The organism is Roseobacter fucihabitans (genome assembly GCF_014337925.2).
Taxonomy (GTDB): Bacteria; Pseudomonadota; Alphaproteobacteria; order Rhodobacterales; family Rhodobacteraceae; genus Roseobacter; species Roseobacter fucihabitans.
Map to the genome: position 1 here is coordinate 4215909 of NZ_CP143423.1, position 115343 is coordinate 4331251.

92 protein-coding genes and 11 pseudogenes (2 of these 103 cut by a window edge) are annotated in these 115343 nt (G+C 55.8%); 57 read left to right on the top strand and 46 right to left on the bottom strand.

The features are described 5' to 3' along the window. Positions 1–2299: the 5' portion of a molybdopterin-dependent oxidoreductase gene (locus ROLI_RS20670; protein WP_187431923.1), read on the bottom strand. It extends 374 nt beyond the left edge of the window; only the first 2299 of its 2673 coding nucleotides appear in the window; the start codon lies at positions 2297–2299; the stop codon falls past the left edge of the window. A 116-nt stretch (positions 2300–2415) separates the two neighbouring features. Between ROLI_RS20670 and ROLI_RS20675 the strand changes: the two genes are divergently transcribed. Then, positions 2416–3120: a response regulator gene (locus ROLI_RS20675; RefSeq protein WP_187431922.1), complete on the top strand. Its 705-nt coding sequence runs from the start codon at positions 2416–2418 to the stop codon at positions 3118–3120. Here ROLI_RS20675 and ROLI_RS20680 read toward each other — a convergent pair. After that, positions 3117–4427, bottom strand: coding sequence for an ATP-binding protein (locus ROLI_RS20680; RefSeq protein WP_262386671.1), 1311 nt, complete (start codon positions 4425–4427; stop codon positions 3117–3119). The genes ROLI_RS20675 and ROLI_RS20680 overlap by 4 nt on opposite strands. Positions 4428–4576: 149 nt before the next feature. Here ROLI_RS20680 and ROLI_RS20685 point away from each other — a divergent pair, with 149 nt between their 5' ends. Beyond that, positions 4577–4771 carry a hypothetical protein gene (locus ROLI_RS20685; protein WP_262386670.1) on the top strand — a complete coding sequence of 65 codons (195 nt, stop codon included), beginning with the start codon at positions 4577–4579 and terminating at the stop codon, positions 4769–4771. 138 nt (positions 4772–4909) lie between these two features. After that, positions 4910–7501, top strand: coding sequence for a CHASE3 domain-containing protein (locus ROLI_RS20690; RefSeq protein ID WP_222869693.1), 2592 nt, complete (start codon positions 4910–4912; stop codon positions 7499–7501). A 393-nt stretch (positions 7502–7894) separates the two neighbouring features. Here the strand turns inward: ROLI_RS20690 and ROLI_RS20695 are convergent, their stop codons facing one another. Beyond that, positions 7895–8365 (bottom strand): hypothetical protein, encoded by a 471-nt coding sequence (locus tag ROLI_RS20695; RefSeq protein WP_262386669.1) that lies wholly within the window; start codon positions 8363–8365, stop codon positions 7895–7897. Between the two features lie 50 nt (positions 8366–8415). On the opposite strand from ROLI_RS20695, the gene ROLI_RS20700 reads away from it, so the two are divergent. The 4 genes from ROLI_RS20700 (at position 8416) to ROLI_RS20710 (ending at position 11048) form a co-directional block, all read left to right on the top strand. Further along, positions 8416–8589, top strand: a complete 174-nt coding sequence (locus ROLI_RS20700) for a hypothetical protein (RefSeq protein ID WP_262386668.1) — start codon at positions 8416–8418, stop codon at positions 8587–8589. A 14-nt stretch (positions 8590–8603) separates the two neighbouring features. Further along, complete coding sequence (locus ROLI_RS20705) at positions 8604–9239, top strand: methyl-accepting chemotaxis protein (protein WP_262386667.1); 636 nt, start codon at positions 8604–8606, stop codon at positions 9237–9239. Positions 9240–9298: 59 nt separating this feature from the next. Next, the gene (locus tag ROLI_RS23890; protein WP_350340407.1) at positions 9299–9562 is read left to right on the top strand and encodes a chemotaxis protein CheW; all 264 of its coding nucleotides are present in this window, start codon (positions 9299–9301) and stop codon (positions 9560–9562) included. 664 nt (positions 9563–10226) lie between these two features. Continuing rightward, a complete protein-coding gene (locus ROLI_RS20710; protein ID WP_222869692.1) occupies positions 10227–11048 on the top strand; it encodes an EAL domain-containing protein in 822 nt (273 codons plus the stop codon). 418 nt (positions 11049–11466) lie between these two features. On the opposite strand, the gene ROLI_RS20715 is transcribed toward ROLI_RS20710, so the two are convergent. Beyond that, complete coding sequence (locus tag ROLI_RS20715; protein WP_187431919.1) at positions 11467–12225, bottom strand: SDR family oxidoreductase; 759 nt, start codon at positions 12223–12225, stop codon at positions 11467–11469. A 130-nt stretch (positions 12226–12355) separates the two neighbouring features. Here ROLI_RS20715 and ROLI_RS20720 point away from each other — a divergent pair, with 130 nt between their 5' ends. The 8 genes and pseudogenes from ROLI_RS20720 (at position 12356) to ROLI_RS20755 (ending at position 19410) form a co-directional block, all read left to right on the top strand. Continuing rightward, positions 12356–13387, top strand: coding sequence for an L-idonate 5-dehydrogenase (locus ROLI_RS20720; protein ID WP_187431918.1), 1032 nt, complete (start codon positions 12356–12358; stop codon positions 13385–13387). A 69-nt stretch (positions 13388–13456) separates the two neighbouring features. Then, the gene (locus ROLI_RS20725; RefSeq protein WP_187431925.1) at positions 13457–14353 is read left to right on the top strand and encodes an SMP-30/gluconolactonase/LRE family protein; all 897 of its coding nucleotides are present in this window, start codon (positions 13457–13459) and stop codon (positions 14351–14353) included. Next, a pseudogene (locus ROLI_RS20730) lies at positions 14350–14472 on the top strand (NAD(P)-binding domain-containing protein); the annotation flags it as partial. The gene ROLI_RS20725 and the pseudogene ROLI_RS20730, both read left to right, overlap by 4 nt. 118 nt (positions 14473–14590) lie before the next feature. Further along, complete coding sequence (locus tag ROLI_RS20735; protein WP_187431917.1) at positions 14591–15223, top strand: paraquat-inducible protein A; 633 nt, start codon at positions 14591–14593, stop codon at positions 15221–15223. Continuing rightward, positions 15190–15837 (top strand): paraquat-inducible protein A, encoded by a 648-nt coding sequence (locus ROLI_RS20740; RefSeq protein ID WP_262386665.1) that lies wholly within the window; start codon positions 15190–15192, stop codon positions 15835–15837. Before ROLI_RS20735 ends, ROLI_RS20740 begins: the two co-directional genes overlap by 34 nt. Beyond that, the gene (locus ROLI_RS20745) at positions 15834–17918 is read left to right on the top strand and encodes an MlaD family protein (RefSeq protein ID WP_187431915.1); all 2085 of its coding nucleotides are present in this window, start codon (positions 15834–15836) and stop codon (positions 17916–17918) included. The genes ROLI_RS20740 and ROLI_RS20745 overlap by 4 nt, the downstream gene beginning before the upstream one ends. A 2-nt stretch (positions 17919–17920) precedes the next feature. Then, entirely contained in the window at positions 17921–18484 is a 564-nt protein-coding gene (locus ROLI_RS20750) for a membrane integrity-associated transporter subunit PqiC (protein WP_187431914.1), read from the top strand. Positions 18485–18726: 242 nt separating this feature from the next. Beyond that, complete coding sequence (locus ROLI_RS20755) at positions 18727–19410, top strand: IS6 family transposase (protein ID WP_338469208.1); 684 nt, start codon at positions 18727–18729, stop codon at positions 19408–19410. 119 nt (positions 19411–19529) lie between these two features. Here the strand turns inward: ROLI_RS20755 and ROLI_RS20760 are convergent, their stop codons facing one another. Then, the gene (locus ROLI_RS20760) at positions 19530–21959 is read right to left on the bottom strand and encodes a methyl-accepting chemotaxis protein (protein WP_187432212.1); all 2430 of its coding nucleotides are present in this window, start codon (positions 21957–21959) and stop codon (positions 19530–19532) included. Between the two features lie 556 nt (positions 21960–22515). Between ROLI_RS20760 and ROLI_RS20765 the strand changes: the two genes are divergently transcribed. The 9 genes from ROLI_RS20765 (at position 22516) to ROLI_RS20805 (ending at position 32610) form a co-directional block, all read left to right on the top strand. After that, entirely contained in the window at positions 22516–23271 is a 756-nt protein-coding gene (locus ROLI_RS20765) for a FadR/GntR family transcriptional regulator (protein WP_262386704.1), read from the top strand. Beyond that, a complete protein-coding gene (locus ROLI_RS20770) occupies positions 23264–24415 on the top strand; it encodes a PLP-dependent transferase (protein ID WP_187432213.1) in 1152 nt (383 codons plus the stop codon). Before ROLI_RS20765 ends, ROLI_RS20770 begins: the two co-directional genes overlap by 8 nt. 44 nt (positions 24416–24459) lie before the next feature. Beyond that, the gene (locus ROLI_RS20775) at positions 24460–25719 is read left to right on the top strand and encodes a sugar ABC transporter substrate-binding protein (protein WP_187432214.1); all 1260 of its coding nucleotides are present in this window, start codon (positions 24460–24462) and stop codon (positions 25717–25719) included. A gap of 23 nt (positions 25720–25742) precedes the next feature. Next, entirely contained in the window at positions 25743–26651 is a 909-nt protein-coding gene (locus tag ROLI_RS20780; protein ID WP_187432215.1) for a carbohydrate ABC transporter permease, read from the top strand. Between the two features lie 12 nt (positions 26652–26663). Next, complete coding sequence (locus tag ROLI_RS20785) at positions 26664–27029, top strand: hypothetical protein (protein ID WP_187432216.1); 366 nt, start codon at positions 26664–26666, stop codon at positions 27027–27029. Beyond that, on the top strand, positions 27017–27859 hold the full coding sequence (locus tag ROLI_RS20790; protein WP_187432217.1) for a carbohydrate ABC transporter permease: 843 nt from the start codon (positions 27017–27019) through the stop codon (positions 27857–27859). The genes ROLI_RS20785 and ROLI_RS20790 overlap by 13 nt, the downstream gene beginning before the upstream one ends. Before the next feature lie 13 nt (positions 27860–27872). Continuing rightward, positions 27873–28949 carry an ABC transporter ATP-binding protein gene (locus ROLI_RS20795; protein ID WP_187432218.1) on the top strand — a complete coding sequence of 359 codons (1077 nt, stop codon included), beginning with the start codon at positions 27873–27875 and terminating at the stop codon, positions 28947–28949. Position 28950: 1 nt separating this feature from the next. Beyond that, entirely contained in the window at positions 28951–31338 is a 2388-nt protein-coding gene (locus ROLI_RS20800) for a transketolase (RefSeq protein WP_187432219.1), read from the top strand. A gap of 96 nt (positions 31339–31434) precedes the next feature. Beyond that, on the top strand, positions 31435–32610 hold the full coding sequence (locus ROLI_RS20805; RefSeq protein ID WP_316247513.1) for an AGE family epimerase/isomerase: 1176 nt from the start codon (positions 31435–31437) through the stop codon (positions 32608–32610). 382 nt (positions 32611–32992) lie between these two features. Here the strand turns inward: ROLI_RS20805 and ROLI_RS20810 are convergent, their stop codons facing one another. From ROLI_RS20810 to ROLI_RS20820, 3 genes are all read right to left on the bottom strand, one after another. Continuing rightward, positions 32993–33676 (bottom strand): IS6 family transposase, encoded by a 684-nt coding sequence (locus ROLI_RS20810; RefSeq protein WP_338469208.1) that lies wholly within the window; start codon positions 33674–33676, stop codon positions 32993–32995. A gap of 145 nt (positions 33677–33821) precedes the next feature. Then, positions 33822–36335, bottom strand: a complete 2514-nt coding sequence (locus tag ROLI_RS20815) for a methyl-accepting chemotaxis protein (RefSeq protein ID WP_187432297.1) — start codon at positions 36333–36335, stop codon at positions 33822–33824. A gap of 68 nt (positions 36336–36403) precedes the next feature. Next, a complete protein-coding gene (locus ROLI_RS20820) occupies positions 36404–37681 on the bottom strand; it encodes a glycosyltransferase (RefSeq protein ID WP_187432298.1) in 1278 nt (425 codons plus the stop codon). 686 nt (positions 37682–38367) lie between these two features. On the opposite strand from ROLI_RS20820, the gene ROLI_RS20825 reads away from it, so the two are divergent. Then, a complete protein-coding gene (locus tag ROLI_RS20825; RefSeq protein ID WP_338469209.1) occupies positions 38368–43860 on the top strand; it encodes a cadherin domain-containing protein in 5493 nt (1830 codons plus the stop codon). A gap of 125 nt (positions 43861–43985) precedes the next feature. Here ROLI_RS20825 and ROLI_RS20830 read toward each other — a convergent pair whose 3' ends face one another. Continuing rightward, the gene (locus ROLI_RS20830) at positions 43986–44669 is read right to left on the bottom strand and encodes an IS6 family transposase (RefSeq protein WP_338469208.1); all 684 of its coding nucleotides are present in this window, start codon (positions 44667–44669) and stop codon (positions 43986–43988) included. A 153-nt stretch (positions 44670–44822) separates the two neighbouring features. Next, positions 44823–45112: pseudogene (locus ROLI_RS20835) on the bottom strand (transposase); the annotation flags it as partial. Between the two features lie 208 nt (positions 45113–45320). Here ROLI_RS20835 and ROLI_RS20840 point away from each other — a divergent pair. From ROLI_RS20840 to ROLI_RS20915, 16 genes are all read left to right on the top strand, one after another. After that, positions 45321–46262 carry an MHYT domain-containing protein gene (locus tag ROLI_RS20840; protein WP_338469210.1) on the top strand — a complete coding sequence of 314 codons (942 nt, stop codon included), beginning with the start codon at positions 45321–45323 and terminating at the stop codon, positions 46260–46262. 81 nt (positions 46263–46343) lie between these two features. Next, positions 46344–46736 carry an IS66-like element accessory protein TnpA gene (gene tnpA / locus ROLI_RS20845; RefSeq protein WP_187431418.1) on the top strand — a complete coding sequence of 131 codons (393 nt, stop codon included), beginning with the start codon at positions 46344–46346 and terminating at the stop codon, positions 46734–46736. Further along, positions 46733–47080: an IS66 family insertion sequence element accessory protein TnpB gene (gene tnpB / locus ROLI_RS20850; RefSeq protein ID WP_085828814.1), complete on the top strand. Its 348-nt coding sequence runs from the start codon at positions 46733–46735 to the stop codon at positions 47078–47080. Before tnpA ends, tnpB begins: the two co-directional genes overlap by 4 nt. A gap of 49 nt (positions 47081–47129) precedes the next feature. Continuing rightward, on the top strand, positions 47130–48629 hold the full coding sequence (tnpC, locus tag ROLI_RS20855; protein WP_187431419.1) for an IS66 family transposase: 1500 nt from the start codon (positions 47130–47132) through the stop codon (positions 48627–48629). Continuing rightward, positions 48598–49788, top strand: coding sequence for a bifunctional diguanylate cyclase/phosphodiesterase (locus ROLI_RS20860; RefSeq protein WP_338469211.1), 1191 nt, complete (start codon positions 48598–48600; stop codon positions 49786–49788). Before tnpC ends, ROLI_RS20860 begins: the two co-directional genes overlap by 32 nt. Before the next feature lies 1 nt (position 49789). Next, a complete protein-coding gene (locus ROLI_RS20865) occupies positions 49790–49984 on the top strand; it encodes a hypothetical protein (RefSeq protein WP_338469212.1) in 195 nt (64 codons plus the stop codon). A 4-nt stretch (positions 49985–49988) separates the two neighbouring features. Beyond that, complete coding sequence (locus tag ROLI_RS20870) at positions 49989–50672, top strand: IS6 family transposase (RefSeq protein WP_338469208.1); 684 nt, start codon at positions 49989–49991, stop codon at positions 50670–50672. Positions 50673–50772: 100 nt separating this feature from the next. Beyond that, the gene (locus ROLI_RS20875) at positions 50773–51087 is read left to right on the top strand and encodes a transposase (protein WP_338469272.1); all 315 of its coding nucleotides are present in this window, start codon (positions 50773–50775) and stop codon (positions 51085–51087) included. After that, positions 50970–51323, top strand: a complete 354-nt coding sequence (locus tag ROLI_RS20880) for a transposase (RefSeq protein WP_338469273.1) — start codon at positions 50970–50972, stop codon at positions 51321–51323. The genes ROLI_RS20875 and ROLI_RS20880 overlap by 118 nt, the downstream gene beginning before the upstream one ends. A 440-nt stretch (positions 51324–51763) precedes the next feature. Next, on the top strand, positions 51764–53143 hold the full coding sequence (locus ROLI_RS20885; RefSeq protein ID WP_187432255.1) for a serine hydrolase: 1380 nt from the start codon (positions 51764–51766) through the stop codon (positions 53141–53143). A 55-nt stretch (positions 53144–53198) separates the two neighbouring features. Next, positions 53199–54746: a M81 family metallopeptidase gene (locus ROLI_RS20890; protein ID WP_187432256.1), complete on the top strand. Its 1548-nt coding sequence runs from the start codon at positions 53199–53201 to the stop codon at positions 54744–54746. Positions 54747–55089: 343 nt separating this feature from the next. Continuing rightward, entirely contained in the window at positions 55090–56685 is a 1596-nt protein-coding gene (locus tag ROLI_RS20895; RefSeq protein ID WP_187432257.1) for an ABC transporter substrate-binding protein, read from the top strand. A gap of 124 nt (positions 56686–56809) precedes the next feature. Beyond that, positions 56810–57781, top strand: a complete 972-nt coding sequence (locus ROLI_RS20900; RefSeq protein ID WP_187432258.1) for an ABC transporter permease — start codon at positions 56810–56812, stop codon at positions 57779–57781. After that, positions 57778–58680, top strand: a complete 903-nt coding sequence (locus ROLI_RS20905; protein ID WP_187432259.1) for an ABC transporter permease — start codon at positions 57778–57780, stop codon at positions 58678–58680. The genes ROLI_RS20900 and ROLI_RS20905 overlap by 4 nt, the downstream gene beginning before the upstream one ends. A gap of 8 nt (positions 58681–58688) precedes the next feature. Continuing rightward, on the top strand, positions 58689–59699 hold the full coding sequence (locus ROLI_RS20910) for an ABC transporter ATP-binding protein (RefSeq protein ID WP_187432260.1): 1011 nt from the start codon (positions 58689–58691) through the stop codon (positions 59697–59699). Next, positions 59696–60697, top strand: coding sequence for an ABC transporter ATP-binding protein (locus ROLI_RS20915; RefSeq protein ID WP_187432261.1), 1002 nt, complete (start codon positions 59696–59698; stop codon positions 60695–60697). Before ROLI_RS20910 ends, ROLI_RS20915 begins: the two co-directional genes overlap by 4 nt. Here the strand turns inward: ROLI_RS20915 and ROLI_RS20920 are convergent. Beyond that, positions 60694–62286 carry an amidohydrolase family protein gene (locus ROLI_RS20920; RefSeq protein ID WP_187432262.1) on the bottom strand — a complete coding sequence of 531 codons (1593 nt, stop codon included), beginning with the start codon at positions 62284–62286 and terminating at the stop codon, positions 60694–60696. The two genes, ROLI_RS20915 and ROLI_RS20920, sit on opposite strands and share 4 nt — an antisense overlap. Positions 62287–63140: 854 nt before the next feature. Then, positions 63141–63266: pseudogene (locus ROLI_RS20925) on the bottom strand (IS6 family transposase); the annotation flags it as partial. A gap of 92 nt (positions 63267–63358) precedes the next feature. Between ROLI_RS20925 and ROLI_RS20930 the strand changes: the two are divergent. The 3 genes and pseudogenes from ROLI_RS20930 (at position 63359) to ROLI_RS20940 (ending at position 65542) form a co-directional block, all read left to right on the top strand. Next, a pseudogene (locus tag ROLI_RS20930) lies at positions 63359–64821 on the top strand (IS1182 family transposase). 86 nt (positions 64822–64907) lie between these two features. Then, positions 64908–65246: pseudogene (locus tag ROLI_RS20935) on the top strand (transposase); the annotation flags it as partial. Positions 65247–65254: 8 nt separating this feature from the next. Further along, a complete protein-coding gene (locus ROLI_RS20940; protein ID WP_316247398.1) occupies positions 65255–65542 on the top strand; it encodes a hypothetical protein in 288 nt (95 codons plus the stop codon). Positions 65543–65558: 16 nt separating this feature from the next. On the opposite strand, the pseudogene ROLI_RS20945 reads toward ROLI_RS20940, so the two are convergent. The 3 genes and pseudogenes from ROLI_RS20945 to ROLI_RS20955 all read right to left on the bottom strand — a co-directional run. Further along, positions 65559–66198: pseudogene (locus ROLI_RS20945) on the bottom strand (transposase); the annotation flags it as partial. 382 nt (positions 66199–66580) lie between these two features. After that, entirely contained in the window at positions 66581–66928 is a 348-nt protein-coding gene (locus tag ROLI_RS20950; protein WP_316247397.1) for a TniB family NTP-binding protein, read from the bottom strand. Between the two features lie 80 nt (positions 66929–67008). After that, positions 67009–67413, bottom strand: a pseudogene (locus ROLI_RS20955) (TniB family NTP-binding protein); the annotation flags it as partial. Between the two features lie 460 nt (positions 67414–67873). On the opposite strand from ROLI_RS20955, the gene ROLI_RS20960 reads away from it, so the two are divergent. Together ROLI_RS20960 and polA are read left to right on the top strand one after the other, a co-directional pair. Further along, a complete protein-coding gene (locus ROLI_RS20960) occupies positions 67874–68053 on the top strand; it encodes a zinc-finger domain-containing protein (RefSeq protein WP_187428594.1) in 180 nt (59 codons plus the stop codon). A 272-nt stretch (positions 68054–68325) separates the two neighbouring features. Next, positions 68326–71127: a DNA polymerase I gene (gene polA, locus ROLI_RS20965; RefSeq protein ID WP_187428588.1), complete on the top strand. Its 2802-nt coding sequence runs from the start codon at positions 68326–68328 to the stop codon at positions 71125–71127. 15 nt (positions 71128–71142) lie between these two features. On the opposite strand, the gene ROLI_RS20970 is transcribed toward polA, so the two are convergent. The 3 genes from ROLI_RS20970 to ROLI_RS20980 all read right to left on the bottom strand — a co-directional run bounded on the left by ROLI_RS20970 (position 71143) and on the right by ROLI_RS20980 (position 72966). After that, a complete protein-coding gene (locus ROLI_RS20970) occupies positions 71143–71373 on the bottom strand; it encodes a DUF2798 domain-containing protein (RefSeq protein ID WP_187428587.1) in 231 nt (76 codons plus the stop codon). Positions 71374–71470: 97 nt separating this feature from the next. Further along, positions 71471–72235, bottom strand: a complete 765-nt coding sequence (locus ROLI_RS20975) for a hydroxypyruvate isomerase family protein (RefSeq protein ID WP_187428586.1) — start codon at positions 72233–72235, stop codon at positions 71471–71473. A 155-nt stretch (positions 72236–72390) separates the two neighbouring features. Continuing rightward, positions 72391–72966: a DUF1285 domain-containing protein gene (locus tag ROLI_RS20980; RefSeq protein WP_187428585.1), complete on the bottom strand. Its 576-nt coding sequence runs from the start codon at positions 72964–72966 to the stop codon at positions 72391–72393. Positions 72967–73034: 68 nt separating this feature from the next. On the opposite strand from ROLI_RS20980, the gene ROLI_RS20985 reads away from it, so the two are divergent. The 5 genes from ROLI_RS20985 to ROLI_RS21005 all read left to right on the top strand — a co-directional run bounded on the left by ROLI_RS20985 (position 73035) and on the right by ROLI_RS21005 (position 82166). Then, positions 73035–74042 carry a MoxR family ATPase gene (locus tag ROLI_RS20985; protein ID WP_187428584.1) on the top strand — a complete coding sequence of 336 codons (1008 nt, stop codon included), beginning with the start codon at positions 73035–73037 and terminating at the stop codon, positions 74040–74042. Positions 74043–74059: 17 nt separating this feature from the next. Continuing rightward, the gene (locus tag ROLI_RS20990; RefSeq protein ID WP_187428593.1) at positions 74060–74941 is read left to right on the top strand and encodes a DUF58 domain-containing protein; all 882 of its coding nucleotides are present in this window, start codon (positions 74060–74062) and stop codon (positions 74939–74941) included. Continuing rightward, entirely contained in the window at positions 74938–77715 is a 2778-nt protein-coding gene (locus tag ROLI_RS20995; RefSeq protein ID WP_187428583.1) for a DUF4159 domain-containing protein, read from the top strand. The genes ROLI_RS20990 and ROLI_RS20995 overlap by 4 nt, the downstream gene beginning before the upstream one ends. Next, on the top strand, positions 77712–79754 hold the full coding sequence (locus ROLI_RS21000; protein WP_187428582.1) for a hypothetical protein: 2043 nt from the start codon (positions 77712–77714) through the stop codon (positions 79752–79754). The genes ROLI_RS20995 and ROLI_RS21000 overlap by 4 nt, the downstream gene beginning before the upstream one ends. 114 nt (positions 79755–79868) lie before the next feature. Further along, positions 79869–82166 carry a response regulator gene (locus tag ROLI_RS21005; protein WP_187428581.1) on the top strand — a complete coding sequence of 766 codons (2298 nt, stop codon included), beginning with the start codon at positions 79869–79871 and terminating at the stop codon, positions 82164–82166. 220 nt (positions 82167–82386) lie between these two features. On the opposite strand, the gene ROLI_RS21010 is transcribed toward ROLI_RS21005, so the two are convergent. Further along, positions 82387–83154 carry a YaaA family protein gene (locus ROLI_RS21010; protein WP_187428580.1) on the bottom strand — a complete coding sequence of 256 codons (768 nt, stop codon included), beginning with the start codon at positions 83152–83154 and terminating at the stop codon, positions 82387–82389. Positions 83155–83288: 134 nt separating this feature from the next. After that, positions 83289–85334, bottom strand: a complete 2046-nt coding sequence (recQ, locus tag ROLI_RS21015; protein ID WP_187428579.1) for a DNA helicase RecQ — start codon at positions 85332–85334, stop codon at positions 83289–83291. 435 nt (positions 85335–85769) lie between these two features. Here recQ and ROLI_RS21020 point away from each other — a divergent pair, with 435 nt between their 5' ends. Both ROLI_RS21020 and ROLI_RS21025 read left to right on the top strand, forming a co-directional pair. Then, on the top strand, positions 85770–86825 hold the full coding sequence (locus ROLI_RS21020) for a glycosyltransferase family 2 protein (protein WP_187428578.1): 1056 nt from the start codon (positions 85770–85772) through the stop codon (positions 86823–86825). Between the two features lie 317 nt (positions 86826–87142). After that, positions 87143–88582: an oligosaccharide flippase family protein gene (locus ROLI_RS21025; protein ID WP_187428577.1), complete on the top strand. Its 1440-nt coding sequence runs from the start codon at positions 87143–87145 to the stop codon at positions 88580–88582. 52 nt (positions 88583–88634) lie between these two features. Here the strand turns inward: ROLI_RS21025 and ROLI_RS21030 are convergent, their stop codons facing one another. The 14 genes and pseudogenes from ROLI_RS21030 to ROLI_RS21095 all read right to left on the bottom strand — a co-directional run bounded on the left by ROLI_RS21030 (position 88635) and on the right by ROLI_RS21095 (position 104000). Further along, the gene (locus tag ROLI_RS21030; protein WP_187428576.1) at positions 88635–89774 is read right to left on the bottom strand and encodes a Gfo/Idh/MocA family protein; all 1140 of its coding nucleotides are present in this window, start codon (positions 89772–89774) and stop codon (positions 88635–88637) included. Beyond that, the gene (locus tag ROLI_RS21035) at positions 89774–90829 is read right to left on the bottom strand and encodes a sugar phosphate isomerase/epimerase (protein WP_187428575.1); all 1056 of its coding nucleotides are present in this window, start codon (positions 90827–90829) and stop codon (positions 89774–89776) included. The genes ROLI_RS21030 and ROLI_RS21035 overlap by 1 nt, the downstream gene beginning before the upstream one ends. Positions 90830–90839: 10 nt before the next feature. Then, a complete protein-coding gene (locus ROLI_RS21040) occupies positions 90840–91907 on the bottom strand; it encodes a LacI family DNA-binding transcriptional regulator (RefSeq protein ID WP_187428574.1) in 1068 nt (355 codons plus the stop codon). Positions 91908–91918: 11 nt separating this feature from the next. Beyond that, positions 91919–93550 (bottom strand): dihydroxyacetone kinase subunit DhaK, encoded by a 1632-nt coding sequence (locus ROLI_RS21045; protein ID WP_187428573.1) that lies wholly within the window; start codon positions 93548–93550, stop codon positions 91919–91921. A 13-nt stretch (positions 93551–93563) separates the two neighbouring features. After that, positions 93564–94559 (bottom strand): ABC transporter ATP-binding protein, encoded by a 996-nt coding sequence (locus ROLI_RS21050; RefSeq protein ID WP_187428572.1) that lies wholly within the window; start codon positions 94557–94559, stop codon positions 93564–93566. Further along, positions 94552–95649 (bottom strand): ABC transporter ATP-binding protein, encoded by a 1098-nt coding sequence (locus ROLI_RS21055; RefSeq protein ID WP_187428571.1) that lies wholly within the window; start codon positions 95647–95649, stop codon positions 94552–94554. Before ROLI_RS21055 ends, ROLI_RS21050 begins: the two co-directional genes overlap by 8 nt. Positions 95650–95656: 7 nt before the next feature. Further along, positions 95657–95845: a hypothetical protein gene (locus ROLI_RS21060; RefSeq protein ID WP_187428570.1), complete on the bottom strand. Its 189-nt coding sequence runs from the start codon at positions 95843–95845 to the stop codon at positions 95657–95659. Next, the gene (locus ROLI_RS21065) at positions 95842–96780 is read right to left on the bottom strand and encodes a carbohydrate ABC transporter permease (protein ID WP_187428569.1); all 939 of its coding nucleotides are present in this window, start codon (positions 96778–96780) and stop codon (positions 95842–95844) included. The genes ROLI_RS21060 and ROLI_RS21065 overlap by 4 nt, the downstream gene beginning before the upstream one ends. After that, the gene (locus ROLI_RS21070) at positions 96777–97724 is read right to left on the bottom strand and encodes a carbohydrate ABC transporter permease (RefSeq protein ID WP_187428568.1); all 948 of its coding nucleotides are present in this window, start codon (positions 97722–97724) and stop codon (positions 96777–96779) included. The genes ROLI_RS21065 and ROLI_RS21070 overlap by 4 nt, the downstream gene beginning before the upstream one ends. A 98-nt stretch (positions 97725–97822) precedes the next feature. After that, positions 97823–99142 (bottom strand): ABC transporter substrate-binding protein, encoded by a 1320-nt coding sequence (locus tag ROLI_RS21075; RefSeq protein WP_187428567.1) that lies wholly within the window; start codon positions 99140–99142, stop codon positions 97823–97825. 427 nt (positions 99143–99569) lie between these two features. Then, positions 99570–100480 (bottom strand): annotated as a pseudogene (locus ROLI_RS21080) (ATP-binding protein). Positions 100481–100580: 100 nt separating this feature from the next. Beyond that, positions 100581–101271: pseudogene (locus ROLI_RS24010) on the bottom strand (Mu transposase domain-containing protein); the annotation flags it as partial. Positions 101272–101535: 264 nt separating this feature from the next. After that, positions 101536–101730: pseudogene (locus ROLI_RS24015) on the bottom strand (hypothetical protein); the annotation flags it as partial. Positions 101731–102014: 284 nt separating this feature from the next. Continuing rightward, entirely contained in the window at positions 102015–104000 is a 1986-nt protein-coding gene (locus ROLI_RS21095) for a bifunctional diguanylate cyclase/phosphodiesterase (protein ID WP_187428408.1), read from the bottom strand. Between the two features lie 700 nt (positions 104001–104700). Here ROLI_RS21095 and ROLI_RS21100 point away from each other — a divergent pair. Then, positions 104701–105138 (top strand): hypothetical protein, encoded by a 438-nt coding sequence (locus ROLI_RS21100; RefSeq protein WP_187428409.1) that lies wholly within the window; start codon positions 104701–104703, stop codon positions 105136–105138. Here ROLI_RS21100 and ROLI_RS21105 read toward each other — a convergent pair. The 12 genes and pseudogenes from ROLI_RS21105 to ROLI_RS21155 all read right to left on the bottom strand — a co-directional run. Then, positions 105083–105452 (bottom strand): annotated as a pseudogene (locus ROLI_RS21105) (transposase); the annotation flags it as partial. The gene ROLI_RS21100 and the pseudogene ROLI_RS21105 sit on opposite strands and share 56 nt — an antisense overlap. After that, positions 105431–105628: a hypothetical protein gene (locus ROLI_RS23895; protein ID WP_222869359.1), complete on the bottom strand. Its 198-nt coding sequence runs from the start codon at positions 105626–105628 to the stop codon at positions 105431–105433. The pseudogene ROLI_RS21105 and the gene ROLI_RS23895, both read right to left, overlap by 22 nt. Next, positions 105565–105939, bottom strand: a complete 375-nt coding sequence (locus ROLI_RS21110) for a hypothetical protein (RefSeq protein WP_187428410.1) — start codon at positions 105937–105939, stop codon at positions 105565–105567. Before ROLI_RS21110 ends, ROLI_RS23895 begins: the two co-directional genes overlap by 64 nt. A 196-nt stretch (positions 105940–106135) precedes the next feature. Next, positions 106136–106600, bottom strand: coding sequence for a PTS sugar transporter subunit IIA (locus ROLI_RS21115; protein ID WP_187428411.1), 465 nt, complete (start codon positions 106598–106600; stop codon positions 106136–106138). 43 nt (positions 106601–106643) lie between these two features. Further along, on the bottom strand, positions 106644–107210 hold the full coding sequence (gene hpf / locus ROLI_RS21120) for a ribosome hibernation-promoting factor, HPF/YfiA family (protein ID WP_187428412.1): 567 nt from the start codon (positions 107208–107210) through the stop codon (positions 106644–106646). A 252-nt stretch (positions 107211–107462) separates the two neighbouring features. After that, positions 107463–108221 (bottom strand): LPS export ABC transporter ATP-binding protein, encoded by a 759-nt coding sequence (lptB, locus tag ROLI_RS21125; RefSeq protein ID WP_187428413.1) that lies wholly within the window; start codon positions 108219–108221, stop codon positions 107463–107465. Further along, positions 108221–108691, bottom strand: a complete 471-nt coding sequence (locus ROLI_RS21130; protein WP_187428547.1) for an LptA/OstA family protein — start codon at positions 108689–108691, stop codon at positions 108221–108223. The genes lptB and ROLI_RS21130 overlap by 1 nt, the downstream gene beginning before the upstream one ends. A gap of 24 nt (positions 108692–108715) precedes the next feature. Next, positions 108716–109324: a hypothetical protein gene (locus tag ROLI_RS21135; protein ID WP_187428414.1), complete on the bottom strand. Its 609-nt coding sequence runs from the start codon at positions 109322–109324 to the stop codon at positions 108716–108718. A gap of 6 nt (positions 109325–109330) precedes the next feature. Further along, positions 109331–110293, bottom strand: coding sequence for an SIS domain-containing protein (locus tag ROLI_RS21140; protein WP_187428415.1), 963 nt, complete (start codon positions 110291–110293; stop codon positions 109331–109333). Then, positions 110290–110904, bottom strand: a complete 615-nt coding sequence (locus tag ROLI_RS21145) for a ribonuclease D (RefSeq protein WP_187428416.1) — start codon at positions 110902–110904, stop codon at positions 110290–110292. Before ROLI_RS21145 ends, ROLI_RS21140 begins: the two co-directional genes overlap by 4 nt. A gap of 294 nt (positions 110905–111198) precedes the next feature. Next, a complete protein-coding gene (locus ROLI_RS21150; RefSeq protein ID WP_187428417.1) occupies positions 111199–112215 on the bottom strand; it encodes a glycosyltransferase family 2 protein in 1017 nt (338 codons plus the stop codon). A gap of 72 nt (positions 112216–112287) precedes the next feature. Continuing rightward, entirely contained in the window at positions 112288–112575 is a 288-nt protein-coding gene (locus tag ROLI_RS21155; RefSeq protein WP_187428418.1) for a YggT family protein, read from the bottom strand. A gap of 155 nt (positions 112576–112730) precedes the next feature. Between ROLI_RS21155 and ROLI_RS21160 the strand changes: the two genes are divergently transcribed. The 3 genes in view from ROLI_RS21160 to ROLI_RS21170 are tightly spaced (each overlapping or abutting the next) and all read left to right on the top strand, a layout consistent with a single transcriptional unit that may run on beyond the window. After that, on the top strand, positions 112731–114098 hold the full coding sequence (locus tag ROLI_RS21160; protein ID WP_187428548.1) for an MFS transporter: 1368 nt from the start codon (positions 112731–112733) through the stop codon (positions 114096–114098). Then, positions 114095–115024 (top strand): penicillin-insensitive murein endopeptidase, encoded by a 930-nt coding sequence (gene mepA, locus ROLI_RS21165; protein WP_187428419.1) that lies wholly within the window; start codon positions 114095–114097, stop codon positions 115022–115024. The genes ROLI_RS21160 and mepA overlap by 4 nt, the downstream gene beginning before the upstream one ends. Then, on the top strand, positions 115003–115343 hold the 5' portion of the coding sequence (locus tag ROLI_RS21170; RefSeq protein WP_187428420.1) for an esterase-like activity of phytase family protein. Its footprint extends 571 nt past the window's final position; only the first 341 of its 912 coding nucleotides appear in the window; it begins with the start codon at positions 115003–115005; its stop codon lies beyond the right edge, outside the window. The genes mepA and ROLI_RS21170 overlap by 22 nt, the downstream gene beginning before the upstream one ends.

Here is a 115343-nt window from a genome sequence, read left to right on the forward strand (position 1 = left end):
CGCCCGAGGAGCGTTGTGTGGAGGTCAGGAAATTCACCAGGCCCGAGTTGCAGCGGCCTTTGCTGTCCAGCGACGGCCAGGCCCCCTCGTAGATCGAAACAACACCCGGCATGATGTCATCGCTGACAACCGCACCGGCAATCACTGTGCCCCGGTCGTTGTAAAGTTCAACCAGATCACCATCTTCGATGTTACGATCCGCAGCATCCTGTGTGTTGATCCGAACCGGCTCGCGCCCCTGAACCTTGTAAAGGTTGCGCAGATTTTCAGACTGGTCCATCTGGCTGTGCAGGCGGAACCATGGGTGGGGCGATACGACGTGCAACTGACCCTCTTTGGCATTGCCGAGGTATTCATGCTTTTCCAGCCACATCGGCATACCCGGACAGTCGTCAATTTCCAGCTTGGCGAAATCGTCACAGAACATCTCGATCTTGCCGGACGTGGTATGCAGCGGGCTGCCTTCGGGATCGTTGAAGAATGCGCTGTGGCGTGTCCACTTGCGGGCCTCGTCAGGCACTTCCTGACGTGCAAAACCCTTTTCCCAGAACGCCTCGAAAGGGGTGTGCTTTGACGCGCTGGATTTTTCATAGGCCAGCTTGATGTGATACATCTTGTCTTCGCCTTCGGTGAACTGCGTCCACAGGTCCAGCTTATCGGCCAACCCCTCAAAGATCTCGAAGTCCGGCAGGCTGTCACCCACGGGTTCGATCGCCTTTTTCATCGCATAGACCTTATCGTTGGAGTAGGTCCCACCCGATGATATATCGTCCTGTTCCAGCGTGGATGCCGCGGGTAGAACGATATCGGCCCAACGGGTCGCCGCTGTCCACCAGACATCGACACTGACCACGGTTTCGACTTTTTCCAGCGCCTTGATCAGCCGGTTGGTATCCTGCTGGTGGCTCATGAAGTTGTTGCCCGCGTTAAAGACGACCTTCACGTCCGGATAGGTGTGGGTATTGCCGTTGTAGAAAACCTCCTTGCCGGGATTTTCCAGCATGTCGGTAATCCGGCTGGCCGGACAGATGGTTTTAACAAAGTTCCGCCCTTGCGACATACCGGCAGGGTTGGATTTGCCAGAGGCGGGCATGCCGCCGTTCCCATAATGCCAGCTGAACCCAACGCCTTGGCCGGGTTTGCCAATCTTACCGGTCAGGGCTGCAAAGTTGATGATCGCCCAATGGGTCATTTCGCCGTGCTGGGCACGTTGCAGCGCCCAGGCACCGGCAATCTCCGTGCGGGAGGTGGCCAGCAGCTCTGCGAGGTCGCGGATTTCCTCTGGGGCGATGCCGGTGATCTCAGACGCCCATTCCGGGGTCTTTTCAACACCGTCGGTTTCACCCTGAAGATAGGCAATCCATTTCTCGGCCCCGGTGGTGTATTTGTCCATATAGGCGCGGTCTTCGAGACCTTTGGCCAGAACGTGGTTGGCCATGGCGCAGAACAGCGCAACGTCGGTATTGGGAACGATTTTGACCCATTCAGCATCAAGATATTCATCGGATGCGGTTTTCTGGGGGTTGATCGAGATGAATTTCACCCCTGCATCGCGGATGGATTCCCAATGCGCATACATGCCATGATCCGCGACGCGATATTCGACGCGGTTGTTCTTGATCGGATCACAACCGACCAGCACGAACACTTCGGTGTTGTCGCGGATGGTTTCCCATGCGGATTGTGTGGAATAGACTTCCATATCCCCAATGATATGCGGCAGCGTCACCTGGCTTGCACCGGCGGACCAATCCCCAGAGGTAATGGTGCAGCCGCCCATAAGGTTGAGCAGCCGGCCCTGAAGGACGTTCGGACGGAAAGTGCCGGCATTGGACCAGCCACCATAGGACGAACTGAAGATCGCTTCATTTCCGTGATTTGTGGCTGTATCCAGCAACGCCTTGGCGGTCAGGCTCCATGCGGTGTCCCAATCAACCTTGACGTATTCTTCCTTGCCCCGCAATTCGGGTTTGATGTCACCTGTTTCCCAGCCATCAAGATAGGATTTGCGGATCATCGGATAGTTGATGCGGGACTTGTCGTAGGTGCGGTCCAACACACCACGGGTGAGCATTTCGGTAGGGCGGGCATCAATATCCATGATATGATTGACGCCGACAAGCTTACCGTCGCGCACGACCGCTTGGAACGGCCCATAATGCGTTGCGTGAAAAACGCGGTCCTTGAAAGAGTTGGGATCAAGGGCGGCAAGGGCGGTTGTGCCCATCAGGCTGGTTGCGCTGAATGCAGCTGCACCACCTTGCAAAAACATGCGACGTGTTGGTTGAGTGAATGACATGCTGATCTCCTATGGCTGACTATCTGGACACAACATTAAATGAGGCCCGCGCGGCAGGCCTTGATCAAAAACAAGGAGGGTTGTTCGAAGATGTAAAGAATTGTAACAATGATTGCATGGCGCAACACATCCTGATCGTCGAAGATGACCGCACAACGCGTATGCGTCTCGCGGCCCATTTGCGCAAACAAGGGTATCGCGTCAGCGAAGCCGAGAATGCCGAAACGATGGAACAGACCCTCAGCGAAGATCCGGCTGAGCTTTTGCTGGTGGACATCAACCTTGACGGCAAAGACGGGCTGACCATCACCCGCGAACAACGCAGCATGTCGCGGGTCGGGATCATCTTGTTAACGGCGCGGGATGACCAGGTGGATAAGATCGTAGGTTTGGAAATGGGGGCGGACGATTATGTGACCAAGCCCTTCGATAAGCGCGAGCTGGCCGCAAGGGTGAAGAACCTTCTGGCCCGCATTGCTGATATCGGGCAGGCCCCGCAAGGCCCGGCCCCGGTGGAGGATTTCGGTCCGTGGTGCTTTGATCGCATCCGGCGGCGGCTGGTCTCAGTGGCCCGAACCGAAACGCTGACCCGGCAGGAATTCGACGTCATGGCCGCACTTGCGGATCACCCCGGCCAAACGCTGAGCCGCGCGCGCCTTACCGAAATGATGGGTCGCAAGGCGATGCGGTCAAATGACCGGATGATTGATGTGGTGGTGGGGCGTTTGCGCAAGAAGCTGGAGAATGATCCTGCCAGCCCGGAATGGATTTTGACCGAACACGGCAAAGGATATCATTTCGTTGACCCGAATTCTGTCTAAAGCCCTGCCTTAACGAGCGCAGCCTCAAGAAGGTCTGCGGCTTCCACCGCCAATGTCTGAAGGTCTTTGAGCAAGCCGTCATGCGCGCCGTTTCCCGTCTCTTCGATCCGGGCCAAGGCGGCGCAGAGCTGTTCCAGCCGGAAATTCGACGCGGCGCCTTTCAACTTATGCGCAGCCTTGCGTCGGGTCTGGGCAGGTGCCGGTAGGATCGTTTCAACGGCACGAGGCAGGTCGTCAAGGAACTCCCGCACGATCAGCGTGGTGGTCTGTGGCCCGAGGTCGGCAATATCCTCGCGCAGGCTGTCCAGAACTGTGGTGCAATCGGAAGGTGTCGGGGCAGCGGTGCCCGCGCTCAGAACCTCCGTCAATGCCCGTGGTGAAATCGGTTTCGACAGGATACGCGCAACGCCAAGTTGCTTGCGATTTTCGACCGTGTCATCGATCAGATGCGCCGTCAGGGCAACCAATATGGGGGCGTCCTCACTTTTGGCCATCTGCGCTGCGACCGCCTCGCCGCGCATATCGGGTAAGTCGAGGTCAATCAGCACCAAATCAAACCGCCGCTGCGCCGCTGCTTTCAATCCGGCGGTGCCCGTATCCGCTTCGCTGACGCGGCACCCCAGCCGCTCCAGATACCCGCGCGCCACCATGAGGTTCACAGCATGATCATCGATCACCAATACCTCGCGGCCCAGATCGGCTTGCGGCGCGCGCTCCTCATCTTGCGCGGCAAGCTCCGGATCACCCAGCGCCAGCGGCACCGTCAGCGTAAAGCGGCTGCCCACGCCAGCCTGGCTTTCAACGCTCAGCGCACCGCCGAGGGCTTCGGTCAGGGTGCGCGAAATGGCAAGGCCAAGCCCGAGCCCCTCAATCCCCGCGCGTTTGGCGGACTCAGCGCGCATATAGGCATCAAATGCATGGGCAATGGCCTCGCGGGTCATACCCACGCCCGTGTCGGCCACAGTGAAACTAAGCACGGGACGACCGGATTGTGCGTCAATGGCGTGATCGACGCTGAGAGTGATTGTCCCGCGTTTGGTGTATTTTACCGCGTTGGAAATCAGGTTGCCGACAATCTGGCGGATTTTGACGACGTCTCCCAACAAGGTCATGGGTGCGGGTTCGGACAGGTCCACAACCACCTCCAACCCTTTCTGCACGCCAAGCGATTGCAATTGGTGCCCCATCTGACCGACCAGATCGCGCAGCCGAAAGTGCACCGGATTGCCGCGGTTGGCGCTGTCTTCACTGCTTGCGAAGGTGAGGATGTCGTTGGTGATATCAAGCAGGTCCCGCGCTGACTCCAACGCGGTGCGGGTCCGTTTTTTGCACTCCCTATCTGATCGGAAGTGCCCCCGCCGTTGAAGCAGCGATTGGCTTAATTGCCACCCGTCCAGACGCCGCGCAGCCTCTTCTCGTGGCGACATATGTCAGCCACAGTATCAAGCGCGGCTTGATGAATGGCCGCGTTTTGGCTGCGTCCTTTGACAATCCGATGTTGCAGGCGCGGATGGCGATCCGCCAGGCTGCATCAGCAAGCCCAATATCCGCACAGCCCGTCGGCCCCGAAATTGTGCTTTTGACAAAAGGCGATGACAATCTACGCGATATTCGGATGTCACCTGCCGACTATTTTCCGGCCCTTCAATAGAACGCATTCGAAATCGCCGCGCGCAAACCGTTGATTTGCAAACGTTCGATTTACCGCAATCAGAATAAAAAAATAAACCTTTTTAAAATACTTTCTGAGGTAATCCGGATCCGATTAGTGATGATGGAGCGACTCGCAATGGAAAATCAGAATACACTTCAGCAAACGACAAATCGATTTGCTCTATCCAATATCAACACCAAACCCAAAGTATTGCTCAGTGTTGCTGTGCCCTTGGTCATGGCGCTTGTTATTGGTGCGGTCGCCTTGGTGAACCTCGCACGTTTGGATCGAACCCAAGGCTGGGTGGACCATACGCAGCGTGTTTTAAAATCGGCTACAGTGATTGTTGGCTACGCGCTGGACATGGAAACAGGCCTGCGCGGCTATCTGCTCGCCGGTGAGGAGCAGTTCCTTGATCCCTACAGGAATGGAGAAACGGCGGCTTTTTCCGATCTCGCCAAACTGCGCGAAACCGTAAGTGACAACCCGCCACAGGTCGCACGCCTGCAAGAGGCCGAGGATATCCTGCGCGATTGGCAGATTAAGGTGGCGGAGCCCGAAATCGAACTGCGCCGTGTCATCGGGGACGCGCCAACAATGAACGATATGGCTGCCGTAGTCCAACAAGGGCGTGGGAAGGCCTATTTTGACAAGTTCCGTGGTCTTGTTGCGACCTTCATTCAAAATGAACAAACGCTTCTCGAAGAACGCAAGGAACGCTTCTCCGTGCTTTTGTCGAACGGGGTCGCAACGGATGCGGCAATCCGGGATGCGTTGAATTGGGTTCAGCAAACCAACGCCGTGATCATCACTGCAAAGGATATTCTGGCGTCGGCAGTAGATATGGAGACCGGTATGCGCGGGTTTCTTGTTGCAGGGGATGAGGTCTTCCTTGAGCCCTACAACGCTGGCACTGCGGCATTTCAACAGCTTATTGCTGATTTGAGTGAGACAGTAAGCGACAACCCTCCTCAGGTGGCGGTCCTGGCAGAGGCCAAAACGGTCATTGATGAATGGCTTGCGGAAGTCGTCGCGCCAATGCTTGAATTACGCCGTCAGATTGGCGATGCGAAGACAATGGATGACGTCTCGGATCTGGTCCGCGAGTCTCGTGGAAAAGAGTATTTTGACGGCTTCCGTCAGCTGATGTCGGATTTCTCTGCGGAGGAGGATGCCCTGAACGTGATTCGACGGGCTGAGAACGTGCAAACGCAAGCCCTAACTGTGACCTCTATTGTCGCTGTTTTAATCGCCGCACTCGTGATCGGATCTGCTGTCGCTTGGTTTGTAGGTTCAAGCATTGGCAACGCCATCAGTGGGTTGACCAGCCTGATGAAACGATTGGCGGACGGTGACAATAACGTCGAAATCTCCGGTCAAAACCGCGGCGATGAAGTTGGTGAGATGGCGCGGGCGACGGAGGTGTTCAAGCAGAACGCTCTGAAAGTTGCGGCGCTCAACGAAGAGCGCGCGGCGGACGGCAAACGCATGGCCGAAATGGCTGCGGAACGCGAAAAGACTGCTCAGCGCGAGATTGAAATCGCAAAGGAGAAAGAAGAGACGGATCGCAAGGCATCGGCGGAACGAGAAGAGATGATTGCTCAGGTTGGCACATCCTTCGGAAAAGTGTTCGAAGCGGCGATTGTTGGCGAATTTACACAGCGTGTCGAGGCGAAGTTTTCCGATCAGATGTTCAACGAGCTCGCCCAAAACATCAATCAATTGCTCGATGTTGTAGATCAGGGCCTGTCCGATACTGGCAAGGTGTTGGAGCGCGTTGCGGCTGGGGATCTATCGAAGCCGATGGAAGGTGAGTTTCACGGTGCCTTCAGCCGTCTTCAAACCGATGCCAATAGCATGATGGAAGCTCTTAAGTCTTTGATTGGTGAAATTTCGGCAAGTGGTTTCACACTATCCTCGTCTTCTGCGGAAATGCGGGACACGGCCACGAATTTGTCGCGTCAGGCTGAACAAAACGCGGCATCGCTTGAAGAGACGTCGGCGGCGCTCGAAGAGCTGACAGCAAGCATTAAGCACGTGAGTGCAAATGTTGAAGATGCAAGCAATAATGCCCGTCTGGCACGCGATACCGCGCAATCGAGTGAACAGGTCGCTGCCGATGCAGCCGCCTCGATGGAACGCATTGCGGAGGCTTCAAAAGAAATTGCCCGAGTGGTTGGTGTGATCAATGACATTGCCTTCCAGATAAATTTGCTCGCTCTGAATGCGGGTGTTGAGGCTGCAAGAGCTGGTGACGCCGGGCGTGGCTTCTCAGTGGTCGCGTCGGAAGTGCGTCAACTGGCGCAACGCGCAAGCGAAGCCGCAAAAGAGATTGATACCGTTATCACAAAGAGTGATGATGCTGTGTCTGAAGGCGTCACAAAAGTTACCAATGCGCGTTCATCTCTTGAAGAAATTGCTGAGAGCGTCGTCAAGATTTCGGCTGGAGTTGATGAGGTTTCTTCTGCCATAAAGGAGCAAGCCAGTGGCATTAGTGAAATTACGTCTGCTGTTGGCCAAATCGACCAGAACACTCAGAAACAAGCTGCTTCCTTCGAAGAAGTTACCGCAGCCAGCAGCTTGCTAGCAAGTGAGGCTGAAAGCTTGAAGCAATCTACCGACCGTTTTCGCACAGGAAATAGCAAGGAAATCGTGTCCAGTAACCCACCATCCCTCGAAGTGCGCGAACGGCTTACAGAGCTAAAAGCGGTTGGCGGAGGCGGTTAGAAAGACCGCTGACCCCAACAGTGAGTTTGTCTTCATGAAGAGCAATTTAGACCTGCCGTACCTGCTTTCGTTTGTTGTGAGGTCGGTATCGCAAGGGTCGTCGTGACGGTTGCTCACGTCATGGTCTCCAAGCTCATTGATGCGGCCTTCCGTTCAAAAGCGACAGAGATTTTCTATGCCGGTGCTGACTATCGCTGTCGTGGATTATAAAACCCGTGTGTGGATGTTCCTTTCAATGCAAGACGTTTTTCAGATTGTTTGGAACAAGTGATCAGTGAAGTCGTGTGGCCTTTCTCCCTTTGCCGAAGTGTCGCGCAGTTCCGGTGCAGCCAGCGTCGAAAATCTGCTCAGAACGGTGTCACGCTTGGAAACTGTTTGTGCAGTCGGCTTGGATCAGACGATCCTGGCGGATGTGCATCCTGATATTATTGAACGGTTTTGGTTGTGGGCGGGCACAGAGGATGCGTGGGGCATGCGACGACATCCGGATGAGACGCGATATGCGTTGCTATGCTGTTTTCTTATTCCCCGCGCAGCAGAGTTGAGCGCGCGAGGCCGCAAACGCTGCAGGATTTCCAGAAGGACATGGAACGCGTTCTGGCCGAAGCCGCCTCGGGGAACTTTTCCAACCGGATGTCGGAAGATATGGAAGACGCCAGCCTTGCCGAATTGGCGCGCGTGATCAACAAGCTTCAGCAAGCCACAGAGTCCAATATCACGGATATTGTCGCCAGCATCGGCGAATTGGCGCACGGCAATCTCGGAGTGCGGATCGAAGAGGAGCGCCAGGGGGGCTTTCCAGCGCATGCAACAGGACTTCAACGGCGCGCTAACGACATTGTCCCAAACAATGGCGCAGATCATGCAAAGTGGTTTCTGCGACGTCTGCAGAGTTGGAGACATCTTCAGTTGGCATGGCAAAACGTGGCGAAGACAGCGCCGCAGCAGTCGAACAGACTTCGGCAGCCGCTGAACAGATTACGGCCAGCATCCGTCAGGTCGTTGCCAATGCAAAGAGCGCAAATGAAACCACCCGTAAAGTACGCGAAAGCGCCGACAAGACACGCGAAGTATCCAACAAGACTTAGATTCAATCAACGCAATGACAGAAGCCTCCGCCCAGATCAACCATGTGGTAAAGGTGATCAAAGACATCGCGTTCCAGATCAATCTTCTGGCTCTCAATGCAGGGGTAGAAGCAGCGTGGGCCGGTGAAGCCGGCAGAGGCATTTCGGTAGTCGCCTCTGAGGTGCGCGCTCTTGCGCAACGTTCCCAGGAAGCTGTGCAGGAAATCCGTCAGGTTATTGATCAGAACAACCAGAGTGTCGAGGCTGGTGTTGAGCAGATTGGATTGTCCCGAGAAGCACTCGAAGGCCTCATCGCCGAGGTTGAGGTCGCTTCAGGACAAATCTCCGATATCGCGACGGCAGCCGAACAGCAATCGGTCGAGATTGACGAGGTCAATACGGCTATCAGATCCATCGATTCAACGTCTCAAACAAATGCTGCGACGCTTGAAGAAATGACAGCTTCCACCGTGGTATTGAACGAAGATGCAAAAACCTTGGCTGAAGCACTCAGCCAGTTTTATGGTGTCGCCCAGGGAGAGAAGGCAGCAGCCCCGTCAAAGACGGTCTTGCTTGATCGCGGAAATCGAGACAGTTCTGCAGCGCAGTTGAAGAAAGCTGTTTCTGCCGGTGGTGGTGGGACGGTCGACGAAGGCTGGGCAGAATTCTGATCAAATAAGATGCGTGGGTGAGCCTTCTTCCAAGGTGTACTTAAAACTGGTTTTTGAAGGTGGCTGATAAACGTGATGACTGGAACAGTAGAGCCGCAGGGGTAGAACTCTTGACCTCCCGGGTGGGAGTAGAAGACTATACGCTTGATATCTCGACAAAACGGAAAGTCTGGGGATGGGCCACACCCTCTCCTGACTTGGTAGTTAGCTTGATTAACATTCGAGGCGCCGTCCTGCCCCTAGTTGATTTCGCCGGACGTTTGGAGCTGCCGGTGCCGGACGCATGTGATCGTAGTGTCACATTTGTCGTTGAGGTCGCGTAACCGCAGGTAGAACCGATCGTCGATGCGGTTTCAGAAATTATCCTGCCCTCCGCGGATGACATGCAGCCGCCTGAGATAGCCTTCAGAACATATCAGGCCTACGTTCAATCCTTGACAATTTTTGGCGACAGAATGGTGCGTAGTCTTGACTTGTCATTTTTGTTTCCCGCCTTGGCTGAACCAGCACCACGGTTGGCTATATGATGAGATGCTAAAATACGCTCGACCGCTAGTACGCCCTTTGACCTATAGCCCATTGTCGACTTTTGTGGTCGACGATCACGGCTTTGCGTAAAGTACTAAAGATGTTCATTCTTGCCGGTTTTTCGGATATCCACCCATTCAGTATGAACAAAAGAGTTGCCGGGGATGCAGCGGCTATGACCTTGCTGCGACAACGTTTCCCGACTTCTTGCGTGTTTTGACGAGAGATAAGGATTGGCTCGTATTGGCACTTACGGTGTTCAGTTGTGGTGCGCTGCTCAAGTGCGGGCACGCCATTATAGCTGGTCGATCAACCTGACGAGGTGGGTCAACAGTCTTTGCATCGATTTGCACTGTTGCAGTCACCGCTGACGTCGAGTTACAGGTTTGATCTTAAGCATATCTTTGGAGATCACTGATATCTATCTCATAGTGTTTGGTGAGTAGAAAGTCGTGAACAGTGAACCCCAGCCTCAATGCCAAAAACAACAAGCTTGGCTGCCAGCATTGCTCTTCGAGGGTAGGTTCCGCGTTCAAGGAAGAGATCACCATGGCGTTTCAGCCGATATTTGATCTTCAAACCGGCGCTGTGTTTGCCCAGGAAGCGTTAGTGCGCGGCAAGGATGGAAGGGGGGCAGGTGAAATCTTTTCCCACGTCACTGACCACAACCGCTACCAGTTTGATCAAAGATGCCGCACGACCGCAATTGAAGTCGCGACGGAGGCGGGATTGCAGGGTGCGCTATCTATTAATTTCATGCCGAATGCTGTTTATGAGCCGCGCCACTGTATTACTCACACGCTTTGGGCCGCAGACAAATGCAACTTTGACATCGGCAACCTCATTTTTGAATTCACGGAATGCGAGCCGATGCGCGACATTCAGCATATCAAGAACATCGTTGCCACTTACAAACAATTCGGTTTCCGTACGGCGATAGATGATTTTGGGGCTGGATATGCTGGGCTGACTTTGCTGGCCGATGTCATTCCCGATCTGATCAAGCTTGATCGAGGCCTCGTCACAAACATCGACAAAGATCCGGGTCGCCAATCAATTGTGGCCAGCATAACTGCCCTTTGCGGCGATCTCGGGATCGAGGTTATTGCAGAGGGTATCGAAACCGCTGATGAATTTGCGCAGCTTCGCGACCTCGGCATCCAGTATATTCAGGGTTATTATCTGGCAAGGCCCCAGTTTGAACAGCTGCAGACGGAACCGAATATTCCTTTCCTGGCACTCAAAGCGGAAACAGATCCGACGCATGAGATTTTGCGATAACGCAAGCGGTGAAGAACGGGCTTTCCACTTGCAGACATGCACACCCGAACGCCTCAAAGTAGAGAGGGTAAGCGTCCCGACGTTTTCTGATCTTCAAGCGAGCATCCGTTTCCGTCAGAGTATATGCTGCCTCCCACGGCCGGTTTAGCCTGAAACTGTAGATGTTCCCGTTCCGGTCGCGCAAGCCGGACGATAACGCTACTTTTACGCGGTGAACCCGAACCGTTATTTCATCATCGCGATGACTAGGGTTTCCACGGAACGTTTTTTCGGCGTCTGGTTGCTCCTGCGAAAGGGTTGATGAAAATCATCGTCAAAACGTCGTAATCTCCGCGCAGCAGGATGCGGAACGGTGGTATTTTGCACACCCACGGTCAAAGGGATAGCGCGATACGGCCTTGGAACAAAATGCGATAACCTAGAGGGATGCGGTGATACCACCATCAACAAATACTGTCGTTCCATTCACAAAAGACGAGGCGGCCGAGGCGAGAAAGATGCAGGTCCCGACCAGCTCATTCACGTTACCCCAACGACCAGCAGGCGTGCGCTTCTCTAGCCAGGCCGAAAATTCCGGGTCCGCCACGAGGGCCGCATTCAGGGGCGTATCAAAATACCCAGGTGCCAAACCATTGCATTGCAACCCATATTTGGCCCAATCGGTCGCCATGCCTTTGGTCAGATTTGCAACCGCCCCCTTGGTCATGGTGTAGGGCGCGATGCCAGGGCGCGCCAAAGCCGTTTGTACGGAGGCGATATTGATAATCTTGCCCTGCCCGCGTTTGATCATATGGCGCGCGCAGGCCTGGCCGACATGAAAAACACTCGCGATATTGGTCTGCATCAGCCGCTCGAAAGCGTCGGCCGGGAAATCTTCGAGCGGGGTGCGGTGCTGCATGCCTGCGTTGTTCACCAGAATGTCGATGGCCCCTGTCTCAGCCTCAAACCCATCCACGGCCGCGCGCACGGCGTCATGATCCGTGGCGTCGAAAGGCAATACATGTGTCGTGCCCTCAAATTGGGCCTGCGCCGCATTAAGCTTGGCCGTATCGCGCCCGTTCAACACGATCTCGGCACCGGCCGCCTGCAAACCCTTGGCCAGGGCAAAGCCGATCCCTTGCGAAGATCCCGTGATTAGGGCGCGACGCCCGTTCAGATCGAAAAGGCTCAGGCTCATGGGATCTCTCTTTGCGCTCGACGTTAATTTTAATGAAGTTTATGTTAACGATAACAAGCCTTGTCAAGCGAAGCGGTCTTGCCGAAGCGATGCCGCCGATACAAATCAAAAGCCCCGAAGAGGATCCAAAATGAAATCCCTCGTTATTCATGCGCCCCTTGATTTACGGATCGAGGATGCAAATGTGACCGATCCCGGCCCTGGCGAGGTCCAGATCGCGATTGCGGCAGGAGGCATATGCGGCTCTGATCTGCATTACTATCAGCACGGTGGTATCGGCACGATCCGCCTGAGAGAGCCCATGATCCTGGGGCATGAGGTGTCGGGGCATATCACCGCCCTCGGAGACGGTGTCACAAACCTCAAACTCGGGCAGCTTGTCGCTGTATCGCCCTCTCGGCCCTGTCACGCTTGCGTTTATTGCCATGAGGGCAAGCTCAACCACTGCCTGAACATGCGGTTTTACGGCTCCGCGATGCCTTTTCCGCACATTCAGGGGGCGTTTCGCGAAATGCTGGTGGCGGATCAGACGCAATGCGCGCCCGCGGACGGTTTGACGCCGGGGGAGGCCGCGATGGCCGAACCGCTTGCGGTTTGCCTGCACGGCGTACATCAGGCGGGCGATATTTTGGGTAAACGGGTACTGGTGACGGGCTGCGGGCCGATCGGGCTTTTGTGCATTCTGGCGGCGCGACGGGCCGGAGCGGCGGAAATCGTAGCGACTGATCTGACCGATTTTACCTTGCAGATGGCACGCGAAAACGGTGCCGATAGGGTGATCAATGCGCGCGAAGACCCGGAAGGGCTCAAGCCCTATGAGACCGGGAAGGGTACATTTGACGTGTTGTTTGAATGCACGGGCGCGGCCCCTGCCCTCGCGGCGGGCATCGCGGCCCTGCGCCCGCGCGGCATCATCGTGCAACTGGGCCTTGGCGGCGATATGCAACTCCCGGTACAGGCAATCACGGCCAAGGAATTGCAATTGCGGGGATCTTTCCGGTTCCACGAGGAATTCTTCACTGGGATCGCATTGATGCGCAAAGGCCTGATCGACGTCAAACCGCTGATCACGCATACGCTTGATCTGAAGGATGCCGTTAAGGCGTTTGAGGTGGCCGCGGATCGCACACAGGCAATGAAAGCACAGATCGCGTTTTCCTAAGACCCTTTGGGTTTTGAAATTTCGGTGCCCTGGCACCGGGATGTGGTGGATAAAATAGGAGAGGTTTCAGTGTCGTTCTTTGAGGTACACGACCCGGTTTTCGGGCAATATGTGATGGGCAATGCGCCGGTGAAACAGCTGGCGACAGGTTTTGACTGGGTCGAGGGGCCGGTGTGGTTCGGCGATGCGGGGTGTCTGTTGTTTTCCGACATCCCCAACAACAGGATCCTGCGCTGGACACCCGAGGTTGGCGTCACGACCTATCGCGCGCCGTCCAACTACGCTAACGGCCACACCCGCGATCTTCAGGGACGTTTGATCTCCTGCGAACACGGGCTGCGCCGTGTCACGCGCACCGAATTGGACGGCACGATCACGGTGATTGCGGACCGCTATGACGGTAAGCCGTTGAATTCGCCCAATGATACTGTAGTCAAATCCGACGGCTCCATCTGGTTCAGCGACCCGCATTACGGGATCATGACCAATTATGAAGGGTTTGCCTCGGAGCAGGAAAACGCCTGCGTTATCTACCGCGTCGATCCATCCACAGGTGTGATTGCGGTCGTGGTCGATGATATGAATTGCCCCAATGGGCTGGCCTTCTCCCCGGATGAAACGCGGCTCTATGTGGCCGATACGGGCCGTATGTTCACCGATGACGCGCAACATATCCGGGTTTACGATGTGTCGGGTGACACGGTTCAAAACGGGCGACTTTTTCACACCATCGATCCCGGCATTGCCGACGGCATCCGCGTGGATACGGATGGCAACCTGTGGTCCTCGGCGGGTGATGGGGTGCATTGCATTGCGCCGGACGGGCGGCTTTTGGGCAAGGTTCTGGTGCCGGAACTGGTCTCCAACATCTGCTTTGGCGGGCGCTCAAAACACCAGTTGTTCATCACGGCAACGACCAGTGTTTATCGCGTGACGCTGAACCGGACTGGCGTGCAATTCCCATGAACAGCGCGATTGGCCTGATCGGGCTTGGCACCATGGGCGCGGCATTGGCGTTCAACATTGCCGAGAAAGATTTTGACATTGCCGTCTGGAACCGCACGACGCAGGTTGCGCGCGATTTTTCTGGCCTGCAGGGGTTCGCGCGGATGGACGATGCAAGCCAAGATCAACACGGTCCCTGGGCAAGCTAAGAACGCGATATTTGCTTTTTCTGGTGGGGAAGCGCATTAAATCAAAGGTATGAGCGTGAATATTCAACCCCGCGACGATCTGATCGTCTGTCCGCATTGCGATGCGGCCTATACGCTTGCGCGCCCAAGCAATGGGCAACGCGCAGTTTGTCATCGCTGTCATACCGTTTTGATCATGCCACGGCACAAGGCGGGGTTGCAGATCATTGCTCTTTCGATTGCCATCGTGATCCTTATCACGGCGGCGGCGGTCTTTCCGTTTTTGTCGATCTCTGCGGGTGGCGCGCATAATTCGGTTTCGGTCATCGACTCAGCATTGGCGTTCAGCGATGGCCCCTTGGTGGTGCTGGCCCTTGCCACCGCAGCCTTGATCATCTTTATCCCGCTGGCACGCGTGCTGCTGTCGCTTTACGTATTGGTTCCAATCGTCATGGACAAACCCCCCGCCCGCAAGGCGGCCTTTGCCTTTCGTCTGGCCGAGGCGCTGCGTCCCTGGTCAATGGCGGAAATATTTGCGATCGGCTGTGCGGTGGCGCTGGTCAAGATCCACGCACTTGCAGACGTCAGCCTGGGTCCGGCATTCTGGTTGTTCACCATGCTGGTGCTGCTCGTTGTGGTGCAGGATAATTTCTTATGCAGGTGGTCGGTATGGAACGCGCTGAGCAACCCAAAGAAACGATAACCGCCAAAGATCTTGGTGTTGTCGCCTGTACGCGCTGCATGCAGGTCTGGCCGCAGGAAGTCAGGGTTTGCGCGCGCTGCGGGCACCGCCTGGTACTGCGCGACCACAAAAGCCAGCAAAAGGTCTGGGCGCTGTGGCTTGTGGGTCTGATCTGCTACATCCCGGCGAACCTCTATCCCATGCTACAGACACGCACGCTTTTCAGCGTCGATAACTCCACCATTGTCGGCGGGGCCATCGAGTTGATCGAATATGACAGCTACGGGGTCGCCATCATCATCCTGATCGCCAGCGTCATGATCCCCGTGGCCAAATTCCTGGCCATCGCGTTCTTATCGATATCGATCACACGGCCGACTACAATGTCAAAAAACCAGCGCCAATTGCTCTATGAGGTCGTCGAATACATCGGGCGATGGTCGATGATTGACATCTTTGTGGTTGCGATCCTGTCGTCTCTGGTGCAACTCAATGTGCTTGTGGCGATCAACCCCGGTCCGGCCAGTTTGTTTTTTGCCCTGTCGGTGATTTTCACCATGCTATCGGCGCAGGCCTTTGACAGCCGCTTGATCTGGGATGCGCAGCACAACGGAAAAGGACAACCGAAAGAATGACGCAGACTCCTGATCCTGTTCCGATTGATCCGGCGCGCGAGAGCTTTCTGGGGCGCGCTTCGATTGTCTGGGTGATCCCGTTTATTGCACTGGTGACCTCACTGCTGGTTGCCTGGCAATCCTACAGCGATCGTGGCCCGCTGATTTCCATTGAATTTGAGAACGGCACCGGCATTATTGTGGATCAGACGGAGGTACGGTTTCGCGACATCAAGGTGGGCGTTGTCGAAGGCATCGGGTTTTCCGAAGGACTTGAGAGTGTTGTGGCACAGGTGCGGCTGGAAAAGGAAGTGGCACCTTTTGTAGATGCCGGCGCGTCATTCTGGGTTGTACGCCCAGAGCTTTCGGTGCGCGGTATTTCGGGTTTGGACACGGTCATCAGCGGAATTTTCATCGAAGGATCATGGGACGATCAGGTGGGGGCCGCGCGCGAGACATTCAAAGGACTGGAAACGCCCCCACTGTTTCGTCCGGGCAAGGAAGGCTTGCAAATCGCGCTGCGCACGCGGCCCGGCGGTACCCTCACGGACAACAGCCCGATCTTGTTTCGCGGCATTGAGATTGGCCGGGTTGGCACGGCGCGGATTTCGCGCGAAGGCAGCTTCGCCATCGCAGAAGCCATCATCTATGACCCTTACGGGCGGTTGATCACAACGGCTACACGGTTCTGGGACACCTCCGGCTTCAGCGTCTCCATCGGGCCCGCAGGCGCGGAGGTGGACTTTTCCTCCCTGGCCACATTGGTGGGCGGAGGTTTGACCTTTGACACATTTGTATCGGGCGGCGCGCGCGTAACGGATGGCACGGTTTTTGAGGTTTTTGCCGATGGGACAACGGCCAGAAACAGCGTTTTCAACGCCTCCGAAGTCGAGTTGATCGAACTGCGTATCATTTTTGATGATAACATCTCCGGCCTGGCTTTGGGCGCCCCGGTTGAGTTGAGCGGGTTGCGCATTGGTTCGGTACAAAGCCTGTCAGGGATCGTGGATACCGACACATTTGGTGACAACCGGGTACGGCTTGACGTTGTCATCGGCATCCAACCTGCCCTGCTCGGCTTACAGGGCGCTGTGGATTCTGAGGCGGCGCTGAATTTCATCGGCGCGCGGGTGCGCGAGGGTCTGCGCGCCCGTCTTGCCTCGGCCAGCCTCCTGACTGGCGGGTTGAAGGTCGAACTGGTCGAAGTTGACGGCGCCTCCCCCGCCGACATCGTGCTGGTCGAGGGTGAAATTGCCACCATCCCGGCGACAGCGAGCGAAATATCAGATGCGGCGGCAACCGTTGAGGGCGTTTTCACCCGGATCAACCGCCTGCCCATCGAAGAGCTGCTCAACAGCGCCATCGGCTTCATGCAAAGCGCGCAGGCCTTCGTGATGAGCGAGGATCTGCGCGAAATGCCCGAAGACCTGCGCGGCCTTCTGGGAGATGTGCGGGGGCTGGTGACGTCGCAGGAAGTCCGCGATATTCCGATTTCGGTGAATGCAGCCCTGGCGCGGGTCGAAACCCTTTTGGGGCAAATCGAAACCGAACAGGCCGTTAACCGGATCGTTGAAACCATCGAGGCGGCAAAATCTGCCGCAACCTCGGTCAGCGCCTCTGTGGCGGGTGTGCCTGAATTGATCGAAAACCTCAGCGGTGTCGCGGCCAAGGCAGAAGCCATGCCGTTGGAAGAATTGACGGTGCAATTGACCGACCTGTTGGCGTCTGCGGACGCGATATTGGGAACGCCAGCGGCGCAGGAATTGCCCGCCTCGCTTGGGGCCGCGCTCACTGAATTGAACGCGACGCTCAGCGAGCTGCGCGCGGGAGGGGCTGTGGGCAATGTTAACGCGACGCTGCAATCCACGCGCGAAGCGGCGGACGCCGTGGCGCTGTCCAGCAAGGATCTGCCCGGATTGGTGGAGCGGATCACCGAGGTCTTCGACCAAGCCAGCCGAACCATCGAGGGCTACAATCAGGGTGAAGTTATCAGCCGCGATGCGCAGGCTGCCTTGCGTGACATTTCACAGGCTGCGGATGCGCTGACCGCTCTGGCGCGTTTGCTGGAACGAAATCCCAGCGCATTGATCAGGGGGCGATAGCCATGAGTTTCTTTAGACCATTCTGGATGATCCTGGGCGCCGCGCTGCTCGCAGGCTGTGCGAGTTCGCCGGATCGCTATGTCGTGCCCACCTCAGAGGTTGCCCAGCAACAGCGCATCGCTTACCGCTCGGTCGAAATCCGCAAGGTTTCCCTGCCCGCCTATGCGGCCTCGGATGAGATCGCGCAGCTTGGACCGGATGGAAAGCTGACAAGTGTCGGGGGTGTTTTATGGGCGGACACGCCGGAGCGTGCCATTTCGCTGGAACTGTCGCGCAATCTGACCCGGCTGACCGGCGCGCGGGTCGCTGCCGAGCCCTGGCCGTTTGAAACCTTTGCCGATGCGCGTCTAGAGGTGCGTTTCGAGAGCCTCATTGCGCAGGAAGACGGCCAATTCCGCGCGAACGGCCAGTATTTTGTAGCCGCCGAAAACGGACGGGAGCGTGCGGGCCTGTTCGATCTGATGGTCGCCTTTGATCCCGCTGAAGGACCGCAGGCCGTTGCCGCCGCGCGAGGTCAGATCATTCTGGATCTCGCGCGCTTCATTGCCCGCAATGGATTGCGCTGAGCGTCAAACCTAACCAAGCCTTTCACCGAAGGACGCGGGCAGCATTGACACTCACCCGGCGAATTTTCTCCAGCTGACACTGGAGATGTGGCGATTTTATGCCACTCTTTTGATGGCATTTACCGCGCCAAACGAGATGCACTATGGGACGGTAGTGTCGCAAACTTTTGGAGCCCTGTTGCACTTCTCGGCAGTGACGTTCATTGGGCAGCCTTTCGACATCTCATTCAAGGTTTAAACGATTGATCAGTTTCAAAGGCGCGCATTTTCCGAAATCGGTGATCCTATACGCGGTCTATTTCTACGTTCGGTTTGCGGTATCGTATCGGGATCTCGAAGAAATCATGAACGAGTGCGGCGTCGATGTTGATCATGCAACGCTTAATCGATGGGTCGAGAAATATTCTGTCGCCGTTGCCGGTGAGGCGCGTTGTCAGAAGGCGTCGACCGGTCGATCTTGGCGGATGGACGAAACCTATATCAAGGTCAAAGGCCAGTGGACATATCTCTATCGAGCGATAGACAAATACGGCAATACCCTTGATTTCATGCTGTCCGAGCGACGTGATGAGGCGGCAGCAACCGCATTCTTCGCCAAGGTGATCGCCAGTAACGGCTGGCCGGACAAGGTTTTTATCGACAAGAGCGGATCAAACGCGGTCGGTCTGTTCAACATGAATTGCCTGCTGGTGATGCATAACTGGTGTTGGCTGATCGAGATTCTGCAGGTGAAATATCTCAATAATATTATCGAACAGGACCACCGTTTCATAAAAAAGATCACCCGCCCTATGCAGACCTTCAAATCGTTCAATTCAGCCGCGTCCACTCTGGCGGGCATCGAAGTCGCCCACATGATCCGCAAAGGACAATTCGACCGACCAGGGTTGTCCGGCTTCGAACAGTTTGCCGAGCTCGCTGGATAATTGTATCCTAGCGAGGCCCCATCTCGCCTCACGACAAAGTTTGCGACACAACCCTCATAGTGGGTCTTTCATTTTAATGGGCGCGTAAGAAGAATCTTAGCACGGGTCTCCAGGGCGGGTTAAAACTCGCCCCACCCGTCATCTTGAGCTGTTCGGCCGCCTCCGGCGACCGCGGCAACTTTTGATGGTTTGATGTAGGGCTCTTCTGGCTTCCTTTCTAACGAAACAACCTTAGTTTCTTTGAAAATTTCGTCGTCCAAAGATACACCGCGGAAACCACGTAACGTGTTGGCGAGTGTCTCCGCTTCCCCGCTCAAAGCAACCGAGGAGGCGGTCATTTCCTCAAGTGTAGCTGCGTTGGACTGGGAAGAGGAATCAATGGATTGGATTGCGGAATTTACTTCTTTGATGCCCATCGACTGCTGTTCAACAGCCGATGTGATCTCGGAGATCTGACTCGATGCCAGTTCCACTTCGGAAACGATGGATTCAACAGCTGTACGAGACAACCCAACTTGTCGAACACTTTCTTCAACCGTCTTGCTGTTTTGTTCGATGACGTGACTAATTTCCTGAACAGCTTCCTGAGAGCGCTGTGCAAGTGCGCGCACTTCAGAGGCTACTACAGAAAATCCTCGTCCTGCCTCGCCAGCCCGAGCCGCTTCAACGCCCGCATTGAGAGCGAGAAGGTTGATTTGAAAGGCAATGTCCTCAATGACTTTTACGACTCGATTGATCTGTTCAGATGCTTCTGACATTGCCGTGATAGATTCCTCCGTATCGTTAGAAACTTGCTGGGCGCTGCTGGCGTTTTCTTTCACGCGTTGGGTTGCTTCGTTGGCAGTTTTTGCGTTCGCAACAACCTGCTTAACACTTGCAAACAGTTCCTCAACAGCTGCGGAGGTCTCTTCAATTGCCGCGGCACTGTCCTCTGCACGCTTGGCCATCCCGAGCGCGGCTGTTTCCAATTCAGAGGACCCGGATGAAACACTGAAACCACTTTTGGTAATTTGCCCCATAGAAGAGGAAAGTTTAAGTAGTGCTCCGTTGAAATCTTCCTTCATCTTCAGAAACACACCCTGTCGATCACCTTCGATACGAACCCCCAAATTGCCGTCTGCTAGCTCTCCAATACTCTGCACGACATCGTCGATATTGCTTTCCGTCACTTCCAGCAGTCGGTTGATTACTTCAGCCAATACGACCAGATTTTCATCCTTCATGTCTTCAGCCATACGATTGGACAAATCACCTGAAGCCGCCTGACCAATGACATGTTCCATGTCTTTTTGGAAATTCTCCAGCGCCTTCATGCGCGCGCGCTCCAGCTCTGCGACCTCTTCGCGTTCTTTGGCGGCTTGCGCTTCACTTGCGGCACGGGCCTCGCGATCTTTCTCAGCGGCCAGTCTTTCTTTCTCTAACTCCTCAACATCCGCCATTTGCGCCGTTAGGTCACGCGCCTTGCGAGCATTTTCAAGGAAAACAACCATCGCGTTGTTCATTTTACCCAACTCGTGAGTTTTGTCGGTGGGTTCAATCTCAATATCCAGATTGCCCTCGGACACTTCGGTCATAATAGTAATCATTCTTGCCAGACCGGCGGCGATAAGACGACCCACCACAAAGGCAACGATGACACCAACGATTGTGCCGATAGCGACCAAAGCCAAAACCATCGTGATGGATCGTTTGGCCACCTCTGCACCGGCTGGTCCGAGCGTGTTTTGACGATCCACGATGGCGTCCACCGCTGTCGCCACCGCAGCGAGAGCGGCAGGACCTGCTTGATCCATCTGGCCATAAAGACTGTTGCGCTGATTGATCGTCGCGGCTACTTCCTGCTCAAGCTCAGCAAAATGTTCGAGATCTGCAATTGTTGATATCGTCAATTCGCGTCGGCGCGGATTCTCCAGTTCTGACAATAACTGTGTGAGAGCGTCACTGGCTTTGGTCAAATGTTCCTTTGATTGATTGGCATCAGCGTCACTATTGGTCACAAGGAAACGTTCAAAATAGAGGCGTCCAAGTATCAGATCGGTGGAGGCCACCCCGGCGATATGGCTCGCTGCAGGATCATTGTCAGCGTAGGCACTCAGCATGACTTCGGACAATTGTTCGCGGGCCTTTTTGCCAACGACGGCCGCTTCGGCGACAATTGAGTTACGCTGATCCTGCAAAGCGCTGGCCTGTGTCATGGATGTTGCGTAGGTTTCCAGTAACTCAGGTAAGTCAGCAAGAGCTTCCTGTTCAGGGTATCCTTCGAGCGCAGCCACCATGTCCGATTCCAGCTCGAAGATTTCGGCTACGTTGCTTGCAACCTCTGCCGCCTGGGCCTTGTCACCGCTTGCACGGTATTTCAGGGCAGCAATGCGAGCCTCAAAAAGGTCTTCGGCAACATCCGTTGCGATCAAAGTGGTTTTTGCTGTCCCTCGATAATCTACAAAGGTATCAGCCAGTTTGCTTGTCTGCAACGAAGCAACTCCGCCGACAAATAGGATGAGGCAGATCATTGCGCCCATTCCCAGATAGATACGCATTACAACTGACATGGCGATTCCGATTCCTTTTTGATTCTTCGCCTAAAAAGTAAGCAGAAAAGAGTTACCAACCTCTTTCAATTGGCCATTTCCATAAGATTTTAGATGCATACTCTAATTAGAACTCGAACATTCAGTTCATTTTTTGACTGCTTTCCAGTGGCTTGCAAGGATACCCACAGCGCCAAAAGGCTTCGTCGAACTATTGGCTATGCGTTTCGCCTAAAACTGCGGCTCTTAAGTTTGCCATTGAGCTGATCCAGCAAGGGGCGGGCCACTACATTCACCTCATCAAGGCCAAAGAAACGTTGGTTGCGTACTATCGGTACAGGTGGCCGGATCACCACAGAATACGCAGGTGATGGACGAATCGCACTGCAAAGCCAGATAGCGGTACATCGGCATTGCCAGAAAATTTCTTTAGATCGGCATCAATAATGAAATTAAACTTCTGATTTTATTATATATAATATATTGTCCTACATTATATTGATTATGTCATACAATATATTGATTATGTCATACAATATATGTAACGTGAGGTACGTCACTTTAAAAAGGTCCAAACTTGCCCGAATTATTTCCCAAAAAGCCTGGCATTACATCCAGCCCGACAATTGACCCTCTGGTCCACCTCAATGCTGATGGGCAGAAGCGGGATGTGCTTGACGCGCTATCGCTCATGATCGAGCGGGCCGGTCTGGGTATCGGTGACCGGCTCCCGCCCGAAGTCGAGATTGCAAAGAAACTGAATGTGGGCCGCTCGAAGGTGCGCGAAGCCCTGATCGCCTGGCAGAATATGGGCATTGTCACTCGTAACAAAAAAGCCGGGACGCGGCTTGCTGCCGAAGTGTCATCAAAATCCCTTCATATGCCGGTGACGCTGAAGCTGGAGGCCGAAAGCCTGCTGCGAACCCATGCCGTGCGCCGTCCGCTCGAGATTGAAGCGGTGCGCCTTGCGGCGCGGCACGTTACGGCGCAGCAATCAAAGATCATCTTAGCCAGAAGTGCAGAACTAATGGCGGTGTATGAGGCTGGCGAAAACTGGCGTGCTGCGGACCACCGCTTTCATAAAGCAATTCATGATGCTTGTGGAAATCCACTATTCGAACAATTGATCCGACAAATCCAGGATGGCTTTAACGCCATCTACGAAGCACCTTTCGGTCAGCCACATCTTGGGCAGGCAACCATCCCACTACATCCCGGTATTGCAGATGCCATTGCTGATGGTGACGAAAAACAAGCGGTGGCGATCATGGGAACGATTATGGACATAGTTGAAACCGAAGTTCGCCATATGATGGGGGATCAGAATGTCTGAGTCTCAACGCATCGCGACACTTTTGGCCAATGTCTTTGACGACGCGGACGGCTCGATGACGCCGCCGATCGTCCAAACGTCGCTGTTTTCTTTTGACAGCTATCAGGCTTTTGAAGACCGCATGGCAGGTCGCACCAATCAGCCGATTTATACGCGGGTGCAAAACCCCACTGTGGCGGCGTTCGAGAGCTTGATGGCGAAAGCCGAGAGGGGCGAGGCGGCGGTCGCGCTCGCATCGGGCATCGCGGCAATTTCGTCCACCTTGCTGGCATTCGTGAGACCCGGATCCAAAATCGCCTGCGTGGAACATGTATACCCCGACACTTACAAATTCATGGAACGTATCCTGCGCCCATTTGGCGTCGAGATCAGCTATCATACGGCCGCTGCATTCGAAGATGATGAAAACTTGCTTGATGGTGTCGATCTGGCCTTTCTGGAAAGTCCAAGTTCGGTTGTCTTCACTCCCCTGAATTTGCCCCGAGTGACCGAACTCGCCAAACGGCATGGTGCGCTCACAATGATAGATAATTCCTGGGCCAGCCCCGTCTTTCAGCGCCCGCTGACCCTTGGTGTCGATATCGTCATCCACTCGGCCTCGAAATACATTTCGGGCCATTCAGATACAGTTGCAGGCGTTGTGGTGTCCTCCCTGGATCACATCGCCCGCATCCGCGATTTAACCCTGCCGCTTCTGGGTGCTAAGCTTGCACCTTTTGAAGCCTTCTTGCTGACCCGTGGTTTAAGGACGCTGAGCGCGCGGATGATGCAACATCAGGCGACGGCAAACCTGTTTGTTGATCGGTTGGCAACCGTTCCGCAGGTGCGCAAGATCAACAGCCCCGGCGCAAACGAAGTACCCGGCCTGACGGGAAGGTCGGGACTCATGTCCATCGAATTCGATAATACGGTCGATATTCCAAAATTCTCCGATGCTCTGCAATATTTCCGGCTGGGCGTAAGCTGGGGCGGGTTTGAAAGCTTGATATTGCCAGCCCGCGTGGGCCTCGCGCAAGCGGGCGCGCAGAACTCGATGCAGAAATTTGGCGTCTCCCCCAATCTGGTTCGGCTGAACCTTGGATTGGAAGACGCAGAAGACCTTTGGGCCGATTTTGTACAGGCCCTGAGCCAAAGCGCAGCCTGACAGGCAAAAGACGCAGAATTTAACCAACAAGGAAGGAACATCAAATGAAACATCTGCTCTCTGGTTTAACAACCATCGCTCTCTTGATGGGAAGCGGTGCCTACGCCGAAAGAACGCTGAAGCTTGTCGAAGTGATCACAAGCCCGGAACGAACTGAAGTGCTGCAAGGCATCGTAGATGATTTCGAAGCAAACAATGCGGATGTCAAAGTCGAGATTGTCAGCCTCCCTTGGGGGCAGGCGTTTGAAAAACTGGCCACAATGGTTGCGGGCGGGGACGTGCCCGACGTGGTCGAAATGCCCGACACATGGCAGGCGCTTTATGCAGGTTCAGACCAGCTTGTCAGCCTCGGCGACCATGTGGCTGAGTGGGAACACGGCGCGACGCTGACCGAAAAAACAGTCGCGATGGGAAGCCAGGCCGGCGATCTCTATATGATCCCCTACGGCTTTTATCTGCGAGCGATGTTCTACAACAAAAAACTGCTTGCACAAGCCGGTGTTGAAAACCCGCCCACCACAATGGCAGAGTTTAAAGCCGCATCAGCAGCGGTGTCCGAGCTTGAAGGCAAGTCCGGCTATTGCCTGCGTGGTGGCCCCGGCGGCACAAACGGATGGATCATGTTTTCGGCCGCGATGAACGGTACAAACGAGTTCTTCACGCAAGATGGTCAAAGCCGGATCAACGAACCCGGATCCGTCGAAGGTATCCAGTTCATGATCGATATGTATCAGGACGGCAACGCACCAAGAGACAGCGTTAATTGGGGTTTCAACGAAATCGTAGCTGGCTTTTATTCCGGCACCTGCGCTTTTCTTGATCAAGATCCCGATGCGTTGATCGCGATTTCAGAACGGATGCCGGCCGAGGATTTCGCAGTGATCCCAATGCCCGTTGGCCCGTCCGGCAAAGCATTCCCCACCATTGGCTTTGCAGGCTGGTCAATCTTTAAATCGACCGAGCACGAGGACGCGGCGTTCGATCTGGTTGCAGCACTTTCCGCACCGGAGGCGAATGCGACATGGGCAAAGCGTGTCGGTGTCATTCCGATCCACAAAGGTGCTGATCAGGATCCGTTCTTTCAGACCGAGCAGTTCAAAGGCTGGTTCGACACTCTTAACGGTGAGCAATACGTGCCGACCACCATGCCGACCTACCTTGAACAATGGGGCTACTTCGGCAGCACCGTGGTCCTGGAAACAAGCCAGGAAGCTCTGTTGGGTCAGCGCAGCGCGCAAGATCTTGCGGACGAATGGGCCGAACTTCTGACCGCAGAATACGCCAAGTGGCAGGCAAATCAGTGATAGTCCGCACCCGAAAAACCGTCATGCCCGGGGAAACCCGGGCGCGACGCTCGCTGTACTGGCAGTACATGGTGGAGCCATTCCTTTACCTGTCGCCCGCAATCGTCCTCATCGCGACAGTGATGTTAATTCCGCTGACTATCGGCATTTCCTATTCCTTTCAGTCCATTGAGCTTCTGAACCCGTTCAACACCGGTTGGGTCGGCTTCGAGAATTATCAGCAGCTCTGGTCTGACCGCAAATTCTGGATCGCCCTGGAGAACACATTCTGGTGGACATTCTGGTCGATCAGTTTCCAGTTTCTCCTCGGCCTCGGCCTGGCGCTTTTGCTCAACACGGAATTCTTCGGCAAGAAGCTGTTCCAGGCGCTGGTGTTCCTACCCTGGGCCGTGCCGACATTCCTGTCTGCGTTGACCTGGGCCTGGTTGTTTAACCCGGTGATCGGCCCCTTGCCACATTGGATGGCCAGCCTTGGAATTTTATCAGAACCCTACAACATTATGGGCGATCCTGAACTGGCGATGTGGGGGCCGATTGTTGCCAACATCTGGTTCGGCGTGCCTTTCTTTGCCATTACCTTGCTCGCCGCGCTGCAATCCATTCCCGGTGAGCTTTATGAAGCCGCCGAAATTGACGGTGCATCAAGCTGGCAGATATTCACCAAGATTACTCTGCCGTTTCTGGCCCCCATGATCGCAATCACGGTGATGCTGCGCACCATCTGGATCGCGAACTTCGCCGATCTGATCTATGTGATGACGGGAGGCGGACCTGCGAATTCGACGCAGATCGTAAGCTCCTACATCTTTACAACCGCTTTCCGCAAACTCGACTTCGGCTACGCCTCCGCCATTGCTGTGGCGCTTTTAGGCATCCTGATGATCTACGCCGTGGTCCTGCTCTGGCTTCGCAAGAAGCTGGTCAAGATCTAAGGAGAACTCCTGATGTCTGTTCTGCCCAAAATGCCCAAATCCACCAGAAGCAACACGAGCGGTCGCGGCTCCAATGAGCGGTCCCGGGCAGATATCCTGATACTTCTGGGACCAGAACAGGGCGTAAATCTCGAACTTCCAGAGCTCGAAAAGTTTTTGTCCTGCAGTATCCAGGTTTCTGGATTTATCGATCCGACGCAGGCCGAGCGCTTGCGCGAAGAGGATGGGTTTCCAATCTTCTCATGCATCCGCGATGCACTCAGAGCCTTTCCTGAGTCGCTTCTCATCTATGACAATGCGTTTTTGAAAATGGCGGACAGCCCGGATGATAATCTGATTATGACAGCAGGCGAGGGAGAAGAGACATGGCAAGAATAGCAAAGCGTTCCCCGCTCCTTCTGGTCGCTAAATACGCCGCACTCCTTGGTTATCTGACCTTCGCGCTCTTTCCGCTCTACTGGCTGTTGAAAATCTCCGTGACGCCGGATCAGTTGATTTTTGTCGAAGCAACAAACCTCTGGCCGTCGGCTCTGACGTTCGACAACTTTCGCTCGGTACTGTTTCAAACCGATTTTCTGGCCTACTTTGGCAATTCTCTCTATGTCTCGCTGGGAACGGCTGCGGTCACGACGGTTGTTGCTGCCGGGGCCGGTTATGCGTTCTCCCGGTTCGAGTTTGGCGGCAAGAAGATCCTCATTGCCGTCATGCTGATCACCCAGATGTTTCCGCTGCTGATGATCATCGCACCGATCTACAAGATCGTGGCGTCACTGGGTCTGCTCAATTCGCTGACATCGCTGATTGTCGTCTATACCGCGTTCAACATCCCTTTCGCCACCTTCCTGATGCAGTCGTTCTTTGACGGCATCCCCCGCGATCTGGAAGAAGCCGCGATGATGGATGGCTGTACGCGCTTTCAAGCGCTGCGCAAGGTGGTCTTTCCGCTCACCCTGCCGGGGTTGGGTGCGACACTCGGCTTCGTGTTCACCGCGGCCTGGTCGGAACTACTGTTTGCATTAATGCTGATTTCCAAGAACGAGGCGATGACCTTCCCCGTCGGCCTGTTGACCTTCGTGTCGAAGTTTTCAGTGGACTGGGGGCAGATGATGGCGGCTGGCGTCCTCGCGCTGATCCCCAGCTGCCTCTTTTTCATCTTCATTCAACGATATCTCGTGCAGGGCCTGACGTCCGGCGCGGTCAAAGGATAAAGGAGCCACGCACATGGCACGTATTGAACTCAAAGACGTGGTGAAACGCTATGGTTCCGTTGAGGTGCTGCGCGACATCAACCTCGACATTCAGGATGGTGAATTTATCGTTCTTGTCGGCCCGTCCGGCTGCGGCAAGTCAACGCTGTTGCGGATGATTGCGGGGTTGGAGCCGATCTCCGCTGGTGATTTCCTGATCGACGGCGAGCGGATGAACGACGTGCGTCCCCGTGATCGTGACATCGCCATGGTGTTTCAGTCCTATGCGCTTTACCCGCATATGGATGTGGCCCGGAACATGGGCTTTTCGATGGAAATCCGCAAAGATCCGGTGAACGAACGCGCCAGCCGCGTCAAGCAAGCCGCTGAAACGCTGGGTCTGACGGCGCTCACAGAGCGGCTGCCCAAGGCGCTGTCGGGCGGGCAACGCCAACGTGTTGCAATGGGCCGCGCGATCATCCGCGATCCACGCGCGTTCCTGTTTGATGAACCGCTCTCAAACCTTGACGCGTCACTTCGCGTTGAAATGCGGCTTGAGATTGCACGGCTCCACCAAAAGCTGCGGTCCACAATGATTTACGTCACTCATGATCAGGTCGAGGCGCTCACTTTGGCCGACAGGATCGTTGTTCTGAACGGGGGCGATGTTCAGCAGATCGGCAGCCCGCTTGATCTTTACGAGCGGCCCGCAAACAAATTTGTCGCCCGTTTTATCGGGTCCCCCACGATGAACATCGTCCCGGTGCAAGGTGAACGCGGCAGCGTGATCCTTGCGAACGGTGCCCATCTGGCATTGCCGCATCTGCCGGATACGCTGGATGCCGTGGAGCTTGGTATCCGTCCAGAGCACATAGATGTTGTCGATGATGGCGATGTCTCTGGTGTCATCGACGTGGTGGAACATCTCGGGTCAGACACGAATATTTACGTCAATGTGGAGGGCCTTGGCCCTCTTATGGTCCGCAAGCACGGCAATGTCCCGGTACGCGCGGGCGAACGCATTGGCCTGCGTATTCAGCCCCACAACGTCCATCTTTTCGCGTCGGACGGAACCGCCTTGCGGCGCGTCACGACAGATATCGCGGCCTGACATGAGCAATACATCTGACATCCGCCGCGCACTTGAGGCTAAGACGCTTTGGCTATCTTCGTGGATGATCCATCATGCGAATAATATCCGTGCCAAGGGGCGGATAAAGGTTGGCGGGCATCAGGCCTCAAGCGCGTCGATGAACGCCATCCTGAACGCGCTTTACTTTGACGTGTTGCGGCCAGAAGACCGTGTGGCGGTGAAACCCCATGCCAGCCCGGTGTTCCACGCGATCCAGTATCTGCTTGGAAACCAGTCCCGCCAGCAATTGCAGGATTTCCGCGCCTTTGGGGGTGCCCAACCCTATCCGTCGCGCACCAAGGATCACGACGATGTGGATTTTTCCACCGGGTCCGTCGGAATGGGGGTCGCGATGACGGCCTTTGCCAGCATGACGCAAGACTATTTGGCGGCGCATGGCTGGCTGGATCGCCCCAAGGGTCGGATGATCGCGTTGGTCGGTGACGCGGAACTGGACGAAGGCAATATCTATGAGGCACTGCTGGAAGGTGCAAAGTATGATTTGCGCAACTGCTGGTGGATTATTGATTATAATCGCCAGTCCCTTGATGGCGTCGTCACCGAAGGCCTCAACGCCCGGTTCCGCGATATTTTTGTCGCTTGCGGCTGGGAGGTTGTTGAACTCAAATATGGGCTTTTGATGCAAGACGCCTTTAAAAAACCAGGTGGCGCGCAACTCAAGAAGTGGATCGACGGCTGCGACAATGGTCTCTACTCGGCCTTGACCTTCAAAGGCGGCGCGGCGTGGCGCGCGCGGCTGGAGGCCGACTTTGCCGGGGATAACGAGGCGCTCGCATTGGTGGCGGATCATGACGAGGCGGCTCTTTCCCAATTGATGGGTAACCTGGCGGGTCATGATGCAGCGCTGATGGCCGCAACGATGAAGGCCATCGACCACGATCGGCCCGTCTGCTTCATCTGCTACACCGTCAAAGGCCATGGCTTGCCGTTGGCCGGACATAAAGACAACCATGCAGGCATCATGACGACACCGCAGATAGAAGGATTGCGCGACGACATGGGGATCGAAGCCGGCGCGGAGTGGGAACCCTTCGCAGGGCTGCACATACCTGAAAAGGACATTCAGGCGTTTCTTGATGATGTTCCGTTCAATGCGCGGGGTCGTCGTCGTTACAACGCTACTGTCGTGCCGACCACTGAAGTCGTCACGCCAAGATTCAAACCGATGACGTCGACACAGGAGGCTTTTGGGCAAATCCTTGCCGCGATTGCCACGGATGCACCGGAGCTTGCAGAGCGGATCGTGACAACATCCCCCGATGTGTCAGTGTCCACCAACCTTGGTCCGTGGATCAACAAAACCGGGCTCTTTGCCAAGTCAGGCCAAGCAGATGTATTCCGCGATCATGCAATCCCGTCCACCCAGAAATGGCAACGGCATAAGGCGGGTCGCCATATCGAACTTGGCATTGCCGAAAACAATCTGTTTACGTTTCTTGGAGCGCTGGGTCTTTCCCACTCTCTTTTCGGGCAACGGCTATTGCCTGTTGGGACTGTCTACGATCCGTTTATCTGCCGGGGCCTCGATGCGCTCAACTATGCGTGTTATCAGGACACACGCTTCATGTTTGCGGCGACACCGTCCGGAGTATCGCTTTCCCACGAAGGTGGCGCGCATCAGTCGATTTCAACGCCGCTGATTGGCATGGCGCAAGACGGATTGGCGACCTTTGAACCTGCCTATGCGGATGAACTTGAAGTTATCATGCGGTGGGGCTTTGATTACATGCAGCGTGACGGGGCCAACCAGCAGGCCGAAGAAACCTGGTTGCGAGATGAAAAAGGTGGATCGCTCTATCTGCGGCTATCCACCCTCCCGCAGGAACAACTTCAGCGTGACATGACAGCGACGTTAGCGACTGAAATTGTCTCTGGCGGCTATTGGTTGCGCCCACCGACCGCTTCAACCACGGTTGTGCTGGCCTATTGCGGTGCTCTGGCACCCGAGGCCATCAATGCGGCGGGCCTCTTGGCTGAAGATATGCGAGACGTGGCCGTGCTGGCGGTGACATCAGCAGATCGGCTCAACGCCGGATGGCAGGCAGCGGAAAGGGCAAGGCAACGCGGGGATGTCACCGCTTTGTCCCATGTTGAAAAACTTCTTGGCGCAGTGCCGCGTGATGCGGGCCTGGTTTCAGTGATAGATGGTCATCCCGCGACACTGAGTTGGCTGGGCGGTGTCTTTGGGCACCGCACCAAATCGCTGGGGGTCGAGCATTTCGGCCAAGCAGGGATGATAGAGGACATGTATCATCTGCACGGGCTGGATGCGAATGCGATCATGCATGCAGCAAGAGCATTGATGCCGGGTCGTGGTGCGCGATATCTTGCGCCTCTGGCAGGCTGAAATCGGAAAGGCTGTGAAATGAATGAACAACACCCGCCGGGGCCCGCAGAGGCGCCGGGGTTCTGGCTCGACACTCCTGAACATCGACAGTGGCTCATGTCTGAAGCTGAGCGGCAATGGACCTTTTTCGCGGCCAGCCTACGGGACGGTCCCGGGTTTTTCTCATTGGACACTGCCGGCAATCCGCTGTCGGATGACACGCAAGAACTGCACAGCACAACACGACTTATTCACGCCTTTGCGCTTGGCCAAATCTCGGGACATGCCGGGGCGGATCGAATCGTTGAACATGGCATGGCCTACCTCCGGGACCATCACCACGACGCGGAGCATGGTGGCTATTTATGGGCCCTGAGAGGCGATGCCATCGTTGATGATCGCAAACTCGCGTATGGACATGTCTTCGTTCTCTTGGCTGGCGCAAGTGCGAAAATGGCCGGACACCCAGATGCAGATGCATTGATTACGGATGTGAGCGACATTCTCGACAAACACTATTGGGAGGAAGACGCGGGCCTGTTTGCAGATGAATGGAACAGAGACTGGACGCCGTTTTCCACATATCGCGGGATGAATGCGAATATGCACGCAGTCGAAGCTTTGCTGACTGCATATGAGGCAACCGGACAGGATGTGTTTCTCAGCCGCGCGGGTCGCATCCTCGAATTTTTCACCGCCCGCATCGCACCAGCAGAAAACTGGCGTCTGCCTGAGCATTATTCGCAAGATTGGGAAATTGACCGTTCCTATGCGGGCAATCCCATGTTTCGCCCTGCCGGAACAACACCGGGTCATTCTTTCGAACTGGGGCGACTGTTGTTGCAATTTTGGGATCTTTCGGGACGTCAGGACCGAAATATGCCCGTGACTGCGCGACACCTGATCGAACGAGCGTTGAAAGATGCCTGGTGTGCTCACGGCGGCCTTGCCTACACGCTTGAATTCGGAGGAAAAGTGTCGGCATCTACTCGATTTTGGTGGCCCGTAACCGAAGCGATTGGCGCGGTTGCAGCGCTGATTAAGTTGGATCGGCAGGCCAGCGATGAGCAATGGTATCGGAAGCTTTGGACTTTTGCCGATACCCATTTCATCGATCATATCCGCGGCGGTTGGTTTCCAGAGATTGACAACGCCGGGCAAGTCACCAGCACGATCTTTAAGGGGAAACCCGACATCTATCACTCTGTGCAGGCATGCCTATTCCCGCTCACAAATGGGCTGTCGGGGCATATTGATGATTTGAAACATAGTGAACCTGTGGCGATGAGGTAAGTTTGCCTTATTGGACGTAGAAAAGATGTTTAAGGTGGGGCGGATATATCTATTTGATATCAATAAGCGCCGTTGGGATTTAGAGCGTTTGCATAATTCAGACGACCCACGCGGCGACGTTAGATAGTAGTATTCGGTAGTGGGTCACTTTGAAATTTAGCTCGGATTCAAGAAAACCCTACCGAAGCAGGGCTTTCAGGGACATTGACAATATCTAGGCTAATCTAAGCTTGTCATCGCTCGGGGATCAGCCTGCCTAGTACTCTAGGTCTTAAAGCCCGATAGACGGGATACAATGTTGTAACTAGAGGTCACCAAGCACCAAATCTGGTTGTGTCGCAAACTTTGTCGTGAGGCGAGATGGGGCCTCGCTAGGATACAATTATCCAGCGAGCTCGGCAAACTGTTCGAAGCCGGACAACCCTGGTCGGTCGAATTGTCCTTTGCGGATCATGTGGGCGACTTCGATGCCCGCCAGAGTGGACGCGGCTGAATTGAACGATTTGAAGGTCTGCATAGGGCGGGTGATCTTTTTTATGAAACGGTGGTCCTGTTCGATAATATTATTGAGATATTTCACCTGCAGAATCTCGATCAGCCAACACCAGTTATGCATCACCAGCAGGCAATTCATGTTGAACAGACCGACCGCGTTTGATCCGCTCTTGTCGATAAAAACCTTGTCCGGCCAGCCGTTACTGGCGATCACCTTGGCGAAGAATGCGGTTGCTGCCGCCTCATCACGTCGCTCGGACAGCATGAAATCAAGGGTATTGCCGTATTTGTCTATCGCTCGATAGAGATATGTCCACTGGCCTTTGACCTTGATATAGGTTTCGTCCATCCGCCAAGATCGACCGGTCGACGCCTTCTGACAACGCGCCTCACCGGCAACGGCGACAGAATATTTCTCGACCCATCGATTAAGCGTTGCATGATCAACATCGACGCCGCACTCGTTCATGATTTCTTCGAGATCCCGATACGATACCGCAAACCGAACGTAGAAATAGACCGCGTATAGGATCACCGATTTCGGAAAATGCGCGCCTTTGAAACTGATCAATCGTTTAAACCTTGAATGAGATGTCGAAAGGCTGCCCAATGAACGTCACTGCCGAGAAGTGCAACAGGGCTCCAAAAGTTTGCGACACTACCTTGACCCCAGACGAAGCATATGAAACGAAATTGAGAACAGAGAGACTGGCAGCCTAAATGAAACCCTGATCCACCTTAACAGTGCTGGAAACTGGTCGAAAAGCAGGACCACCTCTCACCAACATTCCGCCCGAGGTCTCACCGCTGCGCTCTTCTTTGTTGTGATCTGTTCGATCCGAAACACCATGAAACTTTGAAAGAGCCTGACTGAGCGAAACAGCATCATTGTTCAACGACACACTAGATGCGGTGAGTTCTTCCAAGGAAGCCGCGTTGTTTTGCGCACTGGTTTCAACGGCTGTTACCGCGCCGTTGATGTCTGATATGCCCGCCGCTTGCTGCTCAATGGCCGTCGCAATCTCAGAGATTTGCTTCGTTGCGATCTGAACTTCAGAGACGATCTTTTCCACGGCGTCTTTGGATGCCTTCACGTTTGCAATGCTGCCCTCCACCACAACTGTATTTTCACCAATCACCTTGTTGACGTCCTGGACCGCCTCTTGAGATCTGCGGGCCAATGCGCGTACTTCTGATGCGACCACGGAAAAGCCCCTGCCTTCTTCTCCAGCGCGGGCTGCCTCTACCCCTGCGTTCAAAGCCAAGAGGTTGATTTGGAAAGCGATGTCCTCAATAACCTTAACGACCTGGTTGATTTCTTCAGAAGCCCTTTTCATATCATCCATTGAGGCTTCGGTCGTGTCAGCGATCTCTAGTGTCTGATTGGCGCGTTCCTGAATGTTGCGGGTCGCCGCATCCGCAGCCTTTGCGTTTTCGACGACCTGGCGAACGCTTTTGGACATTCTGTCGATTGCGACAGATGTCTCTTGCACGGTGGCTGCGTCCCCTTCCGCGCGTTCTGACATTTTGGATGCCGCCGTCTGAAGTTCACCCGATGTGGCGGAAACACTCCGACCACTTTGTAAAATCGTGGCCATGGAAGAGGACATGGCTTCAAGAGCCGCATTGAAATCATCTTTCATCTTGAGGAACGCGCCTTTGCGGTCTCCCCGCATGCGAACAGCAAGGTTGCCTTCCGCGAGCTGACCGATTCCGGACACGACATCCGCGATGTTGACGTCCATTTCAGAAAGCACTTCATTTATGACCTCGGCTAATTCGGTCAAGTTTCGATGGTCTGCCTCAATCGGCATCCGCTGGTCAAACCGACCTTCAGACGCAGCCCCAAGAACGTCACGCATGTTCTGCTGAAACACCTCAAATGCCTTGAGCCGGGCTGCCTCAACCCTTGCTGATTTCTCTTTTTCCTCGCGCGCCATAGCTTCAGTTTCCATCAACTTGATTCGATCTTTTTCGGCCTCTGCCCGCTCTCTTTCCCGCACTTCCACATCATCCAGCGTTGCCATCAGTTCCTGTGTCTTGCGCGTACCGGCGATCAGCTTTTCAAGACTGGCCGTCAGGTCCTTGATCTCAGCCAGATCGTTGTCTTGGCGTATAATTTCCTGTGTCGCATCACCATCTGCTACGGATGCAATCGCCTTCGTCGCATACTCAATGCGCGCGGCAACCCGCTTTGAGATGAACAATATTGCACCCACAATCAGAGCGACGAGTACCAATACCGCAGCCACGTCAAAGATCAGCCCTTGCAACTTGCTTGCTTTGCGGTCCCGCCAGTACAGACGAACCTCTTCCCCCGCCCGTTTAGAAAGGTTCGCAAACCCATCAAGCGCCTCGTTTGATTGTGCGAAAAAGCTCTCAAAGGTTATCGGATACACGACTTCTTCTGCCAGCATAGCTTGATCCAGAGATGCGATAATATTGAGGTATTCGCCAAAATAGGCCCCCCCAACTCTTGCGATTTCCTGTCCGAATTCACCATCGGCTTTCGCTATGAGAGCGGCTTTTTGCATCTCGCTCCATGCCCTTGCCGCACGTGCACTATCAGCCTGTATCAGGGATCGCACGTCCGTTGGAATTTTGATATTGTTCAGCGTCGCAATTGCATAATAAGTTCTTGCCCTGCCGCCGAATTCACGCACTTCCCATGCCAGATTTTGAATGGACACCAATGCGAAAACGGTATTGGAGGTCACACTGTTTTCCATAGATAGCAAATTGGCGATGATCTTCAGTTCTGCGATTGCCCCCTTCAGCTCGAAAGGCAAGTCTTTGACCCGCTGTTGATCTCTCTCCTCATCGGAAACGGACAGCATACTATCGACTTCCGTGCGCAAGGCCGCGACTTCTTTCAAGGCGTTTTGCGCTTGGGATGTGAACTCAAACTTGGTTTCTAGCGCTGTAAACTGTTGAAGCGCATGCTGGGCATCAGCAAATAATCCATCGGCCAAAACCCGTTGCCCATCTATCAAATCCAAAAAAGCCTGTGGCGCTGGTTCACTGACGGAGAGGGCAACCTGCGTCACACTGCGTTCCAAGGACAAAGCGACCGTTGCGTCTTTCCACATCGTAGTAGAGTCAGCCAGTGTCTCAAGCTGTGCGACCGTACGGTAATCATGAGCAGACTGAACTACGGCTTTACCATATTTCCAAGTCGCCAGGCAGCCGATGAGCAACAACCCAACTATACAAACACGAGAAATTCTCATCGTAGTACTCCACTAAAATTCCAGACACGTCTAGCGGGGAATTCTTAAAATTAGGTTGGTGTCCGTCGTTACCCTAAACGCCTTCTCGCGGACTGCGATGTTTCAGCTATTTCGTCTGGTGCAATCATTTCGTTGATGCCTGGCGACGCAACGAGATCATAATAAAATTTCGCATGTCGTGGATAAATAGTCCGTTCTGAATCATATTTTTCAACGATTTCCTTGCGTGCCGCCGCACCCAGCCGCTGTGAGTATTCGGGATCTTCCAGCAGATCCTCTACCGCGTGCACCACCTCATTCGTTACGTAGGGGTTAACAAGCAAGCCGCTTTCTCCGTCGATCATGAATTCCTCAACTGGTGCAGATCGCGCGGCCACAATCGGTGCGCCACACGCCATGGATTCCACAAAGGACCAAGACAATACAAAAGGTGAAGATAGATAAAGATGAGCACCTGTTGCCTGCAGAAACTTGATCATGACCGGCCTCGGAACGAGACCTACGAAGTGTAAACGCGCCAGGTCCAGATCAAGGGTATCAAGCATGTGGTTTTTCCAGGATTTACCTGAAGGTTTGGGACCATAGGCCACCCGATCATCGGCGATAATGACTGCATGCAATTTGGGGCGAGTCTTCTGGAGACGCTCGATTGCCTGCATCACTTCGGGAAAACCACGCGCCGGCTCCATGCCGCGCGCAATATATGTAACTAATTCCGCGTCCTTGGGAATGCCGCATTTTTCAAGAAATTCGGTATCTCGCGGAGCTGGGCAATGCGTTTGGGTATCAAACCCGTCGTTGAGCACTGAAATATTGTGTTGCAACTTTTCAGGAAACTGTGTCGCTTGGTATTTTGTGGGGCAAACAGTGGCGTCGGCAGCACTGAAATCCAGCCAGAATGGCGTATTGCGCGTGCGGGCTTTGGCGCTTTCATCAGGCCAGCTTCGGGGGTGCGTATGCGGCGTATGATCCGCGTAAGGGTATGTATAATACCACTCGGCATATTGGACATATTTTGTTTCAGGCCAAATATCCTTGACGAAGAAACCAACCCCCCATCCGGAATGGGCAACGACCACATCTGGCCGGTACCCTTGCTTTTCAAGAGCGAGCGCGGTGCGCAATAGCCCCTGCCCGGAAATGACCGCACGTTCGGTGCCGATCAGGTAATGATGCGTCTTGGCCGAAGGTGCCCGGTGCTCGTGGAATTGCACGATCTTCAATTGGGACGATTTCACGTCTTTGCGGGCGGTTGCGAAAGTGACATCCCAACCATGTTGTGCCAGCCAAACCGCCAAGCGTCCGAATTGCGCCGGGTAGTTCTTATGAATGAACATGATCTTCATTTCAATTCAGGCTCCGCCAAACCGGGTCGCATCGGGATCGATGTCCTTCTGGGACCACTTATCAACAGAAATGATTTAACTTCTGTTATCGCCCGGCTTGCGCCGCGAAATTCGTATCCGCGCTGTGCCGGAAAATCCGCGTTCTGCGCTCTGCGCTCGGAAAAAAATGTTCTTTACCTTCTGATAATCTTTTTGCCGTTTACTTCGCGCTGTGTCGATGGGTGGGTACGTCGAAAAAGCGGGTGCGAGTAATGAGTAGTGGGCCGAAAAAGCCTGATGCAGGCGTAAAATCGTCTGCTTCAGATGAACAAAAAGCAAATTCGAAATCCGAGGCGGGAACACTTCTGACCAATGGATCGGACGGTGGCGCGGATGCGCAAGCCGGAACCGGTCTTGCAGGGTTCCTCGGTGCTTTGCCGGTATTCTCCATGTTCAGCAGCCATGCAGTGGCCAAAGAAACCCCTGAAACAACGCAAGTGGAGAACGCAGCAATTAATGCTGGCTCGTCTCAGCCCGCTCCTTTGCAAGACGTGGGCGGTCCTGACTCAAACGATAGCGACCAAGGGCTTCCTGGGGTCTTGGGTGGTGATCCGTCGGAGCGCGTATTGGATACGAATCGCTCAGAGCTGAGTGACCTCACAATGGCTCCCCGCACCCAGAGCATTGAGTCTCCAAATCAAACCACGATGCCTGAAAGTTCCAGCGAGATCGCTGGCGGACCGTCCCAGAACGGCGATGCGGCCGACCCTTCCTTTGAGGAACCCACCACCCGCAATGGCCCTTCCGTGAAGGACACGGGCGGGTCCGGCGACGGCGCAGATGTTGCCACCGGGCTTGATCCGGACACTCTGCCCACAGGAAATGGAAACGACACGTTTTTTGTGCCGGACGGCTTTACAAATGGCACGATCATCGGTGGCGAGGATGGCGAGGACGTTGATGTCATCGACCTGACCGCGCTGAGTGGACCCGTCACCGTCACCTATACAGGCGATGAAGCGGGCACGATCACCGACGGGACCAATACCATCACTTTCTCGCAGATCGAAGAGCTGGCCCTCACCGACTTTGCGGATGTGGTGGATGGCCGTGCGGATGGTTCTGGTATCCAGATTAATGCCGGTGCGGGCGATGACACAGTCCAGGGCGGTACGGATGCGGACACGCTTTTGGGCGGTGACGGTGACGACCTGCTTGAGGGCTGGCTGGGGGATGATCGCATCGAAGGCGGCGCTGGCGCCGATACGATTCGTTACACCGGTTCCACCATTGATAACGACACAATCATCGGTGGCGAAGGCGGTGCTGATGACGACGTCGTTGACCTTTCAGCGCTGACAGGCCCGGTCACTGTCACCTACACCGGTGACGAGGCGGGCACGGTCACCGATGGTTCAGATACAATCACATTCTCCGAAGTCGAGGGGTTGACCCTGACCGATCAGGCGGATGTGGTCAACGCGGGTCCGGGCAGTGCCGCGATGAATATTGATGCGGGGGCCGGAGATGATACGCTGGCGGCCGGGAGTGGCAACGACACACTGACGGGGGGTAGCGGGGATGATACCTTCCTGATCGACGGAAGCGATGTTGACGGGCCGGGCACGATTACGATCAACGGCGGAAGTGAAACCGGCGCCGACAGCATCAGCGGAACGGGGCTGAACAACTTCAACTGGGTCAGCGGGCCGACCAATGATGGCTCGGGCAGTTTCAGCGGCTCGTTTACATTCGAGAATGCCGCCGGTGACACGGTCACGGTCAATTTCTCCGAGATCGAGAGCTTTGGCGGCGAGATTGTGGCTGGCAATGGGGTGGTCGAAGGGACGGGTGGCAACGACACAATGTCGCTTGGCTATATTGATAACGATGGGGACCGGATCACAACCGGTGATGATACGATCCACGGTGGCGCAGGCGCAGATTCCATTGATGCCAGCTCAGGAAATGATTCCGTTCTCGCCGGCGACGGCAATGATACGATCACCGCAGGCGATGGTGATGACACAATCGATGGGGGCGACGGTAATGACAGCATTTCTGGCGGCACCGGCGATGATGCGATCACCGGCGGGGACGGCAATGACCGGATTCTCGGCAACAGCGGCAATGACACCCTTCTTGGCGGGGCTGGCAACGACGACATCAATGGCGGTTCCGGCAACGATTCCATAGAAGGCGGCGCAGGGAATGACACGATTAACGGCGGTTCCGGCACAGACACCATCGATGGTGGTGCGGGAAATGACACGATATACGCTTTCTCGGGTGACGATGCGCTCTCGGGCGGTACCGACGCTGACAGCTTTTTGGTGTATGATCCCTTCGGCAGTGGCACTCTCACCGGCGGCGAGGGCGGCACCGATAACGATTTGATCGACCTCCTTAGCCTCACCAGCCCGGTTTCCGTCACCTATACCGGGAATGAGGCGGGCACGATCATCAACGGTGCCGACACGATCACCTTCTCCGAGATCGAGCAGCTGATCCTGACTGATCAGGCGGATGTGGTGGATGCATCAGCAGACAGCACCGGCGTGCAGATAGATGGCGGGGACGGCAACGACACGATCACCGGCGGGGCTGGCAGCGACGATATCGACGGGGGGGACGGAACAGACATTGTGATCTTCAGCGGCGACCGGTCGGATTACACGATCACCGAGAACGCCGGGGTCTATACCGTCAGCGACAACCGGACGGGTGCGCCTGATGGCACGGATACAGTCACCAACGTCGAGACATTCCGCTTTGCAGACGGTGATATCGCCACTGAGAACGTGCTGAACACAGCGCCCACGGACATCACATCCAGTGCTAGCACGGTGGCCGAGAATAGCGCCGTCGGCACGGTCGTCGCCACGCTGAGCACCACCGACGCGAACGCCGGTGACACTTTCACCTATGCGATCACCAACGATCCGTCGGGTTTTTTCGAGATTGTCGGCGACGAGATCCGGGTTGCATCGGGCGCGGACATCGATTTTGAGACCGCGACCAGCCACGACGTGACCGTCCAGGTCACTGACGCAGGCGGCGCGACCTATTCCGAAACCTTCACCCTCACGGTGAGCGACACAGCCGAGAACCTGCAGTTGGGTGACGGTGGTGTGACGTTCACCGATGTGGGCGTTGCCGAAACTTCCATAAGTGGCGGTACCGGTAATGACAGCATCACCGCGCATGCAGATGGTGGTACTCTGTACGGCAATGCGGGCGACGACATCATTAACGGTAGCGGCCGCCAGGACGTCATCGACGGTGGACAAGGCAACGACTCGATAGACGGCGGCACGTTTTCGGATACCCTCACCGGCGGGACAGGCGAGGATACGATCTGGGGTGGTGGTGGCCACGACATTATCGATGCGGGCGACGGCGATGATCTGGTTTACGGCGACGCCGGAGACGACAACCTTGACGGTGGCGCAGGCGATGACTCGCTCTACGGTGGTGAGGGCAATGATACGCTCATGGGCGGCGAAGGCGTGGATTTACTCAGCGGCGGGGCGGGCGACGACAGTCTCGACGGGGGCGCAGGAAACGACAGGCTCTACGGTGAGGCGGGCAACGACACGCTCCTGGGTGGCGATGGCGCGGATTTGCTCGATGGCGGGACGGGAGCGAACAGTCTCGACGGCGGCGCGGGAGACGACAGCCTTTATGGCGGTGAGGGCAATGATACGCTCTCGGGCGGCGCTGGGGCAGATGAAATCCAGGGCGGGACCGGGGATGACAGTATAGACGGGGGTGCGGGAGGCGATTGGCTTTATGGTGATGAGGGCAATGATACGCTCTCGGGCGGCGATGGGGCAGATGAAATCCAGGGCGGGATCGGGGATGACAGTATAGACGGGGGTGCGGGAGGCGATTGGCTTTATGGTGATGAGGGCAATGATACAATCTCGGGCGGCGATGGGGCAGATGAAATCCAGGGCGGGATCGGGGATGACAGTATAGACGGGGGTGCGGCAGGCGATTGGCTTTATGGTGATGAGGGCAATGATACAATCTCGGGCGGCGATGGGGCAGATGAAATCCAGGGCTGGACCGGGGACGACAGCATGGACGGCGGGACGGGCGACGATAGTCTTTATGGTGAGGACGGCAATGATACGCTCCTGGGTGGCGAAGGCGTGGATTATCTCGATGGCGGGACGGGCGACGACAGTATAGACGGAGGTGCAGCCGATGATACGCTCTACGGTGGCGAGGGTAACGACACACTCGTAGGCGGCGAAGGCGCGGATTCTCTTATCGGCGTAGCGGGAGTAGATAGTCTCGTTGGGGGCGCAGGCGATGACTCGCTCTATAGTGGTGAGGGTAATGACACAGTGTATGGTGGCACCGGGGCTGATTACATTGATGCCGGAGCCGGTGACGATGTTATCGACGGCGGCACTGGCAACGACACGATTGAGGGCGGCACTGGAAATGATACGATTGAGGGCGGCACCGGAAATGATACGATCAACGCCTCGGACGGTACTGGCCAAATCGATGGTGGTACAGGCGATGACGTAATCGACGTCAGCAATTTTCACGGAGACATCTCTGGCGGACATTACTCGGACACGGGGTCCGACCACATTATTCTACGCGATGGGTCGAGCACCTCTGAGATCGAACTGGGATATGGTGTGGATACGGTGGAGATGTATGACTCCAGCCTGACCGGCAATATCGACTATGGTTTTGGTGATACCACGACCGGCGTGGGCAATACCTATACGCTGGTCAATTCGACCATTGGAGGTGCCATCAGAGGCGAGGACGCTGGAGGTGTCTCGTTTGATCATACGATATACTTGGAAAATACGGATGTAATGGGCTGGATCGACACTGGAGGCGGCAATGACACTGTCACGTTGATCGACTCAAACATCGGGTTGGGCGGCGTGGACGAACTGACCACCGGCGCAGGCGACGACTCCGTCTCAATCAGCGGGTCGACAATAACCGAAGGTGTCTTTCTGGACGATGGCGACGATGTGCTGACGTTGGGCAACAATGTGGTTGTCGGCGGCAGCGGTATCGAAGGCGGTGGCGGACAGGATCTTTTCAATATCACCGGGACGTTGGATAGCAATTCGATTGATGGCGGCTGGGGCGGCACGGACGTCGACACCATCGATCTTAGTGGGCTCTCTGGCCCGGTCACCGTCACCTACACCGGCGACGAGGCAGGTACGATCACGGATGGCGTAAATACCATCACCTTCTCCGATATCGAGCGCCTGATCCTGACCGGTGGCTCAGATGTGGTGAACGCCTCCGCCGACACGACAGGGGTCGAAATTATTGCGACCGATGGCAACGGTGGTGATACAATCACCGGCGGTTCCGGCAATGACACGATATACGGTTCGGATGAGGAAGATCTGATCCAGGGCGGTGCCGGTGACGACTTGATCTATACAGGAAAAGACAATGACACCGTGGACGGCGGCGAAGGGTCGGATACAGTCTATCTCCATCACATCGACCAAGGAACATCAAACGTTTTGACAGACAGCGGGACGACGGGAACAGACCGGCTCGTCCTGCAGGATGACGGAGCGAACGATACCTATTCCATTCAGGGCACTTTCTCCTCGGCGCAGGGTTTTGAGATCATTGATGGCAGCCAGGTATCCGGTGAGACCCTCGAGACCAAGGATGCGGTTGCGGATTTCGATTTTAGTGGCATCACCCTGATTGATATCGATGAGATCGACGGAACATCCGGGAATGACACGATCATTGGATCCGCTGGCGATGACAGGATCGAAGGTGAAGACGGCAATGATTGTCTGTATGGGGGGGACGGCAACGACACCCTTTACGGCGATGACGGCATTGACTTTTTGACGGGGGGGGCGGGTAATGACCTGCTATACGGTGGAGATGATAGCGATGCGTTCTTTATCGCGGCGATGCAGGGCAATGACACAGTAGACGGCGGCGCTGGTGGTGCCTGGACTGATACGATCAATCTTGAGGGAATGGGCGCTGGAGCAACCAACGTTTCGGGAGGCACAGTGGATGGCGATGGATGGACATTGGTGCTGGATGGCGGTCATTCCGTGAACTCACTCAATTCCGGCGTGCTGGAGCTATCCAGCGATGCCTCGGGTGTGGTGACATTTGATGATGGTGGCACTGTGACATTCACGGATGTAGAGCGCGTAACCTGGTAGGCGGCTCGTGGCACCCTCCTCTATGATTGTTCGCCTCTGAAAAGCCGGTTGGTAGTGTCGCAAACTTTTGGAGGTTGTGTCGCAAACTTTGTCGTGAGGCGAGATGGGGCCTCGCTAGGATACAATTATCCAGCGAGCTCGGCAAACTGTTCGAAGCCGGACAACCCTGGTCGGTCGAATTGTCCTTTGCGGATCATGTGGGCGACTTCGATGCCCGCCAGAGTGGACGCGGCTGAATTGAACGATTTGAAGGTCTGCATAGGGCGGGTGATCTTTTTTATGAAACGGTGGTCCTGTTCGATAATATTATTGAGATATTTCACCTGCAGAATCTCGATCAGCCAACACCAGTTATGCATCACCAGCAGGCAATTCATGTTGAACAGACCGACCGCGTTTGATCCGCTCTTGTCGATAAAAACCTTGTCCGGCCAGCCGTTACTGGCGATCACCTTGGCGAAGAATGCGGTTGCTGCCGCCTCATCACGTCGCTCGGACAGCATGAAATCAAGGGTATTGCCGTATTTGTCTATCGCTCGATAGAGATATGTCCACTGGCCTTTGACCTTGATATAGGTTTCGTCCATCCGCCAAGATCGACCGGTCGACGCCTTCTGACAACGCGCCTCACCGGCAACGGCGACAGAATATTTCTCGACCCATCGATTAAGCGTTGCATGATCAACATCGACGCCGCACTCGTTCATGATTTCTTCGAGATCCCGATACGATACCGCAAACCGAACGTAGAAATAGACCGCGTATAGGATCACCGATTTCGGAAAATGCGCGCCTTTGAAACTGATCAATCGTTTAAACCTTGAATGAGATGTCGAAAGGCTGCCCGATGAACGTCACTGCCGAGAAGTGCAACAGGGCTCCAAAAGTTTGCGACACTACCCTGGGAAGCTGCACCTGCGTTCTTCCTCTCTCGTGCATTTTCAATGCACTGCCGGGCAGTGGATAAACCTAAATCTCATTGCTTTAGGCCCGCGAAGAACTGGGTGGCCTTTTTTAAGATCTCCCTCTCCTCCTTCAGGAGTCGGTTCTCCCGTCGAAGTCGATCATTCTCTTGAGCGAGGCTCAAATCCTCTTTGGAAACCACGTCTGTATCTCGGTGCGCGGTGATCCATTTGTTCAGCGTCGACATCCCGACACCCAGATCGTCAGCCACCTGCTTGCGCGTCAGCCCACTGGTCAATGCGATACGCATTGCATCTTGGCGGAATTCGTCCGTCCGTTTCAGTCCCATAGTCCGTCTCCTTTGGTGCAGTAAATGCTATCAAAGGAGCGGCATCAAACCGCGACAGGTCCACGCCCTGACGGGAAGGATTGATAACAGAGCAAATGGATGACAGCACCACGACATTTGTAGCTTAAAGAAACTACAATTCTCGACAGTTTTATCCACTAAGTAAGATAGCCGTTAAACACTATTGGGTAGTGCAGGTATGTGTTTTATGGAGGCTGAAGTGTACCGCGTAATTGAATGCCTGACACACGAGCATCACTATGGTTTGCTCGCTGTAGCGACTCTGATCTGTCTTAGTGGTTCATTTCTAACTGCGCTCGTTGCACGTAAGATCACTTTTTCACATGATATGCGGAGGCGGATTCAGACATTTTTGGCCGCACTGATTGGCGGCGCGACCATCTGGTCCACGCATTTCATCTCTATGCTGGCGTATGATCCTGGATACCCTCATGGATTTGATGCCATGTTGACGGCTGTTTCCTTGCTCATAGCCGTGAGCGGCTTATTCGTCGCCAAGACCACGCTTGGATATGCGCCTTCACCTTTAAACTACGCGTTGGGAGGCATTGCTTTCGGGCTTACGGTTGCCGTGATGCACTACATCGGCATGGCAGCTTATAGACTTCCCGGAGATATAGCCTGGAACCCCATCACAGTTTTGGTCTCTGTGGCACTGGGCAGCATTTTTGGTGTGGCCGCATTCCACCGTTTCATCCTCCCCGTCACCAAATACTGCTGGCTGGGAGGCGCTGCGTTCATGGTGTTGTCAATCTGTTCGATGCATTTCACCGGCATGACCGCTTTTACGCTTGAATTTAGCCCGCTTATCGAAATCCCTGATCCGGTGATATCTGATACGGTCTTTGGAATCGTCATATCCAGTGTCACTTCTGCCTTGTTCATCATAGGTTACATCGGCGTCAGGCTTGAGGACGGCGCTGATAGCGATGCGCAGGTCAGGGTTGAGGCAACTGCCACAATTGACGCGTTAACCCAGCTGCCCAATCGTCTTGGACTGACAAGAGAGTTATCGAGCTGCAAGAACCTTCTGCAGTTGGATAAAACGCTAAAGATCGCCATTCTGACAATTGATCTCGACCGGTTCAAAGAAGTGAACGATCTTTACGGTCATGCGGATGGAGAGTAAGCGTGCGGCCACGCTGCTCTGACGCCTCATAGAGTGGGTTGATAGTGTCCACTAACGATAGTGGACATCTTGAGGGCAGATATGGCGGGTAAGAAGGGTCAAAAGAAGCGGTTTTGGTCTGATGAGGAGAAGGTGTCGATCTGTGCGCAAACATGTGCGCCGGGGGTATCGGTAGCGCAGGTCGCGCGGCGGTACGCGATGAACACCAACCTGATCCACAAATGGCTACGTGATCCCAAGTTTGCACCTGATCCGGAGATCATCGAAGACGAGGTTGGTGAAGCGCCATGTTTTCTGCCTGTGGAGATTGTTGACCGGCCAGGTGCTGAAGAACCGGTTCCCGCGCTTGCGGCAAATGCCACATCCGGCCATAGCGCGATTGAGATCGACATCGCGGGCGGTCATCAGCTGAGGATTGTCGGTAGCTACGATCCCGAAGCATTGGCTCGGCTCATCCGAGGTCTTTCTGCATGATCCCTGTCCCGGCGAACACGCGCGTCTGGCTGGCTGCCGGTGTGACCGACATGCGTCGTGGGTTCACGACGTTGGCTGCGCAGGCTGAACAGACATTGAAGCAAGATCCGTTTACCGGGCATCTGTTTGTCTTTCGTGGACGGCGAGGTGATCTGATCAAGATTATCTGGTGGGACGGGCAAGGTGCATGTCTGTTCAGCAAGCGCCTGGAGAAAGGTCGGTTTGTTTGGCCGTCGGCGAAAGAGGGCAAGATCGCTCTGACCGCGGCCCAGTTGGCGATGCTGCTCGAAGGGATCGATTGGCGTTTACCACAACGCAGCTGGACACCGCTCAAGGCAGGATAAATGCGCGTGTGGGATTCCCGCCGGATCGTTGTTTTGCTATAGTCTGGCCATGCTGGACGTCGATAAATCACTGCCGAAAGACCCTGATGAACTCAGGCAGTTCACGGCGATTTTGCTGGCCGAGGTGAGGTCGCAGGCTGTTTTGATCGAGAAGTTGCGGCATCAATTGGCCGGTCAACGCCAATGCCGCTTTGGGTCGTCATCAGAAAGCATTGAACAACTACAACTGGCCTTGGAAACAAGCGAGATCGCGGTTGCCAAGATGACCGTGAAGCTACGCCTTCCCGATGAGGAGCCAAGAGACAAACCAAAACGCCGCCCGATCCCCGATCACATCCCGCGCATGGAAGTTGAGCTGACCACCGGTGATGATGATTGCGCTCAGTGCGGTGGTGGCTTGCGCCGTCTGGGCGAGGATGTGACCGAAGAGCTTGAGTATGTTCCTGGACGCTTCATCGTGAACCGCATTGTGCGTCCACGCTTTGCATGTTCTGGCTGTGAGGCCTTCACACAAGCAGCGTTACCTTCGCGCCCAATCGAACGGGGCCGTCCCGGCCCGGGCCTGCTGGCCCATGTTCTGGTCAACAAATACGCTGACCACCTGCCGCTGTATCGCCAAAGCGGCATCTTCGAGCGCGACGGGATCGACATTGACCGTTCAACGCTGGCCGACTGGGTTGGCAAATCCACAGCTCTGTTGGAACCACTGGCTGATGCCATCGGGCGGCATGTGTTGGCTGGACAGGCTATCTTTGCAGACGACACGCCGGTAAAGATGTTGGCCCCCGGCACTGGCAAAACAGCGACAGCGCGTTTGTGGGCTTACGGTCGAGATGAACGGCCCTGGGGCGGCGATGCCCCTCCCGCCAGTTGGTATCAGTTCTCGCCGGATCGCAAAGGGCAGCACCCCAAGGATCATCTCGCAAAATATCGGGGCTGGATGCACGCGGACGGCTATGCCGGGTTCGAAGATCTCTATCGTTCCGGCGACATCCACGAGGTCGCCTGTATGGCGCATGTCAGACGCAAGTTCGTAGATGTTCATCGCGCCCAAGGCTCTGCCATCGCCAATGAGGCCATCCAGCGCATCGCGCAGCTCTACGCGGTCGAGAAAGAGGCACGCGGGTCACCACCAGATCGACGCGCCGGTCTCCGACAGGCGCATGCAAAACCGATCTTCGATGATCTGGAAGTCTGGCTACACACCCAACTCCCAAGTATCTCTGGCAAATCGCCGCTTGCGGGTGCGATCCGCTACGCTCTGACGCGCATGGCGCGGCTCCGGCCATATCTCGACCACGGCATCCTGGAGTTGGACAACAACACCGCCGAACGGGCCATGCGGTCTGTTGCAATCGGGCGCAAAAACTACCTGTTCGTTGGATCACAAACCGGCGGCCGCGCTGCCGCCATCGCCTACACCTTGATCGAAACGGCCAAACTGAACCGCATCGATCCGCAGGCTTGGCTGGCCGACACCTTGGCACGCATCCCAGACTACAAAATCAACCGCGTCGATGACCTGCTGCCATGGAAAACTGCCTCATAGGGCGGTCAGACCGGACGCTTACGATGGAGATGCCGTCTTATCACAAGTAACACACCGCTTTTCCGAAGCGCTGATGGAGGGAGAATTTGTTGCGCGCTCAGGTGGCGACGAGTTTGTCGCGATCAAAAAAGGCTTTCGCCGGATGGAAGAAGTCAAGGCTTTCGCGGCAAGGTTGAATACTGCGTTCGTTGAACCAATAGACCTGTCCGTTGCGTCGGTCTTCATCGGCGGCTCCATAGGAATAGCAACAACAGTTGAAGACGGTAAGGACATAGATGGCCTTCTGCAAAAATCTGATATGGCCATGTACCGCGCAAAGGCGGACCCGGATAGGAACATAAGTTTTTTTGACGTTGAGATCGGGCAAATCAACCGGGAGCGTCTCTTGCTGTTACAGGATCTGCGCAGAGCAATTGCCAGAGAAGAGTTTGAGCTTGTCTATCAGCTGCAAAATGACGTGACCTCTAGGGCCCCCAGCGGCTTTGAAGCGCTTTTGCGCTGGAACCATCCTAAACGTGGCCGGGTCTCACCGGCGGAGTTCATTCCTTTGGCAGAAGAAACAGGGCTCATTCGAGAAATTGGACTATGGGTATTACGCACAGCTTGTTTGGAAGCTGCCTCTTGGCAGACACCCTACTCAATTGCTGTAAACGTCGCGCCACAGCAGTTGGTTCAACCTTCCTTTCTGGAACATCTTTCCGACGTTCTCATGGAAAGCCGGCTGGATCCTGCCTTGCTAGAACTTGAAGTGACAGAGGCCAGCATTATCGATGATCAAGAGTACACTCTCAAAGTCATGTCCAAGATCAAGGAAATGGGTGTGTGCATTGCGATGGACGATTTTGGCACCGGATACTCTTCGCTCGCTACGTTGCAGGCGTTTCCCTTCGACAAGATCAAGATTGACAAGAGTTTCATACGGGATGTTCATCTGAACAAACAGAGGGCCGCAATTGTGCGCGCAACGCTCTTGCTTGGTGAAGCGCTCGAAATTCCGATCCTCGCTGAAGGTGTTGAAGATGAAGATGAGCTGTCATTCTTGAATGATGAGCAATGCAAATTTGTCCAAGGGTTCCTGTTTGGGCAACCCATGTCCGTCCATCAGGTCCGGGAACTTACAGATAACCTTCCTGCAAGTATATCAATTCGGGCGGGATAAAATGAATGAAACTGAGAACGACGTGCTCCCAAGACATCGCTGGAATCCGCTCTCCACCGTGCGCCGCGTCGGTGACTTCCAGATCGAGGATTTGCAGCGCCTGGCGGAGGTAGTGTCGCAAACTTTTGGAGCCCTGTTGCACTTCTCGGCAGTGACGTTCATCGGGCAGCCTTTCGACATCTCATTCAAGGTTTAAACGATTGATCAGTTTCAAAGGCGCGCATTTTCCGAAATCGGTGATCCTATACGCGGTCTATTTCTACGTTCGGTTTGCGGTATCGTATCGGGATCTCGAAGAAATCATGAACGAGTGCGGCGTCGATGTTGATCATGCAACGCTTAATCGATGGGTCGAGAAATATTCTGTCGCCGTTGCCGGTGAGGCGCGTTGTCAGAAGGCGTCGACCGGTCGATCTTGGCGGATGGACGAAACCTATATCAAGGTCAAAGGCCAGTGGACATATCTCTATCGAGCGATAGACAAATACGGCAATACCCTTGATTTCATGCTGTCCGAGCGACGTGATGAGGCGGCAGCAACCGCATTCTTCGCCAAGGTGATCGCCAGTAACGGCTGGCCGGACAAGGTTTTTATCGACAAGAGCGGATCAAACGCGGTCGGTCTGTTCAACATGAATTGCCTGCTGGTGATGCATAACTGGTGTTGGCTGATCGAGATTCTGCAGGTGAAATATCTCAATAATATTATCGAACAGGACCACCGTTTCATAAAAAAGATCACCCGCCCTATGCAGACCTTCAAATCGTTCAATTCAGCCGCGTCCACTCTGGCGGGCATCGAAGTCGCCCACATGATCCGCAAAGGACAATTCGACCGACCAGGGTTGTCCGGCTTCGAACAGTTTGCCGAGCTCGCTGGATAATTGTATCCTAGCGAGGCCCCATCTCGCCTCACGACAAAGTTTGCGACACAACCTCCTGGGCATGGTTTTCCGGCAGCCGCGGCGCCAGACCCAAGGCATGATGCGTTCGATTGCTAAGCTGCTTGGCGTTGAAATTGCCGCGCCCAGTTTCTCTACTTTGTCGCGCCGGGGTAACGGCCTGACATTGCGCGTTCCGTCGCAGGCCAACAACCAAGCGGGGATCCGGTTGGTTGTAGACAGCACCGGATTGAAGATGTTTGGCGCGGGCGCCCTCTCGGCAGCATGCTATGCATGCGCCTGCCGGGTAAGAAATGGCTTGAAGCAAAGTACAAAACTAAGCGCAAACGGCGCTCCTGGCGCAAGCTGCACCTCGGCCTCGATCTGGCGAGCGGCGAGATCATTTGCGCCGATTTGACCACCGATGGCGTCGGTGATTCCACCGCGCTGCCGGGTCTTTTAGCTCAAATTGATGGCCCGGTCGCCGTATTTCTCGCAGACGGTGCTTACGATGGCGACCTAACCTGCGATCTCCTCGTCGAGCGCTTTGGTGCAGAGATCGACGTCACGATCCCGCCTCCCAAAAACGCGGTCCTCAGCCCGGACAGCGCCCGGAATCCGACGGTCCGCGATCAGCCATATCATCGAGATTGAGGTGCACGGACGCATAGCCTGGCAGACGTCATCGGGCTACAATCAGCTCAGCCGCGGTGAAACTCTTCCTCTCATGCATGCTCCGCATACACTGCCGGGCAATGCATGGGTCGTTGGAAAGCAGTCATCCGGCCGAAGCTAAAGGCGCGCAGCTTCGATAACCAGAAGACCGAAGCCAAGATTGGCGCCCACGTCCTAAATCGCATGACCAAACTTGGTCGCCCGCATCGCTTGAAATCCGCCTCGGGTAGGGCGCGTTCCGAGCCGAAATTGATCCGCGCAACACGGTCGCTTGGAACGAAGAATGGCCTGTTCAATTTGCGACAGTTAAGTTTCCAGTACCCAGCGCAGTGTTGCGGGATGGTGCGCTCGGCACAATTGGGTTGCAATAAGTTGGAAGACGGCTGAAGTTGACAGCTGGACTCTCTGGGAGGCGTTCATTGTCTGTTGAACTGGGGCATCCAATAAGAAATCTGCGCGACGCGATGGAAACAGTTGCCGTCGAACACGCTCTACCAGGGGTCTCGGTCTCAATTCGTCGTAACGGGTGTGAGATTTTCGCCGATAGTTTTGGCGCATGCGACGCCGATGGTTTGCGACCGGTTTCGACAGACACAATGTTTGGTGTCGCCTCAGTGACCAAGTTCCTGACGGCCACATTAATCATGCTGGCGCGACATCACAAACGCGTCAAACTGTCGGACCCGGTATCGCGTTTCTACCCAGATCTGAAGTGTGCCTACGATGGCAAAATCTGTATCCGTCACCTTTTGTCCCATTCCGGTGGTTTTCCGGGCCTGCCCTTTCGCCACAGGACGACACGCGTAGAGCATTCCAATGGCGTCGCCCCGATACTGACGCCAAGCGCATTGGTGCAGGGTATCAACGGTTTGGATTTTGAGATGCTTGGATCGCCCGGCGACCGCCTCAGCTATAGCAATGAGAGCTACTGTCTCTTGGGCGGGATAATCGAGGATCTGTACCACTGCTCATACGCAGACGCTGCAGAGAAACTCGTGTTCCAACCGTTGCAGATGAAGAGCAGCTCAATTGGGGCCAGTATCATGCGTCAGCGCCCCAATGTTGCTCAGCCGTTGATACGCATCGATGCCGCGTTGCAGCCCTGTGGCTTTTGGGATGCGCCCCTCTTGGATCCGGCAGGCGGGCTAAGTGCATCTACCCGCGATATGGCCCGGCTGATTTCCATCCTTGCAGGTGACACTGAGGTGCTTGGCGCAGATGCGATACGGGACATGACGGCACATTGCCTGCCCGTGGCATCGCGGCCGGTGTCTGGCGCAAGGTATGGGCTGGGGCTGGAAGTCACAGATCTGGACGCACATCACACGCTGGCATGGCACACAGGCCAGCGCCCCGGTATTTCCAGCTTTGTCGGTCATGTTATGCAACAGCGACTTTCGGTAGCCTTTGCCACAAATGTCGCAGATGCGCCGGCTTCTACCATCGGTCACCAGATCATCGCTTACATGTTGAAGGAGGACCTAGAGCCCGGATCTTGCGTCTGGCCACCTCAGGCCAAACAAGTCAAGGACAACCAGCTTGAGTGGTTTTGCGGTCGTTTCGGATCACTAGAGATGGGAGAGTTTTCAATCCGGCTCGATCAGGGGCGGTTGCTGCTCGACATGCAAACGGCCCAGCATAAGTTTCGTTTCGATGGGCCATGCAGCGGAACGGTCGGTGGGCAGACCTTTTGCTTTCTTTACGACGATGAAACCGCTGCGGTGCGACAACCAGCTGCGGCACTCGCTTTGGATCTTCGTGTGTTACCACGTCTTGGTGCGGCGCGACGGCAATCTTGATCCGTACTAAGAAACCCCACCCCCGCCGCGCTCAACAAAAATGAAGGATAGAGACATGACAACGCCTAGAAACCCAAGGATAGCAATTCTGGGATTTGTGCTCGAATCCAATAGAAACGCGCCGGTCTCTGATCGGCAATCTTTTTTGGACTCCCTGTATCTGGACGCCGACGCGATAAACCATGAGCTGGCTGGAGATCGTTCGCGCTTGCCGGGTACGGTGCAGGGTTTTTGTACGGAAATGGACAGAACGCAAAGATGGACGCCGGTCCCGATCCTGTTGGCAGAAGCACCCCCCGGCGGCCCGGCGGATCACAGGTTTTTCCTTGAGATACTAGAGGACATGCGCGCTGGACTGATGGCAAGTGGACCGATCGATGGTGTCTATATTTCCGAACATGGCGCGGGGTTAAGCACCCAAGATGACGATCCGGACGGTGCTGTTTTCGCGATGGTCCGGGACGTGGTTGGGGCGGCTGTGCCGATCATAGCGACCCTTGATCTGCATGGGCATGTGACGCCGCGGATGCAGCATTCGGTCGATGTGATCGTGGCATATCTGACAAATCCTCACGTAGATCAACTCGAACGCGGCTGCGAGGCGGCACAGACCATGACCGCGATGCTTTCGGGCCTCAAGACCACCAGCACGCTGATCAAGGTGCCTATGATCAGCCCCGCCGTCAGCCTGTTGACCGCGCAAGGCCCCTATGCTGATTTGATAAATTACGGTCAGACGCTGGTCTCCTCACCGATCCTGAACGTCTCGATCCTTGCGGGCTTTGCACCGGCAAATGCATCAACCAACGGGATGTCGATTGTTGTTACCGCCGACGCAGGTCAGCCAGAGGCGGCTGCGGCCGCAGGGCAAATTGCACAGGAATTAGCCGACCGCGCCTGGGCCGACCGCCACAGGTACAAGGCTCAACTGACCAGTCTGGAGGACGCCGTCGCGCTATCCAGAGAAGTGACCGAGAACCCGACAAAGCCTGCCATAATCCTGGCCGACGTCGCAGACAATCCGGGCGCTGGTGGGCGCGGCAATACCATGTACATCCTGCAAAGGTTGCACGAGGCAGGCATCAAAGACGTGACCGTCGGCATGATTATCGACCCTGAACTGGCAGGTGAGGCACATGAATTGGGCATTGGCGCGCAGTTTCGAGCAAAGTTCAACAGGAGTGAAACAATCCGGTTCTCCGAACGCTTTGAGGCAGATGCGCGCGTTGAGCGGTTGGCAGACGGTGATTGCGTCGGCAGGCATGGATTGTTTGAAGGAAGGCGCATGGATCTGGGGCGCTGCGCGTTGCTATCGCTGGATGGGATTGAGGTTGTCGTGGCCACAGCGCGTCAGCAATTGGCCGAGCCCGCCTTTCTGGAAAGGCTGGGGTTGGACGTTGCCAAATTGAGGGTTCTTGTGGTGAAATCACGGGGACATTTTCGTGCAGGCTTCGATGAGCACCACACGCCGGAACAAATTTTTGAAGTTGGCGTGCCCGGCCTGACAACGCCGATCCTCGGTGACCTGGGTCTGGATCGTGTGCCGCGCCCAATTTTCCCGCTTGATCCTGACATGGAGTGGAAAGCGCCACATTGTAAGTGAGAAGTAGGATCACTTTACGTCCCTTTCTGGCCAAGTCAGCCCTTAGCTGCCACACAAAAACCCTGATGGGTTATCCAGTCTTGGAGCCGCCGCTGATGGCGCCGTTAACAATTTGACAAAGTCGGTTGATCCATGTTCCCATCTTTTAGACAGTTTTTGACGATTCGTAGTTTTGATATTTTTTTAAATAGAATCAGCGGAGTGCGGATGGTCACGCTGTCTGTTCAAGCGAGGTGAAGCCTACGGCTGCGTCCTTAAATACGCGACCCCTGGCCAAAAAAGTTCCTAACAAAAGGTCGGGCATTTTACAGTTCAGGCTTTATCAAAAGACAGGAGATCTGGAATGACGATCAGAACCAAAGCAATTCAATTTGCGTCGACACTGGTGCTGGGGATGGCGACCCTTGTGCCGGCCGTACATGCGGAGGAACCTGTGCAAGGCGGCACGGTCGTTTATCTGTCGTCCAAGATTCCAAGCCTTAACCCACTGCATTCGGCTTACGAAGTCGGGCTTGTGGCATCGCAGATTTTCTCAAGTCTGGTCAGGTTGGACGAGAACAACGAGATTGCCCCCTATCTGGCTGAAAGCTGGGAAATTTCCGACGATGGTAAGACCTACACTTTCAACCTCGCGGCAAACGGTCAGTTTCATGATGGTAGCCCGATCACATCAGAGGATGTGGCATTTTCCTTCGAGACGATGAAAGAATATCACCGCTTTGGCACTCAGATGTTCGGACCCATCGAGCGGTATGAGTTTCCCGATGCAAACACACTTGTCATGCATCTTTCCAAACCTCATGGACCCTTGCTCCTTGCAGCCACGAACCCACGCCAAATGCCTATCCTTTCGAAAGCGGTTTACGGTCAGGCCGAAGACTTCATGAAGCAGGATGCCCATCGGGACCCTGTCGGATCCGGGCCGTTCAGGATCGGCGAGATGAAAGCCGACGAATTTGTAAGGATTGTTCGCAACGAGGATCATTTCGTTGAGGGCCTGCCCTATCTAGATGCGATCATCTACCGGAATGTGCAGGATAAAACCGCAAAACGGATCGGGCTGAGGCAGAACCAGTTTCAGCTTGCGCGCACGGATTCAGTGATGCAGTTCAGCGACATCGCGGAGTTTTCAAAGCTCGATCATCTGTCGCTCGAAGAGTATAAAGGTGTCTCAGGCGGCGCGATTGTTCTTGAATTCAACAACCGCAAAGAACCCCTGAACAACAAGCTGGTGCGTCAGGCAATCGCCTACGCCATCAACCGAACTCAGATTTCGGACGTCTTGCATGGTGGTTTCACCAAACCGTCACGGTCGCCTTTTCCCGCAACGAATGTCTTTTTCAACGATCAACTCAAAGGCTACCCGTTTGACGTTGAAAAAGCTAACGCCTTGCTGGATGAAGCTGGTTTTCCGATGGGAGACGATGACACAAGGTTTGAGTTAAACCTCATCTACATCGCCCCACCATTCATGCCTGATTTCAACACATTGCCATCAGAGTTCATCGCAGCATCCCTCAAAAAGGTCGGTATCAAAGTCAACCTTGAACCACAGCAGGGTTTTGCCGGCTGGGCAGAGCGCAGCGCGGCCTGGGATTTTGACATGTCGATCAACTGGCCCGGTGACAAGACTGACCCAGCCATCGGCATAAGCAGGCTTTATGTCTGCGAAAACATCAAAAACCAAGCGTACACAAACACTTCGGGCTACTGTAACGAAAAGGTCGATGAAATTTTTGAGCAAGCGGCTGTCGAAGCCGACTTCGAAAAGCGCAGTGCACTTTATGTCGAGGTGCAGGATATTCTGCTTGAGGACATGCCGATGTTGTGGCTCTTTGACACTCCCACGCTGTTCTTTGCCCACACTGACCTGTTTTTCCCGTCCTACGGCACGGCGGAAAACTGGGATGTGATGTACTGGAAAGAAGCTCAGGAATAGTTTCAGGTGATGACCTGAGATCATAAATGAGGTGTGAGCACCCCCGAGACGTGCTCACACCTTCTTCTGCGGTCGCGACATGTGGCGACCGTAATTTTCCCAGTGCAAACAGTGGTCTCGATCAATGAAATTTGCGATCCTTCAAAGAGTTCTATTCGGATTTGTTCTGATCATCGCGGTCATTGTTTTGAACTTCTTCCTGCTGCATGCGGCACCCGGCGATGTGGTCGATGCAATGCTCGCCGAAGCGGGGGGCGGTGATCCCGAAATGGCCGCCAGATTGCGCGCGCTCTACGGTCTTGACGAACCCACCTACATCCAACTTATCAAATACTTGGGGCGGGTTTTGACGGGCGACCTCGGGTATTCGTTCTACTACGACCAGCCCGTCTCGACGCTGCTGCTTCAGCGCTTGCCCACAACGTTGATGCTGACCTTGTCCGCCTTGGTCATTGCCGTCGTTTTTGGCACCCTCTTTGGCGTCTATGCCGCCATCAAGCCAAATGGTCTGTTCAGCAATTTCGTGACGATTTTTTCGCTGTTTGGCTATGCGACCCCCGTGTTCTGGCTGGGGATGATAATCCTGCTGGCATTCGCGCTGCACATACCCTTGTTCCCCGCGTTTGGCATTCGCTCTTTTCCGGAACCCGACACCGCGATTGCACGGTTCTTTGACGTGCTCAATCACCTTGTACTCCCCACGTTCACGCTCGCTATTCTCTATTTGGCGAACTACAGCCGGATCTCGCGCGCCGCGATGATGGACGTTTTGGGGGCTGACTATATTCGGACTGCAAGAACCAAGGGTCTGCCCGAGACCAAGGTGATCTTTAAGCATGCGCTTAAAAACGCGTCCTTGCCGGTGGTCACTTTGGCCGGTTTGCAGCTTGCGCAGGTGTTCTCCGGTGCCGTGCTTGTTGAGACAGTTTTTAGCCTGCCGGGGGTTGGCCCACTTTTGTACGAGTCGATTGTACGGCGCGATTTCCCTGTGATCCTGGGTGTTCTGTTTGGCGCTGCGGCCACAACCATCGTTGCCAACATCATCACTGATCTTATCTATAAAAAGATGGACCCAAGGATCCAGTCCATCACATGACCCAGCCCCTCCCGCCTGTCGACGAGCCCGTTTTCAAGTTCGAAGAAGAAGCCGCCGAACCCGAACGCAAATGGCGCGAGACGTTCCGCCTGTTCTGCGCAAACCGGGCAGCTTTGGTCGGGCTGATATTCGTCACTATTTTTGTTCTGGTCGGAATATTCGGCCCGATTTTCCTGACAGCTGATCCTTTCGAAATGGTCGCGGCGCCATTGACCGGACCGGGGGTGCAAACAATCCTTGGCTCGGACTATCTGGGCCGTGACGTTTTTGTCGGCATCATCCACGGCACCCGACCAACCTTGATCATCGCTGTCACAGCCACGCTGGTTACGGTTTTGATCGGTGTCACGGTTGGTGCAATTGCGGGTTATTACGGTGGAATGGTAGATAATGCACTGATGCGCATTACTGAATTTTTTCAGGTGCTTCCGCCGCTTGTCTTTGCCATGGTCATTGTGGCGGTTTATTCGTCTGATATCGTCGTCGTCATCCTTGCGATTGCGGTCACCACCTGGACGACCGAAGCCAGATTAACGCGAGCGGAATTTCTCAAGATCCGCGAGCAGGAATATGTGACAGCATCACGCGCCATTGGTGACAGGAATTGGCGCATCATCACCAAAACCATCCTGCCCAATGCGATGCCGCCGATCATTATTGCGATCACGCTGAGGATCGGCATTACGATCATCTACGAAGCGGCGCTCAGCTTTCTTGGACTGACGGATCCCGATGTGATCACCTGGGGAAAAATGATCGGATTGTCGCGTGACTACTTTTTTAATGCATGGTGGACCGTCACTTTTCCGGGTCTGGCAATCCTGTTGGTTGTATTGTGCATTGCCTTGATCGGCGATGGCCTGAATGACGCCTTCAATCCCAAACTGCGGGGCAGGTAGAGAGAACGATGACCCAAGCAAAGGCCCCGTCACAGACTGTCTTGTCGGTCCGCAATCTCAGCGTCGATTTCGATGTCAGGGGTCAATCCGTGAGCGTCTTGTCAAATGTTGCGTTCAGTCTGGATCGTGGCGAAACGCTTGGGATCATCGGTGAAAGCGGGTGCGGGAAAAGCATGACGGCATTGGCGCTGCTGCGGATGGTGCCGTCGCCGCCCGGTAAGATCAGTTCGGGGGCGGTTCTGCTTAATGGCGAGGATCTGTTGGCGGTTTCGAAAAAGCAGATGAATACTCTGCGCGGCAGAGAAATATCTATGATCTTCCAGGAACCGATGACGTCTTTGAACCCGGTCTATACCGTTGGCAACCAACTCGTCGAGACGATTCAGCAGCACCTGTCCGTCAGCGACGCAGAGGCCGAGGAGCAAGCGATTGCACTTCTGCGTTCGGTTCAGATTCCAGCCCCTGAACGACGCATCAAAGAGTATCCACACCAGCTTTCAGGTGGGATGCGGCAGCGGGTGATGATTGCCATGGCGCTTGTATGTGATCCCAAAGTTCTGATCGCAGATGAGCCGACAACGGCATTGGATGTCACGGTTCAAGCGCAAATATTCGACCTTCTGAAGGACATACAAAACCGAAACCAAACCAGCATCATCTTGATAACCCATGATTTTAGCGCCGTCAGAGCGATGGCTGATCGCGTTATCGTCATGTATGCGGGCTATAAGATCGAGGAAGGGACGCTGGATGAGGTGCACAACAGTCCAATGCACCCCTATACCCAAGGCCTGTTGCGCTCGATGCTCGAACTGAAACCGGACTCCTCGGGGTTCAGAGAGGTTCTGCCCGAAATTCCTGGGTCCGTGCCCGATCTGCGCAATCGCCGACCAGGTTGTCCTTTTGGCCCACGATGCGCCTCGGCCACGGCCAAATGCCACGAGATGCCCCCCAGTTTTGATCTCGGCGACAGGCGGTCCGTCATGTGTTGGCTCGCGGAAAACGAGGGCACGCGATGAGTGAACAGAGCGCCCCCAAACCGCTGATTAGGATCGAGGATCTGAGTGTTCACTTTAAGCTGAAACGCGATAACTGGTTTGCGGAGCCGGACGTTGTGCATGCCGTTGACGGTGTCAGTTTTGACATTCAAAGCGGTCAGACGCTCGGCCTGGTCGGGGAAAGCGGCTGCGGCAAAACGACGACGGGACGCGCTTTGTTGGGGCTGGTCAAATCTACGACTGGCCATGTGCTGTTTGATGACACCGATCTGAGCACCGTCTCGGGCGAAGAAATGTTTCCTCTGCGCCAACGGATGCAGATCATTTTTCAAGATCCCTATTCGGCGCTCAATCCACGCCAGACCGCGGGCGATATTGTGATGGATCCGCTGGTGGTGCACAACGTTGGCACCCCCAGCGCGCGCAAAGAGCGTGTCGAAGAACTATTTGCTTTGGTGGGGTTGCGCAAAAACCAGCTGTCGCTTTATCCGCATCAGTTCTCTGGTGGGCAAAGGCAACGGATCTGCATCGCAAGGGCGCTTGCCCTGAACCCCCAGTTCATCGTTTGCGACGAACCCGTGTCGGCTCTTGATGTGGCGATCCAAGCACAGATCCTGAACCTCTTGTGCAAGCTACAGGACGAACTCAACCTGACGTACCTCTTTATCTCTCATGATCTGGCTGTCGTGCAGCATATGTGTGATGAAATCGCGGTCATGTATCTTGGCGTGATCGTCGAACGGGCGGATCGCAAGTCCCTGTTCGAGAACCCGCGCCATCCCTATACCCGCGCGTTGCTGTCAGCGGTTCTCACAAGTGTATCTGGCGAAAAGATCGAACGCATCCGGTTGGAAGGCGACATCCCCAACCCGATCAATAAACCATCCGGATGCCGTTTTCGCACGAGATGCCCCTTTGCTCAGCAGGTCTGTAGCGAAGTGGAACCGGTGCTGGAAGAAAAGTCCCCGAACCACTGGGAAGCCTGCCATTTTCATACATCTCTCGACGTGACAGCCTAATTGGGTCTGAGAACGCGTCCGGAATCGATTTCCGTTCTTTGCCCATCACGCATAGAGATCCCACCATTGACCAGTACATGGGCAATGCCAGTTGCATATTTTCGGGGCGTCTCGACGGTTGCATGACTTTCGATACCCGTTGCGTCAAACACCGTGATATCGGCGCAGGCCCCCTTACGCAGGGTGCCGCGATCGCTGACCCCCAACCGCTCGGCTGGTAGGGACGTAATCCGACGAATGCCCTCTTGGAGTGACAAAATACCTTGGTCCCGCACGTAGTGGGCAAGGAACCGTGCGGCCCAGCCATACCCGGAGAGCGACCCGATATGATGTTTGAGGCAGCCATAGGGGGCAAGTGCTTGGGTATCAGAAATCACCGCGCATTGTGGCTGTTCCAGCGCCAGCTTGATATCCCCGTTGTCAAACGATTGCGAGGTCCACATCAGATGGTTCATCTGGTCGCCCTCTTCTTCCAGCAGCAGATCAAAGACGGCGTCATAGGGATGGGTGTTTCGGCGTCGGCCGATATCGTCAAAACTCATGCCGACCATGTCCTGATTGGCCTCCGATTGCATGAGAACGATCCTGTCCCAGCCATCAGAATTCACCAAACGCCACATCGGCCTCGGGTTCCGCTTTATCTTCTCGCGGATGGCGTTATCGTGCAGACGTTCACGGACCTTTTCGACACCACCCTCCTGAGCCCATTGCGGCAGGATTGCCATCACCCGGGTATGCGACCAATCGTGGGGGATGACATCGAACGCCACATCGACGCCATGTCCGCGGGCCTGTTCGCACATGTCGATGGCATGTTGCATTGCATAATCGGGCGCACCGAATTTGGGCTGAATATGCGAGATCTGCAGCCGGGCACCCGCCGCACGGGCCGTCGCCAAAGCCTCGCCAAATCCGAGATCGTAGAACAAATCCCGGTTGCGCACATGGGTTGCGTAAAGCACGTCGTGTTTGGCGGCGACTTTGGCCATATCAGCAAGCTGGTCGGGGCTTGCCAGGCTCCCCGGCCAATATTCCAGACCGGTCGAAAAGCCGTAGGCACCGCCCTCGATGCTTTCGTCCAACAGCGCAACCATATCGTCCATTTCGTCTTCATCAGCGGATCGCAGCGCGTCTCCGACAACCGCGCGATGGATGGTGCCATGCCCGACAAAGGCTGCGACGTTGACCCCAAGAGGCGTTTTGCCGAGATGGTCGAGGTAGTCGCCAAAAGATCGCCAAGTGGTTTCTACAGCACCGTCAATAAAGCCCGGTGCCATCAGGGCGATATCTGCGCTTGAACGGGCCGGGGCACATGAAACGCCGCACTGGCCCACCACCTCGGTTGTTACGCCCTGATGCACCTGGCTTTCCGCCCGGCCATTGGCGGCGAGGGTGAAATCAGAGTGGGTATGCAAATCCACAAAACCTGGGGATATCGCCAAATCGGATGCATCAAGAACATGCTCTGCGTCGCCATCGATCAAACCGATGTCTACAATCACGCCATCCTTAACGGCAATATCTGCCTTGAATGGATTGGCTCCGGACCCATCGTACACAGTGCCATTTTTGATCAAAACATTCAGCATTTTCACACCCTCTTGATGACTTTCGATACAATCGCAATTTGGCGCATGTGCTGCGCGCTTTGATCCAATACGCCAACCTTTCTTGATGCTAGCATGGCATGTGCTGCCCATGCAATTGGCCACGATCTTTGCCTGCGACTGTTCTACCGGGTTAGACTCCATGATCGTCTTTTGGCCTGATAGTTTCTTTGAATATTTCATCAAAATTTGCCGCATTAATACGGTATTGTTGCCCAGCCCGGCATAGTCAAGTTATCGGAGTTCCAGGTAGTGGGCTATTTTTTAATTTAGCTCAGATTGTTGAATCTCACTGAGAACTGATCCGGTAGCCTCATAAATTGTCACTGAGAATTGACCCATATGAACGACCGTGTTGCGCGGATCAATTTCGGCTCGGAACGCGCCCTACCCGAGGCGGATTTCAAGCGATGCGGGCGACCAAGTTTGGTCATGCGATTTAGGACGTGGGCGCCAATCTTGGCTTCGGTCTTCTGGTTATCGAAGCTGCGCGCCTTTAGCTTCGGCCGGATGACTGCTTTCCAACGACCCATGCATTGCCCGGCAGTGTATGCGGAGCATGCATGAGAGGAAGAGTTTCACCGCGGCTGAGCTGATTGTAGCCCGATGACGTCTGCCAGGCTATGCGTCCGTGCACCTCAATCTCGATGATATGGCTGATCGCGGACCGTCGGATTCCGGGCGCTGTCCGGGCTGAGGACCGCGTTTTTGGGAGGCGGGATCGTGACGTCGATCTCTGCACCAAAGCGCTCGACGAGGAGATCGCAGGTTAGGTCGCCATCTGGTTGTGTCGCAAACTTTGTCGTGAGGCGAGATGGGGCCTCGCTAGGATACAATTATCCAGCGAGCTCAGCAAACTGTTCAAAGCCGGACAACCCTGGTCGGTCGAATTGTCCTTTGCGGATCATGTGGGCGACTTCGATGCCCGCCAGAGTGGACGCGGCTGAATTGAACGATTTGAAGGTCTGCACTGAGCCGATTCTGTTGAAAAACTCTTGCTTGATCGGGTGGCTATTCGCTGATTCAATTTTCCTTAGCAACGGGGGTGATTTCGATGCTGGGACCAAAGCAAGAAGCACAAGGCGCGCTGTTTTACGAGTTCTCGATTGACGATCATGTGCCCCAAGATCACCTGCTGCGGTCAATTGATAGGTTCGTTGATCTAAGCGACATCCGCCAATACCTAGCGGACTTTTATAGCCACACTGGCCGCCCGTCCATCGACCCAGAACTGCTGATCTATTACCCGGCAGTGCATGTTTACATGCATGAGAGGGCGCATGCTGCTCGTGGGCTATTGTTCTGGCATCCGCTCGGAGCGCCGTCTTTGTGAAGAGGTGCATTTGAAACTGGCGTATCGTTGGTTTTGCCGCCTCGATCTATCTGATCCGGTGCCGAACCACTCGACGTTCTCCAAGAACCGGCATGGGCGTTTCCGGGAGAGTGCATTGTTGCGACACCTGTTCGAGAAGACCGTAGCTCGGTGCATCGCGGATGGCTTGGTGAGTGGCCAGCGCCTTGCGGCAGACGCCAGTTTGATCGAGGCAGATGCGAACAAACAAAACGCGACGCCGAAGGAAGATTGGGACCATAATGCCATCGATCCAAACGATGCGCCGCGTGCCGTGAAGGAGTATCTTGATGTCTTGGATAACGCAGCTTTTGGCGCAGCATCTGAGGTTGAACCCAAGTTCACGTCCCATTCTGATCCTGCAAGCCAATGGACGGCAGCCCGTAAAGGCCCTGCGTTCTTCAGTTATTCCACCAATTACCTGATCGACACGGATCATGCCGTGATCGTCGATGTGGAGGCCAGACGATCAATCCGGCAAGCAGAAGTCGGGTCTGTGCGCTCAATGTTGGATCGGGTCAAAGACACGTTCGATCTGCATCCCGAATGGATTATCGCCCCCTCTCATTGATTGCTTTGCAATCAACTGCCGGGCAATGGACACAGCTTACGGTTCCGGCCCGATGCTCGGGTGGTTGGTTGATCGCAAGATCGAACCGCACATTCCGGTTATGGATAAAGCGAGCCGCACGGATGGCACATGGTCTTGCGCGGACTTTGAATGGGATGCGGAGAATAACCAATACATCTGCCCGGAAGGCGAGCCGCTCAAGCAATTCCGGCGCAACTATTCTGACCCAAATCGTGGGCCAACCGGCAAAGGCGTCGCCAAGTATAAGGCCCTTAAACAGACGTGTCAGGCCTGTCTGTCAGAAATGCAATGCTGCCCGAATGCTGATGCGCGAAAAATTACCCGCGAAGAACATGAAGACGCCCGTCAGGTCGCCCGCGACATTGCCAAGACCAAGCAATACGCAATCTCAATGCGGCTGCGCAAGAAAGTTGAGATGCTCTTCGCGCATCTCAAACGCATCCTCGGGCTGGGACGTCCCCGATTACGTGGCCCATGCGGCGCAAATGACGAATTCCTGCTCGCCGCCACCGCCCAAAACCTCCGCAAACTCGCCAAGATCTTTCCTGCACCGCAGCAAATGCAAAAAGCCTGATAAGAAAGGCGCTCGCGCTCCATTTAGATCACCACTTCCTGCGCTCGCAACACGTTGTTTTTCCACAGAATCAGCCAATGCGGACCTTCAAATCGTTCCTGTCCGATGGCCGCGTCGCAATCGACAACAATCCCGCTGAGCGGGCTCTGCGTCCGATTGGAATAGGGCGGAAGAATTGGCTATTTGCAGGGGCCGACACCGGCGCGGAAACCCTCGCGCGCGCGATGACCATCATCGAAACCGCCAAGCTCAACCATTGCCCGACAGGCGATTTGCAAGGCAAATCTGCCGAGAGGGGTCGCGATCCGTTGGCCTGTCTCGCTGACATCCTGAACCGCATCCACGATCACAAGATCAACCGGCTCGATGAATTGCTCACGTGGAATTGGGAGCCGCTGGCTGCTGCCCATCCCGAAGCCGCTTGAGGGCTGCGGTGATCCATGTCTGCACCATCGACTACGTCGCCAAAATGCTGAACGAAGATGTCGCGCTTCCCGAAGCGATCATCTCCAACGACGACAACCTGACCTATGCCAACATCGTGAGCGTTTACCTCGGACCCCACGAAACAATCTCCGCACTGAAAGAGGACGGGGAGAAAGAACTGACGGACATGATCCGAGCCGCTCGTATCACCACCAAAACCTGGCATGAATTCCTTGACGACTTCGTCGATGACGCTGACCTTGTCAGCCGGATCAAGGTGCTGTCATCGCGGTAGCAATGGAGCGATTATGTTCCACTTTTTTTCGCAACCGCATCGAGACGACGTATTGTTTGGTTTTGGCAATGTCCTGGGCGACCTGACCGGCGTCTTCATGGTTTTAACGGGTGATTTTGCGGGCATCGGCATTTGGGCAGCATTTCATCTTTGACGGGCACGCCTGGCAAGTGTGCTTCAAGGCCTGATACTTGACCACACCCTTGCCGGTCGGACCACGGTTTGGATCCGAGCGATTCCGGCGAAACTGTTTCAATGGCTCACCTTCGGGGCAAACGTATTGGTTGTGCTCCGGGTCCCATGCAAAGTCAGCGCGAGACCATGTGCCATCTCGACGTCCAGACTGATCAAGGACCGGAATATGTGGTTTGATATCGCGCTTCACCAACCAATCCAGCATTGGACCAAATCCATAGGCAGCGTCCGCGATGAGCCGCTCAGGATCCAGATCAAATTGCCCTTTAACGCGGTCCAGCATCATGCGCACGGACCCGACCTTGGCTTGGCGCATTGATCTTGTCGCGGCGACATCCACGATTACGCTATGATTCGTGTCGATCAGGTAATTCGTGGAATACGCAAAAAAATGCTGGGCCTTTGCGTGCAGCGGTCCATTGGCTGGACGGGTCTGAATGAAATATGAACTTCGGTTCGACGGTTGGGGGCGGCTCCGAATGCTTCGTCATGGCACAGCAAAACGTCCACGGAAGTGCCGAGACCTTACGGTGAACAGCAGCTGGGCAATCCTGGCAGTAATACCGGTCTTTCCGTGCGATCATAATCCGCGCGTCCGATGTGATTTCCTGAAATATCATCGCCTGCAACGCCACCTCCGAAACCCCAGTCCTAGCTGCGATCAACGTCCCCTCCCCTGCCCAAAGACGTCACTCCAAATCGAACACGTCGCGACCGGACAAGCCAAGCTCGGCGAAAAATTCTGGCACTGTAACGCATAGAATATCGCCATTCTTGCGAGCCATGACGACAGCCGCTCGCCTGCTTCGGGAGGCAAGACAACCGGCAGCCGGCCAGGCTCTGTCACACCGGGTCTCCCAGAACCGCCTGCAATTTTCCGGCGCTTGAAACGTCGCCCGGTATGACCCGCTCCTCACCGCGCTTGATGGCGGCGATCGCCAGTTGTGACATCACCGATAAAATGCCGGAGGTGATACCGCCAGTGACACTCAGAATCTGTGTGAGCATCTTCTCATCGATCTGGCTTTCGCGCCGTAGCGGCAAGGTCCGTTGAAGCGTGCTGATCAATCCGATGACATCCTCCCCGTCCCGCCAGGGCGGCAAGGCGAAAGCCTCAAAGCGGCGGACAAGTTGATCGTCAGTGCGCAGCGCGTTACGTGCCTGCGCGGTGACGACACAGACCAGCGGCACGTGCAACTCGTTACCCAGAAAGCGCGGGCCATGTTCAGAAACCTTGCCTGCTCGCGGACCGTACCGGCTTTTAGGCTGTGGATCTCATCGATCACCAGTAGCCTAGGGCGCAGCTCGAATAGAAGCCACGGGGCCAGGCTTTCGCGCACGGCGAGCGTGGCACTTGACGGTTCAGAGGCACCAATGGCCGCAAGAATCTTGCATTAGAAACGGCTCTCATCCGGCCCTGATACTATCTAAACCGCAACGACCGGCATATGCAGCCGTCCGCTCGTTTCGTCAAAACTTACCGGATGATCGCGGGCGAACTTCTCGATAATCATCGTCTTGCCCATACCGCTTTTACCGACAATGAGCAGGTTCGGTATTCTGGCCCGTTCAGGGAACGACATCAACGTCTCCAGCGCGGCCTCGGCCCGAGGGTAGGAGACCCACCGGTCAGCTCGGATGCGGAGAATACGCGCTTTGGCGCTGAGAGCAGCCAGCTGGCGGGCTCATGATACAGGTACCTTGGGGTCGTCCTTATGGACGTCAGCGGCCTTTAGCGCGGCCTTCTGCTATCCTGCAATCTCGTCGTGTTTCTTGATTGGTCCGAATATCGTGTGTTCCATATCCCCTTGGGCATGGCTCGGTTATCTTGCAACGGAGCCATACTGCATTATGGATTCACAACGTTCAATTGTTCAGACAAATTGTTGGTGCGTTTGATACATAAGGCCGGACATCTGGGGTAATCGGCGTCGGACTCCCCACATTCGGCGCAAGCCAGGCGCTCGACAACAAGAACCGCAGGTTCTCTCAAGAACCCCGACCCTGCGTCCAACGACATGTGGTCAGGGCCAAAAACCCCGGATCGCGAGAGATCGATGGGATCTCTGCCGGATGGGCTTGCTCCACACCTGTGCTTTGGTCATAACTGCAAGGCAAGGACCAAAGGAAAAACCCATCATGCAGCAACCCCCAGAAACCAAAATCGTCGATAGTTTCCGAATCGCTTGCGATGGCGGCGAGGGCGCCTTGGGTCACCCGCGTGTCTGGCTACAAATCCCCAAGGACGTCGGATGGGTGGAATGTGGATATTGCGACTGCAAATATGTTCACAAGGATCATACGGACAAAGTCTGATCAATCGGTCCAACTTTGCCTGAGGTGGTCGGCCACTCATTTTCGATGATCCGAGCAGCCGCCCGAAACGGGCTGAACCCATCCGCATCAGACCTATTTTGTCTGGTTTGAACACAGCCGAAATATCTGGTGGATGCCAAGACAGACCATGCGGAAGTAATCCCTTCCGCCAGCACCCATATCAGGCCGGTGGGCAAAGTATGATTGCAGCGGCTGCCGCGATACGGGATAACATTGCTGAACATCCATAAATGACGATGAAGGTAGCCAAAATGAGCACAACATTCGGGAAAGGCCATCATCTTCATTTGATCGACGGGTCCGCGTTCATCTTTCGCGCCTATCACGCCCTGCCGCCTTTGACGCGGAAATCAGATGGGTTGCCGATTGGGGCCGTTTCCGGGTTTTGCAACATGCTGCAACGCTATGTGGAAACCAACACCGGCCCGGATGCACCGACCCATGTGGCGGTGATTTTTGATAAGGGCAGCCACACATTTCGCAACGACATGTATGACCAATACAAGGCCAACCGCGAGGCGATGCCCGAAGATTTGCGCCCGCAAATCCCCCTGACACGGCAAGCAACGATCGCGTTCAACATCGCCTGTGAGGAAAAAGAGGGCTTTGAGGCCGACGACATTATCGCCACGCTGGCCGTGCAAGCGCGTACGGCGGGTGGGCGGTGTACGATCATCAGTTCGGACAAGGATTTGATGCAGTTGGTCGGTGACGGCGTTGAAATGCTGGATGCGATGAAAAACAAGCGCATCGACCGCGACGGCGTTTTCGAGAAATTCGGTGTCTACCCGGATCGGGTTGTCGATGTGCAGGCGCTGGCCGGGGATAGCGTGGATAACGTGCCGGGCGCGCCCGGGATCGGGATCAAAACCGCCGCCTTGCTGATCAATGAATACGGTGATCTGGACGCGCTGCTGGAGCGTGCCGGGGAGATCAAACAGCCCAAGCGGCGCGAAACGCTGATCAACCACGCGGACCAAATCCGGCTATCGCGCCGCCTGGTGTTGCTTGATGAAAACACGCCGCTTGATTTTACACTGGATGATCTGGAGGTGCGCGAACCGGATGCGGATTTGTTGATGCCATTCCTGGCGGAGATGGAATTTCGCACGCTGACAAAGCGGATTGCCGATCAATTGGGCGTCACCCCCCCCGCGATTGAGGACACCCCCGCCACCGCACCGGATGCGCCCGAAGTGGCCGATATCCCCTTCGACAAGTCGGGGTATTCCAAGGTCAGCACAGGCGCGGAACTGCAAGAGTGGATCGACCGCATCTATGAACGCGGTTATGTGGCCGTCGATACGGAAACCACGGGGCTGAACGAAATGACCGCCGATCTGGTCGGTATATCGCTGTGCGTGGAAGCCGGGCAGGCCTGTTATATCCCGTTGATTCACAAGGCGTATCGGGGCGATGATCTCTTTGGATCAGATGATCTGGCCGAGGGGCAGATGCCCTTGAACGACGCGCTGGAAATGCTGAAGCCCATGCTTGAGGACCCGTCAATCCTGAAAATCGGGCAGAACATGAAATATGACGCCAAGATCTTTGCGCAGGTCGGCATCCATGTCGCGCCCATCGACGACACGATGTTGATGTCCTACGCAATGCATGGCGGGCTGCATAATCACGGGATGGATGCGCTGTCGGATCGGTATCTGGGACATACACCGATCCCGATCAAACCCCTCTTGGGCTCTGGTAAATCCGCAATTACTTTCGACAAGGTGCCGCTTGAGGACGCCGTCCCCTATGCCGCAGAGGACGCCGATATCACCCTGCGCCTGTGGCAAAAATTCAAACCAATGCTGCACCGCACGCAGGTCACGCGCGTTTACGAAACATTGGAACGCCCCTTGGTGCCGGTTCTGGCGCAAATGGAGCGTACCGGCATCAAAGTGGACCGTGATACATTATCGCGCATGTCCAACGCCTTCAGCCAGAGCATGGCCGGGCTGGAGGATGAGATTTACGAGATGGTCGGGCGTAAATTCAATGTCGGTTCCCCCAAGCAATTGGGGGAAATCCTGTTTGACGAAATGGGCATTGAGGGCGGCAAAAAGGGCAAGACCGGGGCCTATGCGACCGGCGCGGATGTGCTCGAAGACCTTGCAACAGAACATGAATTGCCGCGACGCATTCTGGACTGGCGTCAGCTGTCCAAGCTGAAATCCACCTATACGGACGCGTTGCAGGAGCATATCAACCCGGACACCGGGCGCGTTCATACGTCGTATTCGATTACCGGGGCCTCAACCGGGCGTTTGGCTTCCAACAGCCCCAACCTGCAAAATATCCCGATCCGAACCGAGGAAGGCCGGCGCATCCGCGAAGCCTTTGTCGCCGAGGACGGCAAGACGCTCGTTGCGCTCGATTACAGCCAGATCGAACTGCGTATTCTGGCCCATATCGCGGATATCGAGGCTCTAAAGCAGGCGTTCCGCGACGGGCAGGACATTCACGCCATGACCGCCTCGGAGATGTTCGATGTCCCGATGGAAAATATGACGCCCGACATCCGACGCCGCGCCAAGGCGATCAATTTCGGCGTGATCTATGGCATTTCTGGCTTTGGTCTGGCGCGCAACCTGCGCATTCCGCGCAGCGAAGCGCAGGGGTTCATTGATCGGTATTTCGAACGCTTCCCCGGAATCCGGACCTATATGGATGACACCAAGGCCTTTGCCAAAGAACATGGTTATGTCCAGACCCTGTTCGGGCGGCGCATCCACACGCCGAATATTGCCGCAAAAGGGCCGCATGCGGGATTTGCCGCGCGCGCCGCGATCAATGCTCCCATCCAGGGGACCGCGGCGGATGTCATCCGCAGGGCGATGGTCCGGATGCCCGATGCCATCGCCGATCTGCCCGCCAAGATGCTCTTGCAGGTCCATGATGAATTGCTTTTCGAGGTCGAACAAGGGGCCGAGGGCGCATTGATCAAAGCGGCTCGGGACGTGATGGAGGGAGCCGCAGATCCGGTTGTGAAACTGGATGTCACGCTGAATGTCGATGCAGGGCAAGGACCGAATTGGGCCGTGGCGCATTGACCCCGGCTCGATCGCTCAGGCCTCTGCGCGTACCAGTTTCGACACGATCCGGCGGGCCAGGGGTGACACAATCAATAGGGTCGGATAAGCGATGGACCAGCTGGGCAGCCAGTTGCTGATCCAGACGATAAAAAAATTATCGATCAGGCCAAGGCTTCGATAGGTCGCAATTCCCGAGACTATAAATGACATCAAGCCAGACAGAATGAAACCAAAGACAAAATGCTGGTATCTGGCGGGAAGCATCAAAAGCCTCCTCTGGCGTCACAGGAAATCTAGGATGCCAAAAAGGGGATTACATGCGCGTTAACGCACATATATCCCGCAGCCGCTGCAAGGCACATCATGACCGCAACGCGCGCAACCACTCCAGGCTATCCTCTGTGTGCGGGCCGGGGGCGTATTCCGCACTGACCCATCCGCCGTATCCATCCGTTTTCAAACACTCGAAAAGCCTGGTGAAATCCACCTCCCCATTGCCCGGCGTGACACGACCCGGCGCATCGCCGATCTGGATATGGCGCACCCAGGATTTGTGTTTTTCGTAGACCGCGACCGCATCGCCATGGATCATCTGGGCGTGGAAACTGTCAAACTGCAAAGCGACGTTGGGCGCATCAAGGTCGCGCAGGATATCGACGGTCAGATCATAGTCGTTGAGGTAGTACCCCGGCATGCTGTCTGCGTTCAGCGGTTCCAGCAGCAGTGTCACGTTTTCCGGAACCTCTTCGGACGCCCAGCGCAGATTATTGATCAAGGTTTCGCGCGCCGCAGCACCCACCCCTGGCCCGATCATCACGTGCAACATCGGGACGCGCAAGGCATCGCAGTACCGAAGCGCCCGGCGCATGTCGAAACGGAACCGGTCCTTGGCCTCGGGCACCGCCGCAAATCCGCGCGCACCGCCGGTGTAATTGGGCGGTGGCGCGTTCATCAAGATCATGGGCAATCCGGATTTCAGCAGCGCGCGCCGCGTATCCTTGGCCGGCATGTCATAAGGGAAAAGGACCTCGACACCGTCGAACCCGGCCTTCGCCGCCGCATCGAAACGGTCCAGATAAGGCAGCTCAGCCCATAGATGGCTCAGGTTGGCGGCGATTTTGAACATGGCACCTTAATCATTTGGTTTTTGAAGGCTTATCTCCGAGAGCGGCATGACCCAAGACGGGATTTGCCTTTGACGCTCCCACAAAACAACTTCACGCCGCACGTTGCCGATAAACCACGCCCGTTGTACCGGGCTCGCAGGGCCGCCATCACAAATCAAGGGAGTTCTGCGCTTGGAATGATCTGGAAAAACCGCCCGCTCGACCAGACCCCAAACCAACCATCGTGATGGGTGCCAAGATCGACCAGACGGTAAAAACTCTTACGGTCAATCAGCGCCTCCAATTCGGTGCGCACCAGCACATAAGGCGACGGCTCGCCGGTATCGGGATCGCGCATAACGCGGATCGGCAATGCTTCACTGGCAACGGCGGTGTCCCCGACCTGAGTGGTAAAACTCAACACCTGCGTGCGACCCTCGCCCGTTACCTCGAAATCGACGGCGACAAAGGGGGCATCATCCACGGCGATTCCAACTTTCTCGACCGGTGTCACCAGAAAGAAGTTTTTACCCTCTTTCTTGAGAATCGATGAGAACAATTTGACCAAACCGGGCCGCCCAATCGGTGTTCCTTCGTAAAACCACGTCCCATCGCGGGCAATGCGCATGTCGATATCGCCACAAAATGGCGGATTCCACAGGTGTACGGGCGGCAATCCGCGTGTTTTTACAGCAGTTAAGGATGCAGCAAGGCCTTCCGCCGAAGGTGTAACGGTTTTTTGTCCACTCATTGCTTTTGCCATTTCCCTTGAGCACGATAGAGTTACATCAAACATATAATCCTTTGGAGCACGTTGTCATGAGCGAAGCAGAAGACATGGTCACTGAAATCGAAGCGCTCGGCGAAAAGCTGTTAGCCGCGAAGCAGTCGATCACGCAGCGGTTCATCGGACAGGAACGCGTCGTGGAACTGACGTTGACCGCGTTGCTTTGCGGGGGACACGGCTTGCTGATCGGCCTGCCGGGCCTGGGCAAGACGCGCCTGGTCGAAACCCTCTCGACGGTCATGGGGCTGCATGGCAACCGGGTGCAATTCACGCCCGACCTGATGCCAGCGGATATTTTGGGCTCCGAAGTGCTGGACACCGCACCGGATGGCAGCCGGGCGTTTCGCTTCATTGAGGGGCCGATTTTTTGTCAGCTGCTGATGGCCGATGAGATCAACCGCGCCAGCCCCCGCACGCAATCAGCACTTTTGCAGGCGATGCAGGAAAAAACCGTCACCGTGGCGGGCGAAAACCGTGTCCTAGGCGTACCATTCCATGTGCTAGCGACGCAGAACCCGATTGAACAGGAAGGCACCTATCCGCTGCCCGAAGCGCAGCTTGACCGCTTTCTGGTGCAGATCGACGTGCTCTACCCCGACCGGGATACTGAGCGCGACATTCTGCTGGCGACGACAGGCGATGGGGAGGCCGTGTCCACCGAGATTTTCACGGCTGCGGAACTGTTGAGCGCGCAGCGGTTGTTGCGTCGCATGCCGGTGGGTGAAAGCGTCGTGGAGATGATCCTTGATCTGGTCCGCGCGTTTCGTCCCGACGAAGATGGCGTATCCCAGCAGGTGCGCGACACCGTGGCCTGGGGTCCGGGACCGCGTGCGGCCCAGGCGCTGATGTTGACCGTGCGGGCGCGGGCGTTGCTGCAAGGGCGGCTTGCCCCATCGGCTGAGGATGTCCTCAATATGGCGCGCCCTGTCCTAAGCCACCGGATGGCGCTGAACTTTGCCGCACGCGCACGCGGGGACAGTCTTGCAGATCTGATCGACACAACCGCGATGGAGCTTGCAGGCGCGAAGGCCGCCGCGTGAGCACATCCCCCGCCCAGATGTCTGACCAACCCACTGCTCTGCGCGCGGGTGCCGAAGAGCAGGCCGCAGCACTGCCCGCTCTTTTGGCGCGGGCCGAACATCTTGCGGGCGCGGTACTCTTGGGCGATCACGGGCGCCGGCGTGCCGGGATGGGTGATGATTTCTGGCAATACAGACCCGCCCAGATCGGCGACAGCCGTCGTATGATCGATCACCGCCGCTCGGCGCGCGGCGACCAGGAGTTCGTGCGCGAACGCGAATGGCAAATCGCGCAATCGGTGATGCTCTGGGTCGATCAGGGGGCCTCGATGCGGTTTTCCAGCGACGCGGGTTTACCGCTCAAAGCGGATCGCGCGCGTCTATTGGGCCTGGCCGTTGCCGTGCTGCTGGTGCGGGGCGGTGAACGCGTCGGGTTGACCGGCACGACCTTGCCTCCGCGACGGGGCAATGCGCAAATCCTGCGTTTGGCCGAGGCCTTCACGACAGATGCGCCTGATGATTACGCCCCCCCCGAACATCGCGCCATGATTCCATCGGCGCGGGCCGTGTTCATATCGGACTTCATGGGCGACATCGCAGAGGTAAAACTGGCGCTGACCAAGGCGGCTGATCGCGGTGTGCGCGGCGTGTTGATGCATGTTCTGGACCCCAGCGAAGAGGCGTTCCCTTTCCGCGGGCGCACGATTTTCGAGAGCGTCGGCGGTAGCCTGCGCCATGAGACCCTCAAGGCCAACGACCTCAAAAGCCGCTATCTCGAACGGCTGGGTGCGCGCAAGAATGAGCTGGCGAAACTCTGTGCGGTCACGGGCTGGCAATATGGCTTGCATCACACGGATGCCTCGGCGCAATCGGCGCTATTGTGGCTCTACCGCGCTTTGGATACGGGGAGCATCCGATGACCGTTCTGGGAGGCATTGGTTTCACCGCACCGTGGTTGCTCATGGCTCTGCTGGCTTTACCGATCCTATGGCTGATCCTGCGCGCGGTGCCACCTGCGCCCATCCGTCGCCGCTTTCCCGGCGTGGCGCTCCTGCTCGGTCTCAAGGACGATGAAACGGTCTCTGATCGCACCCCCTGGTGGCTTTTATTGCTGCGCATGCTGGCGGTTGCCGCGATCATTCTGGGTCTGGCAGGCCCGGTTTTGAACCCAAATGAAGATCAGGCACAGGGCACGGGCCCCTTGCTGATCGTACTGGATGGCAGCTGGGCCGGGGCCACAAGATGGGCCGAACAGGAAGAGGCGATTGCCGCGCAGCTCACCCGCGCAAGCCGCGCCGGGCGTACCGTATCTTTCCTTGATATGGCGCGCCCTGAACCGCCGGTTTTCCAGGCAGCAGATGCCTGGCGTTCACGGCTTCCGGGTTTCCGGCCCGCACCCTGGCAACCGGACGCCGCGCGCGCAGCACAGGCGGTTTCCTTTGCCGTAGCGGCTGATGGCTTTGACACATTATGGTTCAGTGACGGACTGGAGTACCCTGGGCGCGCAGATGTGCTTGCGGCCTTCGAGGCGCAGGGAACGGTAGAGGTCTATCAGACAGCTGCAAACGTCATCGCATTGCGGCCCGCCGGATTTGAGGATGGTGCGGTGCAAATCGCCGCCCTGCGCGCGGCCCCCGGTCCCGAGCGCGAGGTTACAGTTCAGGCACAGGGGCGCGATCCGGCGGGCAATCCGAGCATCCTGGCCACGGCCATCGCCACATTCGCGCAGGGCGAAACCATGGCCGATACGGCTCTGGCACTCCCTTCCGAGCTGCGCGCGCGCATCACACGGTTCGAGGTACAAGGCCAACGCTCTGCCGGGGCGAGCACATTGGCCGATGACGGGCTGCGCCGCCGCGAGATCGCACTGATTGCGGGGCGTGAAAACCGCGAGGGCCTGCAACTCCTGTCACCGCTGCATTATATTGAGCAGGCGCTATCGCCCAATGCGGATTTGATACGCGGTGCGATCAGCGATATTTTGCCCGCCAACCCCGACGTCATCGTTTTGGCGGATATTGCGACCCTGTCGCCCGCGGAAATGGAAGGCATAGGGGCTTGGATTGATCAGGGCGGCATGCTCGTGCGTTTCGCCGGTCCGCGCGTGGCCGCAAGTGACGTCAGCCGTATGGATGAGGATCCGATGATGCCCGTGCGTCTGCGCACTGGCGGACGGACGGTGGGTGGCGCGATGAGCTGGGGCGCACCCAAGGCGCTTGCGCCGTTTCGCGAAAGCTCTCCGTTTTTCGGCCTGCCCATTCCCGATGATGTCCAGATCACATCGCAGGTGATGGCGCAGCCCGACCCGACGCTTGCCGAGCGGGTGATCGCCGAATTGACTGACGGCACGCCGCTGGTGACCCGCAAAGCGCGTGAACAGGGACAGATCGTGCTGTTCCACGTGACGGCCACGGCGGATTGGTCGACATTACCGCTCTCGGGTCTCTTTGTGCAGATGATGGAACGTCTGGCAATCTCGACCTCCGCGGCGCAACCCGATGTCACGCAACTGGATGGCACCACGTGGACGCCGGAACTGGTGATGGACGGGTTTGGAACCCTGAGCGACGCTGGCACCTTGCCGGGGGTCCCCGGTCCCGACCTGCTCAACGCTCCCGCCGGACCGGATATGCAACCGGGAATCTATGCCTCCGGTGACCGCCGCCTTGCGCGCAACGTCGTGACAGCTGATACCGTATTGACGCCCGTGACCTGGCCTGCGAACATTCCCGTCAGAGGTTTCGCCGTGCCGCCTGAACAACCCATCGCGGGCTGGCTGTTGAGCCTCTCGATCTTGCTCTTGCTGGCCGATGTCGTGGCGTCGCTTGCCTTATCGGGACGTTTGCTGGGCCACATGAACCGCGCCGCAATGATCGGCTTGATCGCTGTCCTGCCTCTCGGCGTCACGCCCCCGGTCGAGGCCCAGACAACCGAGGAAGACGCCTTTGCGCTCAATGCAACCGCCGAGCTTGTGTTGGCCTATGTGCGCACTGGAAATACACGGGTGGATGAAATATCGGACGCCGGGCTGCGTGGCCTGTCCGATACCCTCTATTTTCGTACCTCGGTCGAACCCGCCGCCCCCGTCGGGGTTGATCTTGAAACGGATGAGCTTGCGTTTTTCCCTGTGCTCTACTGGCCCATTACCCTTGATCAACCGCGTCCCTCATCGGTGGCCTATGCAAAACTCAACGCCTATCTGCGCTCGGGCGGGCTGATCATCTTTGACACACGGGATGCGGATATCGCGCGCTTCGGCGCGGCCAGCCCCAATGGTCGCAAGTTGCAGGACCTTGCAGCACCCTTGGATATTCCCCCACTCGAACCGTTGCCCGCCGATCACGTTCTGACGCGCACATTCTATCTGTTGCAGGATTTTCCGGGCCGCCATGCCAGCCGTGACGTCTGGGTCGAGGCCGCCCCGCCCGACGCGGAGCAGGTCGAAGGCATGCCATTTCGCAACCTCAATGACGGGGTAACGCCGGTGGTGATCGGCGGCAATGATTGGGCATCCGCATGGGCGGTCAGCGCCTCCGGGGCCCCCATGGTGCCAATCGGGCGCGGCTTTACTGGCGAGCGACAGAGGGAGCTGGCCTTCCGCTTTGGCGTCAACCTTGTGATGCATGTGCTGACCGGCAATTATAAATCAGATCAGGTGCATGTGCCTGCATTGCTGGACAGGTTGGGCCAATGACCGGGAACATCATCTTTGATCCGCTGATCCCCTGGACGCTTTTGGTGGTTGTCGCCCTTGTCGCTTTGAGCGGTGTGATCCTTGCCGTGGTGCGCGGCCTGAATGGCTGGGCGCTGCGGGCGTTGGCGGCGCTGGTTGTTCTGGCCGCCTTGACGGGCCCATCCTACCAGCAGGAGGATCGCGCGCCCCTGACCGATATCGTGATGCTCCTGGAAGACAAAAGCGCCAGCCAGGACCTGTCGGACCGACCAAATCAGACGACATCCGCCGCCGACACGCTGGAGAAGCAAATCAACGCGCGCCCCAATACCGAAGTGCGCCGGATCACGGTACCAGATGGCGCGGGAGACGCGGGTACGCAATTGATGACGACACTGTCCAATGCCTTGGCCGAAGAACCCCGCGCCCGGATTGCAGGCATCATCGCGCTGAGCGACGGGCAGGTGCATGATACCGATCTACCGCTCGTACTACCCGCACCGATGCATGTGTTGCTAACCGGCAAGTCCACCGATTGGGACCGACGTCTGAGCGTGAAAAACGCGCCCGCCTTTGCGATCATCGGTGAACCTGTGACCTTGACGCTACGGATCGACGACATGGGCGCGGCCCCGACCGGATCGGGGATGGCACCTTTGGATATCTCGGTGGATGGCTCGGACCCCCAGAGCTTTCAGGTGCCCCTGGGCGAGGATATCGAGTTGCCCGTGACGCTGCCCCATGGCGGGCGTAACGTGATCCAATTCACTGTTCCCATGGCGACAGGAGAGTTGACGGATCGCAACAACACGGCCCTGATCCAGATGAACGGTGTGCGCGACCGTTTGCGCGTGCTTTTGGTGAGCGGAGAGCCCCATCCCGGCGGGCGGACATGGCGCAACCTTTTGAAATCAGACAGTTCCGTTGATCTGGTGCATTTCACCATCCTGCGCCCCCCGGAAAAGCAGGACGGCGTCCCGGTCAGCGAGCTTTCTCTGATCGCCTTTCCGACGCGCGAATTGTTCCTGGAGAAGATCGACGATTTCGATCTGATTATTTTTGACCGCTATAAGCGCCGCGGGATCCTGCCCGCGCTCTATCTCGACAACGTTGCAAATTATATCCGCCAGGGCGGTGCCGTGCTGGTGGCAGCCGGTGCGGATTTTGCCGGCGCGGACAGCATTTTCCGCTCCCCTTTGGGCTCCGTCCTCCCGGCGGCCCCCACGGCGCGCGTCTTGGACGAACCCTATCGCCCGGTCGTCACTGATCTGGGCGAACGCCACCCGGTCACGACGCAATTGCCCGGTGTCGGGGAGTGGGGCAGGTGGCTACGCCAGATTGACGTCTCCGAGACCGCTGGAAACGTCGTCATGTCGGGCGTGGATGATCGGCCACTGTTGATATTGGACCGTGTGGGCGAGGGTCGCGTTGCCCTGTTGGCGTCGGACCATGCGTGGCTGTGGAACCGGGGGTATGAAGGCGGTGGACCGCAATTGGAACTGCTGCGCAGGCTGGCGCATTGGATGATGAAGGAGCCGGAACTCGAAGAAGAATCCCTGACCGCAGACGCCACAGGCCAGAACATGCGGATCAAACGGCGTACGCTGGCCGAAACCGTGCCCCCGCTGAGCGTTACCGACCCCTCGGGCACCACCACGGAACTTACCCTTTTAGAAACCAGCCCAGGCGTTTTTGAAGGGAGCTTTGCGGGTCCGGAAATTGGCCTCTATCGCCTGAGCAATGGGGATAAAAATGCGGTCATCGGGCTTGGCCCGGCAGCACCGCGGGAGTTCGAGAAAACCATCGCGACCGCGGATATCATGGTTCCGGTACTCTCGGAGATGCGTGGTGGCATCCTGCGACTCGAAGAGGGCTTGCCGCGCCTTCGCAATGTGCGAATCGGGCGACCAGCGGCGGGACGTGGATGGATCGGCCTGACCCCCCGCGCCGCCTTTGAGACCCGTGATATCCGGCAAACCAACCTGCTACCCGGCTGGCTGGTCTTATTGCTTTCTGCGGGGTTGATTACGGCAGCCTGGCTGCGAGAAGGCCGCAGGTAGAGCGCCCACGGCTCGGATAGCAACGGGATTCGTAGCCAAAGCCGCCACGCATTAAGCAGTTATTCACCCTGTTGGTGGCACTCTTTGAAAAAGGATGTGAAACCCGGTGGTCGGATGAGTCTTGCCAACAAACTGGCGGAAGAACGCCGCGGCAGATTGGCCGCCGAACGTCTGCTTGAACTCAAGCAGGCGGAGCTTTTCGCGGCCAACCGCAAACTCGGGGCACATGCGAAAGCGTTGTCGCATGAAATCGTGGAAACCCGCGCCGAGGTCGCCACCGTTCGGAACGAGAATCAGCGCGTCAAATCAGACCTTTCTGCAGCACATCAGAAAATTGAATTGGTCGAGCGTCGGCTTTGGCATTCCATTGAAACCATCAACGATGGATTTGCATTCTTCACGCCGGATCTGGAAATGATCATGGCGAACCGCTCCTACCTTGCCGTTTTTGACAAGCTGGAAGAGGTAACCCCCGGAATCAACTATGTCACCATATTACAACTTCTTACGGATGAAGGTATCGTCAATACCGGTGATCTGAACCCCGCCGCATGGCGTCAAAAGATGATCGAAAGGGTCCAGAACCCCGAACCCGAATCCGTCGTGATCCGACTGTGGAACGGGGAATACATCAAGGTCATCGATCAGCGCGGGCCGGATGGCGACATTATCTCATTAGGGCTGAACATCACCGAAACGGTCAAATACGAAAAGAACCTGAAGGCCGCACGCAAGAGCGCCGAATCCGCAAACCGGGCAAAATCGGCGTTTCTGGCGAATATGAGTCACGAGATCAGAACACCCATGAACGGTGTCGTGGGAATGGCCGATGTGTTGGTGGATACCCCCCTGACAGAAGAACAACGGCTCTATGTAGATACGATCAAGAATTCCGGCGAGGCGTTGCTTGTCATCATCAATGACGTTCTGGATTATTCCAAAATCGAGGCGGAACGCCTGCAACTGCACCCTGAACCTTTCGACCTGGAACAGGCGATTCTTGAAGTGATCATGCTGTTGCAATCCTCCGCACGGGACAAGGGTCTGGTACTGACGCTTGATTACGGTATGCATCTTCCCTGCCGTTTCATTGGCGATCCCGGCAGGCTGCGCCAGATATTGACCAATCTGATGGGCAACGCCGTCAAATTTACGCAGAAAGGGCATGTGCTGATCAAAGTCCGCGGAAACGCAGATGCGGGCGGCACCAATTTCACACTATCCGTTACGGTCGAAGATACCGGGATCGGCATTCCGGAAGATATGATCGAACATGTCTTTGGCGAATTCAACCAGGTCGAAAATGAACGCAACCGTCAATTTGACGGGACCGGGCTTGGCCTGACGATTACCAAACATCTGATCAAGATGATGGGCGGAAAAATATGGCTTACCTCGGAAGAGGGCGTAGGGTCATGTTTCGGTTTCGAGCTCAACTTCGAGACCGCACCCGATGAAAAACCGCAAAATCCGGATTTGCCTGATGCCCTGCGGCATGTGATGATCATCGACGATTTTGAGCCCAATCTCAATATCTTGACGCAGCAGGTTGAGGCATTGGGTTTCAAAGCGACCGCCTGTCCGGACGCTGCAAAGGCATTGGCGCTCTTGGATCGTACTGTCGATGTGGTGCTCGTGGATCATATGATGCCGGTAATGAATGGGCTCGAATTTGCGCAGACGGCGCGCAAGGCCGGACATCAGATGCCGATTGTTCTGATCAGTTCCAATGTCGGTTACGCACAGGCAGACCCGGCAAAAGATGCGATCACCACAATTTCGCCACGCCCGTTTCCACGCCGAGAATTAATCAACTGGTTGTCTCTCGTGAAAGACTCCGGCTCCCCGCATGTTGATGAGGCCTCCGAGACGTCCCTTTCGCCTGGGTTTTCTCACCGGAAATCAACAGCCGAGACATCGTCCGTTGATGGGGTCAAAAAGACAGGGGAGGATTCAACTCCCGCGCAACCGATTGTGCAGCAAACAGATGAGAGGCGCATGCGCGTGCTCGCAGCAGAGGACAACAAGACCAATCAACTGGTTTTCCGCAAAATGCTCAAGGATTTCGATGTTGATTTGAAATTCGCCAATGATGGGCTGGATGCGGTCCAAGCCCATCAGTCCTTTGATCCTGATATTATCTTTATGGATATTTCGATGCCGCGAATGGATGGCAAGGAAGCGACCCAGGCTATTCGAAAAGCTGAGTTGGAGACAGGGCGTCATATTCCCATTGTGGCGCTAACTGCGCATGCCATGGAAGGCGACAGCAAGGATATTCTCTCTGCCGGACTGGATCACTACATGTCCAAACCGGTTCGTAAAGCGGAACTACACGCGCGCATCATGGAATACTGCCCGGTCGATGCCATAAACCCGAGACCCGAAACGCCCGATCAGGAAGCCGGATAGAGGTCAAACTCTATATCTCTGGCTCATTCGGTCGTGCCATCTGTATGCTTTAAGCCTGCGCCGATCCCACCCGGTCATATATCTGGGCGTCGTCAGAATTCAGACACGCCGTCGCCCAACATGCGATCAACCCGAGGCGGAAGTGAATTGGTTAATGGGTTGATTTAAAATGGAAGCACCCAACCCGCGGCGATCACGCGCCAAAGCACCGATTGGGTTTTCAAGCCGCGACCCTTACAAAAACCGGGCAAAGCTCGGTTGAGCTCTCCGCATCAAATGCATACCCCCCAATATCAAAATCCGCCAGATCACCGGGCGCGGTGATACGGTTCTCAAGCGCCCAACGCGCCATCGCACCCCGCGCGCGTTTTGCACAAAAGGATATCATCTTTCGCACGCCATTTCGGTCCTCTTCAAAGCGGGGGGACACAAGATGCAGCCCGGCAAGAGCGTTCCGATCAACGGATTTCGCATATTCCTCAGAGGCCAGATTCAATATCGTATCGGTATCCGCCACCTGCGCATCAGACACCAGCGCATCTGCTATTTTGCTGCCCCAGAACTTGTAGAGCGAGCCCGCCGCATGCCCGGGAAGCTTACGGCCCATCTCAAGGCGATAGGCGCAAACATCGTCGCTCGGTCGCAACAGCCCATATAACCCTGAAAGAATCCTCAATCGCCGGTTGGCTTCCGCACGCGTCGCCTCGTCCAACGTGGCCACTTCGAGGGTCTGATACACATCCCCGTCAAACATGTCGCCCGCCGCCTGCGCCACCCCGGACTCGCGCGACCAGGTCGACACCCGCTCGACATTTAGCCGTGCAATTTTTGCAGAAACCTTCATCAGCTCTGCAATCTCAGCTTCGGACCAACCCGCCATTGTCGCTGTCAGTTCTTCGGCCTGATCAATGAACCGCGGCGACGTGGTCGCCTTACCGGCGGCGCGGTTTTCGTTCAGGTTTTTCGCGGGTGACAGTAAAATGATCATGGATGGCGTGCTTTCTTTTCATCAGCGGCGAATGCTTCGTATCTTATGTAGGGTGGCAGGGTCAAAGCACCATCTGCTGGCGCTCATATCCGGTACTTTTTACGTAATAAGAGACGTTCTGCGCGCACCGCGCCTCAATTGGCATCCCGCAGAACATCAAGAAAGGCGGTGCCAAACCGTTCGGCCCGTCGTCCGCCCAAAACACGCTCCAAGGCTGAGGGATCCGCGTTACGCATCTGGGCCACTTTCGCCAGGAGTGACGCAGAGCAGCTGAGTGGCTTATCCACCCCATCCGCACCGCGGGCAAGACCGGCTTGTGCCGCGAGCAACCGGTCATAAACGGTCCCCGCCTCACGCCCGGCAAGCTTACGCCGGGTCGGATGCATCTGCTCTGCCTCTCCCACGATCACCTGCAAGAACGCAGTGCCGTAGCGTTCCAGTTTTTTGGCACCGACGCCCCCAATCCTGGCCATATCGTCCAGGGTTTGCGGTCGCGTTTCGGCCATTTCAACAAGTGTTCGGTCGTTGAATATCACATAAGCCGGTGCCTTGGCGGCCTCGGCAAAGGCGCGGCGTTTTGCCTTAAGCGCGGACAACAGCGGCGCATCCTCTTCGGAGACCATGGTTTTTACGGCCGGACGCCGGGTGGCATTTGCCGCACGGATGCTGTCGCGTCGAAGTTCAATGCGCGTTTCATCGCGCAAAATTGGAAGAGCCGCATCCGTCATCCGCAAAGCGCCATGGCGTTCGGGATCCGGGCGTACCAGATCATGCCCCATCATTTGCCGAAAAATCGCTTGCCATTGACGACGATCATATTCCGTGCCGACCCCGTAAGTCGGTAAATTCTGATGCCCTCGCTGACGCACCTTATCGGTTTCATTTCCGATCAGGATATCAATCAAATGTCCCGCGCCAAACCATTCTTCGGTGCGCAGGATCGCCGACAGCGCCTTGCGCACCGCCGTCGTACCGTCAAAAACATCCGCCGGTTGATCGCAGAGATCACAGTTTCGGCAAGTTATTTCCGTTTCATCAAAATATCCCAGCAGAGTCTTGCGACGGCATGCAAGAGCTTCTGCCAATCCTAAAAGTGCGTTCAACCGTCCATGATCCGCCGCCCGACGTTCGGGGGGTGCGAGCCCTTCGTCGATCTGCGAACGGCGCAGGCGGATGTCCTCGGGACCAAAAAGCGTCAGGGTTTCAGCGGGCGCGCCGTCCCTGCCCGCGCGGCCGATTTCCTGATAATAAGCTTCGATAGATTTGGGTAAATCCGCATGGGCGACCCAGCGGATATCCGGTTTGTCGACCCCCATGCCAAAGGCGACCGTGGCCACCACAATCAGGCCGTCCTCTTGCTGAAACCGGGTTTCCGCGATCCGGCGGTCTTGGGCTTCCATGCCACCATGGTAATGCAGCGCGGTATGGCCCGCCTCGCGAAGAGCACCCGCGAGGCCTTCAGTTTTCGCGCGCGTGCCACAATAAACAATGCCGGACTGCCCTTTGCGCGCGGAGGCGAAATCGAGAATTTGACGGCGAGGGCTGTCTTTTGAGGCAAAGGCCAAGTGGATGTTGGGCCGATCAAACCCGCGCAGAAACGCGCGTGGCGCAATGCCGTCAAACAGCTTTTGAACAATTTCGGCCTGCGTTTCTGTGTCGGCGGTCGCGGTGAAAGCCGCCAGCTGCACGTCCAGGTCGCGCCGTAATTCGCCGATACGCAAGTAATCGGGCCGAAAATCATGACCCCACTGGCTCACGCAATGCGCCTCGTCCACAGCGATCAACGACACGCCCACCCGGCGCAGCAATCCAAGGGCGGACCCAGTGGCCAACCGCTCAGGCGCCATATAAAGCAGTTTCAACCGGCCAGCATCCAGTGCTTCAAAAACCGCATCGGTCTCTTGCGGCGTGTTGCCAGAGGTCAAAGCGCCGGCGCAAACCCCGGCCTCTTGCAAAGCACGTACCTGATCCCGCATCAGCGCAATCAGCGGAGATATCACCACAGTCACACCGTTTCGCATCAGCGCAGGCAGTTGGAAACAAAGCGATTTCCCACCGCCGGTCGGCATGATTGCAAGAACGTTTTCACCGGCAGTCACGGCCTCAACGATTTCGCCTTGTCCAGGACGGAAATCATCAAAACCGAATACATTTTTTAACAGATCGCCCGCGCCTGTCATGTCATAACCCTAATAATACCTGCTCTTTTTGCGCAATCTCCCATACTCGGAATTCGCGGACAAGTGCTTGCCCCGAAGCGCGTCGAAAATAAGTTTACGGATCATGTTTGAACGCGCGTGGCAGGCGCATTATTTTGCATCCACAACGCAGACCTGAGAACCCACCACCCGGCACCTTTTGGGATCGTTCTTTCAATTTCCCACCACTTTGGAGAATATGAAAAACCGTCCGTAAACCGGCTGACAATAGCGCATCGGGCTCTCATCTGGTTGACAACCGCAGGGTTAATCGGGGAAAGGTGGCGTAGTTTCTTTTCCTAAATTGAAACTTGAGGAATCCATGACAGGTTGCGCATCAGGCGTGTTTTACTTGCTTCGAAATTCCGAATTTTGGTCGATACTGTGCGTTTGGAGTACAGAGTAGCGGAGTGATCAATGTCAGATGCTGAGGTTTTGGTCACGGTTGTGATACCCGCGTATAATGCCGCGGCGACAATCGATACCACGCTGAACAGCGTGCGTTGCCAAACCCATCGCAATCTCGAGATCATCGTTGTCATAGATGGCGCAACGGATAACACCGAAGCGTTGGTCCGGCGGCACGCGCAAGAGGATGATCGCATTGTCATCATCGTGACGCCGAATTGCGGTTTATGTCCGACGCGAAATACCGGGGCGCGGGCCGGATCGGGCAAGTTCATCGCGCCTTTGGATGCGGATGATGTCTGGCACCCCCAAAAAATCGAAAAGCAGCTTGAGGTCTTCGCTGAGGGAGGCGCGGACATCGGCTTCGTTTACACGCTTTTCAGACGGATCGACCAATGGGATTATCTCATCCGGGATGGTGCTTTGACCGTTTGGTCCGGTGATATCTTCTGCGCTTCGCTTTTGTATAATTGCGTGGGCAATGGCAGTTCCATCATGATCAGACGCCGCGCATTCGAACAGGTCGATGGGTATTGCATGGCGTTGAACAGATGGGGCTGTGAGGATTACTTGCTTCAGGTTCTCATCTCGCGCGACTGGAAGGTTGGTGTCGTGCCTGAATACCTGACCGGTTACAGATATGATCACCGGTCCATGTCAAGAAATCATGTGCGTATGGCACTGGCCCGGTTGAAAATGCTGAACATCGTGGCGCAACGCCATTCCAACGTACCGGACAATGTTATGCAATTGGCACGTTCATACGCGACTGCCGAACTGGCGATCGCACATGCAAGAGATGGTAAACTCCTCACCGCGCTCTCCGACTTTTTAGCAGCGTTCCAAATCAGTTCCTTGTCAACAGCAGCCTATGCCTTCTACCGCCTTCGAGATTTCGGGTATCGGTTTATTCGCAATGCCGGCGGTGCTTTACGCCAGCAAAAGCCGCCTAAATTTCAGAGCGTTAACCCGACAACGCGATATGGCATCTCATTTCACCCTCTGAGGTCGCGGACCATGCGCCGCCTGCTCCATCAAACGGCCTTGTCTACCAAGTCATTTTGATATTTTACGCTTGCAACAAGGTGCAAGATAAACTGCCGTGTCGAGCCGCCCGGCTTGGGTTTTTCCTGCCCACGCATTGCCTTTGGATAGATTGCTGAGCTACAGGGTTCTTTCATGAGAACTGGTCCGACGCGGAAATCATATAACCCGGATGGCGTCTGCCGGTTTGGCGCGGCGACAAGCCCAATACGCACGCTAAACCGGAATGCGGGCCAAGCCATCCTGGTCGGTTCGGCCCCTCTGCGGAATAGGGTTTCGCACCCCTTTTGCGTCTGCTCAGCCGACCGATCCCGGTCGATACCCGGCAACACAACACCATGAGCCTGCGCCGCGCGATCCGTGACAGATTGCTGAGCCGCCCGGCCGTACTGGCCGCGCATGCCATTGCGCTTGTCGTGTTATCCCGGTTGTTGAGCCCGGCCGATTTCGGACTTTTCGCCCTCGCCGCGATTTCCCATCAAATTGCGGTTTCACTTGCTGATCTTGGCATCAAATCCCAACTGCTCAAAGATCCGACCCTGGAGCCGCGCAGACATGGGGAGGCTTTTGGCCTGGCGCTCGCATCGGCAATGGTCGTGGGGGGCGGTTTTCTCTTTATTTTGCTGGTGCTACCCGAACAGATCGTGCCGCCGTCGCTGGATGTAACACTTTGGATCCTGGCCGCTTCGGTTTTCCTTGGTCCACTCGAACTTCTGTTCAACATCCCGCTGATGCAGAGCATGCGTTTTGGGTTGATTTCCACGGTCAATGTGTTTGGTGCCTGGACGCGCTGCGGCGTTTCGATACTGGCCGCGATTTACGGAGCTGGCCCTGCCGCCTTGGCCGCCGGTCTGCTTGCAGAGCAAATCGTGTCTTTCGCCTTATTTGCATGCGCCAGGCAAAGGCAGGCGATTCCCGCCCCGCGGATCACCGGATGGCAAACACTTATCGTGGATGGCACCCGTCTGAGCGGAAATCAGGTCATTCGCCACCTTTGTGACCTGGGGATATTGGGTGCGATTTCCAGCTTTCTGGGCGTCGCGACCCTTGGCGTTTACAACCGCGCGGATCAGGTTGTGAAACTGTTCGACAAGGTCTTTCTTAACAGCATGAGCCCGGTGATCATGCCCGCTTTTGTTCAGGCCATACAGAACGGCCATCAACCGGCGGCGATCTATCTCAAGAAAGTCGAGCTACTCTCCGCTTTGACCTGGCCAGCCTTCGCAGCGATTGCAATCCTTGCCGATCCGCTCTGTCGTGTGGTCCTGGGACCCGGATGGGATGCGGCGCCGATTATCGTACAGCTGCTGGCTCTCATCGGCATCGCGGATGCATTTACGAAAATGAACCAGGCCCTTTTTATTGCGCTTGGCGAATTGCGGCTTGGCACCCGTCTTGACGTGCTGCATCATATCACCCGCGTCATTCTCGCGACCGTCGGGGCGTTCATTTCGATCGAGGCGTTATGTATCGCCCTTGTGCTTGCACAGATCATAAATGTGGTTCGCCAAACCTGCGCATTTGGACGTACAACCGGTTATAATCACAAACAATTCCGCAACGTTCTGCTCAGTTCGGCTTTGCTGGCCATCTGCACCGCCGGCCCTGCCGCGCTGGCGCTGCATCTTTACACCAGCGAGCATGCCGCATTGCAGCTGCTGGTCGCGAGTGCCGCGGGCATCGCAGGCTTTGTCATCGCGGTGATCGCCCTGCGCCATATGCTGTTTTACGAAGCGCAAAAAGCGCTGAAACTCATTCCTTGGGCGCGCCCGCGTTAGGGGCGTTCGACCCCACAAACGGCGCGCATTTTGGGTATCCCGGCCGCAGATTTTAATCCGGCAACGTCACCCAAGCGGCATTTCGCGCCGAAGAGCGCACGCAGGCATCCACGAATTGCATGCCGCGCAGCCCATCGTGAATATCCGGATATATTACGTCTGCGGGGGGCTTTGACCCCGTGCGATGCGCGATGATCGCTTCCGCCGCCTCACTGTAAATATTGGCGAACCCTTCGAGATAGCCTTCGGGATGCCCGGGCGGAATGCGGCTCATCCGTGCGGCGGCACCGCCAGCACCCGCCCCATTGCGGGTGATCATCTGCTTGGGCGCGCCAAAGGGCGAAAACCACAATCGGTTGGGATTTTCCTGCTCCCATTCCAACCCGCCTTTTTCACCGTAAATCCGCAATCGAAGCGCGTTTTCATTGCCGGGCGCGACCTGGCTGCACCACAGCATCCCGCGCGCGCCGCCCTGAAAGCGCAGCAGCACATGCGCATTATCGTCCAGCTGCCGCCCGGATACGAAAGCCTGTATATCAGCGGCTAGGCTTTCGACCGTAAGACCACTGACGAAACAGGCAAGGTTATGCGCGTGGGTGCCGATATCGCCGGTGGAACCGCCCGCGCCAGATTGCGCCGGGTCCGTGCGCCAGGCCGCCTGCTTGAAATCCTCCTGCTTGGTCAGCCAGTCCTGCGGGTATTCCACCTGAACCACGCGGATTTTGCCCAGATCGCCGCCCGCCACCATCTCGCGGGCCTGCCGCACCATCGGGTATCCGGTGTAATTATGCGTCAGGAAAAACAGCGCCTCGGAGTCCGCAACCGCCTTCACCATTCTGCGCGCATCCGCCATGGTCGAGGTCAGCGGCTTGTCGCAGATCACATGAATGCCGCGTTTGAGAAACTCGCGCGCGGCGGCGAAATGCACGTGGTTCGGCGTGACGATGGACACCGCCTCGATACCGTTTTTCAGACGCGCCTCGCGGATCGCCATCTGTTTGAAATCATCGTAAATGCGGTCCTCAGCCAGCCCAAGTGCCGCACCGGAGGCCTGCGCCTTTTCCGGTGTGGAGGACAACGCCCCCGCGACCAGTTCATAGCGGTCATCCAAACGCGCGGCGATGCGGTGAACACCCCCGATGAAGGCGTCATTGCCCCCGCCGACCATGCCTAGGCGAATACGGCCCCCCATCACGAAATCCCCAGAATCTTGCGGTTTGCGGCGACGTCCGTGCCGCCATCCGCGAAATCATCAAAGGCGCGTTCGGTCACGCGGATGATGTGATCCTTGACAAATTGCGCCCCTTCGCGCGCGCCGTCCTCGGGGTGTTTGAGGCAACATTCCCATTCAACCACAGCCCAGCCGTCGAAATCATTGGCCGCCATCTTGGAGAAGATCGCCGCAAAATCGACCTGCCCGTCGCCCAAGGAACGGAACCGTCCGGCCCGGTCCACCCAGGGCTGATACCCGGAATAGACGCCTTGACGCCCGGTCGGATTGAACTCGGCATCCTTGACATGGAACATCTTGATCCGGTCCTTATAGATGTCGATGTGGTCGAGGTAATCCAGACATTGCAGCACGAAATGCGACGGATCATAGAGCATGTTACAGCGCGCATGATTGTCCACCCGCTCCAGGAACATCTCGAAGGTCACACCGTCATGCAGGTCCTCGCCGGGGTGTATCTCATAGCAGATGTTCACGTCATTTTCATCCGCATGATCCAGGATCGGACGCCAGCGCGCAGCCAGTTCATCAAATGCCGTTTCAATCAATCCGGCAGGGCGTTGGGGCCAGGGATAGATGTAGGGCCAGGCCAAAGCGCCCGAGAAGGAGACGTGGTTCTTGATGCCCATATTGGCCGAGGCGCTGATGGCTTTCATCACCTGATCGACGGCCCATGCCTGGCGGGCCTTGGGGTTCGCGTGTACCGATGGGTGCGCGAAACCGTCGAACGCGGTGTCATAGGCCGGGTGAACGGCAACCAATTGCCCCTGCAAATGGGTCGAAAGCTCGGTGAGCTCGACGCCATTGGCCGCCGCCCGCCCCTTGAATTCATCGCAATAGGTCTTGCTTGTCGCGGCCTTCTCCAGATCAAACAGGCGCGTGTCCCAGCTGGGCACCTGCACGCCTTTGTAACCGCAGTCCGCCGACCATTTCGTGATCGCGTCCCAGGAATTGAACGGCGCGTCATCCCCTGCGAATTGCGCCAGAAACAGCGCCGGTCCTTTGATCGTCTTCATGGTGTCCTCCCTAAATGCCGCCGATATCCGGTGGCAGGTTTTCTTTCAGATAAACGTCGATGCGAATGCGTTCCTGTGCCGGATTGACCGGAACTTTATCGCTATGCGCGCGCATGATCCGCACGGCACTGCGCACCAGATGCCCGGCGTCCTGGCTGATGACCGCATCGAAAAGCCGCGCCCCAAGGGCTTTACGTGACAAGGCCGTCAACTCATGCGCGATGATCACGGGCTGGCTGGTCTTCACCACATTGGCGAAGTGGCGGATCAAACCGGCGTTGCCCGCAGCGGAGGAATAAATTCCGATCACCTTGCGCGCGCCTGCCAAGGCCTGTGGCAACAAGCGTTCGATCAGGTTCGGATCGTCACGACCCTCCAAAGAGGCCAGAACGGTGAGATTGGGAAAGTCGCGCGCCATAACGTCGTCAAATCCCAGCCGCCGTTCAAGGTGGTCCCTGGCCAGCATTGATCCCGTCACCACAAGAATATTGCCCGTTACCGGCCCCAAAAAGCGCCCCATAAGTTGTGCGGCCGTGCGGCCCGCCGCGACATTATCGATGCCCACATAGGTGTTGCGTTCAGAACTGGGAATATCCGCGACCAGCGACACAACCGCCACACCATGCGCCCTCAGACGGGAAATACTGTCGCGCACTGATGGCGTTTCAGGGCCAAAGATCGCGACACCGTCCAATTCGTTCGGATCAAGCGCATTGATCCGTTCCGCAAGCGCCATGGGATCAAATGCGGGGACGCGCGTGCAGGAGATTTGCGTACGTTCGCGCTTCAGGCCACCGGACAGGTCGGTTATCTGATCCTCGATCAGATCGACAAATTCGTTTTGCGTCGCGGGCAGGATGAAAAGAAAGCGATACACCCGGCCCCGCGCCAGGTTGGCCGCAGCGGTATCGCGCACATAGCCCAGATCGGCGATGGCGCGATTGACCTTTTCGACCGTGATCTTGCGCACGCCAGGACGTTCGTTCAGCACGCGATCAACGGTTGCAAGGCTCACCTGAGCCACGCGGGCGATGTCATTCACCGTAGGGTTGGAGAGAGTTTCCCGGCTGATCTTCATGCCCAAATTCGCTAGCCTTTCAGCGCGGTTGCCAGCCCTTCGAACAGGCGCGCAACGGCTTCGGCACCCGGATCATTATGGCCGATCAGGTTTTCCTCAGGCACATAAGAGGCGCGCCCGGCTTTGGCTTTGCCCATTTGCGCGGTTCCATTCGCACCCGTACGGGCCGCGGCGGCGGCATCTTCAAACCCCTGCGGCAAAGCATCAAACGCGGGTTTGAGCGCATCAATCATCGTGCGGTCTCCCTGCTGCGCGCCACCAACCTGGCTGATCCGATCCAAGCCGATCATCAAGGCTTGCGATGTCGGGTGCCCGTTCGCACAGGCATCCCCCGTCGCACCAAAGAAGATGGCAAGGATAACCCCCGATGACCCCCCCATTGTTTGACTGAGTTCATTGCTGATCGCACGGAAAAGCTGTGTCAGGTCGGCAAGTGGCATCCTGTCCAGAGAGCCCTTAAGGGCGCGTGCGGCTGTTGCCAGGGTGCTGCCCGTATCACCGTCACCGGATTTTGCATCCAGCGCGTTCAAATCCGTTTGGGCCGCGATCAACAGATCACAACAGGTCTCGATCAAGGCGCGGGTTTTGGCGTTTTCCGAAGGAATTGGCTCGATTGGACTCAACCCGTCGGGGAGAGGCTTACTTATGACAGGCGCAAGATCCGTCATACCCGGCCAGTCCGACATTGGCACAGGTCGGTTCAGGGCATCCAACCGCACCGGCGTCAGGGGGAGGATCGATACGGAGAACCCATGCATGTCGAGCGACGTCATCAAGGGCGCAGGACCAATGATTTTCGTGATCGCTTTCGCCTTTTGCGATGTTGCGAGGGCCTGTGTCAGCACGGCCATTTCCAGCGGGGTGGTTGCACCAAGGTTGTTGAGCAACGCAACGCAGCCCTCCCCGTTCAAATGTGGCGCGAGCTTGTCGAGCACCATGTCCATTGCACCGACCGCGCCATCAAAGGCAACCTGCTGGACGCCAGCCTCGCCGTGGATACCGAGGCCAAGCTCCACCATACCGACCGCAATCCGGTCTTCCTTGACCGAACCCGGCACGCTACAGGTGTCCAGCGACGTACCGATGGAGGCCATATCCGTCACGGCGTCCTGCGCGGCGGCGGTGACGGTATCGAGGTCCGCGCCATCCTCTGCAAGGCTGCCGGCGATCTTGTGCACGAATAATGTGCCCGCAACCCCACGCGCCTGTGGCAGGTCAGGCAGGGCAATGTCGTCATCGACGATAACCATCGAAACCTTCAAACCATACGCACGCGCACGTTCTGCGGCGAGACCAAAATTCAGCCGATCGCCTGTGTAGTTCTTGACGATCAAGAGGCATCCCGCTTCCCCTGTCACAGCCAGAATTCCGGCCAATACGGCGTCCACTGAAGGGGAGGCAAAGACCTCGCCACAGACAGCCGCCGTCAACATGCCCTCTCCGACAAATCCGGCATGAGCGGGTTCATGCCCCGACCCCCCGCCCGAGATCAGCGCAACGCGGGATTTATCCCAATCGGCGCGACAGACCACCTTGATATGGGGATACCCGTCCAGCCGATAGAGAGCACCACCTGAGGCCGCCAACAGACCGTCGATGGCATCTGTCACAAGCGTCTCCGTGCCATTGATGAATTGCGCCATATCTCTCCCCTTTTCAGTAAATTCTGTTTCCGGCCGCATCAAAACATAGCGGATTATGCGGGGCGATTTTCACCTCGCTGCCGGGTGTGTAGCCCGTATGCGGATCGGCCAGCGTCGTGATGTCATGCCCGTCCAGTCGCAGATGCAACCGCGTGTGATCCCCCAGCCGTTCGACACGACCGACCTGAGCCGCGCGGCCTTCGCCCTGCATCACATGCTCGGGACGCAGACCGATGCGATGCGCGCCTTTGGGGGCCGTACCAAACAGATCAGCGGGCAGGATATTGATCCGCGGTTGCCCCAAACGCGAGGCGACATAGAGCGAATTTGGGTTCTCATAAATCTCGCGCGGGGTGCCGAATTGCACCAACTTTCCTTCGTTGAGCACGCCCACATGGGTGGCCATGGTCATGGCTTCGATCTGGTCATGGGTCACGTAGAGGATCGTCGCGCCAAGGCTGGCCTGAATGCGTTTGAGCTCGATCCGCAGGTCGGTGCGCAATTTGGCATCGAGCGAGCTCAGCGGCTCGTCCATGAGGTAAACCTGCGGCTCACGCACCAACGCGCGCCCGATGGACACACGCTGCATCTCCCCGCCCGACAAAGCGGTCGCCTTATTATCGAGCTTATGGGTGATTTGCAGGACCGAGGCGACCTCATCCACCTTGCGTTTGATCTCCTCCGGCAGCGTCTTGAGGATCGGCGATTTCAGCGGGAATTCGAGATTTTCGCGCACTGTCAAATGCGGATAAAGAGAGTATTGCTGAAACACCATGGCCACGTCACGCTGCGCGGGCGTTTCACCGTTCACAACACGTCCGCCGATGCTGATTTCACCGCCGTCCAGCGTTTCAAGACCCGAGATCAGCCGCAGCGTTGTGGTTTTTCCCGCACCGGTCGGCCCGAGCAAAACAACAAATGCCCCATCGGGAATGGTCATATCAATATCCGACACCGCGACCGTTTTGCCAAAGGATTTTGACACATTTTTCAGGATCACCTCAGCCATGGGAGAACACCTCATTGTTCAACTCCGAGCGCAGGGCAGCGCCGGTCGCTTCATCAAAAAGCGTCACGGTTTGCGCGTTGAACCCAAGCCCGATTTTTTCTCCAACCGATGCGACCTGCCCGGCAGGGACACGCGCTTTCAGCTCGCCATTCGGGGTATCCAGCGTTATGATCTGCGTCGTTCCAAGGTATTCTGTCGCCAGCACCTCGCCACGATACTCTGCGCTATCGCTGAGCGTGACATGTTCAGGGCGAACGCCGAAAACCAACCTGCCGCGGGACCCTTCCATCTGGCGCGGAACGGCAAGGGTTTGACCGTTCATCTCCACGTTGTGGGCATTTTCCGCCACGGCCCCGTCAAAGCGCAGGAAATTCATCGAGGGCGAGCCGATGAAATCGGCCACAAACATCGTGGCGGGCTTATCGTAAATCTCCTGCGGGGTGCCGAATTGTTCGACCACCGCATTGTTCATCACCACGATCTTATCGCCCATCTGCATGGCCTCCAATTGATCATGGGTGACATAGACGGTCGTGGCACCCATACGATCATGCAGGGCGCGCAATTCCTCGGACATATGTTCGCGAAATTCGGCGTCCAAAGCGCCCAGCGGTTCATCCATCATGAAGGCCTTGGGGTCGCGCACGATGGCCCGGCCCAGAGCGACGCGTTGCCGGTCCCCCCCCGACAGGCCCCCAACCGGTTTGTTGAGAATGTCCTGAATGCCGAGGATACCCGCGACCTCTTCGACCTTGGCCTTGACGTCACGGCGCGCCATGCCTTGCGAGACGAGCGGGTAGCTGAGGTTTTTGCGCACGTTCATATGCGGGTAGAGCGCGAACATCTGGAACACAAAGGCAATGTCGCGCTGGCTGGGTGGCTTTTGGCTGATCTCCTCGCCGTCGAGATATATTTCGCCAGACGTTGGCAATTCCAACCCCGCGATCATGCGCAGAGTGGTCGTCTTGCCGCATCCCGATGGACCCAACAGCATGAAAAATTCACCATCCTCAATGGTGAAACTGGATTCCCGCACGGCGGTGAAGTCGCCAAATTCCTTGCGGACGGTTTTGATGATGATTTGCGCCACGCTGGGGTTACTCCGGGAAATGGGAAACAATGATGAACATCACCGTGCCAATAAGGGTTGTGATGAAAGAGTAGGTGAAGGCCCACATGACAAAGGGTTGCATCAGCATAAACACACCCAAAGCGATCAGAATGGTCGCCACCAATTCCCATGGCCCTCGTTTGAAGCCGATCAGCCCGGCGATAAAATTGCTCATTTGCGAACCGCTCCAAATGTGATGCCGCGCAGCAGGTGTTTGCGCAGGGCGACAGTGAAGATCATTACGGGCAGCAGGAAGATCGTGGCACCCGCAGCCACGGCGGGCCAATCCAGACCGCCCACTCCGATGATTGTTGGGATGAAAGGCGGGGCCGTTTGCGCCGTACCGGAGGTCAGCAAGACCGCAAAAGCGTATTCATTCCATGCAAAGATCAGACAGAAGATAGCAGTGGAGGCGATGCCCGTGGCGGCCTGCGGCAGCACAACTTTGTAGAAGGCCTGAAAGCGCGTGTAGCCGTCGATCAGAGCGGCCTCTTCATATTCGCGCGGGATTTCGTCGATGAAACCTTTGAGCAGCCAGACGGCGAGTGAAATATTGACCGCCGTATAGAGCAGGATCATGCCGAGGTGCGTATCAGACAAGCCAAGCTGGCGGTACATCAGAAAGATCGGGATCGCAACGGCGATGGGCGGCATCATTCGAGTGGAAAGGATGAAGAACAGCAGGTCATCCGCCAGCGGAATTTTGAACCGACTAAAGGCATAGGCCGCAAGTGTGCCGAGGAAAATGCTGAGGAAGGTCGAGCCAAACCCGATGATCACCGAATTCAGGAAACGTTCGCCGAATTTGGACGGTCCGGCAATAACCATATCGTATTGACGCACGATGTCCTCATACCAGTTTTCCGGCGGGTTGGCGGCAAGGAATTCATCCGTTTGGCGGGTGCGGGTGGTAAAGAGGTTCACATAGCCTTCGAGGGTGGGTTCAAAGAAGACCTTGGGCGGGTAGCTGATCGCGTCGCTGGGCGATTTGAAACCGGTAAGCATAATCCAGGCCAGCGGGATCATGGTGATAAGCGCATAGGTGATGACAAGCGTGCCGGCAAACCACTTGGAGCTTTTGCTGGGCTCGGTGACGGAAAAACTGCTCATCGTTCTTTGACCTTATTGAGGGCTTTGACATAGATGCTGGCCAGACCAAATACCGTGACGAAGAGGATGATCGCATAGGCTGATGCATAGCCCGTGCGCCATTTTTCAAAGGCTTCGCGTTTGAGGTTGATGGACGTCAGTTCGGTTGTTGAGCCCGGACCGCCGCCCGTAAGCTGCACGACAAGATCGAACATCTTGAAGTTCTCGATCCCGCGAAACAGGATCGCCAGCATCAGGAACGGGAGGATCATCGGAATGGTGATCGTAAAGAATTGCCTGAGTTTCGAAGCACGATCCACCTCAGCCGCCTCATAGATGTAGTCGGGGATTGAGCGTAGCCCCGCCAGACAAATCAGCATCACAAAGGGTGTCCACATCCATGTATCAACGATCACGATGGACCAGGGTGCCAAATCAACCGAACCCAACATCTCGAAACTTGAAGGCTCTTTGCCAGTGAAAAAGGCGATGATGTAGTTAAAAAGTCCGATTTGGGGTTGGTAGAGGAATTTCCAGAAATTCCCGACGACCGCAGGGGAAAGCATCATAGGCAGCACGATGATGGTGGTCCAAAGATCGTTCCCTTTGAATTTCTTGTTGATCAGATAGGCGAGGGTGAACCCGATAACGACCTGAAAAAAAATCGTCCAGAACAGGAAATGCGCGGTGGCCTGCATGTTCAGCCATATGTCACTATCTGTCAGAATGCGTTCGTAGTTGCGCAGACCGACGTATTCCACCTCGCGATTGAGACGGTTGGCGCGGAAGTTAGTAAAGCTGAGGTTGATCGTCCAAATCAATGGAAAAATATTGATCGCAAGCAACAAGAAGATCGTTGGCCCGACGAATATCCATGCAATCGCGCGGTCGCTCAAACCTTTGATCTTGCGGGCCACGGTCGGCGGTGTGGCGTTGGCGGCGCGTGAAATTGGAGTATCGTTCATTTGGCACAGCTTTCCCGGCGCAAGGTGGCCTAAAAGCCCACCCTACGGGTTGAGGGGAGACGTAAGGTGGGCTTTTAGGCCACCCTACTTGGTATTTTTTAGAGCTTGCCTTCGTCTTCGAAGGTTTCAGTCCAATCTTCGATCAACTTGTCCAGAGCCTCTTGTGCCGTCCCTTGATCCGCGACCACATAATCGTGGATACGTTTTTGCATGGCCAGAAGCAGCTCAGCATATGCAGGCTCCTGCCAGAAATCCTGTACGGCACCCATAGCCTCCAAGAAATCACCCGCAAAAGGGGCGCTATCGACAAAACCTGGGTCTTCCAAAACGGCCTTATGCGCGGAATAGCCGCCTAAATCCCACCATTTCTGCTGTACCTCAGGGTTTGCAAACCATTTGATGTATTCTAACGCCGCATCCTGCTTGTCTGAATAAGCAATGACTGAAATGCCCTGGCCCCCAAGCGTGGATCCCGCTTGATTTTGTGGTGGGTTGACAAAAAAGTCGATCTTGTCGCCACCGGTGTTCGGGTCAGCGTAAAGGCCAGGGAAGAAAGCAAACCAATTCATCGCCATCGCAACCTGGCCGGATTTAAACGCATCAAGGCTCTCGCCCATATAGGAATTGGTGTATCCAGGCGGCGTTGCAGTCTTATAAAACTCTTTATAGAACTCAAGAGCTTCAACCGCCTCTGCCGAATTTACAGCACCCTCCATATCATATTTTCCCGGGGTATTTTCGTATTTGAAACCCCAAGGATATAGAGCCGAAGTCACGCCCATCGTGATACCTTCTGACCCACGTTCCGTGAAAATTGCGGCACCGTAAACGGTTTGGCCATCAATTTCCCGCCCCTGGAAGAACTGCGCGATTTCGAGCATTTCCTTCTGCGTCTTGGGTTCTGCTAATGCGCGTCCCGTCGCCTCCTGGAAGGCCGCTTTGATATCATCGCGCTCAAACCAGTCTTTGCGATAGAACCAACCATTCGCATCCCCCATCGCCGGCAGCGCATAATAGTTTTCTGTTCCCTTGGGCCAAGTCGAATAAGCATAGACTGTTGCGTCTGCAAAATCGTTCATCGAGATATTTTCAGCATCGAAAAAGTCATTCAACTTAACGTAATGACCGTTTTCCGCACCACCGCCGATCCATTGACTATCTCCGATCAGAAGATCGCAGAGTTTGCCTCCCGAATTGAGCTCGTTCAGCATGCGATCAGCGAAATTTGGCCATGGAATGAATTCAAAGCTCATCGTGTGCCCGGACTGCGCCTCGAATTCCTTGCTTAATTCTACCAAGGCATTTGCCGGATCCCAAGCGGCCCAGCAAAGTGTAAGGTCTTCGGCCTGCGCAGATGCGCCCATACTTGCGATGGCGATGCTAGCAGCACTGACCGACGTTAATTTATAATGTTTCATGTTGTTCCTCCCTAGCGCCCCTTCCGATCGATCACGGCCGATTCGGAATTCAGACATTCTCAGGCTAAATGAGGGGCGCACATCATGTCGACACAATTTTTGAGGTACGCCCCTCAAAAATATCTACTCACCTAATATCACTCAGAATTTTCCTGGCTGGTATCCGCGTTTGCAGTATGAAGGTACGATTGCATTGTAAGATATCCTGACAAATTTCTTGTGATTCTCTGATCTTGCCAAACCGAATACGACTACAAGCGACCCTGTGAACGACATCCCTGCATCACCCCTCCCGCTTTCGAAATAGCAAGTGACTGCTTTCGGCATGGTTGTTCAAACCGTTGTTCGACCAATGTGTTGAATGTCATTGAGAACTGAGCCGGTATTTTCACCGAGATTTGACCCGCTGTTAGTTATGTATCGGTAGCTATGCTTTGGTCAATGTGGTGGCCTCCTTTGTGGTTTTCTTTGCGGCCTCTGAGCTGGTCTTGAAGCGGTAGCTGTCGTTGCCTGTTTCGAGGATGTTGCAGCGGTGGGTAAGCCGGTCGAGCAACGCTGTTGTCATCTTTGCATCCATTGCCCGGCAGTCGTTTTGTGCAGCAAAACGATGAGAGGGGCCAAAGACCTGGGCCCATTCACTGAAGCTGAGGTTGGTTGTGATGATGACACTGGTGCGCTCATAGAGCTTGCTCATAAGGTGGAACAGCAGTGCGCCGCCTGACGGGCTGAACGGCAGGTAGCCAAGCTCGTCCATTGCCCGGCAATGCATGTTTACATGCATGAGAGGGGAGGATGACCAAGTCGATTTTTGTGAGCATCTCAGCCATTCACTGACCGGCAGGGTATCGCGACGCGATGTCCCGAGAGGTTTCCCGGCCTTTCCGAGGGCCTTTTCCTGTTCCAATGCATTGACCAGTTCGACGGTGGAATAGAAGCGCACTTTGCGTCTGTGGTGCTCACCGATAGCGGTGGCAACATGGCTTTTGCCGGTTCCAGGTCCGCCAATCAGAACCACGTTTTCCGCATTCTCCCCTCTCGGCAGATTGCTTCGCAATACCCTGCCGGGCAATGTATGAACTCACTACGATGGAGTTGACGAACTGTGGCCTCATTGATGTCGCTCGACGCGCAGTCAAAACCCGTGAGGTCCTTATAGGATGGGAAGCGCGCCACCTTGGTGTGATAGGCAATGGATCGCACTTCGCGTTCCGCCATTTCCGCCTTGAGCAGTTGAGACAACATCGGGGTGGCCGCCTCAAATGCTGGAACACCTTGTGTAACCAGACCGTCAACCACTGCCCGACAGGGTATTGCGCAGCAATGCACGAAAGGGGGCATGCGCCATGTCGCACCAAAGGTGCGCAATTATAGATGCTCGCCTTTGGCGAGACGCAGCTTGAGACTGCGCAGCATGATGATAATGGAAGCTCCTGCAGGATCATGACGCATTGCGCTTGCCTCCTGCCTGTCTGAGGTCGTCATAGCGATCCACATTTGCCTTTGGGGCGGTTTCCAATGCAAGAGCATCCATTGCCCGACAGGCGATTGCAAAGCAATCTGCCGAGAGGGGGGCGGATCGATCTCTGGGTGATCTGTCTGCTTGGGATCGATCAGTCTATGCAACGGGTTCAGGATATGTGTCTTCGTCGGCACCCCAGCTTCCAGCGCCAGCTCAACTGCACGCAGGACGGCGCTTTCGTCGTGGTGTAAAACCAAGGACAGGATGTCGACCATTTCCCTGTCACCACCCTCCTTACGAAGCATGTGGTTTTGCAGTCGGCGGAAGGTATCCGGTGCCCGGCAGGCTCTTTTCCACAGGAAAAGATGCCGAAAGGGGGGCATCTCTGTAAACGGCGCGCCATTCATTGCCCGGCAGGCGCATGCAAGGCATGCTGCCGAGAGGGGTGAAGGGCCCCCGGTTTGCGTTGGATGACCGCGAGGTAATGGCGCCAATCATAGATGACTTTGCCTGGCTTGCGATGGGATCGGTCAATGATGCGCTCATGTGTGCAGACGGTTTGGCCTTGAGCCACAATGACCAATCGTTCTGGGTAAACACGAAGACTGACAGGTCGGTTCGCAAAGCTGGCAGGCACGCTGTAACGGTTGCGCTCGAAAGTGATCAAGCACCCCCCTCGTGACATTGCTACGCAATACCCTGCCGGGCAATGGTTGGTGACCCGCTCGTAGGACCCATCATAGCCGAGCTTGACCAAGTCCTCATGCATCAGCTTGACGTTGCGCCACTCTTTGCGAGACTTCCGCGTTTGAGCCAAAAGCCATGATGATAACCGATCCGCATAAGGATCCAACTTGCTAGGGCGCAACGGCGTCTTAAATTTTGGCTCTACCGCGTCGTCGCGAAGATACTTCTTGATGGTGTTGCGAGACAGCCCAGTGCGCCGCGCAATTTCTCGTATCGGCATTTTGTCACGCAATGCGCCCCTCTCGTGCACGTAAACATGCACTGCCGGGCAATGTGGTCCCGTGCGACCCACGCAGGCGAACCTGACCGCATCCTCGCAGGCCAACTCGCCGACATGACCGCCACCTGACCGGCCTGTTAAAGGTGAATTGGTGTCTGACATGTAAATACATTGCAAAAAGCGCTTTCGCGCTATTTAGCGACATTATGATACCAACAAGCGGGTTCGGGGTATGCCAAGCTGCAAACATAGGAGCCGTTCCATTTCCACCCTTTGAACTGCTCTAGAGTGCTCCATCCACCATTTGGAAAGCGCCCGCTACCCCATGCCCTGATTGGCCGAGCAGCCAGTAGCGAAATTTGGTTTGAAATCTACCGAGAGTGGGTGCGGTGAACCGCTTTTTGACGATAAAAATCGCATCGCAGCAAAAAACCGCCATGCGACTGTTATCTCTGGGCGGCTCCCAAATTCTTTGATTGCAAATAGGATTTGGCTTCTGTTAGCTCTAATGGTCGCGAAAAGAAGAATCCTTGCCCTATGTGTGCACCCTTTTCAGAGACAATACTCGCCTGTCTACTGGTTTCAATTCCCTCGACAACAAGAGTGCTGCCCAGTCCGATGGCCATGTCCACAATGCTCTCGAAAAGAAAGCGTGTTTCCTTATCCTCCTCAATGTCCCGAATAAAACTACGGTCGATTTTTATTTCCTCAAACTTAAAACGCCTCAGATAGCTAAGAGACGAATGCCCGGTTCCGAAATCATCGAGGGACGCTCTCACTCCCATTGGCCGCAAAATGGACAGCACTTCCTGGACCGCGTTCCAGTTTTCGACTGCCACAGTTTCTGTTAGCTCTAATGTAAGACGATCAGGTTCCAGCTTTGTCTGCCATAAAACGTCCTGAATGGCTTCTGCAAGTCCCGCAGCACGAAAATTGAGCGCTGAAATATTTGTGCTCAACGGAACTTTTAAGCCCGTTGCCGCCTCTTCACGGACGACAAATTCAGCCGCCTTATGCAAGACCGCGATATCAATTTTTCGGATCAACCCAATTTTTTCTGCGATAGGGATAAATTCAAGAGGTGATATTTCTTCTCCGCCCAACCGCCATCTCCCAAGCGCTTCAAACCCCATGAATTTACCGGTAGCCAAACAAAGTTTTGGCTGAAGGACTGCGCGAATATCATCGTTGAAGACTGCGTCAGCCAGTTTAGCTCCGATTTCAGTGCGACGCATAAGAGATGAGCGAATAGTTTCATCAAATAATTTGAAAAGGTTCTTTCCTTCGTTTTTTGCCTCATACAATGCGGCATCAGCGAATTGGAGCAATTCGGCCGGTGACGTTGGGTCACCATCGCACGTCGTTGCAATACCAATCGAGCATCTTGGATGTATGACGTTGTCTTTGTATGAAAAAACGGGTGTCAGAGCTTTCAAAATAGCACGTCCGACAGCATCAGGCGAACAATGCTTTTCACCAGCCTTGAAGACAATCGCGAATTCATCGCCACCAAAACGCGCCGCCAGACCGTTGTTCTCCTTGATCACATTCGTTAATCGAAGGGCGACTTCCGCCAGCAGGGCATCCCCGGCTCCATGCCCGAGAGTATCATTAATGGCCTTGAACTCGTCCAGGTCGAGCAACCCAACAGAAACACCAGATCCGGTTCGATTCGCTATTTCACTTGCCAGACGGTCTCTGAACATCGCACGATTAGGCAATCCCGTCAGTGCGTCATGCGATGTCAAAAACGTTGCATGAGCTTCAGCTTCTACTTTCCTCTTTTCGAGAAGGACGCGGGCTTCAAGGCTATCCACAACTTCACGCATTCGCCGTCTTTCTCTGCGTGCGAGCACGCCAAAGGCCAGCAGGGCGATGGCAAAGGCAACCATTGAATACTGTGCATTGCGCCACGTCGCCGCCGTCAGATCACTTTCAACCACAAAGGCACCCATGACATCCCCAATCTCATAGGTTTCATCCTGGAGGATTTCGTTGTGACAAGACACACAGCTCTCGACGCCTGCGACAGATGGGTAAATCGTACGTCCTACTAAACGCCCATTTTCAAGCCGATATTCTTGCAAAGGATCAAGGGCTGTTTTGTCCACAAAGCTCTGAATAATCTCCTTGATCCGAACGTCGTTTTCCTGGGTCCGCAACTCAAGACCGGGGCGTCCAGGCATACGAACGGTTGTTCTTACTTCAGAGTCCGACTTTGATTCTTTCTTTGTAAATTGCTCTATCCCCATACGACGGAACGTTGCCGGTACAGGTGCGCCATGGCCTCGGTTCTCAGCAAAAACCGAAACAAAGCCGTTTGTCATTTCAATGAGCTGAGACCGCTGACTAGCCTCCACGCGGGTTACCTCCCAAGTGGTCACCAAAAAAAAGCCGACCGCAAACACCAACGCCCCGGCAATAGAGAGCATGGCCGTACTTGCGCGGCGAACGAGCCAAGATTCTTGAAGCACGATCTTCGAGACCTCTCACGGAGTCAAAACTCCTTACGGATTATGGGTAAAACCTGAATAATGTACCTCTTTGGGACACCGACTTGGTTACAAAAAGACGACAATTCGATCTTTCGCTAGCTGACCGCGACATTCTTTGTCCTGCAATCAAACGCAGCGTTTACAGTTGTCTAAAACCAAGACAGGCCATTTTAACGCCAGATAACGGGTTACCAGAATTCGGACCGTGCCTTATTGGCAACCGTGTTTAACGGTTTTCAGGCGCGGGTTACGGGATGATTGTCGCATCTGTGATGACGCTTGTGGCTCCAGAACAGGTGCCCCGGACCGTGATCCTTTTCGGGTCCCTCATTGTCTCAGGTGCTTTGCTTAACACCAGGGATGCCGCTGAATGGGAAGACTTGCCGCCCGGCATTGCACGTCGAATCTTGGGTACAGCCATTACCGCCTACATCGCCACTGCTGTTTTCGGAAACCGATGTTTACCCTTTCTAAGATGGGTATAAATTCATTTTTACTCACGTTGAGGATGCTGGTAATCCGCTCGCGGCTTTTGACGGGTGTTGTCACGTGAACTGCATCCCCAACAAGGCGGCTTAATGTATCAAATGCATCAATAATATAGCTGAAAACCGGGACTGTGAATCCATAATACCCCATGGAACTTGCCACGCAAACCTTAGAACGCAAGCAGGCTGAGATTATTGGCGCGATCAAAAAGCACGAAGCCCAGATAGCGCAGGCCAAGCACGACTTGGCGCATATCAACGCCACCTTAAAGATCATCGGAGAGCCGCAGGGATTCTCTGCCAAAGGTGAGATTGCCGGGATATGCCAGCGTCACCTTGTGGAAGGTCCGCTGAACACCCGCGAGTTAGCAAAGCGTGCAATGGGCGAGAACGGCCTGGACGTGTCAGACACGCCGCGGCGCAACTCTGTCGTCTACAAGGTCGTTCAGGCGCTCAGGCACACCCGCAGACGTAATGCGGTAAAGATGATTGAGAGGAAAGGCGGGCTGTGCGTCTGGGGCGTTTACGCCCGCGCTGCCAATAACCCTTCCAGTTGCGCGAAACAGGCGCTGCCATCGCATTACTGATAGCGATCTGTGCCAGCGTCCCATTGTCGGAGCGGCGGTTATCTTCCAACCATGCAGCGTGGTTTGCGTACTTATAGAGGTATTGCAGCGATACATGGCGGTGCTGGCCTTGCACCATGCGGCGCAGACGGGAAAAGAAACTTTCAACCATGTTGGTGTACTTACCGCAGTCACTGTAGATCTCTGAGTGGATTCAGCTTAACGTGATCAACGTGGTAGCCCACGTGCAATTCATCCCAGTGGCTGGCTTCATCTGCTGACATTGTGGACAGGCGCGATACGTTCTCTTTTGTCAGTGAAACGCCTTCACCTTCGGACCCTTGTGCGCCCCATGCTCGACACCTGGCGCGATCTCTCGTTTCGGCGCACCGTCGGACCTCAACTTGTCAGTGATAAATCGTTTTACCGCCCTCCCCAGTCTCTTAATCAACCTGTGCACCAGACGTTTGGCTGCTTTCTTATCTCGGCGGCGTTGAAAGATTTCATCCAAAACGCCGCCGTTCTGATCACCCGCTCGCTAAAGCCAAAATTTCGTCCCCGGTGTTTCGCCAAAACGAGAACGCCGTAAATGCCAAACACCGCCGGATTGAGGCTGCCGTTGGCGCAAACCACGTGCAATATCAGGGCCAAACTTCCTAATCCATCGGCGGATAGCTTCGCGCAGAGCACCCATCCCGCGTGCCAGCAGCATCGCTTCAAATTCTCGAAAGCTGCGATTGAAGCAGTACCGGGCCAGACGGAGTGGGCGATGATTTCTGGTGCAAACCGACGACCCTTGTAGCTGATCTTCTGTCTGCGCATGGGGATCATCTACGCCGGCATCCCCAAAACCGGCAATGTCGTGGCTGTTAATGGGACAATACCAGCGGCCATGTTCCGCGCAAACCTTATTGGTACGACGGTGACGGATAGCAAATAGCACGAAAGCCAAATGAACTGGCCCAGAATTTTGACACCGTTGCGTTTCAAAACAGAGTAAGTTCTCTGTCTTATATCACTATGCTGCCTGTTCGGACTGCGCCGACGTCAGGATCGTATGCAAGGTTGCGGCCATCGGATTCGCGCGAAGTTTGGTACAAATGCCAACGTCACGCAGCGTGCGCGAAACCATTGCCAGGGCCTTGAGGTGTTCAACTCCGGCGTCTTCGGGTGCGAAAAGCGCAAAAGCGATATCCACGGGCCGACGGTCAACCGAATCGTAATCAATTGGCTTGTCCAGCAAGACAAAGGCACCGACCACCTGATCCAGACCTTTCAGGCGCGCGTGCGGCAGGGCAACCCCTTGCCCCACGCCGGTTGGGCCAAGAGCCTCACGGGCCAAGAGGGCTTCCAAGACCTTACCCGTTTTCAGCCCATAGGCGTGCTCTGCAAGATCACCTAGATCCTGCATAAGGCGTTTTTTGCTGGAGGCGAAGGTCGATACCTTTACCGCCTCAAGTTTGAGGAGTTTATTAAAGTCCATTCCGCTCGCACTTTTCAGGAGGCATATATGCGCCTCAGGGATCCTACTTCGGGTCGATCCAGCCTATGTTTCCATCATCTCGACGATAGACGACATTCAAACCCTCTTTGCCTTCCTTTCGAAAAACCAAAACCGGCGCGCCTGCAAGCTCCATATGCATAACCGCCTCACCAACAGACAAAGATGGGATTTTCGTTTCCATCTCGGCGATGATGATAGGTTGCAGCGTCTCCGGTTCCTGCGATTCTGAATCGTCGTCTGATGCGAGGATATACGAGGACGCGCCGTAGATTTCAACCGGCTCTACACGATCTTTATGGTGGTCTTTCAACCTACGCTTGTAGCGCCGGAGTTGCTTTTCCATCTTGGCGCTACAGGCATCAAATGCGGCGTATATTTCGGTCTGATGGGCTTTTGCCTGTGCCGTCAGGCCGGTCGAAAGGTGCACGGTCGCCTCACATACAAACTCATGGGCCGATTTGGAAAAAACCACGACGGCTTCGGTCGGGCGTTCGGCATATTTCTTGACGGCCGCGCCCAATTCTTCCTGGACATGGGTTTGAAGTGCCTCGCCGATATCGATCTGTTTGCCGCTGATTTGGTAGCGCATGGTCTCTCCTTTATTTGAATGATCAAAAGCGGGTTTCTCACGGTGCGAAAGCACCGAAAGAGGTCATCTTGCGATCACGGAAAATGGTATCCCAGTTTGTTATGAATTGCTTGACCCTGAGGGTGAGCCCGAAGCGTGGTCATACAGAAACTGATACATCCCATTCCTTCATTGAGCCCGAAAACGGGGACGAAAGTCAAATAAAAGCCGCTTTTAGATACAGAAAAAATGGTTAACGTCGGGTACGAAAATTTACGAAATCTTAAAGTTTTCGCCAAGATAAACACGTCTCACATTTTCGTTCTGCACGACTTCGTCCGGTGTGCCGGACATTAAAACCCGTCCCTCATGCAAAATATACGCGCGATCCACGATCTCAAGGGTCTCGCGTACGTTGTGATCCGTGATCAGCACGCCAATGCCGCGTTTCTTGAGGTCAGACACCAGATGACGGATGTCGCCTACTGAAATCGGATCAACCCCGGCGAAGGGCTCGTCAAGCAGGAGATAGCTTGGCTTGGCAGCAAGACAGCGGGCAATTTCCACCCGCCGCCGTTCGCCCCCCGATAGCGCCAGCGCCGGGGCGCGGCGCAGATGTTCGATCGAAAATTCGCTCAGCAGTTCTTCGAGCCGTTCGCGGCGTTTGTGCCGATCCGCTTCTGTAATATCGAGGATTGCGCTGATGTTGTCCTGAACAGAGAGGCCACGAAAAATGCTCATTTCCTGTGGCAAATAGCCAATGCCCATGCGCGCGCGTCGGTACATCGGCAGGTTGGTCACATCCTGCCCGTCGATGCGGACGCTGCCGCCTTCCGGTGTGACCAGCCCGGCAACCGCGTAAAATGTGGTGGTCTTGCCCGATCCGTTCGGACCCAGCAAAGCCACGACCTCGCCGCGTTCGAGGTACATCGAAAAATCCCGGATAACGGTCTTTTTACGGTAGGATTTGCGCAGGTGTTCGACGTGCAGACCGGCAGATCCCTGTTTCAAAGTAAGTTCGGGGCGTGCCATCAATTTTCGCCAGTCTGCAGAATTGTCTTCACGGATCCGGCCATCTGCGCTGTGCCGCTGTCCAGTTGCACGGTCATTTTGTCGGCGGTCAGGGCCGAAGGTCCTTGCGTCAGCAGAACATTGCCACGCATCACGATGGTCCCGTCGTCGATATTGTAATCTGCCCGTTCTGATTCCGCGGCATCAGGCCCGGAAACCAGCACAACGTCGCCGGTCGCCTCCATCCGCTCGATCCCTTGGGTGTCCTCGCGGTAAACGACAAGCAGGCGCTTTGATGACAAGCGCATCTCGCCCTGTGCCGCGACGACATTGCCGGTAAAAATCGCCGTGCCGGTGGCCTGATCGACCGACAGGTTTTCGGCCGTCACTTCAACGGGTAAGGTCGTGTCCTGTTGCAGCGTGCCAAAAGCAACCTGCGTGCCTTGCGCCAATGAGGCCGTCGCAAATGACAGCCAGAAGAACGGGAGCATCAAAAAATAAAGAGCTTTCACGGATTATTCTTTCACCTGTTTGGGAAGATATATCAGCTTCACACCATTTGTGAAAACCAATTGAGCCGGTGCACTCGGAACCGGGGTTGAAAGATGCATCGCACCGGCGACCAATTCACCGACCGGGGTATCGGCAAAGACCGGGCCCGGTGAGCGGATGTCCAGCGTGCTGACGCGTGCCGTGATCAATTCGCTGGTCACAATATAGCCCGTGGAGGATTTCAGCACCACGTTTCCGATCAGATCGCTGATGTCGTTGGCAACGTCAATCGAGGCTGCTTGTGAGGTCACATTCACCGTGCCACCCCCGATCAGATCGATTTTCACAAAGACGTTGTCGGCGTCACTGGCCCCAGCGAATCCATTTGGTGTCACGACGGAGTCAGCGACAAATGCGATCTGATCGCCATCCGCCGTCGTCCCTGAGTAGTAGGGGCCTGATACGCGCTGGTTCAGGAGCCTGTCCTGCACTTCGGTGTCGGCAAATGGGATCGCTTGTGTGGGATCGATCACGCGCGAAAGCAGGAAAAGCGTCGACAGCAGTCCAAGGGCGGCGAGGGGCAGGGCGACTTTGAGCCATGCCACCATGCGTGAATACCGATCCCCTGCCATGCCGGTTCAGCCCAGACCCACGCGCAGGCAGTCGTGAATGCGGATCAACCCCAGTGGCATTTTTGTACCGTCGCTCTCCAGCACAAAGAGGCTGGTGATCTTGCGGGCCTGCATCATGCCAACGGCTTTTTGCGCCAGCGCAGTTGGGTCAATCGTGACCGGAGACGGCGTCATGACGTCCCTGGCGCAGAGCGACAAAAGCCCATCCATATGGCGACGCAGATCCCCGTCGGTAATGACCCCTACGAGGTTTCCCGCCTCATCCGTGACGCCAACCACACCAAAGCTCTTCTGGCTGATCTCGATGAGGGCATCGGACATCGGTGTGTCCAGTCCGACCAGCGGCATATCCGCGCCGGAGTGCATCAGGTCGGAAACGCGGCTGAGTTGCGCGCCCAATTTGCCACCGGGGTGAAAATCGCGAAAATTTTCTGGTGTGAAGGCGCGATGTTCCATCAGCGCAATCGCCAGAGCATCCCCAACGGCAAGGGTCATCGTTGTGGAGGTCGAGGGCACCACGCCCGTGCCACAGGCTTCTCCCAACCGGGGCAGCAATAAAACGACATCGCATTCACGCCCCAGACTGGAGGTTTCGACGCTGGTGATCCCCAGCAGCGGAATGTTGAAGCGGCGCGAATAGATCACGAGATTAGCAAGCTCTGGAGCCTCGCCAGAATTGGAGATCGCGAGAACGACATCCGCACTTGTGATCATGCCCAGATCGCCATGGCTGGCCTCGGCCGGGTGGACAAATTGCGCAGGGGTGCCGGTGCTTGCCATGGTGGCTGCGATTTTACGCGCGATATGTCCCGATTTGCCGATCCCGGTGACGATCACGCGCCCCTTGCTGTCGAGCAGCAGATCGACGGCTTGCGCGAACCGCGCATCAAGCCCGTCAGCCAGCGTGTTCAACGCGTCAGCCTCTGCGCGGATCACCCTCTGGGCGGTATCAAGAAAGGGCGTGCTCATGAGTGTGCAAAGATGTCCGTATCGGGCCAACCGGTCAGATCAAGGCGGGCGCGCATTGGCAGAAAATCAAAACAGGCCTGCGCGATTTCCATGCGGTCTTCGCGTTCCAGCATGACATTCAGTGCGTCACGCAGTTGGTGCAGATATAAGACATCGGAGGCCGCATAGTCGATCTGTGCATCGCTGAGCGTCTCCGCACCCCAGTCGCTGGATTGCTGTTGTTTCGAAATGTCGATGTGCAGCAACTCCTGCAACAGCTTTGCCAAACCATGCCGGTCTGTATAGGTGCGCACCAGGCGGCTGGCGATTTTGGTGCAATAGACGGGTGCCGTTGTTGCGCCGAAGGCATTCAGCATCGCTGCGATATCAAAGCGCCCAAAGTGGAACAGCTTGAGCACCTCGGGGTTTTCCAGCAGCGCGCAGAGGTTGGGAGCCTGCGTCTGGCCTTTGGCGATTTGCACCAGATGTGCCTTGCCATCGCCCCCGGACAGTTGCACCAGGCACAGCCGATCTCGGTGCGGGTTCAGGCCCATGGTTTCGCAGTCGATTGCCACCACAGGCCCGAGATCGAGACCATCTGGAAGATCATTCTTGTAAACTTGATGTATCATTGGGTTCCTATATCCTGCCTTTGTGGCTTGTGGAAGTATGAGGTTGCAGCGCAAGGCGCGCGATGAAGGGTTTTGGAAAACGGCGCGGAATTTCGCTGACCCGCGCTGGTGGAGGTTGCCCTTCTGCTCCGCGCCCTGAAGTTTCTTCGAATGAATAGAGTGTTTAATCCTTTGCAGGGATACGTTGGCGGGGTGGCTCTTTTTTGACCCCCAATGGCACCATCACAGAAGGCGGCGTACTTCAATGCTTGGAAAAACAAATCGGTAATCCTGCCGACGCCAGTTGGGAATGGTTCAATTCTTTCGCTTCAATGCCCTGCGCAGTTTGCTGATCCATTGCCAGAACAGGGTCGGCAACACGGCTTTGGCGATCGCAAAGGCAGCGCTAGAGCCAAGCGTGCCCGGCAAAGCAAGGCCTGGAAACAGCAGGATCGCGCTGAACCAATACCACAGCGCACTTCCCAGATCGCCGTGCCGGGCCGCAAGCAGCGCCCAATAGGCGCGCACGAGACCAAGATGCCGTAGCCGTGCGGCAAGGCCGATATCGCGCAGTAAGGGCTGGTGATTTTTGAGGAACTGGGCGTGACCCCTTTGCATCCGTCGAACGTCGGATGTGATTTGTGCCGGTCTGATGCGGTAATCAACGACGGCTTGCGGGCATTGGACGAGCATCGATTGCCGTGTCCAGAGAATGCGCAGCCAACAGTCCACATCGTTGTTTGACTTGAGCGCCGTGTCAAAGCCCCCGCCCGCCAAGAAAGCCTCGCGCCGAACGATCACGCCGGTTGCGCTTTGTGCCGGAGTGGAAATCAGGGTTTCGCCCGCGTTAAATTGCCTGGTTTCGGCATGCCGTAGGGGTCGGGGATCGACCCTTTCACCCAGATAGTTCACCTCATCCCCGTCTTCATTTATCCGCCGGTAAAGAGGGCATGCGATGTCACTTTCGGGAAATGCATCCAAGGCGGCGACCAGATGCGCCAGGGTCTGTGGCGACCAGCGGTCATCGGCGTCGATGAAACCCAGCAAGGCTCCTTGCGCCTCGGCAACACCCTTGTTGCGGGCCGATGACGCACCGCCATTGGCCTGATGGATAATGCGTAACTGTTCGGCGCGCAGGGGCCATAATTCTTCAGCTTTGCGCAGGACTTCTGCGGTGCCGTCCGTTGATGCATCATCCACAATGATCAGCTCGAAGGAGGAAAACGCTTGCGCCGCAATCGAGCCGATTGCCTCGCCGATGAAATCCTCAACGTTATGAGCCGGCATAATGATGGAAACCCGTGGGATATGCATCACGTTTTCCAATCCCATTGCGTCTCATCTGGCCAACCGCCGCCGCTAAGGTCTTGGACCGTTACGGCGCGGATCTCAAACAACGTAATGCTACAGAAACAATGCCTGATTGTTGATCAGAACGATCCGCAGGATCATCACGCCAATCAGAACTGCCAAAGGTGCCAGATCGATACCCCCCATCTGTGGCAGGATGCGACGCACCGGCCCGTAAATTGGTTCCAGGATACGGTTCAGCATATACCAGATCTGCGCGACCAGTTGCTGTTGTGTGTTCAGGACCTGAAAATTGATCAACCAGCTCATGATCACATGGGCGATGATGAAAAACCACACCACATCCAATAACAGCATCAGGATTTGAAAAAGGGATTGCATCGCCGGACCTCTCTTTGCGTCAGCCTCAAATAGGCAAGCCGCTTTGAATAAGCAAGGCTGTCGCGCGGATCATGGTTCACAGGGTCCAAAGCCGTGCTTGCCTGATCCGCCTGAGCCTGCTCTATCTGGGCGCGAATGGCAAAGCAGGCTTTGGGATGATCAGCGCGCGCAAACGCATCTGGGGGTGGTATTTTTTTGACTGGGCCAGCCAGCCTTACAACACATTGTTGCTCACCTTCATTTTCGGGCCCTATTTCGCACAAACCGCCACTGCGTCATTCATCGCCGGGGGCATGGAGATCGACGCCGCCAAGGCACAGGCGCAAGCCTATTGGGGATATGGTCTAACGATTGCGGGGATTTGCATCGCTTTGCTTGCGCCACTTCTTGGTGCGGTTGCGGACCACTCGGGCAAACGGCTCCCTTGGATCTGGTTTTTTTCCACGCTTTATGTCGTCGGCGCGGGCGCGCTTTGGTGGACGGCGCCTGCGGATTTCTCGGTGCTCTGGGCGCTGTTCTTTTTTGGTCTCGGTCTGATCGGGATGGAATTTGCGACGATTTTCACGAATGCCTACCTGCCCGAATTGCACAACGACGCGGGCGAACGCGGGCGCATTTCGGGATCTGGCTGGGCCTTCGGATATCTGGGTGGGGTGATTGCATTGCTTTTGATGCTGGTGTTTTTCCAAACAGGTGACACCGGGCGTACCATCGCAGGTCTGACGCCCCCTTTTGGCCTTGATCCTGAAACCGGCGCAACCACACGGATTGTCGGACCATTGGCTGCCTTTTGGTTTGCGCTCTTCATGATCCCGTTTTTCCTTTATACTCGGGATCGCCCGACGCCTGGCGCGCTTCCCGGTGAATTCGGCAATGGTCTGCGCGGTCTGATGCGCACGCTGCAAGGGTTGCCCCGGCACCCCTCGCTTCTGGCCTATCTCGGATCCTCGATGTTCTACCGTGACGCGCTGAACGGGCTTTATACATTTGGCGGCATTTACGCATTGGGCGTGTTGAATTGGTCCATCACCGAAATCGGTGTTTTTGGCATCTTGGCGGCGACCAGTGGTGCATTGTTTTGCTGGATTGGCGGACGCCTTGACCGGCGGATCGGCCCAAAACCGATAATCGTGGCGTGCTGTATCGTGCTGATCCTGACGTCAGGTCTGATCATCTCGCTGACCCCGACATCCGTTTTGGGCATCTCGCTTGCCTCCGGATCGCCACTTCCCAACATCATGTTCTATGTCGCGGGCGCTCTGATCGGGGCCGCCGGGGGCGTCTTGCAGGCATCGTCGCGCAATATGATGACTCATCAGGCCGACCCGGAACGCATGACCGAAGCCTTCGGCCTTTATGCGCTGTCGGGTAAGGCCACCTCCTTTATTGCGCCTGCGCTCATCGCGCTGGCCACCGATCTCAGCGGCAGTCAGCGGCTGGGCGTGACCCCTATCGCGGGGCTGTTCATTTTCGGTCTCATTCTGTTACTGTGGGTCAAGCCCAAAGGGGATTTCCAGATATGAACCTACGCACTCTTGTGACCATTGCCGCCCTGAGCGTTTTTGTTTCGGCATGTTCGGACGGCACGCCGACCTCCCAACAGCAAGCCTCGGTGATTTTGCCGACCATCGGCACATCTGGGCATTCCCAAGCCAGCCAGCCCGCCAAGCAACTGTTTGGCGCCAAACAGACCGGCTCACCCGCAGCACCCGCAGCCTTTGGCAGCTATGCCAAGGGGTGCTTGGCAGGCTCGGCAAAACTGGCGGAAACCGGCCCCACCTGGCAGGCGATGCGGCTGTCGCGCAACCGCAACTGGGCGCATCCGGAAACCGTGGATTTCGTCGAAAAGCTTAGTGCCAAGGCGGCGAGGCAACCGGGCTGGAACGGCCTTTATGTCGGGGATCTGAGCCAGCCGCGCGGTGGTCCGATGCTCTCGGGTCATGCCAGCCATCAGATCGGTCTGGACGCGGACATCTGGCTACGACCTGCCGATAATCTGAGACTCTCCGCGTCCGAGCGGGAAAACATCTCCTCCATTTCCATGCGGCGCGACCGAGGCGCATTCGTCAATGGCAACTGGACACCGGCGCATCACGAGATCATCAAGGCGGCCGCATCAGATCCCCGTGTTGCGCGTATTTTCATCTTTCCCGGTGCCAAGGTACAGATGTGCAATGACGCAAAAGGGGACCGTGGATGGTTGCGCAAGGTGCGCCCCTGGTATGGGCATCATTACCATTTTCACGTCCGTCTCGCCTGCCCAAGCGGTGCGCGCGGTTGTGTTGACCAAACGCCCCCGCCAGCAGGGGATGGTTGCGCGGATGCGCAGGCCTGGGTGAACAATATCCTGAACCCGCCGCCGCCCGATCCCAACGCTGCGAAACCCAAGCCCCGACGTGAGATCATTCTCGCGGACCTCCCCGCGCAATGCGCCGCAGTCTTGCAATAGCGATCATTACCGCTGTCGCGGTCGCCCCGATTATCGCACTCTATCCCCCGCCCGCGGCCATCAATCCCGCCGACCAAATTGCACAGCACGTCTCGACGATCAAATGGGATCCTGGCGAACGCTGGTTCGGGGGCTTTTCCGGCTTTGAACTCACGCCAGACGGCCAGCGGTTTTATGCGGTCAGCGATCGCGGTTATCTTGTTCACGGCACAGTGACGCGCGCGGGTCAGAACATCACGGGTCTGGAGATCACCAGCGCCGGGCCCCTGATCGATTCGGACGGTGAAATCCTGAGGGATTTGCGCACGGATGCAGAAGG

Excerpts from the sequence above, each read along its gene's own strand:
- ROLI_RS20675 (WP_187431922.1), top strand. The coding sequence starts at position 2,416 with ATGGCGCAACACATCCTGATCGTCGAAGATGACCGCACAACGCGTATG.
- ROLI_RS20685 (WP_262386670.1), top strand. The coding sequence starts at position 4,577 with ATGAATGGCCGCGTTTTGGCTGCGTCCTTTGACAATCCGATGTTGCAG.
- ROLI_RS20690 (WP_222869693.1), top strand. The coding sequence starts at position 4,910 with ATGGAAAATCAGAATACACTTCAGCAAACGACAAATCGATTTGCTCTA.
- ROLI_RS20695 (WP_262386669.1), bottom strand. The coding sequence starts at position 8,365 with ATGATCTGCGCCATTGTTTGGGACAATGTCGTTAGCGCGCCGTTGAAG.
- ROLI_RS20700 (WP_262386668.1), top strand. The coding sequence starts at position 8,416 with ATGGCAAAACGTGGCGAAGACAGCGCCGCAGCAGTCGAACAGACTTCG.
- ROLI_RS20705 (WP_262386667.1), top strand. The coding sequence starts at position 8,604 with ATGACAGAAGCCTCCGCCCAGATCAACCATGTGGTAAAGGTGATCAAA.
- ROLI_RS20715 (WP_187431919.1), bottom strand. The coding sequence starts at position 12,225 with ATGAGCCTGAGCCTTTTCGATCTGAACGGGCGTCGCGCCCTAATCACG.
- ROLI_RS20720 (WP_187431918.1), top strand. The coding sequence starts at position 12,356 with ATGAAATCCCTCGTTATTCATGCGCCCCTTGATTTACGGATCGAGGAT.
- ROLI_RS20735 (WP_187431917.1), top strand. The coding sequence starts at position 14,591 with ATGAGCGTGAATATTCAACCCCGCGACGATCTGATCGTCTGTCCGCAT.
- ROLI_RS20740 (WP_262386665.1), top strand. The coding sequence starts at position 15,190 with ATGGAACGCGCTGAGCAACCCAAAGAAACGATAACCGCCAAAGATCTT.
- ROLI_RS20745 (WP_187431915.1), top strand. The coding sequence starts at position 15,834 with ATGACGCAGACTCCTGATCCTGTTCCGATTGATCCGGCGCGCGAGAGC.
- ROLI_RS20750 (WP_187431914.1), top strand. The coding sequence starts at position 17,921 with ATGAGTTTCTTTAGACCATTCTGGATGATCCTGGGCGCCGCGCTGCTC.
- ROLI_RS20760 (WP_187432212.1), bottom strand. The coding sequence starts at position 21,959 with ATGTCAGTTGTAATGCGTATCTATCTGGGAATGGGCGCAATGATCTGC.
- ROLI_RS20770 (WP_187432213.1), top strand. The coding sequence starts at position 23,264 with ATGTCTGAGTCTCAACGCATCGCGACACTTTTGGCCAATGTCTTTGAC.
- ROLI_RS20775 (WP_187432214.1), top strand. The coding sequence starts at position 24,460 with ATGAAACATCTGCTCTCTGGTTTAACAACCATCGCTCTCTTGATGGGA.
- ROLI_RS20780 (WP_187432215.1), top strand. The coding sequence starts at position 25,743 with ATGCCCGGGGAAACCCGGGCGCGACGCTCGCTGTACTGGCAGTACATG.
- ROLI_RS20785 (WP_187432216.1), top strand. The coding sequence starts at position 26,664 with ATGTCTGTTCTGCCCAAAATGCCCAAATCCACCAGAAGCAACACGAGC.
- ROLI_RS20790 (WP_187432217.1), top strand. The coding sequence starts at position 27,017 with ATGGCAAGAATAGCAAAGCGTTCCCCGCTCCTTCTGGTCGCTAAATAC.
- ROLI_RS20795 (WP_187432218.1), top strand. The coding sequence starts at position 27,873 with ATGGCACGTATTGAACTCAAAGACGTGGTGAAACGCTATGGTTCCGTT.
- ROLI_RS20800 (WP_187432219.1), top strand. The coding sequence starts at position 28,951 with ATGAGCAATACATCTGACATCCGCCGCGCACTTGAGGCTAAGACGCTT.
- ROLI_RS20805 (WP_316247513.1), top strand. The coding sequence starts at position 31,435 with ATGTCTGAAGCTGAGCGGCAATGGACCTTTTTCGCGGCCAGCCTACGG.
- ROLI_RS20815 (WP_187432297.1), bottom strand. The coding sequence starts at position 36,335 with ATGAGAATTTCTCGTGTTTGTATAGTTGGGTTGTTGCTCATCGGCTGC.
- ROLI_RS20820 (WP_187432298.1), bottom strand. The coding sequence starts at position 37,681 with ATGAAGATCATGTTCATTCATAAGAACTACCCGGCGCAATTCGGACGC.
- ROLI_RS20825 (WP_338469209.1), top strand. The coding sequence starts at position 38,368 with ATGCCTGAAAGTTCCAGCGAGATCGCTGGCGGACCGTCCCAGAACGGC.
- ROLI_RS20840 (WP_338469210.1), top strand. The coding sequence starts at position 45,321 with ATGGAGGCTGAAGTGTACCGCGTAATTGAATGCCTGACACACGAGCAT.
- tnpA (WP_187431418.1), top strand. The coding sequence starts at position 46,344 with ATGGCGGGTAAGAAGGGTCAAAAGAAGCGGTTTTGGTCTGATGAGGAG.
- tnpB (WP_085828814.1), top strand. The coding sequence starts at position 46,733 with ATGATCCCTGTCCCGGCGAACACGCGCGTCTGGCTGGCTGCCGGTGTG.
- tnpC (WP_187431419.1), top strand. The coding sequence starts at position 47,130 with ATGCTGGACGTCGATAAATCACTGCCGAAAGACCCTGATGAACTCAGG.
- ROLI_RS20860 (WP_338469211.1), top strand. The coding sequence starts at position 48,598 with ATGACCTGCTGCCATGGAAAACTGCCTCATAGGGCGGTCAGACCGGAC.
- ROLI_RS20865 (WP_338469212.1), top strand. The coding sequence starts at position 49,790 with ATGAATGAAACTGAGAACGACGTGCTCCCAAGACATCGCTGGAATCCG.
- ROLI_RS20875 (WP_338469272.1), top strand. The coding sequence starts at position 50,773 with ATGCGTTCGATTGCTAAGCTGCTTGGCGTTGAAATTGCCGCGCCCAGT.
- ROLI_RS20890 (WP_187432256.1), top strand. The coding sequence starts at position 53,199 with ATGACAACGCCTAGAAACCCAAGGATAGCAATTCTGGGATTTGTGCTC.
- ROLI_RS20895 (WP_187432257.1), top strand. The coding sequence starts at position 55,090 with ATGACGATCAGAACCAAAGCAATTCAATTTGCGTCGACACTGGTGCTG.
- ROLI_RS20900 (WP_187432258.1), top strand. The coding sequence starts at position 56,810 with ATGAAATTTGCGATCCTTCAAAGAGTTCTATTCGGATTTGTTCTGATC.
- ROLI_RS20905 (WP_187432259.1), top strand. The coding sequence starts at position 57,778 with ATGACCCAGCCCCTCCCGCCTGTCGACGAGCCCGTTTTCAAGTTCGAA.
- ROLI_RS20910 (WP_187432260.1), top strand. The coding sequence starts at position 58,689 with ATGACCCAAGCAAAGGCCCCGTCACAGACTGTCTTGTCGGTCCGCAAT.
- ROLI_RS20915 (WP_187432261.1), top strand. The coding sequence starts at position 59,696 with ATGAGTGAACAGAGCGCCCCCAAACCGCTGATTAGGATCGAGGATCTG.
- ROLI_RS20920 (WP_187432262.1), bottom strand. The coding sequence starts at position 62,286 with ATGCTGAATGTTTTGATCAAAAATGGCACTGTGTACGATGGGTCCGGA.
- polA (WP_187428588.1), top strand. The coding sequence starts at position 68,326 with ATGAGCACAACATTCGGGAAAGGCCATCATCTTCATTTGATCGACGGG.
- ROLI_RS20970 (WP_187428587.1), bottom strand. The coding sequence starts at position 71,373 with ATGCTTCCCGCCAGATACCAGCATTTTGTCTTTGGTTTCATTCTGTCT.
- ROLI_RS20975 (WP_187428586.1), bottom strand. The coding sequence starts at position 72,235 with ATGTTCAAAATCGCCGCCAACCTGAGCCATCTATGGGCTGAGCTGCCT.
- ROLI_RS20980 (WP_187428585.1), bottom strand. The coding sequence starts at position 72,966 with ATGAGTGGACAAAAAACCGTTACACCTTCGGCGGAAGGCCTTGCTGCA.
- ROLI_RS20985 (WP_187428584.1), top strand. The coding sequence starts at position 73,035 with ATGAGCGAAGCAGAAGACATGGTCACTGAAATCGAAGCGCTCGGCGAA.
- ROLI_RS20990 (WP_187428593.1), top strand. The coding sequence starts at position 74,060 with ATGTCTGACCAACCCACTGCTCTGCGCGCGGGTGCCGAAGAGCAGGCC.
- ROLI_RS20995 (WP_187428583.1), top strand. The coding sequence starts at position 74,938 with ATGACCGTTCTGGGAGGCATTGGTTTCACCGCACCGTGGTTGCTCATG.
- ROLI_RS21000 (WP_187428582.1), top strand. The coding sequence starts at position 77,712 with ATGACCGGGAACATCATCTTTGATCCGCTGATCCCCTGGACGCTTTTG.
- ROLI_RS21005 (WP_187428581.1), top strand. The coding sequence starts at position 79,869 with ATGAGTCTTGCCAACAAACTGGCGGAAGAACGCCGCGGCAGATTGGCC.
- ROLI_RS21010 (WP_187428580.1), bottom strand. The coding sequence starts at position 83,154 with ATGATCATTTTACTGTCACCCGCGAAAAACCTGAACGAAAACCGCGCC.
- recQ (WP_187428579.1), bottom strand. The coding sequence starts at position 85,334 with ATGACAGGCGCGGGCGATCTGTTAAAAAATGTATTCGGTTTTGATGAT.
- ROLI_RS21020 (WP_187428578.1), top strand. The coding sequence starts at position 85,770 with ATGTCAGATGCTGAGGTTTTGGTCACGGTTGTGATACCCGCGTATAAT.
- ROLI_RS21025 (WP_187428577.1), top strand. The coding sequence starts at position 87,143 with ATGAGCCTGCGCCGCGCGATCCGTGACAGATTGCTGAGCCGCCCGGCC.
- ROLI_RS21030 (WP_187428576.1), bottom strand. The coding sequence starts at position 89,774 with ATGGGGGGCCGTATTCGCCTAGGCATGGTCGGCGGGGGCAATGACGCC.
- ROLI_RS21035 (WP_187428575.1), bottom strand. The coding sequence starts at position 90,829 with ATGAAGACGATCAAAGGACCGGCGCTGTTTCTGGCGCAATTCGCAGGG.
- ROLI_RS21040 (WP_187428574.1), bottom strand. The coding sequence starts at position 91,907 with ATGAAGATCAGCCGGGAAACTCTCTCCAACCCTACGGTGAATGACATC.
- ROLI_RS21045 (WP_187428573.1), bottom strand. The coding sequence starts at position 93,550 with ATGGCGCAATTCATCAATGGCACGGAGACGCTTGTGACAGATGCCATC.
- ROLI_RS21050 (WP_187428572.1), bottom strand. The coding sequence starts at position 94,559 with ATGGCTGAGGTGATCCTGAAAAATGTGTCAAAATCCTTTGGCAAAACG.
- ROLI_RS21060 (WP_187428570.1), bottom strand. The coding sequence starts at position 95,845 with ATGAGCAATTTTATCGCCGGGCTGATCGGCTTCAAACGAGGGCCATGG.
- ROLI_RS21065 (WP_187428569.1), bottom strand. The coding sequence starts at position 96,780 with ATGAGCAGTTTTTCCGTCACCGAGCCCAGCAAAAGCTCCAAGTGGTTT.
- ROLI_RS21070 (WP_187428568.1), bottom strand. The coding sequence starts at position 97,724 with ATGAACGATACTCCAATTTCACGCGCCGCCAACGCCACACCGCCGACC.
- ROLI_RS21075 (WP_187428567.1), bottom strand. The coding sequence starts at position 99,142 with ATGAAACATTATAAATTAACGTCGGTCAGTGCTGCTAGCATCGCCATC.
- ROLI_RS21095 (WP_187428408.1), bottom strand. The coding sequence starts at position 104,000 with ATGCTCTCTATTGCCGGGGCGTTGGTGTTTGCGGTCGGCTTTTTTTTG.
- ROLI_RS21100 (WP_187428409.1), top strand. The coding sequence starts at position 104,701 with ATGGAACTTGCCACGCAAACCTTAGAACGCAAGCAGGCTGAGATTATT.
- ROLI_RS21110 (WP_187428410.1), bottom strand. The coding sequence starts at position 105,939 with ATGCGCAGACAGAAGATCAGCTACAAGGGTCGTCGGTTTGCACCAGAA.
- ROLI_RS21115 (WP_187428411.1), bottom strand. The coding sequence starts at position 106,600 with ATGGACTTTAATAAACTCCTCAAACTTGAGGCGGTAAAGGTATCGACC.
- hpf (WP_187428412.1), bottom strand. The coding sequence starts at position 107,210 with ATGCGCTACCAAATCAGCGGCAAACAGATCGATATCGGCGAGGCACTT.
- lptB (WP_187428413.1), bottom strand. The coding sequence starts at position 108,221 with ATGGCACGCCCCGAACTTACTTTGAAACAGGGATCTGCCGGTCTGCAC.
- ROLI_RS21130 (WP_187428547.1), bottom strand. The coding sequence starts at position 108,691 with ATGCTCCCGTTCTTCTGGCTGTCATTTGCGACGGCCTCATTGGCGCAA.
- ROLI_RS21135 (WP_187428414.1), bottom strand. The coding sequence starts at position 109,324 with ATGGCAGGGGATCGGTATTCACGCATGGTGGCATGGCTCAAAGTCGCC.
- ROLI_RS21140 (WP_187428415.1), bottom strand. The coding sequence starts at position 110,293 with ATGAGCACGCCCTTTCTTGATACCGCCCAGAGGGTGATCCGCGCAGAG.
- ROLI_RS21145 (WP_187428416.1), bottom strand. The coding sequence starts at position 110,904 with ATGATACATCAAGTTTACAAGAATGATCTTCCAGATGGTCTCGATCTC.
- ROLI_RS21150 (WP_187428417.1), bottom strand. The coding sequence starts at position 112,215 with ATGGGATTGGAAAACGTGATGCATATCCCACGGGTTTCCATCATTATG.
- ROLI_RS21155 (WP_187428418.1), bottom strand. The coding sequence starts at position 112,575 with ATGCAATCCCTTTTTCAAATCCTGATGCTGTTATTGGATGTGGTGTGG.
- ROLI_RS21160 (WP_187428548.1), top strand. The coding sequence starts at position 112,731 with ATGATCAGCGCGCGCAAACGCATCTGGGGGTGGTATTTTTTTGACTGG.
- mepA (WP_187428419.1), top strand. The coding sequence starts at position 114,095 with ATGAACCTACGCACTCTTGTGACCATTGCCGCCCTGAGCGTTTTTGTT.